The sequence below is a fragment of the Sphingomonas colocasiae genome (assembly GCF_019880585.1).
Classification (GTDB): domain Bacteria; phylum Pseudomonadota; class Alphaproteobacteria; order Sphingomonadales; family Sphingomonadaceae; genus Sphingobium_A; species Sphingobium_A colocasiae.
Genome location: NZ_JAINVV010000009.1, coordinates 398,877 through 479,755, shown reverse-complemented (window position 1 = coordinate 479,755; position 80,879 = coordinate 398,877). Strand labels below are relative to the sequence as shown.

General features: G+C 64.8%; 86 protein-coding genes and 1 riboswitch (1 of these 87 only partly in view). Of the genes, 43 read left to right on the top strand and 43 right to left on the bottom strand.

Annotated features, from left to right (window positions below):
• The first annotated feature begins 82 nt into the window (after positions 1–82).
• The 3 genes from K7G82_RS20955 to K7G82_RS20945 all read left to right on the top strand — a co-directional run bounded on the left by K7G82_RS20955 (position 83) and on the right by K7G82_RS20945 (position 3,314).
• A complete protein-coding gene (locus K7G82_RS20955; RefSeq protein ID WP_222991854.1) occupies positions 83–1,660 on the top strand; it encodes a cisplatin damage response ATP-dependent DNA ligase in 1,578 nt (525 codons plus the stop codon).
• 110 nt (positions 1,661–1,770) lie between these two features.
• Entirely contained in the window at positions 1,771–2,112 is a 342-nt protein-coding gene (locus K7G82_RS20950; RefSeq protein ID WP_222991853.1) for a YciI family protein, read from the top strand.
• Positions 2,097–3,314: an RNA polymerase sigma factor gene (locus tag K7G82_RS20945; RefSeq protein ID WP_222991852.1), complete on the top strand. Its 1,218-nt coding sequence runs from the start codon at positions 2,097–2,099 to the stop codon at positions 3,312–3,314. The genes K7G82_RS20950 and K7G82_RS20945 overlap by 16 nt, the downstream gene beginning before the upstream one ends.
• 71 nt (positions 3,315–3,385) lie before the next feature.
• Here the strand turns inward: K7G82_RS20945 and K7G82_RS20940 are convergent, their stop codons facing one another.
• Both K7G82_RS20940 and K7G82_RS30070 read right to left on the bottom strand, forming a co-directional pair.
• The gene (locus K7G82_RS20940) at positions 3,386–4,594 is read right to left on the bottom strand and encodes a Yip1 family protein (protein ID WP_246623735.1); all 1,209 of its coding nucleotides are present in this window, start codon (positions 4,592–4,594) and stop codon (positions 3,386–3,388) included.
• 176 nt (positions 4,595–4,770) lie between these two features.
• Entirely contained in the window at positions 4,771–5,568 is a 798-nt protein-coding gene (locus tag K7G82_RS30070) for a cold-shock protein (RefSeq protein ID WP_222991851.1), read from the bottom strand.
• A gap of 209 nt (positions 5,569–5,777) precedes the next feature.
• On the opposite strand from K7G82_RS30070, the gene K7G82_RS20930 reads away from it, so the two are divergent.
• The 9 genes from K7G82_RS20930 to thiC all read left to right on the top strand — a co-directional run bounded on the left by K7G82_RS20930 (position 5,778) and on the right by thiC (position 15,928).
• On the top strand, positions 5,778–6,578 hold the full coding sequence (locus K7G82_RS20930) for a TerC family protein (protein ID WP_222991850.1): 801 nt from the start codon (positions 5,778–5,780) through the stop codon (positions 6,576–6,578).
• Positions 6,579–6,642: 64 nt separating this feature from the next.
• Complete coding sequence (locus tag K7G82_RS20925; protein WP_222991849.1) at positions 6,643–7,260, top strand: ribonuclease D; 618 nt, start codon at positions 6,643–6,645, stop codon at positions 7,258–7,260.
• On the top strand, positions 7,253–7,891 hold the full coding sequence (gene lptC, locus K7G82_RS20920) for an LPS export ABC transporter periplasmic protein LptC (protein WP_222991848.1): 639 nt from the start codon (positions 7,253–7,255) through the stop codon (positions 7,889–7,891). The genes K7G82_RS20925 and lptC overlap by 8 nt, the downstream gene beginning before the upstream one ends.
• A gap of 10 nt (positions 7,892–7,901) precedes the next feature.
• Entirely contained in the window at positions 7,902–8,456 is a 555-nt protein-coding gene (locus K7G82_RS20915) for an LptA/OstA family protein (RefSeq protein ID WP_425517297.1), read from the top strand.
• Between the two features lie 162 nt (positions 8,457–8,618).
• Positions 8,619–9,398, top strand: a complete 780-nt coding sequence (gene lptB / locus K7G82_RS20910) for an LPS export ABC transporter ATP-binding protein (protein WP_222991846.1) — start codon at positions 8,619–8,621, stop codon at positions 9,396–9,398.
• Positions 9,399–9,535: 137 nt separating this feature from the next.
• Complete coding sequence (rpoN, locus tag K7G82_RS20905) at positions 9,536–11,077, top strand: RNA polymerase factor sigma-54 (RefSeq protein WP_222991845.1); 1,542 nt, start codon at positions 9,536–9,538, stop codon at positions 11,075–11,077.
• A gap of 181 nt (positions 11,078–11,258) precedes the next feature.
• Positions 11,259–13,340: a S46 family peptidase gene (locus K7G82_RS20900; RefSeq protein ID WP_222991844.1), complete on the top strand. Its 2,082-nt coding sequence runs from the start codon at positions 11,259–11,261 to the stop codon at positions 13,338–13,340.
• Between the two features lie 146 nt (positions 13,341–13,486).
• A riboswitch (TPP riboswitch) is annotated at positions 13,487–13,597 on the top strand.
• A gap of 46 nt (positions 13,598–13,643) precedes the next feature.
• Positions 13,644–14,051, top strand: coding sequence for a DUF2065 domain-containing protein (locus K7G82_RS20895; RefSeq protein ID WP_222991843.1), 408 nt, complete (start codon positions 13,644–13,646; stop codon positions 14,049–14,051).
• A gap of 17 nt (positions 14,052–14,068) precedes the next feature.
• A complete protein-coding gene (thiC, locus tag K7G82_RS20890; RefSeq protein WP_222991842.1) occupies positions 14,069–15,928 on the top strand; it encodes a phosphomethylpyrimidine synthase ThiC in 1,860 nt (619 codons plus the stop codon).
• Positions 15,929–16,031: 103 nt separating this feature from the next.
• Here thiC and K7G82_RS20885 read toward each other — a convergent pair whose 3' ends face one another.
• The 3 genes from K7G82_RS20885 to K7G82_RS20875 form a co-directional block, all read right to left on the bottom strand.
• Positions 16,032–16,247, bottom strand: coding sequence for a DUF2061 domain-containing protein (locus tag K7G82_RS20885; RefSeq protein ID WP_222991841.1), 216 nt, complete (start codon positions 16,245–16,247; stop codon positions 16,032–16,034).
• Positions 16,248–16,397: 150 nt separating this feature from the next.
• Positions 16,398–17,711 carry a metal-dependent hydrolase family protein gene (locus K7G82_RS20880; protein WP_222991840.1) on the bottom strand — a complete coding sequence of 438 codons (1,314 nt, stop codon included), beginning with the start codon at positions 17,709–17,711 and terminating at the stop codon, positions 16,398–16,400.
• Between the two features lie 64 nt (positions 17,712–17,775).
• Positions 17,776–20,079, bottom strand: coding sequence for a TonB-dependent receptor (locus K7G82_RS20875; RefSeq protein ID WP_222991839.1), 2,304 nt, complete (start codon positions 20,077–20,079; stop codon positions 17,776–17,778).
• Between the two features lie 572 nt (positions 20,080–20,651).
• Between K7G82_RS20875 and K7G82_RS20870 the strand changes: the two genes are divergently transcribed.
• Positions 20,652–23,405, top strand: coding sequence for a M14 family zinc carboxypeptidase (locus K7G82_RS20870; RefSeq protein ID WP_343228621.1), 2,754 nt, complete (start codon positions 20,652–20,654; stop codon positions 23,403–23,405).
• Positions 23,406–23,472: 67 nt separating this feature from the next.
• Positions 23,473–24,630: a dipeptidase gene (locus K7G82_RS20865; protein WP_222991838.1), complete on the top strand. Its 1,158-nt coding sequence runs from the start codon at positions 23,473–23,475 to the stop codon at positions 24,628–24,630.
• A gap of 16 nt (positions 24,631–24,646) precedes the next feature.
• On the opposite strand, the gene K7G82_RS20860 is transcribed toward K7G82_RS20865, so the two are convergent.
• From K7G82_RS20860 to K7G82_RS20845, 4 genes are all read right to left on the bottom strand, one after another.
• Complete coding sequence (locus tag K7G82_RS20860; RefSeq protein ID WP_222991837.1) at positions 24,647–25,138, bottom strand: VOC family protein; 492 nt, start codon at positions 25,136–25,138, stop codon at positions 24,647–24,649.
• Positions 25,139–25,140: 2 nt separating this feature from the next.
• Positions 25,141–27,378: a TonB-dependent receptor gene (locus tag K7G82_RS20855; RefSeq protein WP_222991836.1), complete on the bottom strand. Its 2,238-nt coding sequence runs from the start codon at positions 27,376–27,378 to the stop codon at positions 25,141–25,143.
• Positions 27,379–27,505: 127 nt separating this feature from the next.
• Positions 27,506–27,913 carry a VOC family protein gene (locus tag K7G82_RS20850; protein WP_222991835.1) on the bottom strand — a complete coding sequence of 136 codons (408 nt, stop codon included), beginning with the start codon at positions 27,911–27,913 and terminating at the stop codon, positions 27,506–27,508.
• Between the two features lie 16 nt (positions 27,914–27,929).
• Entirely contained in the window at positions 27,930–28,424 is a 495-nt protein-coding gene (locus K7G82_RS20845) for a MarR family winged helix-turn-helix transcriptional regulator (RefSeq protein ID WP_222991834.1), read from the bottom strand.
• Positions 28,425–28,520: 96 nt separating this feature from the next.
• Between K7G82_RS20845 and K7G82_RS20840 the strand changes: the two genes are divergently transcribed.
• Both K7G82_RS20840 and K7G82_RS20835 read left to right on the top strand, forming a co-directional pair.
• Entirely contained in the window at positions 28,521–29,888 is a 1,368-nt protein-coding gene (locus K7G82_RS20840) for a sodium-dependent transporter (RefSeq protein WP_246623733.1), read from the top strand.
• Between the two features lie 69 nt (positions 29,889–29,957).
• On the top strand, positions 29,958–31,133 hold the full coding sequence (locus K7G82_RS20835; RefSeq protein WP_222991832.1) for an aminotransferase class V-fold PLP-dependent enzyme: 1,176 nt from the start codon (positions 29,958–29,960) through the stop codon (positions 31,131–31,133).
• A 113-nt stretch (positions 31,134–31,246) separates the two neighbouring features.
• On the opposite strand, the gene K7G82_RS20830 is transcribed toward K7G82_RS20835, so the two are convergent.
• From K7G82_RS20830 to K7G82_RS20820, 3 genes are all read right to left on the bottom strand, one after another.
• On the bottom strand, positions 31,247–32,299 hold the full coding sequence (locus K7G82_RS20830) for a cupin domain-containing protein (protein WP_222991831.1): 1,053 nt from the start codon (positions 32,297–32,299) through the stop codon (positions 31,247–31,249).
• A 78-nt stretch (positions 32,300–32,377) separates the two neighbouring features.
• The gene (locus K7G82_RS20825; RefSeq protein ID WP_222991830.1) at positions 32,378–32,734 is read right to left on the bottom strand and encodes a hypothetical protein; all 357 of its coding nucleotides are present in this window, start codon (positions 32,732–32,734) and stop codon (positions 32,378–32,380) included.
• A gap of 1 nt (position 32,735) precedes the next feature.
• The gene (locus tag K7G82_RS20820) at positions 32,736–32,933 is read right to left on the bottom strand and encodes a hypothetical protein (RefSeq protein ID WP_222991829.1); all 198 of its coding nucleotides are present in this window, start codon (positions 32,931–32,933) and stop codon (positions 32,736–32,738) included.
• A 102-nt stretch (positions 32,934–33,035) separates the two neighbouring features.
• Between K7G82_RS20820 and K7G82_RS20815 the strand changes: the two genes are divergently transcribed.
• On the top strand, positions 33,036–33,521 hold the full coding sequence (locus K7G82_RS20815; protein WP_222991828.1) for a VOC family protein: 486 nt from the start codon (positions 33,036–33,038) through the stop codon (positions 33,519–33,521).
• A gap of 93 nt (positions 33,522–33,614) precedes the next feature.
• Here the strand turns inward: K7G82_RS20815 and K7G82_RS20810 are convergent, their stop codons facing one another.
• The 3 genes from K7G82_RS20810 to K7G82_RS20800 form a co-directional block, all read right to left on the bottom strand.
• A complete protein-coding gene (locus K7G82_RS20810) occupies positions 33,615–35,885 on the bottom strand; it encodes a TonB-dependent receptor (protein WP_222991827.1) in 2,271 nt (756 codons plus the stop codon).
• Between the two features lie 172 nt (positions 35,886–36,057).
• The gene (locus K7G82_RS20805; protein ID WP_222991826.1) at positions 36,058–37,971 is read right to left on the bottom strand and encodes a M61 family metallopeptidase; all 1,914 of its coding nucleotides are present in this window, start codon (positions 37,969–37,971) and stop codon (positions 36,058–36,060) included.
• Positions 37,972–38,105: 134 nt separating this feature from the next.
• Positions 38,106–38,477, bottom strand: a complete 372-nt coding sequence (locus K7G82_RS20800) for a hypothetical protein (protein WP_222991825.1) — start codon at positions 38,475–38,477, stop codon at positions 38,106–38,108.
• A gap of 58 nt (positions 38,478–38,535) precedes the next feature.
• Between K7G82_RS20800 and K7G82_RS20795 the strand changes: the two genes are divergently transcribed.
• Entirely contained in the window at positions 38,536–38,958 is a 423-nt protein-coding gene (locus K7G82_RS20795) for a nuclear transport factor 2 family protein (RefSeq protein WP_222991824.1), read from the top strand.
• Between the two features lie 4 nt (positions 38,959–38,962).
• On the opposite strand, the gene K7G82_RS20790 is transcribed toward K7G82_RS20795, so the two are convergent.
• From K7G82_RS20790 to K7G82_RS20780, 3 genes are all read right to left on the bottom strand, one after another.
• Positions 38,963–39,268: an alkylphosphonate utilization protein gene (locus K7G82_RS20790; RefSeq protein ID WP_222991823.1), complete on the bottom strand. Its 306-nt coding sequence runs from the start codon at positions 39,266–39,268 to the stop codon at positions 38,963–38,965.
• A 70-nt stretch (positions 39,269–39,338) separates the two neighbouring features.
• Positions 39,339–40,790 (bottom strand): S41 family peptidase, encoded by a 1,452-nt coding sequence (locus K7G82_RS20785; RefSeq protein WP_222991822.1) that lies wholly within the window; start codon positions 40,788–40,790, stop codon positions 39,339–39,341.
• 62 nt (positions 40,791–40,852) lie between these two features.
• Entirely contained in the window at positions 40,853–41,281 is a 429-nt protein-coding gene (locus K7G82_RS20780) for a VOC family protein (protein ID WP_246623732.1), read from the bottom strand.
• Between the two features lie 153 nt (positions 41,282–41,434).
• Here K7G82_RS20780 and K7G82_RS20775 point away from each other — a divergent pair, with 153 nt between their 5' ends.
• Entirely contained in the window at positions 41,435–41,965 is a 531-nt protein-coding gene (locus K7G82_RS20775; RefSeq protein WP_222991821.1) for a 2'-5' RNA ligase family protein, read from the top strand.
• A 6-nt stretch (positions 41,966–41,971) separates the two neighbouring features.
• On the opposite strand, the gene K7G82_RS20770 is transcribed toward K7G82_RS20775, so the two are convergent.
• Positions 41,972–42,649 (bottom strand): endonuclease III domain-containing protein, encoded by a 678-nt coding sequence (locus tag K7G82_RS20770; RefSeq protein WP_222991820.1) that lies wholly within the window; start codon positions 42,647–42,649, stop codon positions 41,972–41,974.
• Between the two features lie 99 nt (positions 42,650–42,748).
• Between K7G82_RS20770 and K7G82_RS20765 the strand changes: the two genes are divergently transcribed.
• The 5 genes from K7G82_RS20765 (at position 42,749) to K7G82_RS20745 (ending at position 45,175) form a co-directional block, all read left to right on the top strand.
• The gene (locus K7G82_RS20765; RefSeq protein WP_222991819.1) at positions 42,749–43,267 is read left to right on the top strand and encodes a hypothetical protein; all 519 of its coding nucleotides are present in this window, start codon (positions 42,749–42,751) and stop codon (positions 43,265–43,267) included.
• A 17-nt stretch (positions 43,268–43,284) separates the two neighbouring features.
• Positions 43,285–44,031, top strand: coding sequence for a DUF72 domain-containing protein (locus K7G82_RS20760; RefSeq protein WP_222991818.1), 747 nt, complete (start codon positions 43,285–43,287; stop codon positions 44,029–44,031).
• A complete protein-coding gene (locus K7G82_RS20755; RefSeq protein WP_222991817.1) occupies positions 44,031–44,360 on the top strand; it encodes an antibiotic biosynthesis monooxygenase family protein in 330 nt (109 codons plus the stop codon). Before K7G82_RS20760 ends, K7G82_RS20755 begins: the two co-directional genes overlap by 1 nt.
• A gap of 4 nt (positions 44,361–44,364) precedes the next feature.
• Positions 44,365–44,760 (top strand): gamma-glutamylcyclotransferase family protein, encoded by a 396-nt coding sequence (locus tag K7G82_RS20750; protein ID WP_222991816.1) that lies wholly within the window; start codon positions 44,365–44,367, stop codon positions 44,758–44,760.
• A 67-nt stretch (positions 44,761–44,827) separates the two neighbouring features.
• Positions 44,828–45,175, top strand: a complete 348-nt coding sequence (locus K7G82_RS20745; RefSeq protein ID WP_222991815.1) for a GFA family protein — start codon at positions 44,828–44,830, stop codon at positions 45,173–45,175.
• Positions 45,176–45,369: 194 nt separating this feature from the next.
• Here K7G82_RS20745 and K7G82_RS20740 read toward each other — a convergent pair whose 3' ends face one another.
• Positions 45,370–45,909 carry a peroxiredoxin gene (locus tag K7G82_RS20740; protein WP_222991814.1) on the bottom strand — a complete coding sequence of 180 codons (540 nt, stop codon included), beginning with the start codon at positions 45,907–45,909 and terminating at the stop codon, positions 45,370–45,372.
• Between the two features lie 236 nt (positions 45,910–46,145).
• Here K7G82_RS20740 and K7G82_RS20735 point away from each other — a divergent pair, with 236 nt between their 5' ends.
• Positions 46,146–48,542, top strand: a complete 2,397-nt coding sequence (locus tag K7G82_RS20735; RefSeq protein ID WP_222991813.1) for an EAL domain-containing protein — start codon at positions 46,146–46,148, stop codon at positions 48,540–48,542.
• Between the two features lie 4 nt (positions 48,543–48,546).
• On the opposite strand, the gene K7G82_RS20730 is transcribed toward K7G82_RS20735, so the two are convergent.
• From K7G82_RS20730 to K7G82_RS20725, 3 genes are all read right to left on the bottom strand, one after another.
• A complete protein-coding gene (locus K7G82_RS20730) occupies positions 48,547–48,732 on the bottom strand; it encodes a PspC domain-containing protein (RefSeq protein ID WP_222991812.1) in 186 nt (61 codons plus the stop codon).
• A gap of 58 nt (positions 48,733–48,790) precedes the next feature.
• The gene (locus tag K7G82_RS30065; RefSeq protein WP_281423029.1) at positions 48,791–48,925 is read right to left on the bottom strand and encodes a hypothetical protein; all 135 of its coding nucleotides are present in this window, start codon (positions 48,923–48,925) and stop codon (positions 48,791–48,793) included.
• A 183-nt stretch (positions 48,926–49,108) separates the two neighbouring features.
• Positions 49,109–49,327, bottom strand: a complete 219-nt coding sequence (locus K7G82_RS20725) for a hypothetical protein (protein WP_222991811.1) — start codon at positions 49,325–49,327, stop codon at positions 49,109–49,111.
• A gap of 120 nt (positions 49,328–49,447) precedes the next feature.
• Here K7G82_RS20725 and K7G82_RS20720 point away from each other — a divergent pair, with 120 nt between their 5' ends.
• Positions 49,448–50,398, top strand: a complete 951-nt coding sequence (locus K7G82_RS20720) for an isopenicillin N synthase family dioxygenase (protein WP_222991810.1) — start codon at positions 49,448–49,450, stop codon at positions 50,396–50,398.
• 18 nt (positions 50,399–50,416) lie between these two features.
• Here the strand turns inward: K7G82_RS20720 and K7G82_RS20715 are convergent, their stop codons facing one another.
• Genes K7G82_RS20715 through K7G82_RS20705 form a run of 3 tightly spaced genes read right to left on the bottom strand, consistent with a single transcriptional unit; the run spans position 50,417 to position 52,570 of the window.
• Positions 50,417–51,166, bottom strand: a complete 750-nt coding sequence (locus K7G82_RS20715; RefSeq protein ID WP_222991900.1) for a sulfite exporter TauE/SafE family protein — start codon at positions 51,164–51,166, stop codon at positions 50,417–50,419.
• 19 nt (positions 51,167–51,185) lie between these two features.
• Positions 51,186–51,893 (bottom strand): HAD family hydrolase, encoded by a 708-nt coding sequence (locus K7G82_RS20710; protein ID WP_222991809.1) that lies wholly within the window; start codon positions 51,891–51,893, stop codon positions 51,186–51,188.
• Positions 51,890–52,570: a YggS family pyridoxal phosphate-dependent enzyme gene (locus K7G82_RS20705; RefSeq protein WP_222991808.1), complete on the bottom strand. Its 681-nt coding sequence runs from the start codon at positions 52,568–52,570 to the stop codon at positions 51,890–51,892. Before K7G82_RS20705 ends, K7G82_RS20710 begins: the two co-directional genes overlap by 4 nt.
• A gap of 79 nt (positions 52,571–52,649) precedes the next feature.
• On the opposite strand from K7G82_RS20705, the gene K7G82_RS20700 reads away from it, so the two are divergent.
• The 3 genes from K7G82_RS20700 (at position 52,650) to ribA (ending at position 55,200) form a co-directional block, all read left to right on the top strand.
• Positions 52,650–53,153, top strand: coding sequence for a thiamine phosphate synthase (locus K7G82_RS20700; protein WP_246623730.1), 504 nt, complete (start codon positions 52,650–52,652; stop codon positions 53,151–53,153).
• A 197-nt stretch (positions 53,154–53,350) separates the two neighbouring features.
• The gene (locus tag K7G82_RS20695) at positions 53,351–54,145 is read left to right on the top strand and encodes an exodeoxyribonuclease III (protein WP_222991807.1); all 795 of its coding nucleotides are present in this window, start codon (positions 53,351–53,353) and stop codon (positions 54,143–54,145) included.
• Positions 54,142–55,200 carry a GTP cyclohydrolase II gene (gene ribA / locus K7G82_RS20690; RefSeq protein ID WP_222991806.1) on the top strand — a complete coding sequence of 353 codons (1,059 nt, stop codon included), beginning with the start codon at positions 54,142–54,144 and terminating at the stop codon, positions 55,198–55,200. Before K7G82_RS20695 ends, ribA begins: the two co-directional genes overlap by 4 nt.
• 58 nt (positions 55,201–55,258) lie before the next feature.
• Here ribA and K7G82_RS20685 read toward each other — a convergent pair whose 3' ends face one another.
• From K7G82_RS20685 to K7G82_RS20660, 6 genes are read right to left on the bottom strand one after another with little or no spacing between them, the layout of a single operon-like run.
• Entirely contained in the window at positions 55,259–56,191 is a 933-nt protein-coding gene (locus tag K7G82_RS20685) for a ParB/RepB/Spo0J family partition protein (protein WP_222991805.1), read from the bottom strand.
• Positions 56,188–56,970 (bottom strand): ParA family protein, encoded by a 783-nt coding sequence (locus tag K7G82_RS20680; RefSeq protein ID WP_222991804.1) that lies wholly within the window; start codon positions 56,968–56,970, stop codon positions 56,188–56,190. The genes K7G82_RS20685 and K7G82_RS20680 overlap by 4 nt, the downstream gene beginning before the upstream one ends.
• Complete coding sequence (gene rsmG / locus K7G82_RS20675) at positions 56,967–57,602, bottom strand: 16S rRNA (guanine(527)-N(7))-methyltransferase RsmG (protein ID WP_222991803.1); 636 nt, start codon at positions 57,600–57,602, stop codon at positions 56,967–56,969. Before rsmG ends, K7G82_RS20680 begins: the two co-directional genes overlap by 4 nt.
• The gene (gene mnmG, locus K7G82_RS20670) at positions 57,599–59,455 is read right to left on the bottom strand and encodes a tRNA uridine-5-carboxymethylaminomethyl(34) synthesis enzyme MnmG (RefSeq protein WP_222991802.1); all 1,857 of its coding nucleotides are present in this window, start codon (positions 59,453–59,455) and stop codon (positions 57,599–57,601) included. Before mnmG ends, rsmG begins: the two co-directional genes overlap by 4 nt.
• A 59-nt stretch (positions 59,456–59,514) precedes the next feature.
• A complete protein-coding gene (gene mnmE, locus K7G82_RS20665; RefSeq protein ID WP_222991801.1) occupies positions 59,515–60,804 on the bottom strand; it encodes a tRNA uridine-5-carboxymethylaminomethyl(34) synthesis GTPase MnmE in 1,290 nt (429 codons plus the stop codon).
• Positions 60,805–60,808: 4 nt separating this feature from the next.
• A complete protein-coding gene (locus K7G82_RS20660) occupies positions 60,809–61,048 on the bottom strand; it encodes a DUF6489 family protein (RefSeq protein WP_222991800.1) in 240 nt (79 codons plus the stop codon).
• A 51-nt stretch (positions 61,049–61,099) separates the two neighbouring features.
• Between K7G82_RS20660 and K7G82_RS20655 the strand changes: the two genes are divergently transcribed.
• From K7G82_RS20655 to K7G82_RS20645, 3 genes are read left to right on the top strand one after another with little or no spacing between them, the layout of a single operon-like run.
• On the top strand, positions 61,100–61,597 hold the full coding sequence (locus K7G82_RS20655) for a methylated-DNA--[protein]-cysteine S-methyltransferase (protein WP_246623729.1): 498 nt from the start codon (positions 61,100–61,102) through the stop codon (positions 61,595–61,597).
• A complete protein-coding gene (locus tag K7G82_RS20650) occupies positions 61,585–62,283 on the top strand; it encodes a dienelactone hydrolase family protein (protein ID WP_222991799.1) in 699 nt (232 codons plus the stop codon). The genes K7G82_RS20655 and K7G82_RS20650 overlap by 13 nt, the downstream gene beginning before the upstream one ends.
• The gene (locus tag K7G82_RS20645; protein WP_222991798.1) at positions 62,280–63,257 is read left to right on the top strand and encodes a quinone oxidoreductase family protein; all 978 of its coding nucleotides are present in this window, start codon (positions 62,280–62,282) and stop codon (positions 63,255–63,257) included. Before K7G82_RS20650 ends, K7G82_RS20645 begins: the two co-directional genes overlap by 4 nt.
• Before the next feature lie 10 nt (positions 63,258–63,267).
• On the opposite strand, the gene K7G82_RS20640 is transcribed toward K7G82_RS20645, so the two are convergent.
• From K7G82_RS20640 to hemE, 6 genes are all read right to left on the bottom strand, one after another.
• Positions 63,268–63,678 carry a DUF2147 domain-containing protein gene (locus K7G82_RS20640; RefSeq protein WP_222991897.1) on the bottom strand — a complete coding sequence of 137 codons (411 nt, stop codon included), beginning with the start codon at positions 63,676–63,678 and terminating at the stop codon, positions 63,268–63,270.
• A gap of 5 nt (positions 63,679–63,683) precedes the next feature.
• Positions 63,684–64,739 carry an AI-2E family transporter gene (locus K7G82_RS20635; protein ID WP_246623728.1) on the bottom strand — a complete coding sequence of 352 codons (1,056 nt, stop codon included), beginning with the start codon at positions 64,737–64,739 and terminating at the stop codon, positions 63,684–63,686.
• Between the two features lie 146 nt (positions 64,740–64,885).
• Positions 64,886–65,602, bottom strand: a complete 717-nt coding sequence (locus tag K7G82_RS20630) for a TerC family protein (RefSeq protein WP_222991796.1) — start codon at positions 65,600–65,602, stop codon at positions 64,886–64,888.
• A 25-nt stretch (positions 65,603–65,627) separates the two neighbouring features.
• On the bottom strand, positions 65,628–66,884 hold the full coding sequence (gene rho, locus K7G82_RS20625) for a transcription termination factor Rho (protein WP_222991795.1): 1,257 nt from the start codon (positions 66,882–66,884) through the stop codon (positions 65,628–65,630).
• Positions 66,885–67,043: 159 nt separating this feature from the next.
• Positions 67,044–67,496, bottom strand: coding sequence for a CopD family protein (locus K7G82_RS20620; RefSeq protein WP_222991794.1), 453 nt, complete (start codon positions 67,494–67,496; stop codon positions 67,044–67,046).
• Positions 67,493–68,536 (bottom strand): uroporphyrinogen decarboxylase, encoded by a 1,044-nt coding sequence (hemE, locus tag K7G82_RS20615; protein WP_222991896.1) that lies wholly within the window; start codon positions 68,534–68,536, stop codon positions 67,493–67,495. Before hemE ends, K7G82_RS20620 begins: the two co-directional genes overlap by 4 nt.
• Before the next feature lie 288 nt (positions 68,537–68,824).
• On the opposite strand from hemE, the gene K7G82_RS20610 reads away from it, so the two are divergent.
• The 11 genes from K7G82_RS20610 to K7G82_RS20560 all read left to right on the top strand — a co-directional run bounded on the left by K7G82_RS20610 (position 68,825) and on the right by K7G82_RS20560 (position 75,695).
• A complete protein-coding gene (locus tag K7G82_RS20610) occupies positions 68,825–69,652 on the top strand; it encodes a pyruvate, water dikinase regulatory protein (RefSeq protein WP_222991793.1) in 828 nt (275 codons plus the stop codon).
• On the top strand, positions 69,649–70,245 hold the full coding sequence (locus tag K7G82_RS20605) for a Maf family protein (RefSeq protein ID WP_222991792.1): 597 nt from the start codon (positions 69,649–69,651) through the stop codon (positions 70,243–70,245). Before K7G82_RS20610 ends, K7G82_RS20605 begins: the two co-directional genes overlap by 4 nt.
• 2 nt (positions 70,246–70,247) lie before the next feature.
• Positions 70,248–71,054 carry a shikimate dehydrogenase family protein gene (locus K7G82_RS20600; protein WP_222991895.1) on the top strand — a complete coding sequence of 269 codons (807 nt, stop codon included), beginning with the start codon at positions 70,248–70,250 and terminating at the stop codon, positions 71,052–71,054.
• Positions 71,051–71,641 (top strand): dephospho-CoA kinase, encoded by a 591-nt coding sequence (gene coaE, locus K7G82_RS20595; protein WP_343228620.1) that lies wholly within the window; start codon positions 71,051–71,053, stop codon positions 71,639–71,641. The genes K7G82_RS20600 and coaE overlap by 4 nt, the downstream gene beginning before the upstream one ends.
• An 8-nt stretch (positions 71,642–71,649) precedes the next feature.
• Positions 71,650–72,357: a DNA polymerase III subunit epsilon gene (dnaQ, locus tag K7G82_RS20590; protein ID WP_222991791.1), complete on the top strand. Its 708-nt coding sequence runs from the start codon at positions 71,650–71,652 to the stop codon at positions 72,355–72,357.
• A gap of 55 nt (positions 72,358–72,412) precedes the next feature.
• Positions 72,413–73,006, top strand: coding sequence for a ribosome hibernation-promoting factor, HPF/YfiA family (hpf, locus tag K7G82_RS20585; RefSeq protein ID WP_222991790.1), 594 nt, complete (start codon positions 72,413–72,415; stop codon positions 73,004–73,006).
• An 82-nt stretch (positions 73,007–73,088) separates the two neighbouring features.
• Complete coding sequence (ptsN, locus tag K7G82_RS20580; protein WP_222991789.1) at positions 73,089–73,556, top strand: PTS IIA-like nitrogen regulatory protein PtsN; 468 nt, start codon at positions 73,089–73,091, stop codon at positions 73,554–73,556.
• The gene (locus tag K7G82_RS20575; RefSeq protein ID WP_246623727.1) at positions 73,546–74,028 is read left to right on the top strand and encodes a PaaI family thioesterase; all 483 of its coding nucleotides are present in this window, start codon (positions 73,546–73,548) and stop codon (positions 74,026–74,028) included. Before ptsN ends, K7G82_RS20575 begins: the two co-directional genes overlap by 11 nt.
• A complete protein-coding gene (locus K7G82_RS20570; RefSeq protein ID WP_246623726.1) occupies positions 74,025–74,366 on the top strand; it encodes a DUF1491 family protein in 342 nt (113 codons plus the stop codon). The genes K7G82_RS20575 and K7G82_RS20570 overlap by 4 nt, the downstream gene beginning before the upstream one ends.
• 161 nt (positions 74,367–74,527) lie before the next feature.
• Positions 74,528–75,139 carry a cell wall hydrolase gene (locus K7G82_RS20565; RefSeq protein ID WP_222991787.1) on the top strand — a complete coding sequence of 204 codons (612 nt, stop codon included), beginning with the start codon at positions 74,528–74,530 and terminating at the stop codon, positions 75,137–75,139.
• A 76-nt stretch (positions 75,140–75,215) separates the two neighbouring features.
• Positions 75,216–75,695 carry an MmcB family DNA repair protein gene (locus K7G82_RS20560; RefSeq protein ID WP_246623725.1) on the top strand — a complete coding sequence of 160 codons (480 nt, stop codon included), beginning with the start codon at positions 75,216–75,218 and terminating at the stop codon, positions 75,693–75,695.
• Between the two features lie 44 nt (positions 75,696–75,739).
• On the opposite strand, the gene K7G82_RS20555 is transcribed toward K7G82_RS20560, so the two are convergent.
• The 5 genes from K7G82_RS20555 to K7G82_RS20535 all read right to left on the bottom strand — a co-directional run.
• Positions 75,740–75,919: a hypothetical protein gene (locus tag K7G82_RS20555; protein ID WP_222991785.1), complete on the bottom strand. Its 180-nt coding sequence runs from the start codon at positions 75,917–75,919 to the stop codon at positions 75,740–75,742.
• A gap of 122 nt (positions 75,920–76,041) precedes the next feature.
• Complete coding sequence (locus tag K7G82_RS20550) at positions 76,042–76,611, bottom strand: GNAT family N-acetyltransferase (RefSeq protein ID WP_246623724.1); 570 nt, start codon at positions 76,609–76,611, stop codon at positions 76,042–76,044.
• A gap of 93 nt (positions 76,612–76,704) precedes the next feature.
• On the bottom strand, positions 76,705–78,303 hold the full coding sequence (locus K7G82_RS20545) for an alkaline phosphatase D family protein (protein WP_222991784.1): 1,599 nt from the start codon (positions 78,301–78,303) through the stop codon (positions 76,705–76,707).
• 84 nt (positions 78,304–78,387) lie between these two features.
• Positions 78,388–80,478, bottom strand: a complete 2,091-nt coding sequence (locus tag K7G82_RS20540; protein WP_222991891.1) for a RelA/SpoT family protein — start codon at positions 80,476–80,478, stop codon at positions 78,388–78,390.
• A 148-nt stretch (positions 80,479–80,626) separates the two neighbouring features.
• On the bottom strand, positions 80,627–80,879 hold the 3' portion of the coding sequence (locus K7G82_RS20535) for a CC_3452 family protein (protein ID WP_222991783.1). The gene runs 65 nt beyond the window's last position; only the last 253 of its 318 coding nucleotides appear in the window; its start codon lies off the right edge, out of view; its stop codon occupies positions 80,627–80,629.

The following is an 80,879-nucleotide window of genomic DNA, read 5'->3' as shown; positions in this document are numbered from 1 at the left end:
ATTCAAAAACATCCAAAAAAACCCAACTTCGGCGGTCCACCGGTTAAACCCCCCCCCGCCTCGACTCTATATTTGAGCGACAATGCACGCCTTCGCCGCGCTTCTCGATCGCCTGATCTACACGCGTTCGCGCAACGCAAAGCTCAAGCTTATCGCCGATTATCTGATCGCCACGCCCGACCCCGACAGGGGCTGGGCGATGGCGGCGCTGACCGGCGATCTCGATCTGCCGGCGGTGAAGCCCGCGATCATCCGCGCGATGGTCGACGCGCGGGTCGATCCGGTGCTGTTCCGGATGAGCCGCGACTATGTCGGCGATTCGGCGGAGACGGTCTCGCTGATCTGGCCCGATCCGCCCGTGCCGCCAGCGAGCGAGGTCGATCTGAGCCTGAGCGGCATCGTCGACCGGCTTTCCACCCTGTCGCGATCGGATGCGCCGGCGGTGCTCGCCGATCTGCTCGACCGGCTGAGCCCGGAGGAACGCTTCGCGCTGTTGAAGATGGCGACCGGCGCATTGCGCATCGGCGTGTCCGCGCGGCTGGCGAAGACCGCGCTCGCCCAGGCCTTCGGGCTCGACGTCGATGCGGTGGAGGAAGTGTGGCATGGCATCCGCCCGCCCTATGCACCGCTGTTCGATTGGGCGGAGGGCCGGGGCGATCAGCCGACCGCCGCCGACCTGCCGGTGTTCCGCCCCTTCATGCTCGCCCATCCACTCGACGATGCGGTGGTCTCGCTCGACGATTATGCCGCCGAATGGAAATGGGACGGCATCCGCGTCCAGATCGTCCGCGTCGCCGGCCAGACCCGGCTCTACAGCCGCGCAGGCGATGACATCACCCACAGCTTTCCCGAGGTCGCCGCCGATTTTGACGCCGATGGCGTGCTCGACGGCGAATTGCTGGTGAAGGGAGACGCGCAGGGCGGCGAAGCGGCAAGCTTCAACGCGCTCCAGCAACGGCTTGGGCGCAAGCAGGTTTCCGCGCGGATGCTGGCCGATTACCCCGCCTTTGTCCGCCTCTACGACATATTGATCGACGGCGGCGAGGATGTCCGGGCGCTGGCATGGCATGAACGCCGCGCGCGGCTCGAAGTCTTTGTGAAGCGGCTCGCCCCCGACCGGTTCGACCTGTCGCGCGTGATCGACGCCGCGAGTTTCGACGCGCTCGCGGAGATCCGCTCCGGCGCGCGCGATGCATCGATCGAAGGCGTGATGCTCAAGCGGCGCGACAGCGCCTATATCGCCGGCCGCCGCGTGGGGCTTTGGTATAAATGGAAACGCGATCCGCTGACAGCCGATTGCGTGATGATGTACGCGCAGCGTGGATCGGGCAAGCGATCCAGCTTCTATTCGGACTATACGTTCGGCTGCTGGACCGATGCGGGCGAGCTGCTGCCGGTCGGCAAGGCCTATTTCGGCTTCACCGACGAGGAACTGAAATGGCTCGACCGTTTCGTCCGCCAGCACACGGTCAACCGCTTCGGCCCGGTACGCGAGGTGGAGAAGACGCTGGTGCTGGAAGTGGCGTTCGATTCGATCCACGCCTCCAAGCGGCACAAATCGGGGGTCGCGATGCGTTTTCCCCGGATCGCGCGCATCCGCACCGACAAGCCCGCCGAGGAAGCCGACCGAATCGGCACGCTGATGGCGCTGATCACATGATTTTTTGAAGCACCCTGTCGATTCGATGAAATGCCGCGCGTCATGGGGCATGAAATCGCATTGCCGCGCTCATGGCGATACGGTTTCCTGATTCATGAGGAGGACCGACGATGAAATATGCGCTGCTGATCTATGGCAAGGAATCGGATTGGGCGAACGCCAGCCCGGACGAGATGACTGCGATCTTCGCCGAACATGGCCGGCTGAGCGACGCGCTGGGCGAACGCAATCTGGCGGGTGAGGAACTCGATCTCACCACCACCGCGACGACGGTGCGCACGACGAACGGCCAGAGCATCGTCACCGACGGCCCCTTCGCCGAAACCGTCGAGCATCTGGGCGGCTTCTACCTGATCGAGGCCGCGGATCTCGACGAGGCGCTGGGCTTCGCCAGGATGCTCTCGGGCACGGTCGAGGTGCGGCCGGTCGTCAACCATTGCGGCACGCCCTGAACTCCGCGCGGGCGATCGAAGCAGCGTATCGGGCGGACTGGGCACGACTGCTCTCGCTGCTCGCGCGCCGCTTCGATGATCTCGATCTCGCCGAGGACGCGCTGGCGGATGCCTTCGCTTCGGCGGCGCGGGCCTGGGACGCCGGCGGCGTTCCCGAGCGCCCCTCGGCATGGCTGATGCGCGCGGCGATCCGCAAGGCGATCGACCGGCTGCGCCGTAGCGCCACCGCCAACAATGCCCGGCGCCTGCTGGTGATCGACGCGGAGGACGGGTGCATGGATACCGTGGATCCCGACACTCTGCCCGACGAACGACTGGCGCTGATCTTCACCTGTTGCCATCCGGCATTAGCGCGCGAAGCGCAGGTGGCGCTAACGCTGCGGCTGGTCGTGGGGCTCGCCACGCCGGAGATCGCGCGGCTGTTCCTGGTCGCCGAGCCCAGCATGGCCGCGCGCCTGACGCGCGCGAAGCGCAAGATCGCCGCCGCGCGCATCCCGTTTCGCGAACCCGAGCCAGCCGAACGCGCGGAACGGCGGGATGGCGTGCTGGCGGTGATCTATCTGCTGTTCACCGAGGGCTATGCCGGCTCGGGCGCAACCCTGATCCGCACCGCGCTGGCCGAGGAAGCGATCCGGCTGGGCGGCCTGCTCCATATGCTGATGCCGGGCGACGGCGAGGTCGCGGCGCTGCTCGCGCTCATGATGTTGCAGCATGCACGCCGTTTCGCGCGCGTGGACGAGGATGGCGCGCTGATCCTGCTCAAGGATCAGGATCGGGACCTGTGGCAAGACGACGAGATCGCGGCGGCGCGCGCACTGATCGCGACGCCCGCGCCCGAAGGCTCCTATCGGCTGCAGGCGCTGATCGCGGCTGCGCATTGCACCGCCGAAGGATCGGACTGGCCGACGATCGCCGCACTCTATGCGCGCCTCGACGCCTTGACCGGATCGCCGGTCGTGCGCCTCAACCGTGCGGTCGCGGTCGCCGAAGCGGTCCATCCGGCGGCGGGCCTCGCCTTGCTCGAAGGGCTGGACGACAGGCTTGGCGACCATGCCCGGCTCGCGCTCGTGCGCGGCGAACTGTTCGCCCGAACCGGCCGCACCGGCGATGCGATCGCGGCGCTTCGGCAGGCGGCCACCCAAGCCGCCAACATGGTCGAGCGCCGCCATATCGAAGCCCGGATCGCCGCCCTGCGCGACTGATCCCCGGTATCAGCCCGCGCGGCGCTTGAGCGAACCGATCGAAGATGCGTCGGCTTCGCCGAGATCGCCCATCATTGCTTCGCCAGCCCTTCCAGCCGATCGATGCCGACCGCCATCACCGCGCCCTTGATCGCATTCATGTCGACATTGTCGCCTCGTGCCTCGACAAGGAAACGATTGGCCACGACCACGCTGAACTTGCCGCTTTTCGACTGGCTGTCCCATTCTTCGCTGACCATGCGGCCGTCAATCGTCTGGGTCTTTTCATAACCGGTCTCGGTCTGGCGGCTCGACTGGACGTTGAGCGCGCTGCCCAATGCCGCGAGTGCGCCGACCGCCGCCATGTCGGTCAGTTCCAGGCGGATATTGCTCTCCCCGGCGGTATAGCGCGCCTCGGCATGCGAACCGCCGACGCCGGCGGCGCTGCCCGACGAACTGGCGACCTCGCTGCGGCCATAGCCCGGCAAGGCCGCCGGCAGCAGCGCCTGAAGCTGATCGGCCGGCAGCGCGATCGCGGCGCCGTTGCCTGGTGTTCCCACCTGATTGAGCTGGTTGGCGGCGGCCTCCATCTTCTTCGACGCGGCTTCGAGCTTGCCGAGATCCACCGAGCCGACGCCGGGGACCGCGAGCTTGCCTTCGAGCTGCCCCGCGGGCGCGGTGCGCGCGAACATCGCCACCACCGGCGCGGTGATCGCACTGGCGACGAGCGCCAGCACGATCGCGGCGACCACGGTCAGCGCCGTATAGCCGAGCGCCTTTTCCTCCGGCGCCTTCATCAGGCGCGGCAGGCCGAGATAGAGCAGGAACAATCCGTAGACGCCGAGCAAGGAAAGCCAGGCCAGCGCGGGGATCAGGCCAAATATGCCCGCCACCCAGGATGCGGTCCATGAATAGGCGGCGACCTTGAACGCCTGGACGCGATTGGGCGTCGCGTTGAAATTGGGCGCAAGCGCATCGATGATCACCGCCAGCACATAGACGCCCAGCAGGGTGAGCGCATAGCCGACCGCCGCGCCCGTCACCGCCCCGGCCACCGACGGCCGATAGGTGATGCCGAACATGGTATGGCCGAGCACCAGGCTGCCAATGGCCGTGCACACGGCCGGGATCGCCGCGAGCGGGATCACATGCGCGCGATAGATGCCGGCGACGGTCATGGGCTCGGTATCGATACGGCCCCATTCCGTCTTGGGCTGAAGCAGGATCGCCTTGGTGCGTTCGACGAGCGCGGCGCGCTCCGGCATCAGATTCGGAATGTTCGGATTGTTCGGGCTGTCCATCTTCGCGCTTCCCTTTACCGTTATCGGCGTGATCTAGCGCGACCCATATCTGTTCTATGTGACGAACCTCACTTGCCCGCCACCCAATTGCAAGCCGTCATGCACGTCGGCCGATACGAAAAAAGCCCCTCCCGCATGGCGGAAGGGGCTTTTTCATTAGCCGTAGCGCGAACCGGTCAGTCGTGCTTGGACTGGAGGTTGACCGCAGCGAACTTGCCGCGACGATCGACCTCGATGTCGAAATCGAGACGGTCACCCTCGTTGAGGTTGCTCATGCCCGCACGCTCGACCGCCGAGATATGGACGAATGCGTCCGGCTGGCCGTCGTCGCGCTGGATGAAGCCGAAGCCCTTCATCGCGTTGAAGAACTTGACCGTGCCCGATGCACGTTCACCGGTCAGCTGACGCTGCGGTCCGCCCGCACCGCCGGGGCCGGCGGCGCGCGGCGCTGCCGCGCCGCGATCCTGAACGGGAAGCGGCTCGCCCTCGATCTTCAGATCGGTCGCCGAAACGCGACCGCCACGATCGACCAGCGTGAAGCCGAGCGGCTGGCCTTCGGCCAGACCGGTCAGGCCGGCCTGCTCGACCGCGCTGATGTGAACAAACACGTCTTCGCCGCCATCGTCACGGACGATGAAGCCGAAGCCTTTCTGGCCGTTGAAGAATTTGACGATGCCGGTGCCTTCGCCGATCACCTGGGCGGGCATGCCGCCACGACCGCCGCCGCCGCCGAAGCCGCCACCGCCGCCGCGCGGGCCGCCGAAGCCACCACCGCCGCCACCGCCGAAACGATCGCCGCCGCCACCGCCGCCGAAGCGATCACCACCACCGAAGCCGCCGCCGCCGAAACGATCGCCGCCGCCGCCAAAGCGACCGCGATCCTCGTAGCCACCGAAGCTGTCGTCGCCGAAACCGTCGCGCTTATCCCTGCCACGACCACCGCGCTCGCCGCGGCGTCCTCTATCGAAACTCATGCCCTGTTGGTCTTTCCCGGTTCGCCCCATTCTAATCAGAAGCTCGGCGCCGGGCGACGGACACAGAAATCTGGGCGCGAAAATATGACACGCCATGATTCGTCATAAAGCAAAAAACACAACACTGCGACATATTTCATCTTGCCAATGCGATAGCGCCCACATCGCCCCTTGCAGCCGCCGCGCGGGGCGTGCGATGGCTGGCGATCATGACGGAAATCTCAGTACTTCTCTCCGATCCGGCCGCCTGGGCCGCGCTCGTCACGCTTGTTGTGATGGAAGTGGTGCTGGGCATCGACAACCTGATCTTCATTTCGATCCTGTCGAACAAGCTGCCGGAAGCGACGCGCCAGAAAGCACGGCGAATCGGCATCGCGCTGGCGCTGATCATGCGGCTGGCGCTGCTGTCGATGATCGCGTGGATCGTCGGGCTGACCGCACCGGTCTTCGATCTCGGCCTGGTCGGACCGGTCGGATCGCATGGCGAGCCATCGTTCGAAACCCAGTTCTCGTGGCGCGACCTGATTCTGATCGCGGGCGGACTGTTCCTGTTGTGGAAGGCGACCAAGGAGATCCATCATTCGATCGATCCGGTGCCGTCCGACGACGGGGTGCTCGACAAGAAGCAGGTGGCGCAGCTCACCTTCACCTCGGCGATCGTCCAGATCCTGCTGCTCGACATGGTGTTCTCGATCGATTCGATCCTGACCGCGGTCGGCATGACCGAGCATGTCCAGATCATGTATGTCGCCGTCATCTTCGCGGTGGGCGTGATGCTGCTCGCCGCCGATCCGCTGGCCGAATTCATCAATCGCAACCCTACCGTGGTGATGCTCGCGCTCGGCTTCCTGCTGATGATCGGCGCCGTGCTGATCGCAGATGGCTTCGGCGTCCATGTGCCCAAGGGCTATATCTACGCGGCGATGGCATTCTCCGCGCTGGTCGAGACGCTCAATATCGTGGCGCGCCGCGCCCAGGCGCGAAAGGCCCGTCCCCCTGCGCAGGACTGACCGGCTCGTCATCGATCGGCAAGGACCGATTGAGCCGCCGAGCGGAAACGCGTAAGGCCGCGCCATGACTGTGCATTTCCATGAAGAAGACCTGCCCGCCGGCGTGCTGGCCGATGGCCCCGTCGCGGTCGATACGGAGACGATGGGCCTCATCACGCCGCGCGACCGGCTGTGCCTGTTGCAAATCTCGGACGGCGGCGGCGACGAGCATCTCGTCCGCTTCGCACCCGGCAGCGATTATGCCGCGCCCAATCTGCGCGCGGTGCTCGCCGATCCGGCGCGGCTGAAACTCTATCATTTCGCGCGTTTCGACCTCGCGGCGATCCAGCATTATCTGCGGGTGGTGGCGGCGCCGGTCTATTGCACCAAGACCGCGTCGCGGCTGGTGCGCACCTATACGGACCGTCATGGGCTGAAGGAGCTGGTCAAGGAGATCCTCCAGACCGACATCTCCAAGCAGCAGCAAAGCTCCGACTGGGGCGGCCCCGAACTCAACGACGCGCAGCGCGACTATGCGGCGTCCGACGTCCGGTATCTGCACCGGCTGAAGGCGGAGCTCGACATCCGGCTCGCGCGCGAGGGCCGCACCGCGCTGGCGCAGGCCTGTTTCGACTTCCTGCCGCACCGGGCCGCCCTCGATCTGGAGGGCTGGCCCGAGATCGACATCTTCGCCCATGTCTGAAATCGCCGATCGCGTCCGCGGACAACGCCAGATCTGGGCGGCGCCCGGCGGATCGCACGATCGGCTGATCGGTTTCCTCGGCTGGCTGCTACCCAGCGGGATCGGCGTGCTTGCGGCGTTCCTGGCGATCGCTCCGCTCGCGGTGCGCGGCGACATCAGCTTCGTGCTGGCCAAGGACAAGGTGGAGATCGCCAAGGAACGCATGCGCGTGACCCAGGCCACCTATCGCGGCGAGGACAGCAAGGGGCAGCCCTTTTCGCTGACCGCCGGTTCGGCGGTGCAGAAGACGTCGCGCGACCCGGTGGTGAACCTGTCGCGCCTGTCGGCGTCGATCAAGCTGCCCGACGGGCCGGCCACCTTCAACGCCGATCAGGGCCGGTACGACATGAATCGCGAGACGGTGGCTGTCGATGGCCCCGTGCATTTCGCGGCGGCCGACGGATATCAGCTTGAAACATCGAACGTCGCGGTCGATCTGAAGAGCCGGCAGGTGACGAGCACCGGTCCGGTTCAGGGCAAGATGCGGCTCGGCACCTTCCAGGCCGGCCAGTTGCGCGCCGATCTGCCCAACCGCACCGTCACGCTCGACGGTCGCGTGCGGATGCGGATCGTGCAGGGCGGGGTGAAATAGGATGAAGACCATGCGCACCATTTTCCTCGGCACGCTGGCGGGCGCCGCGATCGTCGCCGCCACCATCGGCGCGCCGGCGATCGGCCAGGCGCTGCGCAACCACAATGCCAGCGGCCCCGTCGACGTCGAGGCCGATCGCATCGAGGTGCAGGACCGGTCCGACCGCGCGGTCTTTTCCGGCAATGTCCGCGTCCGCCAGGGCGGGATGACGCTCGACGCCGCGCGACTGACCGTCGCCTATGCCAATAGCGGCGGCGGCAGCGGCAGCGGCGTCGATATCCAGCGGCTCGACGCCTCGGGCGGCGTGGTCGTCCGCACCGCGAGCGAAACCGCGCGCGGCAGCGTCGCCATCTATGATCTCAACCGCCGACTGATCACCATGGTCGGTGGAGTCACGCTGGAACAGGGCGCGAACCGGGTGAATGGCGGCCGGCTGGTCATCGACCTCAACAGCGGCCGTTCGGTGATCGACGGCAGCGCGGTGGGCGGCGGCGGCAATGTGACGAGCGGCGCCGGCGGACGCGTGACCGGCCGCTTCACCGTGCCGGAACGCAAGACGAACTGATCCCCGCCCGCGCGCCGCCGATCCGGATTCGCCGGCACGACGACAAAGCGCGACAAATTTAGCCATGCATGAATCTTGCCAATTGGCGAGAGCGTCGCATCTTGGTAACTCTCCGCGCGCATTGAAGCGGATCAGGTTCTGGGTTTGCCGGAAGGAACGGGCATGGACGACGCAGCGACGATGGAATCGCCGATGACCGCGGAGGCCGCGCGCGCGGTCACCAACGGGCTCGCGGTGGTTTCGATCGCCAAGGCCTATGACAAGCGCAGCGTCCTTTCCGACGTGTCGCTTTCGGTCGCGCGCGGCGAGGTGGTCGGGCTGCTCGGCCCCAACGGCGCGGGCAAGACGACGTGCTTCTATTCGATCATGGGGCTGGTGAAGCCCGACAGCGGCCGCATCCTGCTCGACGGCGACGACATCACCGGCCTGCCCATGTATCGCCGCGCGATCCTTGGCCTAGGCTATCTGCCCCAGGAAACCTCGATCTTCCGCGGGCTCACTGTCTCGCAGAATATCATGGCGGTGCTCGAACTCGCCGAACCCGACAAATCCGCGCGCGGCGGGCGGCTGGACCAGTTGCTCGACGAATTCGGCCTGCAGCGGCTGCGCGACGCCCCCGCTATGGCGCTTTCGGGCGGTGAGCGCCGACGCTGCGAGATCGCGCGCGCGCTGGCCGCCAATCCGTCGATCATGCTGCTCGACGAGCCGTTCGCGGGCATCGATCCGATCTCGATTGCCGACATCCGCGATCTGGTGAAGGACCTGAAGAGCCGCGACATCGGCGTGCTCATCACCGATCACAATGTTCGCGAGACGCTCGACATCGTCGATCGCGCCTGCATCATCTATGATGGCCGCGTGCTGTTCGCCGGCTCTCCGGAAGCGCTGGTTGCCGACGAGAATGTGCGGCGCCTCTATCTGGGCGAAGGTTTCGCCCTATGAGTCCCTTCCTGTGAGCGCTCTCCCGTGAATCACGCCCGCCATAGCGTTTCCGCGATGAGCGGAAACGCTCTTGTCCTTCGCGGCGGCATTTTCCGAGCCGTTGACCGTCTGACGGTCAACTTGAAAATGCTCTAGCCATGGCACTCGGGCCCCGCCTCGACCTCCGCCAGAGCCAGTCTCTGGTGATGACGCCGCAGCTTCAGCAGGCGATCCGTCTGCTGGCGCTGTCGAACCTGGAGATCGAGACCTTCATCGCCGAGGAGATCGAGAAGAATCCCTTGCTCGAGAGTGGGCCGGGCGACGACGATCGCGCCGCGCCGGACACAGGATCGTCGGACGATGGCGGCGACTATGACGGCGACGGCGATTCGGGCGGCGACGATTTCGGCGACGAACCGATTACCGCCGACCGGTTGATCGAAGCCGGCGATGCCGGCGCCGACGCGCCGCTCGACGTCGATTATGGCGCGGAGACCTTCCACCACGACAGCGCGGCGGACAGCAGCCTCGACGGCGGACTGGGGCTGACCGGCGCGAGCGGCACGGGCTTTGGCGAGGACGGCCCCGATTTCGACGCGATGGCGGCGGATGCGCCCTCGCTCGTCGACCATCTGCTCGGCCAGGCCGGCACCTGCCTGTCGGGTCAGGATCATTTCATCGCGACTCATCTGATCGACCTGATCGACGAGGCCGGCTATCTGACCGCCAGCCCGCTCGACGTCGCACAGCGGCTGGGCATCGCGCTCCACCATGTCGAGCGCGTGCTCTCCGTCATCCAGACCTTTGATCCCACCGGCGTCGGCGCGCGCAGCCTGTCCGAATGCCTGGCGCTGCAGGCGAAGGAGGCCGATCGCTACGATCCGTGCATGGAAAGGCTGATCGCCAATCTCGACATGCTGGCATCCGGCCGCATCGCCCAGCTCCAGCGCATGTGCGGCGTCGATGACGAGGACATGGCGGACATGATCCGCGAGCTGAGGGGCTACGACCCCAAGCCCGGCCTCCGCTTCGGCGGCGAACGCGTCCAGGCCGTGACGCCCGACATCTTCGTGGCGCGGCGCGGCGCCGGCTGGGCAGTCGAGATCAACGGCGCGACGCTGCCCCGATTGCTGGTCAACCGCCGCTATTATGCCGAACTGTCGGGCGGGCGACAGGACAAGGGATCGAAGGCCTGGCTGTCCGAATGCCTGGCCAGCGCCAATTGGCTGGTCAAGGCGCTCGACCAGCGCCAGCGCACGATCCTGAAAGTCGCGACCGAACTGGTGAAGCAGCAGCACGACTTCTTCACCCATGGCGTCGCGCATCTGAAGCCGCTGACGCTGCGCATGGTCGCCGACGCGATCGGCATGCACGAATCGACGGTGAGTCGCGTCACCAGCAACAAATATCTGAGCTGCGCGCGCGGCATGTTCGAGCTCAAATATTTCTTCACCAGCGCGATCCAGTCGGCCGATGGCGGCGACGCGGTTTCGGCCGAAGCCGTGAAGAGCCATATCAAGTCGCTGATCGCCGCCGAGGATCCGGCCAAGATCCTGTCGGACGACACATTGGTCGACCTGCTGCGCGAAAAGGGCTTCGACATCGCGCGCCGCACCGTCGCGAAATATCGCGAGGCGATGGGGATTGGCAGTTCGGTGCAGCGGCGCCGGCAAAAGGCGCTGCAGGGCAAGGCGGCTTAGGAACCCACAAGCGTGGCTCCAGCGAAGGCCGGAACCTATTCGATATCCGACGATTCCAGCATTGCTTGGGCTCCAGCTTTCGCTGGAGCGACACTGCATGGAATGGACCTCACGCCCCTTCCAACCATTGTCCGGCTGTGCTTCACTCTCCTCATATCGACAGTTCCGAGAAAGCTTTCCCATGACAATTCGCCAGACACTGTTCTGCGGTGCCGCCTTCGGCATCGCGGGGCTTGCCCTGTCCGCCGTCCCGGCATCGGCCGAGGAAGGCATGTGGACCTTCGACGCCTTTCCCACCGCCAAGGTGCGCAAGGATCTGGGCTGGGCGCCCGACAAGGCATGGCTCGACACCGTCCGCGCGTCGGCGGTGCGGCTGACCGGCGGCTGTTCGGCCTCGGTGGTCTCGCCGCAAGGGCTGGTGCTGACCAACCATCACTGCGTGATCGCCTGCGTCCAGGATCTGTCGACCGACAAGGCCGATTATGTGCAGGCCGGCTTCACCGCGCGATCTCGCGAGGATGAGCGCAAATGCCCCGGCCAGCAGGCGGAGATCGTCACCGCGATCACCGATGTGACGCCGCAGGTGAAGGCAGCGATCGGCACCGCGACCGGCGAAGCGCTCGTCCGCGCGGAGATCGCCGCGATCGCACGCATCGAGAGCGGCAACTGCACCGACGGCGCCACCCAACGCTGCCAGGTGATCAAGCTGTACGGGGGGGGCCAGTATAAGCTGTACAGCTATCGCAAATATAGCGATGTCCGGCTGGTCTTTGCGCCCGAGTTCAAGGCGGCGTTTTTCGGCGGCGATCCCGACAATTTCAATTTCCCGCGCTATGCGCTCGATGTCGGTTTCCTGCGCCTCTACGAAAATGGCCGGCCGATCGCGGCGGAGAGCCATCTGCGCTGGAATCCGGCGGCGCCGAAAGAGGGTGACGCCACGTTCGTCGTCGGCAACCCCGGCAGCACGCAACGGCTGTTCACCCAGGATCAGTTCGCGCTGCGCCGCGACGTGATCTTCCCGCTCACCGTGCCGCTGATGTCCGAATATCGCGGCCGGCTGATCGCGGCGATGGCGGGCGACAAGGAACGCACGCGGACCGGCGCCGACACGCTGTTCGGCATCGAGAACGGCTACAAGGTGTATGTCGGCCAATGGCAGGCGCTGCGCGATCCCGGCTTTTCGGGCACGCTCGCCGCCAATGAGGCGCGGCTGCGCGCCGCCGTCGCCAAGGAGGCCGGGCTGCGCGGGCGCATCGGCGATCCCTGGGCGAATGTGGCCAAGGCGGATGCCGCCTATCGCGACTTCTATGCCGATTTCTATCTGCTCGAAGCCAATGCCGGCTATGGATCGACATTGTACGGCTATGCCGAAGCGCTGGTCCGTGCCGCGACCGAGCGCGAAAAACCCGATGCCGAACGGCTGCCGGGCTATTCCAGTTCGCGCCTGGCCCTGCTCGAAAAGCAACTGACCGACGAGAAGCCCGTCTATCCCTGGCTCGAGGAACTGACGCTCTCCTTCTGGCTTTCCAAGACGCGCGAGATCCTGACCGTCGACAACCCCGATGTGAAGCGCATGCTGGGCAAGGAATCGCCCGAGGCGCTTGCCGAAAGGCTGGTGAGCGGCAGCCGCCTTGCCGATCCCAAGGTCCGCAAGCGGCTGTTCGATGGCGGCATGGCCGCGATCCGGGCGTCGGACGATCCGTTGATCCGCTTTTTCCTGATCAACGATGAACGCGGCCGCGCGCTTTCGCGCCGCTACGACCGCGAGGTCGGCGGGCAGATCACCGCCGCCCAGGCGAAGCTCGCGACCGCGCGGTTCGCCGTTTACGGTGACAGCATCTATCCGGACGCCACCTTCTCGCTGCGTATTTCCTATGGCCGCGTGAAGGGCTGGACCTATCGGGGCACGGCAGTGCCCCCCTTCACCTATATCGGTGGGCTCTACGACCGCGCGACCGGCGCCGAACCGTTCGAGGCCGCGCCCAAATGGCTGGCGGCGCAAGGCCGCATCGCCAAGGACACCGTCTATGACTATGTCACGACCAACGACATCATCGGCGGCAATTCGGGATCGCCGGTGATCGCGCGCGACGGATCGGTGATCGGCGCCGCGTTCGACGGCAATATCCATTCGATCGGCGGCAGCTATGGCTATGACGCCGCGCTCAACCGCACCGTCGTGGTCTCGAGCGCCGCCATCACCGAAGCGCTGAAGACGGTCTACGACGCCGGTTCGCTACTGAAGGAACTGAGCGGAGGCTAGACCATTTTCGAGTTGACCGTTTACGGTCGACGCCTCGGAAAATGCGACCGCAAAAGACCTGAGCGTTTCCGCTGATGGTGGAAACGCTCCAGCGCCGGAGGGAGACGAATATCCCGCTTTCGCCCGCACGACATTGCGTCTAGGATGCGCGCTCCCCGGGGGACCCTGCGTACAGGGTTGAGAGGCGGCTGATACGGCCGCGACCCGCCGAACCTGATCCGGTTGACACCGGCGGAGGGAGGGAGCGGTTTTCCGATCGGAATCCGTGGCCTTGCTCCGATAACGAGCGAAGGAGCGAGACCGATGGAGACCATGTCCGTCATCACCCTGCACCTTGCCGTCATGATCGGGCTCGTGTGTCTGGCGACTGGCCTGGGCGGCCTGACCGGCCCCAATCGCTGGCCGGACATGATCGACGAATTCGAACGATCGCCCGGGCTGATGCTCGCGGTCGCGTTCGTCGGTGTCGTCTTCGGCCTGATCATCATCCTCGCCCATCCCTATTGGGGCGATCCGCTGGCCGTGGCGGTATCGCTGATCGGCTGGGCCTCGTTCGTCGAAGGGCTGGCGCTGCTCGCCATCCCCCATGCCTATCTGGGCATGATCCGCCCTGCACTCCGCTTCGCCAGGGCCTGGTCGATCTTCGCAATCGTCCTTGGCCTGATCCTTGTCGTCGCCGGCCTTACCGGCCGCGCTTCTCCCCTCTCCTGACCCCCGAAAGGCTTGAAATGGCAGATATCCCCGCCCGCACCGAATTGAAGGTGACCACCGGCCCCATTCGCGGCAGCCGCAAGATCCATGTCGGCCCGCTGCGCGTCGCCATGCGCGAGATCGACCTGGAACCGAGCTCGGGCGAACCGCCGCTGCGCGTTTACGACTGTTCCGGCCCCTATACCGATCCCAATGCGCAGATCGACATCATGGCCGGCCTGCCCGAGCTGCGCCGCGACTGGATCCGCGGCCGCGGCGATGTGGAGGAAGTGCCGCAGCGCGAGGTGAAGCCCGAGGATAACGGGATGTCCGGCCCCGATCGTTCGGGCGGCGTCCAGCCCTTTCCCAATGTCCGCCGCAAGGTGCTGCGCGCCAGCCCCGGCGCCAATGTCAGCCAGATGCATTATGCGCGGCGCGGCATCATCACCCCCGAGATGGAATATGTCGCGATCCGCGAGAATATGGGCCGCGCGCAACTGAAGGAACATATTCGCGACGGCAATGATTTCGGCGCTTCGATCCCCGATTTCGTGACGCCGGAGTTCGTCCGCGACGAGGTGGCGCGCGGCCGCGCGATCATCCCGTCGAACATCAACCACCCCGAATCCGAACCGATGGCGATCGGCCGCAATTTCCTGGTCAAGATCAACGCCAATATCGGCAACAGCGCCGTCGCGTCGGACGTCGCAAGCGAAGTCGACAAGATGGTCTGGTCGATCCGCTGGGGCGCGGACACGGTGATGGACTTGTCCACCGGCCGCAACATCCACGACACGCGCGAATGGATCCTGCGCAACTCGCCGGTGCCGATCGGCACGGTGCCGATCTATCAGGCGCTGGAAAAGGTTGGCGGCATCGCCGAGGACCTGACCTGGGATATCTTCCGCGACACGCTGATCGAACAGGCCGAACAGGGCGTCGATTATTTCACCATCCATGCCGGCGTGCGCCTGCCCTATATCCCGATGACCGCGAAGCGCGTCACCGGCATCGTCAGCCGTGGCGGATCGATCATGGCGAAATGGTGCCTGGCGCATCACCGCGAGAGCTTCCTCTACGAGCGGTTCGAAGAGATTTGCGAGATCATGAAGGCCTATGACGTCGCCTTCTCGCTGGGCGACGGCCTGCGCCCCGGCAGCATCGCCGACGCCAATGACGAGGCGCAGTTCAGCGAACTCGCGACCCTGGGCGAACTGACTCAGGTCGCGTGGAAGCATGACGTTCAGGTGATGATCGAAGGCCCCGGCCATGTGCCGATGCACAAGATCAAGGCCAATATGGACAAGCAGCTCGAGGCGTGCGGCGAGGCCCCCTTCTACACGCTCGGGCCGCTCACCACCGATATCGCGCCGGGATACGACCATATCACCAGCGCGATCGGCGCGGCGATGATCGGGTGGTTCGGCACCGCGATGCTCTGCTACGTCACGCCCAAGGAGCATCTCGGCCTGCCCGACCGCGACGACGTGAAGGTGGGCGTGGTGACGTACAAGCTCGCCGCCCACGCCGCCGATCTCGCCAAGGGGCATCCGGCCGCCAAGCTGCGCGACGACGCGCTGAGCCGCGCCCGCTTCGAATTCCGCTGGCGCGACCAGTTCAACCTGTCGCTCGATCCGGACACGGCGGAGCAGTATCACGACCAGACGCTGCCCGCCGAGGGCGCCAAGACCGCGCATTTCTGTTCGATGTGCGGCCCCAAATTCTGTTCGATGAAGATCACGCAGGAAGTGCGCGACTTCGCGGCGAAGCAGAATACAGGCGCCGAGAACTTCCTCGCCGCGACGCCGATCGCCGAGGCTGACGCCGAAGCCGGCATGGCGGAGATGAGCGAGAAGTTCAAAGAACAGGGCGGCGAGATCTACCTGCCGGCGGAGTGATCCAATGTCATTTCCCCGCATGCGGGAATCCAGTGTCGTGGAACGCTATGTTCGACATCGCCTGGATTCCCGCGTGCGCGGGAATGACAGGATGTTGGTGCATTCAGGCGGCCATGAGAGCCGCCCCTGCCGTTCGCCGCTGGCCCATCCGCTTCCACGCCTTCTCGTGGAAGAAGAAGGCGACGGCATTGATGCAGGGTTCGATCAGCGCGATGCCGCCGGCGATGGCGAGCGACCCCGTCAGCACATAGGCAACCGAAAAGCCGATCGTGAGGTGCAGCGCGAGATAGGTGAGCGTCTTGGCGAGATCGCTTGGCATGGCTGGGCTTCCGTGATGTCCGAAGCCCAAAGATAAGAATCGATCGCAATAAGCGCAAATCGGTTTTCTGGGTCACATTGATCGATCGACCCATGTTCCGGAGAATGACGGGCAACCGATGCAGCGGCATCGACTGCCCGTTGGATCATCCTATTTGCCGGCGGCGACCCAGGGCTTCACCACTGCCCCGCCCTTCATCACGAAACGCACACGTTCCAGTTCGGTGACGTCGGACAGCGGGTTGCCCGAAACCGCGATGATATCGGCGAAACGCCCGGCCTGCACCGAACCGACATCGCCCGGCGCACCGAGCAGTTCGGCGGCATTGGTGGTGGCGGCGCGGATCGCGTCCATCGGCGTCATGCCCGCGCTCACCATCAGCGCGAATTCCTGGCCGTTGGTGCCATGCGGCGCCATGCCCTGATCGGTGCCGAAGGCGATCTTCACGCCCGCGCGATAGGCCGCGCCCAGATTGCGGATGGTGATCGGGCCGACCTCCAGCGCTTTCTTGGCCGAGGATGGCGGCAGCGAGTCGGGACGCGCCTTGGCGATCTTCACGACAGTGTCCGCCACCAGCAGCGTCGGCACCAGCCAGGTGCCATGTTCCTTCATCACCTTGTACGCGGCGGCATCGCCGAACGAGCCGTGCTCGATCGAATCGACGCCGAGCGCCGAGGCGCGGACGATCGCATCCTGCCCATGCGCGTGCGCGGCCACGCGCATGCCGAGCCGATGCGCGGTATCGACCACCGCCTTGATCTCCGCATCGGTCATCAGCGTGGCGTTGGGATCGTCGCCGATGCTGAGCACGCCGCCGCTGGGCATGATCTTGATCAGGTTGACGCCGTCGCGGTGCATCTGCCGGACGATGCGGACGGCATCGTCGGGTCCGTCGACCACCTGGTTCTCCCCATGGAGATCGAGATCGGTGCGGATGCCGTTCTGCGGATCGCCGTGACCGCCGCTGGGGCCGAGCGGATGGCCGGAGACCCAGAGGCGCGGCCCGGCGATCGCTCCGTTGGCGATCGCACGCTTCAACGCGACGACGACGCCGGTATCGCCGCCCACGTCACGCACGGACGTGAAGCCCGCGTCGAGCGTCCGCCGCGCATAGGCGACCGACTGGTAGGCGGTGTCGATCTCGCTGGTGGTGAAGCGTTCGGCGATCGGATTCCTGCCGCTATACTGGCCGGTGATGTGATCGTGCATGTCGATCAGGCCCGGCAGCACCGTCGCCGAAGACAGATCGACGACCTCCGCGCCCGCCGGCGTGACGAAGCCCGCCTGCACATCGACGATGCGATCGTCCTTCACGACGATCGAGACCTTCTCGCGCGGTTGCGCCGATACGCCATCGATCAGGCGGCCGGCATGGATGACGACATCGCGCGCGAATGCCGGAGCGGTGGCCGCGCACAGCGCGAGCGCCGCGACGCCGAGGCGGAAGGTCTTGGAAATGGTCATGGGAACTCCAGGAAGCGGGGGCATCCGAAGATGCCCCCTTTATTCACTCTATCAATCGCGAAGATCAGAAGCGGGTACGGAAATTCGCCCCGATCGTGCGCGGCGCGGCGCTGTTGACCAACGTGCGGCTGACCGCGATCGCGCTCGACGAGGCGCGTGTGATCGCGGTGCTGTCGAACAAATTCGTCACGAACAGATAGGCGCCCCAGCGATTCTCCGGCCCTTCGACGCCGACGCGCATGTTCGCGAGCTGATAATCGTCGATATATCGCGTGAAGTTGACCGTCGGCTGGCCGCTCGGACGGAAGTCCGAATAGGATCCGCCCACGGTGTTGGCGTCGATCCGCACGAAGCCCGACAGCGTATCGCTCAGCGCCCACTGATATTGCGCGGCGATGCCCGCCGAGAATTTGGGCACATAGGGGATACGATCGCCCTTGAGGCCCGGCGCGCTGACATTGGCGTTCGACTGGTTCTCACGCAGCTTGGCATCGATATAGGATGCGTTGCCCGTAATCGAGAAACCCTCGGCCGGCCGGATCGTGGTTTCGAACTCCACGCCGCGCACCCGCGCCTTGCCCGCATTGGTGATGAAGGCGAAGGCGCCGTTGGGCGTGCGCCCGGTGATCTGCATGTCGCTCCAGTCGATCTGGAACACGTCGATATTGAGGAACAGGCGCCGGTCGAACAGCGTGTTCTTCAGGCCGATCTCGTAGTTCCACAGGCTGTCCGACGTGTAGGGCGTCAGTTCCTGCGCCAGGCCGATCACCTGGTTCGCGCCACCCGGACGGAAGCCCTGCGCCGCTTCGGCATAGAGCATCACGTCGGGCGTGATCTTGTACGACGCGTTGAACTTGAACGCGGTGCCGTCTTCCGAGGAGTCGACGAAGGACAGCGGGCGCACCACGGCGCCGACCAGGATCGACCCGATCGTGGTCTGGCCGCTGATGTCCTTGTCATATTTGAAGTAGCGCGCGCCGGCGGTCAGGTTCAGCTTGTCGGTGACGTCATAGGAGAATTCGCCGAACACCGCGACCTGACGCAGGCTGTCGTCGATGAAGCGGATCGTCGCGATCTGCTGCGGCTCGATCACCCGGCCGGTGACCGGATCGGTGTTGACCTGCGGATTGGCGACATGGGTGTCGCGATCCGAGAAGAAGCCGCCGACCGTCCAGTTGAACGGGCCGCTGCCGTCGGAGCTCAGCCGCAGCTCGGCGGTCCAGCTCGACATGGTCTGCTGCGGATAGAGCGCCGAGCTCGATTGCGAATCGACCAGCGCATAATAGTTGGTGAGCTGGGTGGGCGTGCAGGCGGCACCGCCGCCGACGCGCGCGGCGCAACCCGCCGCCGTCCGCGTTGAGCGGATGAAGCGCGACACGTCCGACACCGCATCCAGATCGCGTTCGAGATAGGAGACGATACCCGTCAGCGTGACGCCGCCGAAATCATAATTGGCCGTGAGGCTGTAGAGTTCGAGATCGTCGCGGACGGGCTGGCGGGTCAGCGCGTCGGACTTGTACTTGCCCGAACTCAGCGTCCAGGCATTGGTGTCGGTGCGCGAACGGTTGATATAGGCGGCCGCGTCGATCGTCAGATCCTCGGTCGGCTGCAGGCGGACGAGCAGACGGCCGCCATAGCTCTTCTGGTCGTTGATATTCTTGATGTTGAGCGTGGTGTTGTCGATGAAGCCCTCCGCATTGCGGTAGAAGCCGACCGCGCGGACCGCGATCTTGTCGTCGACCAGCGGCACGTTGACCATCGCGCTGCCTTCGTAATTGGCGCCGCCGCCGCGCGTACCCGACAGGCTGACATCGGCCGCGAACTCGGTATCGAATTTGGGCTTTTCATAGATCACGCGCAGCGTGCCGCCCATCGATCCGGAGCCGTAGAGCGTGCCCTGCGGACCGCGCAGCACCTCGACGCGCTCGACATCGAACAGGCGCAGTTCGGGGGTCGATCCACCCGCGTCGTTGCCGGCGCCGATCGCGCCGGTGACCGGGGTTTCATCATAATAGGTGCCGACGGTCGGCTCGCCCGCGGCCTGGATGCCGCGGATGACGACACGGCGGCTGGACGGGCCGCCATCGACGAAGGTGAGGCTGGGCACCGACGCGTTCAGATCGGCGATGCTCTGCACGCCCGAATTCGCGATGGCGTCTCCGGTGACCGCCGAGATCGAGATCGGCGTTTCCTGGAGGTTGGTGCTGCGCTTCAGCGCGGTGACGACGATCTCGTCCTCATAGCCGGTCGTCGCAGTGGCGGTTTCCTGCGCGAACGCGGTTCCGCTCACACCCGCCATCGCCGTGGCGGCGAGCAGCATCACCCGGCAGCGATCGACATGCAGCGATTTCAATCCGAGACGCACCATTTCTCTTCTCCCTGTTACCCCAATCTTGCGACGGCGGATCGATCCGCCATCCTTGTTCAGCAGAGGCCGACACGGCTTCGCGCATCGGAGGCGACCGCCCCCAATGGCTCATGATCCGGAACTGTCTGGATTCCCCTTCCGCCGACGACTGCCCAATTCGGACGCCCCATATTGTTTCGACCGAAGACGATGTTCGACCCAGCGCGCCCACGCCCCTGCTGCGTCGAAACGTGTCGCAGCCGGTTTGGAGGGTCAATCTAAATCATGCGTTTGCCGGCGCGGATCGCCGCCCGGATTGCGCTTTCCGGTCGATTGGCGACATTTCCGTGCATTTGGGCAACAGTTTTTGCGCCAAACGCAACACTCGATAACATGTAATGCAATATCCGCCGTAACATCCGCGCACTTGTCTCATTTGTGACGAAAACAAGTTGCGCTCGGAAGCGGAAACGGGAAACCATCATGCACCATGCTGATCCCGGGCGGCAGTGTTGCGGCGCGGAAGCCAGCTTGTATCTTTACCGGACCGGTGCCGCCCGCCAGGGGCGCATCATCATCAAAAGGGGCAGCGGGTGGCAGGAAAGACAGTGCTGGGTGCAGCAATCGGGGCATTGCTGATGACGACCGCGTCGGCACAGACGGCTTGGGCTCAGACCATGGATGCGGACTTCGCCAAGACGGTGAAGCAATGGACGACCAAGCCGGAATTCATGAGCCCGCTGGTGGATCACCTGCCCGCATCGACGACCATCCCGTCGCCCAAGGACATATTGGGCAACCATATCGGCGCGCCCAACACGCTGCATTATTACGACCAGATCATCGGCTATTATCGCGCGCTCGCCGCCAAATCGCCGCGCGTGAAGATCATCGAGATCGGCAAGTCCGAAGAAGGCCGCGAAAATGTGGTCGTCATGATCTCGTCCGAGGAGAATCTCGCGAAGCTCGACAGCTACAAGAAGAATCTCGCGCTGCTCGCCGATCCGCGCAAGCTGAGCGCCGCCGACGCGCCGGGCGTGATCGCGGCGACCAAGCCGATCTATCATCTGTCCGGCGGCCTCCACAGCGCGGAAACCGGTCCGCCCGAAATGCTGATGGAACTCGCCTATCGCCTGCTGACCGAGGACAGCGCGATGATCCAGGGCATCCGCGACAATCTGGTGGTGGCGATCAGCCCCGTTCTGGAGGCCGATGGCCGCGACCGTTATGTCGACTGGTACTACCGCAATCTGATCGACGAGAAGGACGATCGCAACAAGCCCGGCGGCCCGCCCTATTGGGGCAAATACATCTATCACGACAATAATCGCGACATCAATTTCTCGGACGTCAGCGCGCGCCACCTGCTGAAATATTATCTCGATTGGCACCCGCCGATCATGCACGAGCTGCATGAATCGGTGCCCTTCATGTACACCTATAGCGGGCAGGCGCCACAGAACCCCGATCTCGATCCTATCCTGTTCGGCGAACTGCCCTGGTTTTCCAATTTCGAGATGGCGCAGCTCACCAAATACGGCATGCCCGGCGTGTGGACGCACGGCTTCGTCGATGCGTGGACCCCCGGTTATCTCGCCTTCATGGCATCGAACCACAATGGCATGCTGCGCATGTACGAGACGTTCGGCAATGCCGGCGCGACCACGATGCTCCGCCATGTCGCGCCCGAGGTGCAGAGCAGCGTGCGCGGCGGCGACTGGACCAAGCGCGACTGGTATCGCCCGTCCCCTCCCTACAAGGAGGTCGTCTGGTCGATGCGCAACAACACCAACTATATGCAGACCGGCGTGCTGACCGCGCTCGATCTCGCGGCGCGTTTCCCGGGAACGATCCTCGAGAATTTCTACAAGAAGAGCGCGAACGGGGTCGAGGCGGGCAAGTCCAGGCCGCCCTATGCCTATGTCATCCCGGCGGGTCAGGCCGATCCGTCGCGCATCGCCTTCGTCACCAACATCTTGCAGATGCAGGGCATCGAGATCGGCCGCGCGACCCAGCCGGTGAAGGTGAAGGAAGGCAGCTATCCCGCCGGATCGCTGATCATCAAGCTGGACCAGCCCTATGGCCGGCTCGCCAAGATGCTGCTGAAGAAGCAGGACGATTATCCGGACGAAAACCTGACCACCTATGACGACGCCGCATGGACGATGGGCATGATGACGCACACCGACATCGTCGAAGTGGCGGACAAGGCGGCGCTCGACATCGCGGTGACGCCGGTCGACCGGTTCGTGCCGCAAGGCCGCATGCCGGCCGCCGGCGCGCGCAGCTATGCCGTGCTCGATCACGGATCGGTCGGCATGGCGACGTTGCGCTTCCGGCTGAAGGATGCGGGCGTGCGGATCGTCGAGACCGCGTTCAAGGCCGGCGGCACGACGGTGCCCGCCGGATCGCTGCTGGTCGACGGCGCCGCCTATGCCACGCTGAAGCCGGCGGTCGAGCAGCTCGGGCTCGAAGCTGTCGCGGTTTCCGGGGCACCCGACGTCAAGGCGCATGAGAGCGTGCTGCCGCGCACCGCCGTGTTCAGCACCTGGGGATCGAGCGAGAAGGTCGGCTGGCTGCGCTATGCGTTCGACCAGCACGAAACGCCCTATGATCTGATCTTCAAGGAACAGGTTCGCGCCGGCGACCTGCGCGCCAAATACGACGTGATCATCCTGCCCACCCAGGGCCGGTCCACCAAGGACATCGTGTTCGACCTGCCCGTGAAGGGCAAGCCGCTGCCCTATACCAAGACCGACCGATATCGCTTCTCCGGCGATTACGGATCGAGCGATGATGTGCGCGGCGGCATGGGGCTGGAAGGCATGGTCGAGCTGCGCAAGTTCGTCGAACAGGGCGGCACGCTGATCACCACCGGCGACGCGAGCGCGGTGCCCGTCGAATTCGGGCTGGTCGACGACATCACGGTCACCCGGACCTCAGGCAATTTTTACGCGCCCGGCCCGATCGTGACCGCCAAGGTGCTGCGTCCGGCAAACCCGATCTTCTATGGCTATGACGAGACCACCATGCCGGTGCGCTGGGCATCCAATGCGCTGCTGGGCGTGCCGGTGCGGCTGAAGGATCGCGTGCTGATGCAGTTCCCTGGGGGCAAGGACGGCGTGATGAGCGGCTTCATGCGCGGGGCCGAGCAGGTGAAGGACCGCCCGGCCATCGTCAATATTCCTCAGGGCCAGGGGCGCATCGTGATGTTCGCGACCAACCCGATCTGGCGCTGGCAGAATCTGGGCGAGTTCCGGATGCTCTACAATGCGGTGATCAACTGGAAGCAACTGGGGCTGACCGACGTGGCGCCGCCCGAGCCGGCGCCGATCCCGGCGCCATGACCTGGTGCGCGGGCGGGGGCACATGCCCCCGCCTTCAGCCGTTCATATCGATATCGGGGGAGTGGAAATGACCGACGATCGCTTCATGCTGGACCGGCGCGGCTTCGCCATGGGTGCGGCGGGCCTCGCGCTCGGCGCCCTGGCGGCAGGACCGGCGCGCGCCGTGGCGGCCGCCGAACCCGTCATTCCGCCCGCGATCCGCGCGCTCTACGACAAGGCGATCGTGATCGATGCGCTGGCATCGCCGGACACATGGAACGTGCCCTTCCCGCCCCCAGGCGAAATGACCCAGGCCAAGCTCGACCAGGTGCGCGCATCGGGCATCACCGCGATCAACCTGACCGTGGGCAAGCCCGGCAACCTCGCCAATACATTGCGCGAGATCGCGCTATGGTTGCAGCATATCGAGAATCATCCCGACTATTTCCGGCTGGTGAAAACGCATGCCGATATCGCCGCCGCCAAGGCGGAGAAGAAGCTCGGCATCATCTTCGGCTTTCAGGGCATGGGCATGATCGGCGAGGATCTGAGCCTGATCGACAGCCTGGGCGGGCTGTGGGTGAAGATCATGCAGCTCACCTATAACGACCGCAACGCGCTGGGCGCGGGCAGCTCGCTGCCCGACAGCGAGGGGCTGACGCCGCTGGGGCGAGAAGCGGTGGCGCGGATGAACGCGCGCGGCATCCTGGTCGACACCGGCCACGCGAATCCCAGGACCGCGCTCGACGCGGTCGCCGCCTCCAGCCGGCCGATCACCTGCTCGCACACCGGCGCGCGCGCCGTGTTCGCCAGCCAGCGCAACCAGCCGGACAGCGTGCTGCGCGCGGTGGCGGACAAGGGCGGCGTCGTCGGCATCTATCTGATGCCTTTCCTGGGCAACGATCCCGTCGCCGCGTCACGCGCCCTGTTCGTTCGCCATCTTCGCCATGCGCTGGACATATGCGGCGAGGATCATGTCGGCATCGGTTCGGACCAGAGCATCACGCCGGTCGATATCTCCCCCGCCTATATGGACATCGTCCGCAAGACCGCCGAGGCGCGGCAGAAGACAGGCATCGGCGCGCCGGGCGAAGGCGACAGCCCGATCGCGGTTCCCGATCTCAACAGCGCGCGCCGGATCGAGATCATCGCCGCCGAACTCGATCGCGCCGGCTATCCGCCGCGTGTGATCGAGAAAGTGATCGGCGGCAATTTCGATCGGTTATTCAAGGACATATGGATCTGACGACGCCGCGACGCCATCATCCGGCCGGCTTCTTCTTCCAGCGATAGAATTCGACGGTGTAGCCGCCGGGATCCCTGACGAGGAAACCGTTCACGAAGGGATGCGTGCCCTTGGGATCGAAATGCTTGATGAAGTCGGCCTTTTTCGCTGTCATCCGTTCATACCATTGCTCGACCTGATCGGTCTCGATGCTGACCATCACGGCCTTGCCTTCGGTCGCCTTGTGGAAACCGTTCTTGCCGTCGACGAGCCCGACATAGGAATGTTCGGTCACCTGGTAGAATTTGACCCAGGGCTCGTCGAAGGTCTTTTTGAGCCCGAGCACATCGCCGTAAAACGCCGCGGCGGCGGCAACGTCGGCATAATAGAGAAAGGTCACCTGGTTGTTGAGCGGCGGGTGCGGCGCGTCCGCCAGCGACGCTCCCGGTTGCGCCCGCACGGCCGGGGCGGTAGCCGCGAGCAGCAACCCGGCCAGCGCCGCGCCCCTGATGATCGTCTTGATAGCCATCGTCAGAACCTTTTCGTTACGTTGACGCCGATTTCGCGCGGCCGGTTGGTGAACACGATGTCCGAGCGTTGAGAGCTCGTCACGCGCGTGACCTCCGCGCGCTCGTCGAACAGATTGGAGACGAAGATCGCGGCGTTCCAGTCGTCTTCGCCCAGCCCCGCGCGCAGATTGACCAGCGAATAGGATGGCTGGCGGCGATAATTGACCAGATCGGCGCGGTTGAACGCCGTGGTCGACGATCCGACATAGGCATAGTCGAACCGCAGATGCCCGCGGAAATCGGCGCCGGGAATGTCGAAGCCATATTGAGCTGCGAAATTGCCCGAGAAGCGCGGTTGCCCCGGTACCTTGTCGCCCTTCACCCCCGGGATCGTGCCCGGCGGCGGCGTCTCGCTCTGATTGCGGCTGACTTCGGCATCGGCGAAGTTGAGGCCGGCGGTGAGATCGAGGCCGCGAACCGGCTGAAAGGCCAGTTCGGCTTCGAGGCCCAGCACGCGGATCGATCCGGCGTTGGCGACATAGCTGAAATTGCAGATATTGTCGCGCACGCGAAGCTGTGCGTCGGTCCAGTCGGTATAATAGGGCGTGACGTTGAAGGAGCCGCGACCGCCCGCGAAGCCGAGCTTGGCGCCGGCTTCATAGGTCCACAGCGTATCCGATCCGAAGGCGCGCAGCTTCAGGCACGACGGATCGTTGGTGATCCCCAGCTCGTTATTGCCGCCCGCGCGGAAACCCTGCGCGGCCTGAGCATAAAGGAGCAGATCCTTCGTTGGCTCATAGGACAGGTTGAACTTGTAATTGACCCCCGAATCGCGCGACCGCGTCTTCGGCGCCAGCCCGCTGCCGGGCACATTGCCGTTGCAGCAGGCATAGAGAAGATTGCTCTGCTCCACGATATCGAAGCGGAACCAGCGCGCGCCGCCGGTGACGGTGAGCGTATCCGACAGCGCATAGGAAAGCTCGCCGAACAGCGAGTAGTTCTCGATCACGCCGTCGATCGAACGGCCGAGATAGACGATGCGTCCGGCCGATGTGTCGGGTTCGCCGAGCGCCGTCGCGCTTTCGACCACGCTGGTGAAGTGGCTCTTCTCCTTCTGGTAATAGACGCCGGAGATCAGGCTGAACGGCCCGTCCCAGGAGGAGGAGAAGCGCAGCTCGTTGCTCCAGATGCTGCGGCTTTGCGGCTGGGTCAGCACCGATCGCACGCTTTCGCGCGGGCGTTTCAGCAGGTCGGCGATGATGATCGTCGCGTCGCTGTTATAGTCGATGTCGCGATCGAAATAGGAGGAGGTCGCGAGGATCGATCCGAAACCCAGATCGTGATCGAGCGTGACGTTGAAGGCCTTGATCTTATCCTTCCAGGGAATCCTGACATAGGATGGGAATTTCAGATCGCCCGCCAGCGGATCATAGCCCGATCGCCCGTTGGACCTGGTCTGCTGATACATGCCGCTGGCGGTCAGGGTCGTCACCGCTCCCAGCTTGAGCCGCGCCGACAGACGGCCGCCCTGCGTATGCTCGTCATTGATGCCCTTGAGGCCGAGCAGCGGATTGTCGATGAAGCCCGCTTCGTCGCGCAGATAATAGACGCCGCGCACCGCGAACCGGTCGCTCACCACCGGCAGGTTGATCATCGCATTGACGCGGAAACTGGCGCCGCCATGACGGGTGCCGGAGACCGTGCCGTCCACCTCGCCCTCGAAGCGATCGAACTTGGGCTTGTTGGTGATCATCCGGATCGTGCCGCTCATCGAACTGGCGCCATAAAGCGTGCCCTGCGGCCCGCGCAGCACCTCGATCCGTTCCATGTCGTAGAGCTTGGGGTCGGGCTGGCGGCCGCCGCCATCCTGGCGGTTGTTCCCGGTCATCACGATTTCGTCGAAATAGAGCGCGGTGGTGGCCGCCCCCACAGACTGGATGCCGCGGATGATGTATTTCTTGTCGCCCGGCCCCTGATCCTGCACCGCCAGGCCGGGCACCGAACGCGACCAGCCGATGAAGCTGTCGGCCCCCATCTGCTTCAGCCGGTCGCTGCCGATCGCCGCGATGCTCATCGGCACATCCTGGATCGCCTGCTCACCGCGCTTGGTGGCGGTGACGATGATGTCCTGCGGCTCCGGATCCTCGGCCTGCTGGGCCAGCGCGGCCGCCGGCATCGCGATCGCGGCGCCGGCCAGCAATAGCGAGGACCGACGCCCCGCCACAGAGATACGCACGCGACAGGCCATGATCCGCATCATAATCCCCTCCGTTTTTATATGTCTTTGCATATGAATTAGTATGCGATTCGGACGGAGTCAATCGGGCGCGCGGGCGCAGCCGATCGGTTCATCATCACTGCAGAGACGCGGGGAACCCCAAAGGGGATCAGACGGGCGGATCGACCCAGCGGAAGAATTCGACGAAATAGCCGCCGGGATCGCGCACGCGGAACTCGGTGGTGCGTCCACGGCAACCGGGCTGGAAATCATCGTCGAGCCCGGCGGATCCGGCGGCCTTCAACCGGCTGTGCCATTCGGCGAGCTGATCGGTCTCGATCGAGAGCGTCGCGCCCTTGTTGAGCCCTGGCACCGGACGCTGGCTGCCGTTCACGGCATCGACCAGCCCCAGGCTGTGGCCAGGCGCGATCCGCAGCAGCACCAGCCAGTCCTGCTCGAAATAGGGCTCGAACCCGAGCACTTCGCGGTACCAGCGCACCGCGGCCTCGTGATCGTCATAATAGAAGAAGGTGATGGCCCCGGCGATGTCGGGCCTGTCCCCCGCCAGACCCGTCATCACGATGCTGCGGCGGTCATTGGTAGAAATCTATATTCTGTTCGACCCGGTTGAGCGTGGCGCGCAGCGTGTCGAGCTCGGCGCGGGACAGGCCCGCGAGCGCTTCCTGCTGATGGCGATAAGCAGTGAGCACGATCGCTTCGAGCTTTTCGATCCCCGCCGGCGTCAACGTCACTTCCGTGGCGCGCGAATCCTCGCTCGACGCCTGGCGCGTCGCCAGGCCATCGGCTTCAAGCTGCATGATCACCCGGCTGACCGTGGGCTGCTCCATCAGCGCCTGCTCCGCGATCTTGCCGATGGTGAGCGTGCCATAGGAACGCAGCACGCTCATCACACGCCAGCGCGAGGGCTTGATCCCCTGGCTGCGCAGGCGAGCCTGCAATCTCTGGTCGAGCCGGTTTGTCAGCCGATAGAGCTGATAGGGAAGGTAGTCGTTGAGCCAGCTGTTTCCGGCCTGCGCCTCTTCCGCGCTCGTTCGCGCCGTTTCGCGGGTCTTTTGCGGCTTGGTCACGCGGGGCAACTTATAGCAACTATTGCGCTGGTCAATCGGTCAAACAGTGCCTACAGATCATGAAACATATATAAATGCATGCTTATGGAGGAGCGGTTGGCTGACGCATCGCGCGTGAACGAACAATGGTCGTCGCGGCTGTCGTTCATCTACTCGATCGGCGCCGCCGCGATCGGCCTGGGCACATTGTGGCGCTTTCCCTATGTCGCGGGCGCGAATGGCGGCGGCGCCTTCGTCATCCTCTACGCACTGTTCGTGATCGCGATCTGCGTGCCGCTGATGATCGCCGAGATGGCGATCGGCCGGCGCGGCCATGGCAGCGTGATCACCAGCGTCGACGCCGCGATCGCGGCAAGCGGCGGATCGCGGGGCTGGCGCGTCGTCGGCTCGCTCGGCCTGCTGATCCCGTTCTTCGGGCTCAGCTATTACAGCATCGTAGCTGGCTGGGCGATCGACTACAGCATCGTATCGGTGACGCAGGGCTTTTCCAGCTTCGACGCGGAACGATCGCGCACCACGTTCGAGACGCTGACCGCGTCGCCCGTTCGCGGCGGACTGCTGCAGCTCGGTTTCATCATGGCGACCGCCGCGGTCGTCGCGCTGGGCGTGCAGCGCGGGATCGAGACGGTCTCGCGGATCAAGATGATCGCGCTGTTCGCCATCCTCATCGGCCTCGTCATCTACAATGCCATCACGATCGGGCTGATGCCCAGCGCCGCATTCCTGCTGAAGCCCGATTTCGCGGCATTGGGCGCCACCGGGGTGCTCACCGCGCTCGGCCAGGCATTGTTCTCCACCGCGATCGGCGCGGGGGTGCTGATGACCTATAGCGCCTATCTGCCCGCGGGCGCGTCACTGCCGCGCTCGTCCCTCGCGCTTTCGGGGGGCGTGATCGTCGTCGCGCTGCTGACCGGCTTCGCGATCTTCCCCGCCGTGCTCGCCTATGGCCTGAAACCGACCGAAGGCCCCAATCTGATCTTCGTCACGCTGCCCGTGGTGTTCGGGCAGATGGCGGGCGGGCGGATCATCGCGATCTTCTTCTTCGGGCTCATCGCATTGGGCGCCTTCACCACCGCCGTGGGCATGCTCGAACCCGTGGTCGCCTGGCTGCGCGAAAAGGTGAAGCTCGGCCGCGCGCCGCTCGCCATAGCCGCCGCGCTGGCGATCTGGCTGATCGGCCTGCCCTCGCTGCTTTCCTTCAACGTGCTTTCAGACTTCCATCCGCTCGCCGCCTTCGGTGCGGAGGGGAAGACGGCCTTCGATCTGCTCGATTTCACCATCGCGAACCTGATGCTGCCCGCCAGCGCGTTCCTGCTCGCGCTGTTCGTCGGCTGGCGTTGCCGGGCGATCATCGGCCCGAAGGAAACCGATCTCGGCGCGGGCGGCTTCAGGCTGTGGGCCGCGATCGTCCGCTACGCCGCGCCGCTCGCGATTTTCGGGCTCGCCGTTCACCTGCTCGCCTAGAGCATGTTGTATATATAGTCATCTTCATATATATCTGAATGAATAATGACGGAATGGAGCAAGATCCGCATGACCGCTGAAGCCGATTTCGGTCAATTTCGTGCGCAGTTTCCGACGACCGAGACGATCGCCTATTTCAACAGCGGATCCTATGGCCTGCTCGGCAACGGCGTGCGCGCGGCGATGGAAGCCTATCTGGCGGACCGGATCGCCAAGGGGGCGGACTGGGGCGCCTGGGTGGCGCTGGAAGATGCGGTTCGCCAGCGCATGGCGACGCTGCTGGGCGCCCATATGCATGAAGTGGCGGTGACGGCATCGGCATCGGCGGGGATCAACGCGGTGGCGAGCAGCGTCGACTTTTCGGCACGGCACAAGGCGGTGGTCAGCAACTATGAATTCCCGACCAGCGCGCAGATCTGGCACGCGCAGGAAAAGCGCGGCGCCGAGGTCGTCCATGTCGCGGAAGCCGAGGACCGCACCATCCCGCTCGCGCATTTCGATGCCGCGATCGACCAGGACACCGCGATCGTCGCGCTGTCGCATGTCTGCTATCGGCATGGCGGCAAGCTGCCGGCCGGCCAGATCCGTGAGATCGCCCGGATCGCGCATGAACGCGGCGCGCTGGTCATCCTCGACTGCTATCAGTCGATCGGCACCGAACCGATCGACGTGCGGGCGCTCGGCGTCGACTTCTGCGTCGGCGGCATGCTCAAATATCTGCTCGGCTCGGCGGGCAGCGGTTTCCTGTGGGTGCGCGACGCCCTGACCTCCGCGCTGGCGCCGAGCACGTCGGGATGGTTCGCGCAGGCAGACACCAATGCGATGGACATTTTCGCGCACGATCCCAGCCCCAGCGCCCGGCGCTTCCAGGGCGGCACGCCGCCCGTACCGAGCCTTTACGCCGCAAAGGCGGGGCTAGATCTGATCCTGGATCTGGGCGTCGATGCGATCGAGGGCCGCGTGCGTATGCTCACCCGCCTCGCGCTCGACCGGCTGGCGCAGGCGGATATTGCGGTGGCAACCCCCGATGACGATGCGTTGCGCGGACCGATGATCGCGATTCCGGCGCGCGACGACGATGCACTCGTCACCGGATTGATCGCGCAGAACATCGTAACGTCGAGCCGCGACGGCAACATCCGCGCCGGCTTCCACGCCTATAATGACAAGGCGGATGTCGAGCGGCTGGTAGAGGCGCTGGCCCGCAGCGGCCAGTGCTTCGGACGGCGCGAGCTGGTGGGATAGAAGGCTTGCGGCCGAGCCGCTCTTCAGAACCGCCTCATCCGTCAGGATGGCGCGCAAACTCTCCAACCGTTTGCGGGTAGGGCGGACGACATCAGCCCGTCCGCCGACCGATCTCAATAATTGATTCCCGGATTGTCACCCGGATGGATCAGCCCGACCACGTCCATCCCGTCGGGATGCGTGCATTGCAGCGAATGGCGATGCTTGCGCGGGAAGAAGATGACGTCGCCGCCGCGAACGCGGGCCCGGATGCCATCGTTCCAGATCACCCCTTCGCCCGAGAGGATGATCAGCGCCTCTTCATAGAGGTGGCGATGCATCTCCGCGCGCGATTGCGGAATATGGCCGATGAACTGCGTCGCGGTGGTTGATCCGATCCTCTTGTCGACGAGCATCTGGAAATAGCGCGGTCCCATGGCGTGGCGCTGGCTTTCGTCGACACCGACGGTGCGATCGGGCCAGTTCGCGTCGAAATCGGCGGGCATCGCCGCAAGTTCGTCCAGCATATCGGTCGCGGGGCAGGCATGGATGTGCACGCCAAGCGAATCTTCCCCTTGCTGGGTGAAGCGGAACGCCTCGCCGCCGCGAACATAGACGCCCATATTCTTCGCCAGGGCGAAGGTACGTCCCGAAATCTCCACGCTGCCCTGCCCCGCCATCGTCCAGAGCACGACATCGCCGGCAGGAGACGCGAGCACGGGCGACTGGCCGTGCCGGAGCTCGCCATAGAATTGCGCCTGATGCCGTGCGCCCATCGCGCTCGACACGATCGTGCGGCACCACCAGCCGCCGCCCGCATCGGGGCGCGTCGCTTCGGCGGCGATCACATAGCAATGGCCGTCGAGCGAACGGACGCCCGCCGCATCGCTTTCGGCCCAGGGCAGATCCTCGGCCAGTTCGGCTTCCTCGGCATAGCCGCCGGGAAGGTTGCTGTGCGCGCCATCGCAGAACGGGCCGGTCGCGGTCTGCTTGCAGCCGCAGAACAGCACTTCCTCGCCATCGACGGTGCAGTCGTAGCGGATCGGTTCGATGCCGGTGCCGTCATGAGAACGGCCATCACAAAAGGGCTGCCGCTTCGATCGTCCGCAGGCGCACCAGAGATAGGAACGCCCGGCTTTCAATTCCTTGTAGAACGGCTTGCGGCTCGCCACGACGGCTTCGCCCATCGATACTCTCCCTGAACCCATATATTCGCCGTCGCCGCCTTGTCGGATCGGCGACGGCGATCATTCGCTATCCTGCGATCATTCGAGCCAGAGCGGCCGGTCGATCTCGTACCAGATCTCAACTTCCATGTTGCGGTGATCCATCACGCCCAGGTGATAGGGATCGTTCTTCTTATATTCGGCATAGGGGCCGGGATAATCGCCACGGCGCTTCTTGTACGCCTCGAAGCTCGCCAGATCCTCATATTCCCAGACGATGAAATGACGGCCGCTATTGGGGCCCGCGATTTCCTTCACATAGTAGCGCAAGCTCTTCCATTCCTTGAACAGGTGGCGGTTTGCGCCCACCCATTTGAGGAAATTCGTCATCGCGGCTTTGTGTTCGGCTTCCTTGCCCTGGATCGGAAACCAGCTTTCGGCTTCGAAGATCGCCATTTCAGCGCGCTCCCCTGCCGCCACCGAACTCACCGCCGTACAGGCGCGAAACACGCTCCAGTTCGGCATCGCTGGGGCGGCGCGGATCGGCGCCCGTTGCCGTCGCCGCGGCAGCCGGCGCCCCCACCGCGACGCCCGCCACCGCGAGCGAAGCGAGCCCCAGCGCCTGGCGGCGGCTGGTGACCAGTTTCTCGTCCATCTCCTGTCCTTTCCTGGGTGTTCCAATGGGCTCGAAGTCTAGAATGTGCTGGATTTAAGTCAATTCATTTCATATGAAAAAGCATATTTATGGGAGATCGAAATGCGGACTATCGGCCTGGCCCTCACGCTTCTGGGAACCGCCTGCGCGCTGCCCCCGGCCAATGCGGAGCGGCCCGCACCGCCGGCTGCGGCACCGGTCAAAGGGCAGATGACATTCCTCTATTATAACGACCTGCCACGCGCCGCCGCCTTCTATGAAAGGCTGCTCGGGACACCGCCCCGGGACACGCCGGCATGGGTGCGGTTGTTCGACCTGACCGACACCGCAACGCTCGGGCTGGTCAATGCAAAGGACGGAACGCTGCGTCCGTCGGACAACAAGCCGGTGATGGTGACGGTGGTGGTCGACGGCGTCGGTGCGGTCGATGCCTGGTACGAGCGCGTCCGCGCGCAGAGGATCACGATCAGCGAGGAACGCAAGACGACCAGGCTGGACGACAAACGATCGATCCACGCCTTCATCTTCAAGGACCCCGAGGGCTATGCGATCGAGATCCTGAGCTGGACGGCCAGCCAGCCGCGTTGATCCGACCGGTCGGGCCAACGAAAAACCCCGCCGGCGCTCCGCCGACGGGGTTTTTCTTGATGGATGGCGGCCGGATGGCCGCCATCCGATCGATCAAAATTTGACGCTGCCGCGCAGGCCCCAGCGACGCAGCCCGGGCACCACGGCGGCGCCGTTGGCGAAGCCGAAGTCGAACGAAGCGCTGTAATATTTCTTGTCGAAGAGATTCTCGACATAGGCGGCGATGCGGAAGCGGTCGCTTTCCAGGCCGAGGCGCAGATTGACCTTGCCATAGCCCTTGACGAGATAGGGGAAGGTCGGCTGGCCCGCCATCACCGCCGCGATGTTGTTGACCGTGGTATAGGCATCGTCGGTGTAAAAATATTCGCCGCGCACGAACGCATCGAGGCTGTCGGTCAGCGGCGCGGTATATTGCGCGAAGGTCGACAGCGTCCATTCGGGCGCCTTGGGCAGCGGCTTGCCCGACAGATCGAGCGTGCCGAAATTGGTGCGCGCATCGGTGAACTTGTCGAACCGCGCCTTGAGGTAACCGACGTTCAGCCCGAGCTCGAGCCGCTCGGTGGGCGCCGCCAACAGTTCGAGCTCGACGCCCTTGCTGGTTGCGCTCGCGGCGTTGGAGATACCGGCATAGTTGATGATGTTGCCGTTGGCGTCGCGCCCGACCACGCCGGAGCTGACCTGAACGTCGCTCCAGTCGATGTAGAAGAAGGCGAGATTGGCGCGCAGGTGATTGTCAAGCAGCGTGCTCTTCACGCCCACTTCGTAATTCCACAACGTCTCCGCGCCGAAATCGCTGCGCGCGCGCTGCGGATCGAGCTCGAAACCACCCGATTTCCAGCCTTTCGAAATGCTTCCATAGATATTGACGTCATCCGACGCGGCATATTTGATCGCGAAGCGCGGCGAGACATCGCTGAAGCTGCGGCTGCCCCGCACATTCTGGAGCGGACCGCCGAATTCGATCTGATCCTCGAACCGGTCGAGCTTGTCGTGCGAATAGCGTGCGCCGGCAGTGAGCGAGAGCGCATCGGTGACGTCGAAGGTCGCCTCCGCGAACACCGCCTTCGACGTGATCTTCTGGTTGAAGTGCGACAGCTCGATCGGGAAATCCTCGGGCAGGCCGATATCGTTCTGCTTGCCCGCCGCGATGAATTCGCCTTCGCGATGCTTGTCGCGCGCGAAGACCGCGCCGACGATCCAGTTCAGCCGCTTGTCGCCCACCGACTGGATGCGCAGTTCCTGCGAGAAGCTCTTGCGGCTGTCGTAATTGAAGCCTTCGCGCAGGAAATCGACGCTCGAGAAGTCGAGTTCGCCGCTGCGGTTGAACTTCGCCGAGCCATAGCCGGTGATGCTGGTGACGCCGACATTCTCGCCGGTCCATGCGATACGGCCGACCGCGATATGATATTCGTTGTTCACCACCAGCGGCGCGTCATGCGCATAGTTGCGGCGATTGTTCGGATAGAAGCCGAGATTGGAATCGACCGGGCAGGAGAAGGTGACGCCCGGGCAGATCGACTTGATGAAGTCGCTCAGCACGCCGGTGTGGATCAGGCCGAAATCGTCGTCATGTTCCTTGGCGTAATTGTACGACAGGTCGATCGTCAGCGAATCGGTGGGAGTGGCGCGCGCCGAAAGCCGGGCCGCCTTGTAGTCGCGGCCATTGCCGCCGCCCACGGGATGCTTGTTGTTGAATTCGCCGTCGGAGGTTTCCCATTTGCCCGCAGCGCGGATCGCGATCGTGTCGCTCAGCGGCACATTGACCATGCCGCCCAGTTCATAGGTGCCGAAACGGCCGATCATCGCATTGGCCTCTCCCGCGAAGCGCGTCGTATCCGGCTTCTGGGTGTTGAGGCTCATCACGCCGCCCGACGCGTTGCGGCCGAAATAGGTACCCTGCGGACCGCGCAGCACCTCAATCCGCTCCATATCGATCAGGTGCGGGTTGAGCGCGATGTGCGAGATGTTGAAATCGTCGAGATAGATGCCGAACGACGATGCGTTGCCGCCGACGTTCGAGATGCCGCGCAGCGCCAGGCCGAGCGCGCTGCTCGACACGTTGTTGCCGCTGCGCACCGGGCTGTCGGTGATGAACACGTTCGGCGTGTTCTGGAAATAGGAACCGACATCCTGGATGTTCGCGCGCTGCAATTCCTGCGCGCTGAACGCGGTCACCGCGACGGGCACGTCCTGAATGCTTTCGCTGCGGCGCTGGGCGGTGACGACAATGTCCTCCAGCCCCTGATCCTCAGCGCCGGTGGTCGTATCCTGCGCCGATGCCTGGCCGCCCATCGCCAGCAGCGCCGCGATCGCGGCCGTGCCGCTACCCGCCATGCGCCACATGTGATTGGTCATCGATCTCATTGATTTGCCTCCCTCTCATCGCCGTATCCCGGCATCCATGGGTCGAGCTCTCGCGGCCCCTCGACGCCGGTATAATTAGTTTATGCCTAAAATAAAATAGAAAAGCGCATATGAAAATGAATGAATATGCTTTTCGCGCGAACGGGCCGCACTGGCGGCCGGCGAAGCGGCGCTACCGGCGCGGCGCCAGGATCGCGTCGAGGCGCGCGGGCGCGGCCGGATCGCGTTCGAGCCGGGGGTAGCGCAGGCCCATGGCGCAAGCGATCCGGACATCGCGCACCGCATCGCCGCGCCGGACCGTCAAGGTCAGCGGCTGCGACCGCCCCTTGCATGCCGCGACCGCGTTCCTGATCCGCTCTCCGTCATAGACCTGGCCATCGACTGCGACGATCTGCGTGCCGATCGTCAGTTCGGCGGCGAAGGCGGGGCCATCCCACACCACATCGGTGACGGTGCCTCCCTTGTCCGCCGTCAGCCCGATCGACCAGCTCAGATCGGTCACGCCGCGCTGCGCCTCTCCGCTGCGGAAGAAGGCGGTGGGCGTATCGGTATAGATCAGGCGGTAGCCGCCGCGCGCCAGCCCGTCGAGCGGCGCGTCGGGCGCGACCTTTTCCACCCGGTCACGGAAGAAGGAGGCCCAGCCCCACGGGGCGACGGCGTTCAATGCCGTCACGACGTCATCGACGACATACGGGACCGGCCGATAGGATCCGTCCTCGACCGAGAAGAAGGCGCGCACGAAATCGTCGAGGCTGCGTTTGCCGCCGGAAAGCGCGCGGATGCGCGTATCGACGTCGAGCCAGATCAACTGGCCTTCCAGATAATAGTCGGATCCGCGCTGCCAGTTCGGCCAGGGCTGCGCCCCCTCCGCATAGATGGAATGATTGGTGGTATCGAGCAGCGGACGCCATTGCCGGCCGACGCGATTCTGCATGGTCGCGGCGGTCAGCGCGAAATTGTCCAGCCCGTCCTGCACGCTGTGCAGCCCCGAGCGGACGGCAAGCACCGCGCCGAGATAGCGCGTCAGCCCTTCATAGACCCAGAGCAGGCTGTTCTGCATCGGCGCATCGAGCGTCGGCGTCAGCAGGTCCGCGCCACGGCGGAACTTGCCGTTCCAGCTATGGACGAACTCATGCGGCAGCAGTTCGCGGCTCGGCGCGGTTCCGGCCCAGTCGGTGAAATAGTCGGGCACCGTGAAATTCTCGCTCGACTGGCTGTGTTCGGCCCCCAGGCCGCCGATCTTCCCGGTCAGGCCGACAAGGAAATCGTAGCGATCATAATGGCGCGACGCGAAGAGCTTGAGGCTCTGGTCCACCAGCCGTCGATGCGCCTCGATCTGCGCCGGGCTGGCCGCAAGCTGTTCGGGCCGATCGGCGAAGACCGCGAGCGTGACCGGCGCGCCCGAGGATTCATCGAGATTATGACGCACCGAATATCGACCGGCGAGGATCGGCGAATCGACAAATGTCTCGTAATCCACGGGTTTGAAGCGGATCATGCCGTCAACGACGCTGTCGGTTGCGAGTGCGGTCGCGAATTGCCAGCCCTGGGGCAGTTTCACCGACGCCTGCACCGTCATCCGGCGCGATGCATAGCCCGCCGGATAGGGCGCCAGCGACGTCCATTGCAGGTCGATCATCTCCGGGCTGACCTCGATCCGGCCCATCTTCGGATCGGTTGGGGAAAGATATTGGAACGCGACCTCGATCGTCTCCGCACCCTGCGGCACATCGATATGGATCGCATGCATCATCACCGGATCGCGCTTCCAGCCGATCTCCGCCCCCTTCGCGCGCACCGCCAGGCCAGCGATCCGCGCGATCGGCCCCGATGGCGCATGATGGCCCGGCACCCAGCGCGGGAAATAGATGGTCATCGGCCCCGGCCTGGTGACCGGCAGGGTCATCGTGCCGCGCAGGATCGCGCGCGCGACGTCGCGCGCGTCAATCCCCAGACCGATGACGCCCGGATAATCGGCATCGTGCAATGCGCTCCGGCCCTCCGGCGCATCCACGCCCTGCGCCTTTGCCGCCTGCGGCGTCAGAACCAGAAGCGCGGCGCACGCCGCCGCAACCTTGCCGATCATCTATATTCCTCCCCATCGGTACCGGTTTTGCCGGCGGATATCTATATTATATCATATGATATTGTATGTTTATCAAGCCGGTTAATCGGCAATGCATTCGACCGGCAGGCAAAGCCGCCTGCCCTGGAACCGCTTCAGGCCGGCGTTCGTCGCCATCCCATCAGGCACAATGCCAGCATCACGGCGTTGCCGAGCGCATCGAGCAGCCCCACCCACGTGAAGACGGGATCGATGAAGGTGAACCAAGCATTGAAAGCGAAGAAGGGAATAATGGCGATGCCATAGGCAAGGAAGGTCGTGCGGGTGAAGCGGCTGAACGCCGCGAACAACCCGGAGATCATCGCCTGCGCCCCGAAGCAGGCGACGACGAAGGGCAGGATCGGCGTCCCCACCCGATATTCGGGCAGAAAGCAGAGATCGATCACGCTCCGCGGCGCCAGCAGCGCCCATCCGCCAAGGATGAAGAACACCGATGCGATGCCCAATTGTATCCGTTTTGGCGTCATGGCCGCGCTCCCCCTCAATCGCCATGCTATAGAGGCGCTATCGGCCGAGGGCGACTCGATGGACGGAGACCTTTCACCCGCAGACAGGATTCGCGCCACCTATGCGCGCTGGCAGGAAACGCGCGGGGCGTCGGCCGAGGATTATCTGGCGCTGATGGCGCCCGATATCGAGATGCGATCGGTGCTGGGCCCGGACGTTCCCGATACCATCGCCGGCCCTGCCATCGGGCTGGATGCCGCGCGCGCCTATTTCGACGCGCTGCGCCGGGACTGGGAGATGATCGCCTTTCCCACCGAGGAGATCGTCGCCCAGGGCGATACCGTGATCTGGATCGGCCGCTGCCATTGGCGCAGCCGCACCAGCCTGTCGGAAGTGGACAGCCCCAAGGTCGATATCTGGCATTTCCGCGACGGCAAGGCGGTGCGCGTACTCGAGATGTTCGACTCGCTGGGTTTCGCGCGCGCCATCCGGCTGGTCTGACGCCTCACCGCTTGCGCACGAACTCCGCGCGCAACACCAGCCCCTTGATCCCTTCGTAGCGGCAATCGATTTCCTGCGGATCGCCGGTCAGGCGGATCGACTTGATCAGCGTGCCGCGCTTCAGCGTCTGGCCCGCGCCCTTCACCTTCAGATCCTTGATCAGCGTCACCTGATCGCCATCGGCAAGCAGATTGCCGACGGCGTCGCGCACCTCGACGCCATCCGCCGGCGCACGCGCCGTCGCCTCGCCGGCACTGATCCATTCGCCCGTCGCCTCGTCATAGACGAACGCATCCTCATCTTCGGTCATCGTCATTCCCCGGCCATGTGCATATCGCCAACGCCCATAGCGCATGACGGCCGCCTGGCCATGACCTACGTCAAAACGAACCGGGCGCTTCCCTTTGCGCGGTGCTCGGCCGCTCCGGCGTCAGCAGTTCGAACCGCGCCGGGCCACCGCGAAACGCCTGTGCGCCCGCGCCCGGCGCGATCGGGGTACAGCTTAGCCCGGCAAGGAAATCGAGCGCGCGCGCGACCGACTGTTCCTGCGGATCGCCGAGCGGCCGGGTGAGATCGTCCGCCGCCTGGCAGCTCGCCTCCACCTTCCCCGCCAGCCCATCATAATAATCACCCTGGCGCGCACTGTTCTGCGTGGCGAAGGCGATCACGCGCAATCGATCGTCGCAGGCCGCGCGATCGATCGCGATCTGCCCCACCGGCTTGCCATAGGTGTTGGTGCCGATCAGCGCGGCGCGCGCATGGAGATAGGGGATGAAGGCGTTGATCACGAGCTCGCTCGCGGACGCCGTGCCGCTGGTGCCGATAAAGGCGATGCGCGTCGGCGCGATCGATTGCGGCTGCGAACGGAAATTGCGCGTTTCGTTCTCCGCCGATTTTTCGGGGCGGTAGACGGTGTAGGACAGCACATCGGAGGCGAAGCGATCGCGGCCCAGCAGGTCGCCGAACAATTCGGCGATCGAGACGAGGCCACCACCATTGTAGCGCAAATCGACGATGACGTCGGTCACCCCTTGTGCGCGGAAGGTGGCGAAGGCGTTGCGCAGCGCGGGATCGGCGGTGGTGATGAAACTGCGCAGATTGACATAGCCGACCTTGCGGCCGCCATCGTCGATCACCCTGGTGCCATAGCGCGACGAAACCGGCGTCAGATCATAATCGGCCTTGGTGACCGTCACCGTCCGCGTCGTCGCGCCGTCGGACACACGGAAGGCACGGCTGACGCCCGCGGTCGATGCGCCCAGCGCGTTGGTGACGCCGGCGCTTCCCTCCAACGCGATGATATCGCTGACGGTGCGCAGCGACGCGGTGCTGGCGCCGATCGCAAGGATCTCCGTTCCCCGATCGATCCCGGCCGCGAGCGCTGGCGCGCCTTCAAAGGCTTCGGAGACGATCACCCGGCGCTGCACCGTATCGGTCGAGAGCCTGAAACCGAATCCCGCGCTCGATCCCGACGCGTAATAGGCATCCTCTTCCTCGATCGAGGTGAGATAGGTGAAGAAACGATCGCGACGCTGCGACCGCGCGGTCGCCGTCAGCGCGTCGATATAGGCCTCGACCGTCACATAGGGCGCGGGATCGAGCGTTGCGGGCAATGTTTCGGGGAACAGATACCATTCGCGCAGTTGCGTCGCCGCCCAGATCTGCCGATCACGCACGCTGCAGGCGGTTGGCGTCGGGGTTGGTGTGGGCGTCAGCGTCAGCGTGGGTGTTGGTGTCGGCGTGAATCCGCCGCTCGATCCGTCGCCGCCACCGCCACAGGCGGACAGCATCGCGATCACGCCCAACGCCGCTCCCAGTCGCCGCTGAATCATCGCCCTACTCCACGCGATTTCAGCAGGATGCTAGACCAGCTTCCGCGGCAGGGCCAGCCGGTTCAGATCCATCCCGGCGCATGGACGACCTCCAGCTTCATCCCGTCCGGATCCTCGAAGAACACCGCATAATAATCGCCCCAATATTCGGGATAATGCGCCGGCGGATCGAGTATCGTTATGCCGTGATCGACCAGCAGCCGATGCACGGCATCGACATCGTCGCGGCTGTTCGCACGCCAGGCGAGATGATGAAGCCCGGGCGCATAGCGGCGATGGACATGATCGCGCAGCGCCGGATCGCAGGCCTTGAGCCCAAGCGCGGCCCCGCGCCCCGCCTCGGCAAGATCCCATTCGCATCCGTCGGGCTCGTCCTTCACCATCCGATAGCCCAGATATTCCAGCACCGGGCCGTAGACGCGGCGCGAGGCCGCAAGGTCGCTCACATTCAGGTCGATATGATGGAATGCACCCCGGGCGATCATGGTCATGGCTCCACTCCGTTTACGCTTTAAATGTTCCATATATGTTCTATAAGGGCAAACCGCGTCCGACTCGCCGGACGCGGACGGCGAATACCATGTCGATTCGTCGATTCGCCGGGCGAACCAGCCCGGCCTGAAATCTTTTTCAGGGGGTTCGCAATGAATCGGCAGCGCCGTCATCATATGTATTTCTTCCTGCCGCCGCCGGCCGAGATCCGGCGCGAAATCGCGCAATGGTGTTCGCCGACACTGGTTGGAACGCCCGTGCGCGAGGACAGGCTCCATGTCACGATCGGCACCGCCGGCGGATATGACGAGACGCCGCGCGGCGTGATCGCACTGATCGTCGAAGCGCTGGCGGATCTGACGCTGCCGTCTTGCGGCCTGGTGTTCGATACCGTCATCGGCGGCCCCAGATCGGCGCTGCTGAAGCCGAGCGAGCGCCTGCGCGGTTTCGATACGCTGCAGATACGGATCGCAACCGCGATCGGCCTGCACCCGGCGCTCTGGTCGCATTTCCGGCCGCATATCACGCTTGGCTATAATGGCCGGCCGATGCCCGCACGGTCGATCGATCCGATAAGCTGGACCGCCGACCGGCTGTGCCTGGTCGAAAGCCTGCATGGCGAGACCCGGCATATCGTTCACGGCAGTTGGCCATTGACGGCCTGTACGCAGAAAGCGGCCTGAGCCCTTTCACGCGCCCGGACACTCCCGCCGCAACGGGCATGCCCGGCAATCGGGCGCGCGTTCATGGCAGTGGCGTTGGCCGAGCCGCTTCATCGCGATATGGAGCAGCAGCAGATCCTCGCCCGACCAGTCACGCAGATCGGCGGTGACCGCTTCGCTCGCCTCGCAATAGTCGGCGTTGCGCCGGACATAGCGAAGGCGCCGCAGCACGCGGCGCACATGCGTATCGACGATGAAGACGGAGCGGCGCAGCGTACTGGCGTTGAGCACAGATGCCGCCACCTTGCGCCGGATGCCGGGCAGTTGCTCAAGATAGACGAGAGCCTCGGCGAGCGGCACGCCACCCAAGAATTCAAGCCGATAATCCGGCCTGTCGCGACCGATGATCCGCAGCGTGCGTGCCATCCACTCCGCCTTGATCGGCGCGTAGTTCACCCGGGCGATCACGGCCTCGATCTCGTCGGGTGCGGCGCACGCCAACTGCCGTATCGAGACGAACCGGCACACGATGGCATCATAGGCGGCCTGCGAGTCGGCATCGAGCGTCCGTCCACTGATCATCGCCTTGATCAGTTCGCTCATCGGACGGCGCGGCGGACGCAAACGGAGATCCGCCAGCAGCGGTGCGAGCATCCCCCGCCAGCGGCCCAGATCGGAAATGGCGGAATCGAATCGCGCCTGCATGGGATGAACATTGAACAAAACAGGAACATATGCCAGATGATTTCCTCCGACCGGGAATCGCTCTAAGAGCATGCCCCTTCGCGTATCGGGAGATGAGACTTGCGAAAGGGTGGAATGATCGCACGCATATTGGGCGCCCTGGTGCTGACCCAGGCGACCATGGGAACGGCGACGGCGTGCGGCGCCACCTATACGATCGACGCCAGGGAACTGGCGCGGACGGTGAACAAGCAGGGCAAGGTCAAGAGCGTCACCTGGGCGCTCAACGCCACGCATCCCTTCGGCCAGTCGCAACGCACGCGCATGGTCGGCGGCGCGCCGGAGGGAAGCTGGGTGCGCTTTTCAAGCGACGGGCGCTGGACCGCGCGGATCGGGCTGGAGAACGACCTGCGCGTCAGGCCGGTGGAAATGAAGGTCGCCTTCGGTTTCTCGCTTGGCGACGCCAGCCGTTCGGGCCTGATCCCGACGGTCTGGTCGGATGCGATCACCGTGCCGAAGCGCGGCGCCCGCTGGACCGATGCGAGCGGCAAGCGCGGCCCCCAGGGCGTGACCTGGGACATGCTGTTGCAGGGTAATGTGTCGCCGATCTGGACGGTGAGCTGCGCCGTGCAGGGCTGAATGAAGGAGACGGAATGATGAGCGCCGGACGCATCAGGGTTGGCATCGGTGGATGGACCTATGAGCCATGGCGCGGCACATTCTATCCCGACAAGCTGCCGCATGCGCGCGAACTGGAGCATGCCGCCTCGCGCATGGGGGCGATCGAGATCAACGGCACCTATTACAGCAGCTTCAAGCCCGAGAGCTTCCGCAAATGGGCCGATGCGGCCCCGCAGGATTTCATCTTCACGGTCAAGGCCTCGCGCTTCTGCACCAATCGGAAGGTGCTGGCCGATGCCGGCGAGTCGGTCGGCAGGTTCGTCAATCAGGGGCTCGCGGCGCTTGGCGACAAGCTTGGCCCGATCCTGTGGCAGTTCATGCCCACCAAGAAGTTCGACCGCGAGGATTTCGGCGCCTTCCTGAAATTGCTGCCGGAAAAGGTGGACGGCGTGGCGCTGCGCCATGCGCTGGAAGTGCGGCATGAGAGCTTCGAGGACGCGGCGTTCGTCGCGCTCGCGCGCGATACCGGCGCCGCGATCGTTTTCGCCGACAAGGCGGGTTATCCCACCATCGACGAAGCCACCGCCGACTTCGCCTATGCGCGGCTGCAAAGCGCCGAGGAGGAGATCGAGACCGGCTATTCCGCCGCCGCGCTCGACGATTGGGCGAAGCGCGCGAAGGGATGGGCGAAGGGCGGCCGCGATACCTTCGTCTTCATGATCAACGGCGCCAAGGTCCGCGCGCCCGCCGCCGCGGAAGCGCTGACGGCGCGACTGGACTGATGTTCGTCGCCGTCTATTGGTGGCGCGTCCATCCCGGCAAGGAAGACCAGTTCCGCGAAGCATGGCGGCGCGGCACGCGCGCGATCACCCGCATCTATGGAAGCCATGGATCGCGGCTGCACGAGGAACGCGACGGCCGCTTCGTCGGCTATGCGATGTGGCCCGACGAAGCGACCTGGCAGGCGGCGATGGACGTGAAGATGGTCTATGATGATGCGGAGGCGCGCGCGATGTTCATCGATGCCGTCGCCGAAACGCCGCCGGGCCACGCGCCGATCCTGACCATGACGGTGACCGACGACCTGATCGTCGATACGCCGGGCGGATGACCGCATGGCCGACGACGCGCTGATCTTCGTCTATGGCACGTTGCGGCCGGGCGGATCGGCGGAAGCGCGGATGATCGGTCATGGCCGCTGGCTTGGCCCCGCCACGGCGACGGGTCGGCTGTACCGCATCTCGCATTATCCCGGCTTCGTGGCCGATACCGGGGATGACGTCGTCCAAGGCGCGGTGTTCGAGGCCGCTGATCCAGGCGCCCTGCTCGCCGAGCTCGACATCTATGAAGGGTGCGGCCCCGACGACGACGCCCCGCACGAATATCAGCGTGTCCGTATCGACATATGCCATCGGGGGCGATCCCGCACGGCCTGGGCTTATGTCTATGCCTGGCCGGTCGACGAGGCGAACCACATCGGCGATGGCGACTTCCTGCGCGCGCCGGCCTGAATGTTCTATATTTGTTCTTTACGACGATCACCATCCGGGCTAAGGACGACAAAGCTGGAGGTGGACCATGGCGAAGCGTGGAAGCTGTCACTGCGGAAATGTCGCGTTCGATGTCGATGCGCCGCTCGACGAGGCGATGGAGTGCAATTGCTCGCACTGTTCGCGAAAGGGCTATCTGCTCGCCTTCGTGCCGCGCGGCGTGCTGACGCTCGATCCCGTCGACGGCGAACTCCACACCTATCGCTTCAACAAGCACAGCATCGCGCATCATTTCTGCGGCACCTGCGGCTGCGCGCCCTTCGCCGAGGGCACCGGGCCTGACGGCTCGGAGATGGCGGCGGTCAATCTGCGCTGCATCGAGGGAATCGATCTGAGTGCGGTGAAGATCACCCAAATCGACGGCCGCAGCTTCTAAATTCGGGTGAGGCTGGGCAGAGCAGCCCAAGGTTCCGGCGATGCGCAGCATCGCTGGAAGGGCTTGGGAGGGTGCGAACGGCACCGCCCCGCGCTTCCGGTGCTTACATACTGAAGTACGCTGCGCGCCGGTTCTCGGGCGGTACCATTCTCGCTCCGGCCTGATCCGAATTGGCCAGAACGGCTTCGCTCGTGTCAGCCCCTGTGCTTGGCGCGCCAGTCGCGGACGGCGGCGAGGGTGTTCTTCACATGATCGGCGGGATTGAGCTCGGAATGGACATAGATGATCTTGCCGTTGGGCGCGATCACATAGGATGTGCGGTCGGACAGGTTGGGCGACTTGGCGAAGACGACGTCATAGGCCTTGATCATCGCGGGAGTCGCTGAAGCCACCGCGAATTTGTCGCGGCATTCCTTGCGCGAGAATTCGTTGAGCACGCCGATCTCGTCGGCCGAAACGCCGATCACCGTGGCACCCGCCTTGGCGAAATCGGGGGTCGCCTCCGCGAACATGTTCGCCTCGATCGTGCAGCCCTTGGTGAACGCCTTGGGATAGAAATAGAGTACGACCGGCCCCTTCTTCAGCGCGCGCGACAGGGTGAAGCTGAACGGCTTGCCCGCCAGAGAGGCCTGTGTCGTGAAATCGGGCGCCTTGGCGCCGGGCGCGAGCGCCGCCTGGACGGGCGTCAGCGCAAGCAGCGAGGCGGCGGCGATGGCGTAGCGAAGCGTCTTCATGGAACGGCACCTTCTCCAGAGTGGTTCCGAGACAGATGGACTCATCTGCCGGCCCGGGAACAACGACGACAAAAGACATCCAGAGGCGATCCGGTCCAATCCGAACCGGATCGCCTCGGTAGGCAGGTCAACCTACGCGCAAACCGCGCGCCTTTGAAGCGGCTTGCTCGATTGTCGCTTCCTTAACTCTCGCCCCGCTAAGCGCGGTCGATACAGTCGCCTTCGGGGGAGTGAAGTTGCTCAAAGTCTATGCCTGTATCGCGGAGCAGCACGATCACCGGCTGGTCCTGCTGGCGGGCATCATCTGTATCCTCGCCTCGGTTCTCGCGGTGCTCGTCGCGCGGCGGGCATCGGCGCTTCGGCGCGAACAGCGGCCGCAATGGATCGCGCTGGCGGGCCTCGCCAGCGGCCTCGGCATCTGGTCCACCCACTTCATCGCGATGATCGCGTACGAACCCCAATTGCCGGTGGGCTACGATGTTCCGCTGACATTGCTGTCGATCGCCGCCGCCGTGGCGATGAGCGGCCTCGCCTGGTGGCTGGAGCTGCGCACGCGGCGACGGTCGCTGTCGCCGCTGCCCGCGCTCGTGCTCGCGGCCGGAATCGCGACCATGCATTATCTCGGCATGGCGGCGCTGCGCGTGCAGGGCCATGTGCTGTGGGACGGGCAACTGGTGTTCGCCTCGCTCGCCGCGGGCGCGGCGCTCGCCTGGGCCGCGCTGATCGCGCACCGGCGGCTTCGGCGCGGATCGGTCGCCACCGCCGCCCTGCTGTTCGCGCTCGCCATTTGCGGCCTTCACTTCATCGCGATGGCGGCGGCGAGCATCCTGCCCGATCCGCGCATCGCCATGCCCGCAGACGCCATCCGTTCGGACACGCTGGCGATCCTCGTCGGCGCCGGCGCCTTCATGCTGATCCTGGTCGGCGGCATGTATCTGTGGTTCGACCACCGCCTGGCGTTGCGCCGCATCGCCGAACAGCAACGCGTCACCGATTTCGCCAATGCCGCGATCGAGGGACTGGCCGTGATCGAGGGCAGCCGGATCGTCGACGTCAACGCGGCGCTCCGCACGCTGGCCGGCTGGCCGCATGCCGCCGTTGCGCCGCTCGCCGTCACCCTGCCCGCCCTGGCCGACAGCCAGTCGCTGACGCAGTTGATCGAATCAGGCCAGACCCGCGAGATGATCCTGCGCGCAGGCGATGGCGACATGATCGACGTCGAGGTGACGGCGCGGCCGATCGCATGGCGCGGCAGGCCGCATACCGTGCTCGTGGTCACTGACATCCGCGCGCGCAAGGAAGCCGAACAGCGCATCCACCACCTTGCCTATCACGATCCGCTGACCGGCATCGCCAACCGTTCGCTGTTCAACACCCGCGTCGCCGAAGCGGCCGCCACGCGCGGCCCCGGCGACGAGATCGCGGTGTTCTGCTTCGACCTCGACCGGTTCAAGTCGATCAACGATCTCTACGGCCATTCGGTGGGCGACGAACTGCTGCGCCATGTCGCCAACGAGCTCAAGCAGGTTTCGACCACCGGGATGCTGCCCGCGCGGCTTGGCGGCGACGAGTTCGCGATGATGTGCCGGATGCGCGAGCTCGACATGGACGCGGCCTCGATCGCGCGCCGGATCCTTGCTCGGCTCAATCGCCCCGTCACGATCGGCAACCAGATGCTGCGCATCTCCGCCAGCCTGGGGATCGCGATGATCCCCGGCGACGCGACCGAGGCGGATGTGGCGCTTCGCCATGCCGATCTGGCGCTCTATCGCGCCAAGGCCGACGGACGCGGCATATTCCGCTTCTTCGAACCGGCGATGGACGCCATGGCCAGGGACCGGGCCGCGCTGGAGGCCGATTTGCGCCGGGCGATCGCCGAGGACAGCCTGCATATCGACTATCAGCCGCTGGTCGGCATCGAAGCGGGACGCGTCGAGGGCTTCGAGGCGCTGGTCCGCTGGAATCATCCCGAGCGCGGCCTGATGATGCCCGACGATTTCATCCCGATCGCCGAGGATAGCGGCCTCATCATCGAACTTGGCGAATGGGTGCTGCGCAAGGCCTGCACCGATGCGGCGCGCTGGGATCCGCCGCTCAAATTGTCGGTGAACCTGTCGCCCGCGCAATTCGCCTATGCCGACATCTGCGAAACCGTGGCGCGCGCGCTGGCCGATGCCGGGCTGCCGCCCAAGCGGCTGGAGCTCGAGATCACCGAAGGCGTATTCGTGCAGGATGCCGAACGCGGCATTGCGATCCTCAGCCGCCTGCGCGAAACCGGCGTGCAGATCGCGATGGACGATTTCGGAACGGGCTATTCGAGCCTGAGCTATTTCCGGCAATTCCCGTTCGACAAGGTGAAGATCGACCGGTCGTTCATCGCCGACATGCTTCACAACGGCCAGGCCCGCTCGATCGTCGAGGCGATCATCTCGCTGGGGCGCGGCCTCAATCTCGAGGTGGTCGCGGAAGGCGTGGAGACCGAGGAGCAGCTCGATCAGTTGCGGCAGCAGGGCTGCACGCAGGTCCAGGGCTATCTGATCAGCGAACCCCGCCCGATCGGTCAGTTCGCGGGGTCCGTTCTTTCCGATCCGGCCTGGACGGCGGAGCGGCGGGCACAGTCGCGCCAGGCCTGAAACCTCAGGCGGCGGGTGCGATCAGGCCGACCAGCAGATAAAGGATGATCGTCGATCCGACGCCGAGCAGCGTGAGCGCGACGGCCGCGATACGGACGATCGTGGGGTCGATGCCCGTCCAGCGCGCAAAGCCGGCGCAGACGCCCATCACCTTGGCGTTGGTCTTGTCGAGAGCGAAACGGGCGGTCATGTCTGCGGTTTCCTGTGAGATGCTGATGCGGTGAATAGAGAGGGTCGGATGCCGGTCCTCAACGGACCGGCGCGACGACTGCGGCCTGGGCTTCGGACGGCGCAACGGCGGTGCCGACGAAAACGGTCGCGAGGAAAAGGGCGCCGACCAGCGAAACCGCCGCGCGCTGAACGTTGGAAAGGTCGATGGACATTTGATCACTCCCTGAATTTGAACCGCTCCACCCGACCATCGGGCGGAGATGCCAATCAGATTGCAGGGACCGTGCCAATTTCCAGGAATCCCGGATTCCCGACGATTTTTTCCTTTTCAGCGCGCAGACGCCCCCCGACGTCAATCCAATATATGGGAAAATTCGCCACTATATGGCGAAATTCTAGCTCGCGCTGCGCAGAACTGCTTGCCGCGCCGCCTTGCGGCAGACGATACGCAGCATGGGATAGTCGAGATCGGCGTTCGCGAGCAATACGTCGCTGGCGGCGGCCCGGCAGGCCATCGGGCTCGCATAGAGCGTGGGCGCCGTCCGAACAGTCTCGCAGCCGGTGCCGGCATCGCCGCAGCCCAGTATCGCCATCACGTAGAAGATCGGTTGCATCGCGACTCTCCCCTTCGCGCGATGATTTGCCCGTTGCGGACGCGGCCCGCTGTGGCGCAGGTCACAGCCCCTGTTCGCCCGCGCCACAAGCCGCTAGATTGGCGCACAAAGGATTTCATCATGCTCGATACCCCCTCCCCATCCGTCCCCGCGCTATCGCTTGCCGACGAGGCGCGCGATCCCGACGCTTTCGCGCGCGATTTCGGTGCATCGTTCGAGCGCTATGGTTTCGCGGTGATCGCCGATCACGGCATCGATCAGGGACTGATCGATCACGCCTGGGCGCTCACCAAGGCGTTTTTCGAAGAACCGACCGACTATAAGATGCAGTATCACCTGGCCGGAAAGGCCGGCGCGCGCGGCTACACCGCCTTCGGGACCGAGATCGCCAAGGATGCGAGCGAGCACGACCTGAAGGAATTCTGGCATGTCGGTCGCGACCTGCCGGCGGGGCATCCCTATCGCGCGACCATGCCCGATAATCTCTGGCCCGATCGTCCGGAAGGGTTCCACGAGACCTTTTCGGCGCTCTATGCCGAGTTCGACCGGGTCGGCGCGCGGCTGCTGTCGGCGATCGCCCGGCATCTGGGCCTGGCGCCCGACTGGTTCGTCGATCCCGTCCATAACGGCAACAGCGTCCTGCGACTGCTGCACTATCCCCCGGTCTCACCCGAAGCGCCGGGCGTGCGCGCGGGCGCGCATGAGGACATCAATCTCATCACGCTGCTGCTGGGCGCCGAGGAATCGGGCCTGCAACTGCTCGACCGCGACGGGCATTGGCTACCGATCAAGCCGCCCGAAGGTGCGCTGGTGGTCAATGTGGGAGACATGCTGCAGCGGCTGACCAATCATGTCCTGCCATCGACCACGCATCGCGTCGTCAATCCGCCGCCGGAGCGGCGCGGCGTGGCGCGCTATTCCATGCCGTTCTTCCTGCACCTGCGTTCCGATTTCGAGATCAGGACGCTGCCGGGCTGCGTCAGCGCGGAGAATCCGGATCGCTATCCCGATCCGATCACCGCCGACGAATATCTGTTCCAGCGGCTGCGCGAGATCGGCCTGCTGAAATAGGGGCCGGCCCACCCGGATTCAGGTCAGGCCGTCCCAGAGCAGCTTCAGCCCGACAAGGATCATCAACGCATAGAGCGCATGATAGAAGCGCTCGGGCGACACCCGGCGGACCAGCCACACGCCGGCGATCGTCGACAGGATCGCGATGGGCATCAGAATCGCGGCGGTGGCCAGCGTCTCCCGGGTAAACTGGCCCAGCGCCCAATAGACCGGCACCTTGATCCAGTTGACCGTGGCGAAGAAGACCGCGGTGGTTCCCGCGAGCGTCAGATGGTCGAGGCGCTTGGGGATCACCCACATCTGGAACGGCGGCACGCCCGCATGCGCGATCTGGCTTGTGAAGCCGCAGGCCAGTCCGAAGATCGAGCCCAGCCAGGCCGGCGCATTCGCCGCGGCCGCGATCGCCCCGCGCCGTTCCACCCAGATACGCTGAACCGCGAAGAGGATCGTGATCGCCCCCAGCGCCGCCATTACCGCATCGACCGACACCCATGCGGCAAGCAACCAGCCCAGCCCGATGCCGACCACCGTACCCGGCAGCAGTTCCGCGATCACCCGCGCGTTCCATTCGCGGCGGAACGACCAAACGCCGACCACATCCTGCGCGATCAGGATCGGCAGCAGGATCGCGGCCGCCTGGATCGGCGAGATCGCCATTGCGAGCATCGGCAGAGAGATCGCGCCGAGCCCCGCAAAACCGCCCTTGCTCAACCCGAGCAGGACAACGGCGGGAATGGCCAGCGCGTAGAAAGCGGGATCGGTCAGCATCGACCGTGCCGCCATGACGTCATCTGGATGCGTAACCCGGCACGGGCATGGAATGGGTCGCGAGACCGGCCAGGAACAGCGCAATCTCGTCGAAGCTTTTCACGACGATCTCGACGCCCAGTGCGCGCAGCCGGGCATCATGATCGGGTGCGCAATGCTGCCCCACGCACAGCCCGACAACATGTGCGCCCGAGGCGAGCGCCCCGGTCACGCCGACCGGCGAATCCTCGATGATGAGCGTATTGCGGATATCCGCGCCGATCGCCTGCGCGGCGTGCAGATACAGATCCGGCGCCGGCTTGCCGCGCGCGACATGCTCGCGCCCGCTGAAGATCCTGCCATCGAACGCGTCGCCGATGCCGAGATGATCGAGATGCGCCGCGATCCAGCGCGTCGAGCTCGACGAGGCGATGGCGCGCGGCAGCGCCGGCGACAGGCCACGCACGAAGTCGACAGCACCGGCGACCGGAGCGATCCCTTCGCGGATCATGCGATCGTCTTCCTCGTCCCGAATCGCATGAAAGGCCGGCGGCACCGGCCCGCCGATCCAGGCCGAGATCGCGTCCAGGAAATCGCTGCCCGCCAGTCCCATGAAATTGGCCATCGAATCCTCGACGCTCGTCGGATGGCCCAATCCGGTCAGCGTCTCGGCCAAGTGGCGGTTGCCTGCATATTCGCTTTCGAGCAGCACGCCGTCGAAATCGAAGATGATCGCCTCGATCGTCACCCGCGACCGCCGAACAGCGCGGTGCCGACCCGAACATGGGTGGCGCCGATCATGATCGCGGTCTCGTAATCGCCCGACATGCCCATGCTGAGCGCGCTCAGGCCATTGTCGCGCGCGATCTTCGCCAGCAACGCGAAATAGGGCGCCGGCTCGACATCGGCCGGGGGCACACACATCAGCCCGCGCACCGGCAGGTCCACTGCGCGCGCTTCCACGAGCAACGCCGGCAGATCACCGAGGGCGCAGCCGCCCTTCTGGTCCTCCGCGCCGATATTGACCTGGACGAAACAATCGGGCCGCCGCCCCTGCTTGTCCATGGCCCGCGCAAGCGCCGCGACCAGCGAGTTGCGATCGACCGAATGAATCGCATCGAACAGCGCGACGGCGGCGTCAGCCTTGTTCGACTGGAGCTGCCCGATCAGGTGTAGCGCCAGATCGGCATTCTCTTCGCGAAGCGCAGGCCATTTGGCTTCGGCTTCCTGCACGCGATTCTCGCCGAACACGCGCTGGCCGGCATCGATCAGCGGACGGATGGCTTCAGCGCCATGCGTCTTCGAGACCGCGATCAGCGTGACGGCTTCGGCCGGGCGTCGGGCAAGCGCCGCCGCCTTCGCCATGGCGGCGCGAACCGCGGCAAGACGGACGGCCGCATCATCAGCTCTTTCGTGGATCGTCATGGCCGCTGCTATAGAAAGCGCGATGCCCCGCCGCCACCCCCGATCCCGAACTTCCCGCGCGCTGCCGCGTATCTGGCTGATGACCGACGAACGCCAGGGTGACGCGCTGTGGGATGCGCTCGAAACGATGCCGCGTGATGGCGGCATCGTCTTCCGGCATTACAGCCTCGATCCCACCGCCCGGCGTGCCGTGTTCGAACAGGTGAGACACGTCGCACGCCGGCGCGGCCTGATGCTGCTGCTTGCCGGCCCGCCTTCGCAGGCCCGCATCTGGGGCGCCGACGGCGCACATGGCAGGTTCTCGCGCATCAAGGCGGGCACGATGATCCTGAGTGCACCGGTGCACGACGGAGCCGAGCTTCGCCGCGCCCGCCATGCCGATCTGATCTTCGTCTCACCCGTCTTTGCGACGCGGTCGCACCCCGGCGTCAAAGGACTGGGGATGGCCGGTTTCCGGCCGCTCCTTGCGCAGAGCGGCAAGCCCGTCATCGCGCTAGGCGGCATGAACGCGCGACGCGCCGAACGGGTGATGAAATCCGGCGCATATGGCTGGGCCGCGATCGACGGATTGACGCCCCGATGATCCGGCGATTCGCCAGTCGTTCGATGATTCCATCGAACACCAAATCGCTGGTCGGTTCGCCGCGATTTTAGCTTCGCTGGCCTGCGGCTCGAGTCGTTCGATGATTCCATCAAACTCCAAATCGCTGGTTGGCTTGCCGCGATTTTCGAGTCGTTCGATGATTCCATCGAACTCCAAATCGCTCTAATGCCGACGACATGGCAGACACTCTCAAGATCGCATCCTGGAACATCAATTCGGTCCGCTTCCGGATCGAGATCGTCGAGCGCTTCCTGAAGGAAGAGGCGCCGGACGTACTGTGCCTTCAGGAAACCAAGACCGTCGACGAGACCTTCCCCGCCGATGCGTTCCGCCGGCTGGGCTATTCCTACCAGATGCTCAACGGCCAGCGCATGCACCACGGCGTCGCGATCCTGAGCCGCATACCGATGGTCGAGGACAATCGTCTCGACTGGCAGGCCAATGGCGAGGCCCGCCATGTCGGCGTCCGGCTGGAAAACGGCATGCGGCTGGAGAATGTCTATGTGCCCGCCGGCGGCGACATTCCCGATCGCACGCTCAATCCGAAATTCGGCCAGAAGCTCGATTTCCTCGAACGGATGATCGCCTGGTCCGAAACGCTGTCTGTGCCGACATTGCTGGTCGGCGATTTCAACGTCGCTCCGCTCGAAAGCGACGTCTGGAGCCACAAGCAACTCCTCGACGTGGTCAGCCACACCCCGATCGAGGTCGAGACGCTCGGCCGGCTGCAGGCGGCCAATGACTGGGTGGATCTCGGCCGGCATTTCGTGCCGCCGCCCGAGCGACTCTACACCTGGTGGAGCTATCGCGCGAAGGATTGGGCGGCCTCCGATCGCGGCCGCCGGCTCGATCATATGTGGGCGTCCAAGGACGTCGCGGCGCTGGCGGTCGGCCACACAGTCCATGAATCCTGCCGGAGCTGGCTCAAGCCGTCCGATCATATCCCGATCGTCACGGAGTTCCGCCTTTGAACGATCCCCGCGCCGCGGCTCGCGCCATCGATGCGCTCAAGCGCGGCTGGCCGATCGCCATCGCCGGCGCGGACGGAATCGTGCATCTGCTGGCGATCGAAACCGCCGATGCGGCGCGGCTGGCGGAATTCGATCCGGGTGAGACCGCCGATATCCTGATCTCCTCGACGCGCGCGACCACGCTCAAGCTCGCCAATCAGCGCGATGCGGCGGATCCTGGGCGGCCGGTGCAGGTGGCACGGGTGCCATGGATCGACCTGGCCGGCGCGGTCGCGCTCGCCGACCCCGCCTTCGATCTCGCGACGCCGCTCAAGGGCCCCTATCGCGCGGTTCCCGTCACGGCAGGCGATGCGGCATCGGCGGCGCTGGAACTGGCGCGGCTCGCGGGGCTGCTGCCCGCTTTCTTCATCGCCGGCACCGGCACGCCCGAGGTGAGGATCACCCCCGCCGATATCGCCGCATATGACGATTCGAACGCATTGATGATCGCGGCGCGCGCGCGCCTGCCAGTGGAAGCATCGGAGAATGCGGAGATCGTCGCGTTTCGCAGTCGCGACGATGGTACCGAGCATGTCGCGCTGATCCTGGGCGAACCCGATGGCCAGCCGCCACTGGTGCGCCTGCACAGCGAATGCCTGACCGGCGATGTGCTGGGATCGCTCAAATGCGATTGCGGACCACAGCTTCATGCCGCGCTCCATGCGATCGCATCACATTGGGGTATCCTGCTCTATCTGCGGCAGGAAGGGCGGGGAATCGGCCTTATCAACAAGCTGCGTGCCTACAGCCTGCAGGACCAGGGCCATGACACGGTCGACGCCAATCTTCGCCTGGGATTCGCGATCGACGCGCGCGATTTCGGCGTGGCGGCGCGGATGCTCGCGCTGATCGGGCAGACGCGGATCCGGCTGCTCACCAACAATCCCGAAAAAGTCGCCCAGCTCTCGGCCCATGGCATCGACGTCGTGGAACGCGTGCCGCACAAGCTGCCGTCCAATCCGCATAATGCCAAATATCTCGACACCAAGCGCGATCGCACCGGACATCAACTTTGAATCAGGCTTGAGAGAAGACCGCCGAACCTCGGGATTCAGCGGCCATGTGCTTGAAACGTCAAATCTTCTCGCCGCTCAGCCGCTGGCAAATCATGTCGAGCTGATCGAGCGAATGATAGGCGAGCGTCACCGTTCCGCTCTTGAGCTGGTGCTGGATGCGCACCTTCAGACCGAGCAGGTCTCCGAGCTGGTGCTCAAGCGCCTCGATATCGGCGTCTCCGCCCTTTTGCCCGCTTGACGACTGATTGCGGACACCGCCGCCGCCCGGCTTTGCCTGGCGCGCCAACCCCTCGGTCTCGCGCACCGACAATCCGCGCCGGATCACCTGCTCGGCCAGGCTTTCGGCATCGGGTGCGGTAATCAGCGCGCGGGCATGGCCCATCTGCAACTGCCCATCGGCAACCCAATCACGCACACGTGCCGGCAGGTCGAGAAGGCGCAGCAGATTGGCGATATGGCTGCGCGACTTGCTGACCAGCTTGCCCAGCGCTTCCTGACTATGGCCGAATTCGGTGGCGAGCTTCCGATACGCCTCCGCCTCTTCGATCGCGTTGAGATCCTCGCGCTGGATATTCTCGATCAGCGCGATTTCAAGCGCCTCGGAATCATCGAAATCCCGAACGATTACCGGTACTTGATGGATATGCGCGCGCTGCGCGGCGCGCCAGCGGCGTTCGCCCGCGACGATCTGATATCCCGCGCCATTGGGACGCACGACAATGGGTTGGATCACGCCGCGCTTGGCGATCGATCCGGCAAGTTCGTCGAGCGCGGCATCATCGAAGTGACGACGCGGCTGTTCGGGATGCGGCGCAAGGTCGGACACCGCGACCATCTGGATGCCTGCACGCGGTCCGCTGCTCGGCGATGCGGTGACGGGCTCCTCACGCGCGACTTCACCGAGCAGCGCGCTCAATCCACGGCCGAGGCCGCTCGGGCGACGCTTCGGCGAAACGGCGGCGGCGCTATTCTCCGTCTGATCCTCGCTCATGCGGCCTTCGCCGCGCGCGGCAGCCGTCCGATCAGTTCGCGCGCGAGCGCGATATAGGCTTCCGAACCCGCGCAACGCATGTCATAGATCAGCGCCGGCATGCCATGACTGGGTGCTTCGGACAGGCGCACATTGCGCGGAATCACGGTTTCGAAGACCACCTTGCCCAGGCAGGCGCGCACATCCTGCGCCACCTGCTCGGTCAGCTTGTTGCGGCGGTCATACATGGTCAGCGCGACACCCAGAATCGAAAGATCGGGATTGAAGCGCGCGCGGATCCGTTCGACGGTGCTCAGCAACTGGCTGAGCCCTTCGAGCGCGAAGAATTCACATTGAAGCGGAACGATCAGCGATCGCGCGGCGACCATGGCGTTGATGGTGAGCAGACCCAGCGACGGCGGACAATCGATCAGGCAGATATCCCAGCGGCCCGGCGTGGCGCCATCGAGCGCCTGTTTCAGGCGATCGGTACGCTCTTCATAGTCCACCAATTCGATCTCGGCGCCAGACAGATCGACGGTGGAGGCGATGATATCAAGCTTTGGCACCTTGGTGTGGATGACCGCGTCGTCGAGCGTGCAATCGCCCGTCAACAATTCATAGGATGAATTGACGCGCTGCGACTGATGAACGCCGAGGCCCGTCGAGGCATTGCCCTGCGGATCGAGGTCGATCAGCAGCACACGCCACCCAGTCGCTGCGAGCGCGGTGGCGAGATTGATCGCCGAGGTGGTCTTGCCGACCCCGCCCTTCTGGTTGGCAACCGCAATCCGGATCATCGATTTCCCCGCCGCACGTTGCGCGCCACGATGATCGCTGAATCCGGATCGGTGACGCTCTGTTTCACGTGGAACATACCTTGCCATGTCCCGCGCACGACTTCCAGTTCGGACTGCGCGCTTCGTCCTTTTGGCAGCAACCAGACGGTCCCGGAACGGGAAAAGCGATGAGCCACCATGAAAAGACGATCGAGCGGGGCAAAGGCGCGCGCGCTGATCACTCCCGCCGAGAGGCCATCGGGCAAAACCTCCACGCGACGCCCCTCCACAGCAACACGCGATGTGAGCCCCATTGCCTCCGCCGCGTGCTCAAGGAAATCGACGCGCTTGCGCCGGGATTCGACCAGGATCATCGGCCGTTCCGAAAGCGCCGCGATCACAAGCCCCGGAAGCCCCGGGCCCGATCCCAGATCGATCCAGGGACCTGCGCCCGCCTCTTCCGCCAACGGCAGCAGCTGCGCAGAATCGACGATATGCCGCGCCCAGACACGATCGCGCGTCGAGTCCGCGATCAGATTCTGGCGCGTCGCCTCATCGAGCAGCAGCGCCACATAGCGCTCCAACACCGCCATTGTTTCACGTGGAACACCGAGCCTCGATGTTAACCACTGACGCGCTTCATCCTCGGTCATGCGGCCTGGCGTTTCGCCTGAACGAGGATCGCCGAAAGCGCTGCCGGCGTAATGCCGCGGATGCGTGATGCGGCCGCGAGCGTTGCGGGGCGCGCGGCCTCAAGCCGTTCAGTCATCTCGTTCGACAGGCCCGCGATCGCACGATAGTCGAAGGCGGGATCAATCCGGATATCTTCATTGGCGCGCAGCGCACGAATCTCCGCATCCTGACGCGCGAGATAGGGTGCATAGCGCGCATCCTCCACGATCTCATCGACCAGGGCCTGGTCGACACCCCGAAATGCCGGTGAGATCCGCGAGACCTCGTCCGCGCCGATCTGCGGAAAACGGAGCCATTCGATCAGCGGGCGGCGCGCCCCATCCGCGGCGATCTCGATCCCGGCTTCGGCAAGCAAGTTGCCTGAGACGACTTCGCCAAGAGCGTCCACAACTTTCGCACGCTCCCGCTCGCGCTTTTCGAACCATCCGCGCCGGTCCGTACCGATGCAGCCGGCTGCCATCGCGACCGGCGTCAATCGGGTCGGCGCATTGTCCGCGCGAAGTCGCAGGCGATATTCCGCACGAGCGGTCAGCATCCGATAGGGTTCGGTCACGCCTTGCAGCACGAGATCGTCAATCATCACGCCGATATAGCTCGTCGCCCGATCGAGCGTCAGCGCGGGCCTGTTGCCGACAAACGCCGCCGCATTCAACCCGGCGACAAGCCCCTGCGCCGCCGCTTCCTCATACCCCGTGGTGCCGTTGATCTGGCCCGCGCAGTAAAGCCCGGGAACCCCGCGCACCGCCAGTGTCGCCTCCAGTGCGCGCGGATCGATATGATCATACTCCACGGCATAACCCTGCCGGGCGATCTCGGCATGCTCCAGACCAACCATGCTGCGGATCATCTCATGCTGGACATCGACCGGGAGCGACGTCGAGATTCCATTCGGATAAACGAGAGGATCGTCGAGCCCTTCGGGTTCGAGAAAGATCTGATGGCCATCGCGGTCGCCGAAGCGGACCACCTTGTCCTCGATCGAAGGGCAATAGCGCGGCCCAAGCGCATCGATCGCTCCTGTATAGAGCGGTGAACGATCCAGTCCTCCACGGATGATCGCATGCGTTTCAGCGTTCGTCCGGGTAATCGCACAGAAAAGCTGCGGCGCCGGCCGGCGTGTTCCCAATGCGGACATCGTCCAGTCGCCGTCGTCCGATGGCTGCTCCTCCAGCACCGCCCAATCGATGGTGCGCCCGTCGATCCGGGGTGGCGTACCCGTCTTCAATCGCGCGATCGGCAAGCCGAGCGCGCGAAGCTGATCGCCCAGCCGCTGCGCCGACGCTTCCCCTACCCGACCGCCAGTGGTGATTTCGGGACCACAAAACATCCGGCCATTGAGGAAGGTGCCTGTCGCCAGGACGATTGCACCGGCACGCAATATCTCACCATCGCCGAGTTCGAGCCCGATGACCTGCCGCGACAAACCATCGAACACCAGCGCAGCGGCCTCGCCCTCCACGATCTCAAGATCGGCCTGATCGGCGAGCAATGTGTGGACCGCGTGCTTGTAGCGCCGCCGATCCGCCTGGATCCGTGGGCCCTGCACCGCCGTGCCCTTGCTCGCGTTGAGCATGCGATAGTGGATCGCGGCATGATCCGCCGCGCGCGCCATCAAGCCATCAAAGGCGTCGACCTCCCGGACCAGATGTCCCTTGCCCAATCCGCCAATCGCCGGATTGCACGACATCGCGCCGATGGTGTCTCGCGAAAAACTCAGCAGTGCGGTGCGCGCACCTGTGCGCGCCGCTGCCGCCGCAGCTTCGCAGCCGGCATGTCCGCCGCCTATAACGATGATGTCGAAACTGCGCGCCATGACCCGCAAGCGCTAGGGTATGGCCGGTCCCAAGTCAAAATGTTCCACGTGGAACAGCCTCACTTGCCGATGCAGAATCGACCGAACAACGCATCAAGCATCTGTTCGGTCCCCGCCCGTCCCGTCAACCGATCGAGCGCCATTCGTGCCAAGCGAAGCGATTCCGCCAGCAGAAGAAGATCGGTGGAGAATGCGCTACCCAGTGCCGAGCGACATTCGCGCAACAGATCACGCTGCCGCTGGTTGAGCGCAATTTCTCCCGGCCGCGGCAGCATCGCATCAGCCCGCGCGATCAACGCATCAACCAATGTCGAAAGGCCCGAGCCTTCCATCGCCGAAACCGCAACGGCATCGTCCACCCCAATCTCCCGTCCCGGCAGATCCGCGCGCGCATGAACCCGGATGGTCCGCGCAGAATCGAATGCCGGGTCCGTCGCCTCGTCGCCGAGCCAAAGAATGATATCGCTCTCCGCCACCACCTGCCTGGCGCGTTCGATCCCAACCGCTTCGATCTCGTCGCCCGTGCCCTCGTGAAGGCCCGCCATGTCGATCAGCACGAACGGTCGCCCCGCCAAGGCCAGCGGCACTTCGATCACATCGCGCGTCGTTCCCGCACGCGGCGAGACGATCGCCGCCTCCCGCCCTGCCAAGGCATTGAGCAAGGTCGACTTTCCGGCATTGGGCGGTCCCGCCAGCGCTACCCGAACGCCGTCACGCAAACGTTCGCCACTGGGTCGCATGAGCCAGTCGTCGATTTCACGGGACAACGCCACCGCATCATTCTGAAGCCGTCCCTCTTCCGGCCCCGTCACATCGTCCTCATCCGAAAAATCAAGCAACGCCTCCACTTGTGCGGAGATCATCAACAATCGATCCTGCCACTGGCTCACCTGCGCACTCAGCGCACCGCCCGCCACCGCGAGCGCGCTTCGGCGCTGCAGCTCGGTCTCCGCGAACAACAGATCGGATAGGCCCTCCGCCTCCGCGAGATCGATCCGTCCGTTCTCAAACGCTCGCCGCGTGAAGTCACCAGGCCCGGCAGGCAGCAGCCCGTCGATCCCGGCCAGTGCCGACAGCACGCGCGCCACCACCGCCCTGCCGCCGTGAAGATGAAGTTCGGCAAGATCCTCGCCGGTCGCGCTCGCCGGTCCCGGAAACCACAGCACCAAGGCCTGATCGAGCGCCTCTCCATCCGCCGGATCGCGCAGCGTCACCAGTCCGGCTCGGCGTGGCACCGGCAGACGACCCGCCAGGGCGCGCAAGGCCGGGCCCGCACTCATGCCGCTGATGCGGACGACAGCGAGCGCGGCCGGCGGCGCGCCGCTCGAAAGCGCGTAGATGGTGGTCATCGGATCAGGACGAGGACGAACCGCCCCCGACCTGGTCGAACATCTTGCGCCAGATGTTCATGCTCGCCTCGCCCATCGGCATCCAGCTCCGCATTAGTGTTTCCATCATCTCCGGGCTGACGCCCTTGTCCATCGACTCCAGAATGTTGGACACATATTTCTCATGGACGGGCGTGAAGTCCGGCAAACCCATGAAGCGCCTCGCCTCCTCCGGCGTGCAATCGACCTCGACATTGATCTTCATGAGTGCGTCTCCCCTTGAGCAGTCCCAAGCGGCGCTGCTAGGCTCTGGTCAATGACTTATGCGCCCGACCATGCCCTGATCGCAACGCCCATCGGCATGATCAGATTGGTGACCGATGGCGATACCCTCACACACACCGCGATCGAACCCGACAGCAGCGATCGGGAGCGTCCCGGCTCCACGCCCGTCCTTCGTGAAACCGAGGCGCAGATCCGCGCCTATTTCACGGGAAGCCTGCGCGATTTCGATCTTCCGCTGGCGCCGGCGGCCAGTTCGCGGGGCGACGCATTGCGCGCCGGAATCGCCGGCATCGGCTATGGCGACATGCTGAGCTACGGCGCGCTTGCCCGGCTGCTCGATTCCGGCCCACGCGCGATCGGCCAGGCCTGCGCGCGCAACCCCTTCCCCATCATCATCCCCTGCCACCGCGTGCTCGCGTCGGGGGACAAGCTCGGCGCCTATTCGGGCGGCCGGGGCCCGACGACCAAATTGTGGTTGCTCGACCACGAATCCCGTCACTCAGGAAAGGTACTCCCATGGCCGGCATGATCGCGATCGAAACGTTGGAGAAGGACAGAAGCTTCCAGGGCTATTGCGCCGAACCGGCCGGCGACGCGCGTGGTGCGATCATCGTGATCCAAGAAATCTTCGGCGTGAATCCCGGCATCCGCAAGAAATGCGACGACTGGGCGGAAGCCGGCTATCTCGCCATCGCACCCGATCTCTTCTGGCGCATGAAGCCCGGCATCGAGCTCGATCCCGATGTGCCGGCCGAGTTCCAGGAAGCGCTCGGCTGGATGGGCAAGTTCGACCAGACGCAGGGCATCGCCGATATCGAAGCGACCATCCACCTCGCCCGTGCGAAGAGCGGCGGCAAAAAGGTCGGCTGCGTCGGCTATTGCCTCGGCGGCCGCCTCGCCTTCATGACCGCGGCCCGCACCGATATCGATGCGTCGGTCGGCTATTATGGCGTCGGAATCGACGGACTGCTCGGTGAGAAACACGCGATCGCGCATCCCGTGCTGCTTCACGTTCCCACCGCCGATCATTTCGTCGGCCCCGATGCGCAGAAAGCGATACATGACGGTCTCGACGATCATCCCAAGGTGACGATCCACGACTATCAGGGCCTCGACCACGGTTTCGCCGCGGAGATGAGCAAGCGGCGCGACGAAGCCGGCGCCGAGCTCGCCGATGCGCGTACCGCCGCCTTCTTCGCGGAGACGCTGGGATGAGCGACGCCTGGAGGCTGATCGTCCGCGAGCCCGGCACGGCGGACGCCATCATATGCGAGGATATCGATCTCCCCGCTCCCGGCCCAGGCGAGGTGCGCATCCGCAACCAGGCCGTCGGCGTCAATTTCATCGATATCTATTATCGCACCGGCCTTTACCCCGCCCCCTCCCCGATCCTGATGGGGACGGAAGGCGCGGGCATCGTCGAGGCGGTGGGCGAAGACGTCACCGATTTCACACCGGGTGACCGGGTCGCCTATTTCGCCAAGCGCGGCAGCTACGCCACGCATGTCGTCGCCGATGCGGTCCGCAGCTTTCCGCTGCCCGATACCCTCGATTCCGAAACCGCGGCAGCGGCACTGCTCAAGGGGCTGACGGCCTGGTCGCTCGTCGAGCGCTGCGCCCGTGTCGAGCCCAGCCAGTCGGTGCTGGTCCATGCCGCTGCCGGCGGGGTCGGATCGATCCTTGTCCAGTGGCTCAAGGCCGTCGGCGCCCATGTGATCGCGCATAGTGGATCCCCGGAAAAGGCAGCGGTCGCGACCCGGCTGGGCGCGGATGTCTCGCTCCATGGCGGATTCGACGATCTTGCGGCGGCCGTCCGCGCCGCGACCGACGGGCGCGGTGTCCATGCCGTGCTCGACGGTGTCGGCAAGGATAGCTGGGATGCCTCGCTCGCATCGGTCGCCAAGCGCGGGATCATCGTGAGCTACGGCAATGCCAGCGGTCCCGTTCCTCCGGTCGCGCCACTGGTTCTGGGACGGGCAGGATCGGTCTTCCTCAATCGTCCGACGGTCTATGACTGGATCGAGCTGCCCGCCGATCGGGCGCAGGGGTGGAGCAGGCTCACCCAGATGCTCGCATCGGGCGCCGTGAAGATCGAGATCGGCCAGCGCTACCCGCTTTCGGATGCCGCCGAAGCCCACAGGGCGCTCGAATCGCGCAAGACAGTGGGTGCCACCGTCCTCTTGCCCTGATCGATCCTGTTTATCCGGCCGGCTCGTCGATCCGTGTCCAGATCTGGGACTTGCAGCCGATCCGGCCGATCAGGCAGCCCGCCCCTTTGATCGTACGCGCATTCACCACCGTGATCGTGCCTGAAAAGGTCTTGCCGATATCGGGCACGAACACTTTGCCGCGCCACACGCCGTTCCTCTCCTGAACGAAGCCGCTGAAGAGCTGCGCACCGATCAATTCCTCGGTGCCACCCCGCCGCGCATCCGCCTTGGCCTTGTCGCTCGCCCAGATCACCGTGCCGCACATCGTCTGGCCACAGGGATGGGCGCGGATATGGACGCTGTTGCTGGGATTGCGCCAGATCCCCCGCGAACGGTCCGCAGGGGCCGCTTGCGCCAGCGCAGGCAGCATTGCGCCGGCAATCAGCGACAGCCGGAACATCCCGATCATGCGGCATTCTCCGCCTTCCGCGATTCGGTCAGGATATCCCATGCGGCGATGAACAGCGCCGCGATGACGGGTCCGATCACGAAGCCGCTGAAACCGAACACCTCGAGCCCGCCGAGCGTCGAGATCAGCACGATATAGTCGGGCATGCGCGCATCGCGGCCGACCAGGATCGGGCGCAGAATATTGTCGACCATGCCGATGACGAACAAACCGCAGAAGACCAGCAATATCCCCTGCCAGATCGCGCCCGTCGCCAGCAGGTAGATCGCGACCGGCACCCAGACCAGTCCGGTGCCGATCGCGGGCAGCAGCGACAGGAATCCCATCATCACGCCCCAGATCAGCGCCCCCTGGATGCCCAGCAGGCCGAAAACGATGCCGCCGATCGTTCCTTGCAGGATCGCGACGATCACGCTGCCCTTGATCGTCGCGCGGATCACCGCGACGAAACGATCGGCAAGTGCCCCGCTCTGCTCCGGCCGCAGCGGTACCGCCGCATGGAAACGCGCGACCAGCCCGTCACCATCACGCAGCAGGAAGAACAGCAGATAGAGCATCACGCCCAGCGCGACGAGGAATCCGAACGCGCTCTGCCCGATCAGAAAAGCCTGAGCGGCAAGCGAACGGAAGCTGCTGGTGATCCCTGCCGCGATCAGTTCGCGCACCGCGCCGATATTGGTGAGCCCCAGGCGGCGCAGCATGCTGCGCGCCCAGCCAGGCAGGATCTGCTGGACCTCCTGGAAATAGAGCGCGAAATCGATCTGCCCGGTGCGGATCTTCACATAGATGGCGGAGATTTCCTGGAGCAGGAAGATGCCGAGCAGGATCGCCGGCACGATCACCATCGCCACGATCACGAGCAGCGTCATCAGCGCCGCGATATTGCGTCGCCCGCCAAATCGACGCACGAACCGGTGATTGAGTGGCGAGAACAGGATAGCCGCGACCAGCCCCCAGAGGATTGCGCCGAAGAACGGTTCGACCACCCAGGCGAGCGCCAGCGAAATGACGACGACCAGCGCCAGGAAAGTCCGATCCTCGAGCTTCGTCATCATCCCCCCAACAGACGCACCGGCCTTACGCGCCGGCCGGATTCGACCGGAAGGCGTTCAATACAGCAAAGCGCGCGATCCGTGAATCGCGCGCCTCGCCATGGGTCCAGGGGAAACCGCGCCGATTGGCGCGGCTCCGGTCGTTTTCAGAACAGGCTGATCAGCCCCACGCTGGGATCGACGATGCCGTCATAGATCATCTTGCCCGCGACATAGAGGATCACCAGCAGGCCGACATAGGCGATCCAGCGATAACGCTCGATATATTTGGCGATGATGTTCGCGGCGATGCCCATCAGCACCACGGAGAGCAGCAGGCCGATGATCAGGATGCCGGGATGCTCGCGCGCGGCGCCTGCCACCGCGAGCACATTGTCCAGGCTCATCGACACGTCGGCGAGCGCGACCGCCCAGGCGGCGGCGGCGAAGCTCTTGGCCGGGCGGACGCCGGAGAACTGGTCGCCGTGGATTTCCGGGGAATCGCCGCTGCCCGCCGGATGGAGCTCACGATACATCTTCCAAGCCACCCAGAGCAGCAGCACGCCACCGGCAAAGATCAGGCCGATGATACCGAGCAGCCAGCTTACCACCAGGGCGAAGGCGATGCGCAGCACCAGCGCGGCAATGATGCCGATCATGATGACGCGCTTGCGCTGATCGGCCGGCAATCCGGCCGCCAGCGCGCCGACGACGATGGCGTTGTCGCCCGCAAGCACGATATCGATCATCAGCACCTGGACGAACGCCGCCATCTGCGCGGGATGGCCGATATTCGAGAAATCGGCGACGATATGATGCCAGATGTCGACCGGCGAACCGATCGAACCGGCCGCAGCCGCCGAAAGTGCGAGAAGATCGATCATCGTGCCCCCGAAACGCGCCGCTGGATTACTGGTTCATCGAATCGAAGAAGTCTTCGTTGGTCTTCGAATCCTTCATCTTGTCGAGCAGGAACTCCATCGCGTCGATGGTGCCCATCTGCATGAGGATGCGGCGCAGCACCCACATCTTCGAAAGCTTGCTCTTGTCGACGAGCAGCTCTTCCTTGCGGGTGCCGGACTTGCCGACATCCAGCGCCGGGAAGATGCGCTTGTCCGCCACCTTGCGGTCGAGCACGATTTCCGAATTGCCGGTGCCCTTGAATTCCTCGAAGATCACTTCGTCCATGCGGCTGCCGGTATCGATCAGCGCGGTGGCGATGATCGAGAGCGAACCGCCTTCCTCGATGTTGCGCGCCGCGCCGAAGAAGCGCTTCGGCCGCTGCAGCGCGTTGGCATCGACGCCGCCCGTCAGCACCTTGCCCGAGCTGGGCACGACGGTGTTGTAGGCGCGGCCGAGGCGCGTGATCGAATCGAGCAGGATCACGACGTCCTTCTTGTGCTCGACGAGGCGCTTCGCCTTCTCGATCACCATTTCGGCGACCTGGACGTGGCGCTGCGCGGGTTCGTCGAAGGTGGAGGAGATCACCTCGCCCTTCACCGAACGCTGCATGTCGGTCACTTCCTCGGGCCGCTCGTCGATAAGCAGCACGATCAGGAAGACTTCGGGATGATTGTCGGTGATCGCCTTGGCGATGTTCTGCAGCAGCACGGTCTTGCCGACGCGCGGCGGCGCCACGATCAGGGCGCGCTGGCCCTTGCCCTGCGGCGAGACGATGTCGATCACGCGCGCCGACTTGTCCTTGACCGTCGGGTCGAGCGTATCGAGGTTGAGCTTCTGCTCGGGATAGAGCGGCGTCAGATTGTCGAAATTGACGCGGTGACGGACCGCTTCGGGATCGTCGAAATTGACGGAGATCAGGCGGGTCAGCGCGAAATAGCGTTCGCCGTCCTTGGGGCCGCGGATCTCGCCTTCGACGGTATCGCCGGTGCGCAGACCGAATTTGCGGACCTGGTTGGGTGAGATGTAGATGTCGTCGGGGCCGGCCAGGTAATTGGCTTCGGGGCTGCGCAGGAAGCCGAAGCCGTCCTGGAGCACTTCGATCGTGCCCATGCCCATGATCTGGGTGCCGTTTTCCGCCTCGACCTTGAGGATGGCGAAGAGCAGGTCCTGCTTGCGCAGCGTGGACGCGCCCTCGACGCCGAGTTCTTCGGCCATTTCAACGAGTTCGGCGGGGGATTTCTTCTTGAGGTCTTTAAGATGCATTGATGGAGTCCGATTGGTATTCGGGTGATGATTGGGATGTCCGTGTTGGCGGATCGGCTTTGAAGGGAAGTCGCTCGCGCACGGACGGCCGAGGACGAAATTCGCCGAAAGGGTTAAGCGGCGCTTTCGCGCAAGTCAACCGCGATCGGATCGGCCGATTCAGAAGGGTCGGACGACAGCCAAGATGACGATCACCGCCGCGGCGATGCCGGGCACCTCGTTGAGCAGCCGCAAGGTCCGCTCGGGCAGCGGGCGTTCGCCCCTGGCGAGCTTCTTCGCATAGCCGACCATCCAGCCATGGTAACCGCTCAGCGCGAAGACCACGGCGAATTTCAGATGGAACCAGCCCTGCGAGAAGGCATCGGCATTGAGCGCCAGCGTCAGCCCCAGCACCCACACGACGATCATCGACGGGGTGATGATGATCCGCCGCAACCGCGTCTCGCGATCCACCCAGCGGGCGTCCTCGGGCGATCCCGGCGGGCTTTCCTGATGATAGACGAAGAAGCGCGGAAGCATGAACATGCCCGCCATCCAGAAGATGACGAAAATGACATGCGCTGCCTTCACCCAGAGCGTCGCGGCGCCCAGGAAGCCGGCCATATCGCTCATCGCGTCCCGCCCCTCACGATCGCCAGCAACTGCTCGACATGCGCGATGGGCGCATCGGGCAGGATGCCATGGCCGAGATTGAAGATATGGGGACGGTCGGCAAAGGCCGCAAGGACCCGCCTCGCCCCGCGTTCGAGCGCTTCACCGCCGGTAATCAGCGCCAGCGGATCGAGATTGCCCTGCACCGGCAGATCGGCGGGCAGCGTCGCCGCCGCCCATTCGGGATCGACCGTCTCGTCCAGTCCGATCGCGTTAACCCCGGTCTCGCGGGCATAGGCGGCAAGCTTGCCTCCGGCGCCTTTTGGAAAGCCGATGATCGGTGTGTCGGGATGACGCGTGCGCAATCCGTCCACGATCCGCGCGGTCGGTCCGATCACCCAGCGTTCGAACTGATCGGGCGACAGGCTGCCCGCCCAGCTGTCGAAGAGCTGCACAGCGTCCACGCCAGCTTCGATCTGGCCGGACAGATAATCGATCGTCATCGTCGAGATCGCGTCGACGATCGCGTCGAATGCCTGGGGATCGCGATAGGCGTAGCGCCGCGTTTCGCCCTGTTCGCGGCTTCCCTGGCCTGCGACCATATAGGTGGCGACCGTCCAGGGCGAACCCGCGAACCCGAGAAAGGTCGTCGCCGCCGGCAGTTCGGCGCGCACCCTGCGCACCGTTTCGTAGACGGGATCGAGCCGCGAAGGCACCATGCTCAGCGATTCAAGCGCATGATCGACCAATGGGGGCGAAAGCCGTGGTCCCTCCCCCGCTTCGAAGCGCAGATCCTGGCCCAGCGCATGGGGCACGATCAGAATGTCGGAAAACAGGATCGCGCCGTCGAAGCCGAAACGGCGGATCGGTTGCAGCGTCACTTCAGCGGCCGCCTCGCTGTCGTTCACCAGTTCGAGGAATCCGCCCTTGTCGGCGCGAAGCGCGCGATATTCGGGCAGATAACGCCCGGCCTGGCGCATGAGCCAGACGGGGGGCACCGGGCGGCGCTCACCCTTGAGCACGGAGAGCAAGGGTCGCGTTTCGGTCGGTCGGTCGCTCAGAACGGCTCTCTTCTTCTATCTAGAGTCTTTGGAAATAAGGATGATGAAGGATGTTGGGCGGGGAAGAGCGGGACTTATCGCCTGTCCGCATCTTTGCCAACAGTTTGACTCCTGCAGGCCCCCGATTCAGCGCATGAGTCGCGTCGCTCATCCCCGTTATCCACAGACTCGTCCGCCGGGGCGATTGGCTGTTGAAAACCCGTGGATTGAATCCGGATCTGCGTGGATGGAAAGCGCCGTCGCGGCTTTCACTGGAAAAATCCCCACTTTATCCACAAAGATATGTCGATGACGCGCTTGCACCTCCATCTCCTGTCCGATTCAACCGGCGAAACGCTGGAGAATATCGCGAAAGCGGCGCTCGCCCAGTTCGATGGGGTCGAGACGATCAAGCATTTCTGGCCGATGGTCCGATCCGAAGGTCATCTCGATCGCATCCTGATCGATATCGCCCAGAATCCCGGCCTTGTCCTGTTCACGCTGGTCAATGTCGAAACCCGCCGAAAGCTCGAGGCGCGCTGCCGCGCGCTGGGATTGCCGATGGTGGCAGCGCTCGATCCGGTGACCGATGCGCTGTCGAACCTGCTCGGCCAGGAAGCCAAGGCGCGCCCCGGGCGCCAGCACACGCTGGATGCCGCCTATTTCGCGCGCGTCGACGCGATCCAGTTCACGATCGCGCATGACGACGGTGTCGGCTGGGAGAATTGGGAGGAAGCGGACATCGTTCTGGCGGGTGTTTCGCGCACGTCTAAGACGCCGACATCGATCTATCTCGCCAATCGCGGATACAAGACCTCGAATATCCCCATCGTGCCGGAATCGCCGCCGCCCGACACGCTTTACCGGTTGCGCCATCCGCTCGTCGTCGGCCTTACCACAAGCGCCGACCGGCTGATCCAGGTGCGACGCAACCGCCTGCTCTCGCTCAATCAGGCGCCGGAGACCGATTATGTCGATCAGGATGCGGTGACGCGCGAGGTGGCCTATGCCCGGCGTATCTTCGCCGACAATGGCTGGCCCGTGATCGACGTGACGCGCCGTTCGATCGAGGAGACGGCGGCTGCGATCATCAATCTCTACAATGAGCGCGCGGCCGGTCAGGATCCGGACGCATGACCTTGCTTCTCGCTTCGCAAAGCGCGGCGCGGCGCGCCATGCTGGATGCCGCCGGGATCGCGCACGACGCCATGGCGTCAGGTGTCGATGAAGAGGCGGCGAAGGCGGCGCTCCGGGCCGATGGCCTGTCGCCGCGCGACCTGGCCGATGCGCTCGCGGAATTGAAGGCGCTGCGCGTTTCGAACCGCGTGCCTGGTGCGATGGTGCTTGGCGGGGATCAGACGCTGGCGCTCGACGACGGTACGATGCTCGACAAGCCGGCGGATCGAGACGCGGCGGCGGCGCAGCTTCGCCTGCTCTCGGGGCGGACGCATATGCTTCACAGCGCCGCGGTGATCGCGGAGGCCGGCCGGCCGGTCTGGCGGCATGTCGATCGCGCCAGGATGACGGTGCGACCCTTGTCCGAGGCATTCATCCAATCCTATCTCGATCTCGAATATGAAGAGATCGCCGGCTGTGTCGGCGGCTACCGGATCGAAGGCCCCGGCGCGCAGCTGTTCGCGCGCGTCGAGGGCAGCCACTTCACCATATTGGGCCTGCCGCTGCTGCCGCTGCTCGATTATCTGCGGATCAGGGGAGTCTTGAAGACGTGAGCATGCCTTATGCGGAAGTGATCGGCGATCCGATTTCCCATTCCAAATCGCCGCTGATCCACGGCTTCTGGCTGGAAAAGCTCGGGATCGAGGGCGCCTATCGCGCCGCGCATGTGACCGCCGACGCACTGCCCGCCTATTTCGAGAGCCGCCGCGCCGATCCCCTGTGGCGCGGCTGCAATGTGACCGTTCCCCACAAGCTGGCGGTGATGGAATTCGTCGCCGATCCCGGCGGCGTCCGCGACGGCATCGGCGCGATGAACACCGTGCTGCGCGCGCCCGACGGTGCGCTCACCGGCACCAACACCGATGCCGGCGGCTTCTTCACGCCCTTGTCGGAGGTTCCGTTGGCGGGCGCGCCCGTGACGGTGATCGGCGCTGGCGGGGCTGCACGCGCGGTGCTGTTCGCATTGTCGCGGATCGGCGTCGGCCCCGTCGCCATCCTCAACCGCAATGTGCTGAAGGGCGCGGGCCTGCTGGCTGCCTTCGGTCTCAAGGGCCAGGCATTGCCGCTCGATGCCGCGCTGCCGCCATCCGCGCTCATCGTCAATGCCAGCACATTGGGCATGGCCGGCATGCCGCCGTTCGCACCCGATCTGTCGGCTCAGGCCGAGGACTGCGTGGTCTACGACATCGTCTACGCCCCGCTTCAGACCGATCTGCTCGCTGCGGCCGAAGCGCGGGGGCTGGAGACGATCGACGGGCTGGAGATGCTTGTCGGCCAGGCGGCGCTTGCTTTCGAACTGTTCTTCGGTGTGGCGCCGCCGCGCGAACATGATGCGGAGCTGCGCGAGCGGCTGCTCGCGTGATCATCGGCCTCACCGGATCGATCGGCATGGGCAAGTCCGCTGTGGCCGGCATGTTCCGGTCGCTGGGCGTGCCGGTTTTCGACGCGGATGCCGCAGTGCATCGGTTGCAGGGCCCAGGCGGCAGGCTGTTGCCCGCGATCGAGGCGTTGTTCCCTGGGACGACGAGCGCCGCCGGCATCGATCGTGCGGCGATCGGGAAAGCGGTGTTCGGCAACGCGCCTGCGCTCGCCGCGCTCGAACGTATCGTCCATCCGGCGGTCGCCGAAGAAAGGCGCAGCTTTCTGCGTCGCCATCGATCCCGGCCGATCGTCGTGCTCGATATCCCGCTGCTCTTCGAAAAGGGCGGTGCGGATCTGGTCGATCTTGTCGTCGTGGTGTCCGCGCCCGCCTGGATGCAGCGCCGGCGGGTGCTGAAACGGCCCGGCATGACGGTCGAAAAGTTCCGTCGGATCCTGAAACTCCAGACCTCCGATGCGGTGAAACGCCGCCGTGCGGACGTGGTGATCGAAACCGGGACGACCCGACAGCGAACGCGTGCCGAAGTGGCGCATCTCGTCACTTGCATGCGTGCGAAACTGCGCCGATAATCCCGGGAATGCGCGAAATCGTCTTCGATACCGAGACCACCGGCCTGAGCCCACAGAATGGCGACCGGCTGGTCGAGATCGGTTGTGTCGAGCTGATCAATCGGGTTGAAACCGGCCGTGTCTTCCACGCCTATTTCAACCCCGAGCGCTCGATGCCGAGCGAGGCGCAGGCGGTACACGGCCTGTCGGAAACCTTCCTGTCGGACAAGCCGCTCTTCGCCGACAAGGTGGAGGAACTGCTCGAATTCATCGCCGACAGTCCGATGGTCGCGCACAATGCGCAGTTCGACTTTTCCTTCCTGAATCACGAACTTGGCCTGTGCGCGCGGCCGATCGTGCTCACCGATCGCATGATCGACACGCTGGCGATCGCGCGGTCGCGCCATCCCGGCGCCAAGCACAGCCTGGATGCGCTCTGCTCGCGCTACGGCATCGATCGCAGCCACCGCGTCCTGCACGGCGCGCTTCTCGACGCCCAATTGCTTTCCCAGCTCTACGTCGAACTGACCGGCGGGCGGCAGATCGGCCTGATGCTCGCCACCGAAGAAAGCGCGCCGGTGAGCCGAATCGCCGAGTCGCGCGTTATCGTTCCGACGAACCGTCCGGTTCGTCCCCCCCGTCCCCATAGCGCCAGCGCGGAGGAACTGGCGCGGCACGCCGAATTCGTGGCCCGGCTTACCGACCCGCTCTGGGTACAGGTCGGCCAGGCAGGTTGATCATCGCAGGGCGGCGCATCAGATGCGCCGACGCGAACAGCAAATGGAGAATGCCATGGATATCCGTGTTTCCGGTCATCAGGTCGACACCGGCGATGCGCTGCGCGCGCACGTTCAGGACCGTCTCGAGGGGATCGCGGACAAATATTTCTCGCGTGCGCTGTCTGCCACCGTCACTTTCGGCAAGGGGCCGCACGATTACGGATTCCGCTGCGATATCGTCGCCCATGTCATGCAGGGCGTGATCCTGAAGGGCAGCGGCACGGGGCAGGAAGCGCATCCCTCCTTCGACGCAGCCGCCGAACGGATCGAGACCCAGCTTCGCCGCTATATGCGCCGGCTGAAGGATCGCCACGGCGTTCAGCAGGCGGCGGCGAGCGCGGCGCTCAACGGCCTGAACGGTTTTGATGCGGGCTACACCGTGTTCGACGCGGCCGAGGAGGTCGAGGAGCCGAGCGACAATCCGCCGATCATCGCCGAAACCCGCGTGGACGTGCCCAATGCCAGCGTTTCGGACGCGGTGATGATGCTCGATCTGCGCAACACCAACGCGTTGCTGTTCAAAAACAGTGGCACCGGCGCCTATAATATGGTCTATCGCCGCGGCGATGGGACCATCGGCTGGGTCGAACCGCAGCGCGCCGCCTGACGGCGACGCCCTAACGCCGTGATATGCAACGACTTTACCGGGGGCTAAAGGCGGGAGCGATTCCCGCCGAATCGGAACTGATATGAACGATTTCAGCGACATTCTTACCCCCGGCACGGTCGTTGCCGGCCTTTCGGTCTCGGCCAAGAAGCAATTGTTCCAGCAACTCGCGGCGCTGGCGGAAAAAAATGGCGGCATCGACGCGCGTGTCGTGATCGAGCGTCTGTCCGAACGCGAACGGCTGGGATCGACCGGCTTTGGCGGTGGTGTCGCCATTCCACATGGCAAGATCGAGGGGCTCGGACGCGTCGTCGGCGTGTTCGCGCGTCTCGATCAGCCGATCGATTTCCAGGCGATCGACGACATGCCCGTCGATATCGTCTTCATGCTCCTGTCCCCGCCCGATGCGGGGGCCGAGCATCTCAAGGCGCTGGCGCGCGTCAGCCGCGCGCTGCGCGATCGTCCCTTCCTCGCCAAGCTGCGTGGTGCCGGCTCGGACGACGCGCTCTATGCGTTGCTCGTCAGCGCCGAAGCGCGCGATGCCGCCTGAGGGCACGGGCGAAACCGCACGGGGCGAGGACGCCCATTTCCGGGCGCTTGAATCGCTTTATCGCAGCGCGCCGATCAACCGGCTGTTCGAATCCGAGCTCGAGATTCCAGAAGCCGGCTTCGCCCGCATCCGTTTCGAGGTGGACGACCGCGTTCACCATGCGGCGGGCGCCGCGCACGGCACCAGCTATTTCAAGATGCTCGACGATGCCGCTTTTTATGCGGCGAACAGCCTGGTCACCGATCATTTCCTGCTGACCACCGCCTTCAACCTGCTGTTCACCCGTCCGATCCACAATGGGCCGGTGATCGCGGAGGGGCGCTGGATCAGCGGTAAAAGGCGCGTCTATGTCGCCGACGCGCGGCTGATCGACGCCGATGGCGAAGAGGCGGCGCGCGGCACCGGCACTTTCATGCGATCGCGAATCCCGCTTGCCAGCCTGCCCGGATATCGGGACGCACAGCGCGCATGACGCCGCGCCTGTCCAGCGCCATGCTGGTCGGCGCGCTGATCCGCAGGGTCCAGGCCGAGGGCGGCTATGCGACCGTGCTGGCCAAGGGCGACGCCGGGGGCGGCGCGATCATCATCGCCTGCGCCGAAAAGGGCCGGGTTTCCGGGCTGTTCGAACGGATCCTGGATATGGGCGGCGCCTATATATGGGCGCCGTGCGGGCCGCGCGATTCCACCGATCCGTTCGAAATATCACAATATCTGGAGCGTAGGCGTACATGCGACCCCGATATATGGATCGTCGAACTGGATATCGCAGACGCTGAACGGTTCGCCGCTGAAACGATCGGCCCAGCTTGACTCTCTCCGGCTGCAATAACAGAGCCGCACGACTTCAATGCGCCAGACCGTCTTGCGGGATGAATCGGCAAGGACGGTAGCGCAGTCGGGGGACAAATCGGGGGTGCGGTGTTTGGAGTATGCACCCCGCCGGATGCGTCAACCGCACTAACGATTGTCTGATGAGTCCTGTTTTGCGCGCCGCAAGCTACGCGGCGATCGTCTTTTGTGCCGCATCGGCCGCCGTCCAGGCGGTTCCCTCGTTCGCGACCGGCACCACAACGACTCCGGCTTCCGCCGTCGAGATCGTCAAGAACGACCCCCTGATCATAGACGCCAACGCCGAAACCACGGCGGAGGTTCCCGAAGTCGAAGCAGAGCCCCGCACGCTGAGCGCGCTGGTGGCCGCCGAACCGACCGGTGAAGATCTGACCGCCGAGCTGGAATGCCTGGCCGGCGCCGTTTATTTCGAAGCACGCAGCGAATCGCTCGATGGGCAGCTCGCCGTTGCGGACGTGATCCTCAACCGCGCCGATTCGGGCCGCTTCGCCAGCACCGTTTGCGGTGTCGTCCACCAGCCCGGACAGTTCTCGTTCGTGCGTGGCGGCCGTATGCCGACGATCAACCGCAACAGCCAGGATTGGCGCGAGGCGGTTGCGATCGCGCGGATCGCGGAAAAGGATCGCTGGGAAAGCGCCGCTTCGGATGCGCTGTTCTTCCATGCCACCCACGTCTCGCCGCGCTGGAAGCTTCGTCGGATCGCGACCGTCGGCAACCACGTCTTCTATCGCTGATCGCTTTGGAGGGGCGGTGCCCCTCCTTCCATTCGTTCTCGTCTTGTTCTAGGGTGGCTGCATGAGCGCCGTCCACATGACCTGTGAACCAAGCCCCCTTCCCATCACCGCGGTCGATGTGGCGCGCGGCGTCGCGCGGCTGTTCTTGGCGCATGACATGGTCGCGCTGGTGGAGGTGCCGCTGGGCAATGGCCGGCGCGCGGACATCATGGCGCTCGATGCGGCCGGCCGGCTCACCATCGTCGAGATCAAGGTCGCGCGTGGCGATCTGCTCGGCGACATGAAATGGCCGGACTATCTCGATTATTGCGATCGTTTCTTCTGGGCGGTGCCGCCGGGTTTCGACGCGTCGCCGCTCGACGGCGAATTCTTCATGCCCGATCGCACCGGCGTGATCGTGGCGGATCGCTATGATGGCGCGATCATCCGCGAAGCGCGCTCGGCACCCCTTGCCGGCGCCCGGCGCAAGGCCGAAACGCTGCGCTTCGCCAGGCGCGCGGCCGGACGGCTGCTCGGCGCGCTCGATCCGGACATCGTGCTTCCCGACGGCGCCTGAAACGGCCGGGCAACCTCATCCGAGATCGCCCGGCGCGACGGGACTCAATCCTCTTCGGATTCGTCATCGTCTCCTTCCTCGCCATCGTCTTCCTCGTCGCCGGCATCGGCTTCATCGTCCTGATCATCGTCTTCGGCGACTTCGGCTTCATGCCCGGCCTCGTCCTGGGCTTCGTCGATCGTGTCGAGGATTTCGTCGTCCTGCTGGGTTTCGATGTTGGACATGATGGTCTCCGCTTGGCGAATCGGCCGCATCGGTGCGGCCCGCCAGAGACTGTCAGCGCAATGCGTCAGCCTGTTTGCGGAACGGCGACAGCTTCGCGTCGGTCGCTGGCGACGTGATCCCCTTATTCGGCGTCGCGCGCCGGAAGCCGTGCCGCGATCTTGGCGACGTCGTGGCTGAAGATCGCGAGATCATGCACCTTGCCGTCGCGGCGCATGACATGGTCCTTGAGCAGCGCTTCCGCGCGAAAGCCGAGATTCTGGAACAGCGCGATCGCGCCGGTCTGGTCCGGCGTCATCCGCGCGGTCAGCTTCTTGAGGTCGCGATCGACGGCGATTCGAAAGCTCTCCTGCAGCATGGTGCGACCAAGCCCGCGTCCACGCATCTCGATCGAAACCAGCAACCGCACTTCGCCGACATGCGGCGACCAGCCCAAAGGATCGCGCATGATCGCCGATGTGGCGACGATACCCTGCGGGCCGACCGCGACCAGGCTGTCGATATGGCCGTCGTCGATCCGCGCGAGCCAGGCCTCCACCACCTTGCGGTTCTTGAGGTCGCGGCCGACGAAGAGCAGGTCATGCTCGGGCAGCGCGCGCGCGAAGCGCAGCATCGCTTCCTGATCCTCGGGATGGAAGCGGCGAATCTCCAGCGTCATGTCGCCATAATCGATCGTCCGGACGGGCTCGGTCATCGTCAACGCTCCTGAAGCTCGTGAATGAAGCAGCCGGGGCGCAAGAGTCTCTGGCCAGTCATCCCGGCATGATTGGCGCCCCGTCCGGCCGCGTCAAGCGGCGAACGCGCGCGCCCCGCGCAGCACCGACATTCGGTGGCCGCCTGAAACCGCCTGGCTGCGCTCGCGCACCGTTTCCATGAACACCCATTCGCCGTTCACCCGATCGGGCGTGATCTCGATCGTCATATAGCCGCGATGGCTGGTGTCGGCCCATTTCAGCTCCGGACTGGAGCCCCGCACCATGCGCGCGACGGTGTCGGGCGTGGCGGTCAGATAGGCCTCGTATCCGGGTGAGGACACGCTGTGTCCGCCGAATTCAACGCCGGCGCGGCCGTGCGTGCCGGGCAATTCGAAGGCCCAGCCATTATGGCTGTCGCCCGAAAGTACGACCAGATCCGCGTCGGCGGCTTCGCCTGCGGCCAGGATGCGCGCCCGCGAAGCCGGGAAGCCGCCCCAATCGTCGAGATTGCCGGCGATGCCCGCCTTGGTCGCCGCGATTCCGCCCTTGGTATAGGCGACGAGATAATCGGGCGCGTCCGCCGCGAGCAGGCTCAGGGCATCGGGCGGGGTGAACAGCCGACCCATATTGGTCTGTTGCGCGAGGATCTGCCAGCGCGCACCGCGCTTGACCGACGCGGCCAGCGTATCGGTGACCCATTTTTCCTGCATCAGGCCCATCATCGTCCGCGCCGGATCCTCGAGCACCGATCGATCCTTGAGCGCTTCCGACATCTTCAGTTCGCGCGATCGGCCGGTGACCCGGGTTTCCGGGCGCAGCAGCGTCGCGAGATCGCCGATCTCGTACCGGCTCCACGCTGCGTCGGACACCGGCAGCCATTCGTGCCAAGCCTGAAGCGCCGCCGCCTTGCGCGCCGCGAAATCGCCTTCGTCGCCCTGATGATTCTCGGCGCCGTTGGTCCAGCTGTTGTTGGCGACTTCATGATCGTCGATCTGGGCGATCATCGGGAACAACTGATGGATGCGCTGAAGGTCGGGATCGGCGCGATAGCCCGCATAGCGCAGCCGGTAATCGGCGAGGTGGAGCAACTCGCCCGGCGGGTCGATGATGCGCCCCTTCACCGCATCCTGGAGTTTGGGATAGGTGCCGCGCGGATATTCGTAGAGATAGTCTCCCAGATGGACCATCAGGTCCAGATCGTCGCGCGCCGCCGCATGGGCATAGGCATTGAACCAGCCAAAGGGCAGGTTGGAGCAGGAAAAGACGCCAAGGCCGAAGCGGGCGCATGGGCCGGCGGGCAGCGTCCTCGTCCGCCCGATCGGCGACACTGCGCCGTCGGGAGCGGCGAAGCGATAATAATACCAGCGTCCCGGCTCCAGCCCGCCGACGATCGTTCGCGCGGTGAAGTCGGCATCGGCGCGTGCCATGGCCCTGCCGCCGGCGACGACGCGCTCGAATCGGGGCGTTTCGGAAAGCTCGACGGCCAGCGCCGCATCCGCGCCGTTCGCGGGTACATAGCGGGTCCAGAGCAATATCGAATCGGGTCCGGGCTCGCCGCTCGCGACATTATGGGTGAAGCCGCGCGCGCCGAGCAGGCTGGCCGTGGCGTGCGCGCCGCCGGGAAGGAGCAGTGCCCCCAGCCCCATGCTGCCGCCCAGAACCAGGCTGCGACGATCGATCCGTACTGTCATGCCATCTCCAATCCGGTGTTCGTCTGCACGCGGTTCATGATGGCTGTGTGACGCCGTGCGCGCGGCTTCGCAATGCGTGCGCGATCAGACGCGCTCGGCCCGGCTCACCGCGTCGGCCGCCCGGAGTGCCGCCAGGATACGCATCAGATGATGCAGGTCGTTCACTTCCAGATCGACCGTGAAATGGTGGAAGCTGGTGTCGCGATTCTCCATCCTGAGATTGAGGATGTTCGCCTTGTGCGTGCCGAATATGCCCGCCATCACCGCCAGCGCGCCGGGTTCGTTCTTCAGCACCACGCTCAGCCGCGCGGTTCCGCTTTCGGATGCTTCGCCCCAGGCCAGATCGATCCAGTCGGCATCGATGCCGTCGCTCAGCCGCTCGCAATCGATGGTGTGGACCTCGATCTCCTCGCCGGGGCGGCGCAGGCCAACGATCCGGTCACCGGGCACGGGATGGCAGCATTCGGCCAGCCGATAAGCGACGCCGGGGGTGAGGCCACGGATCGAGATCGCCTCGCGCTGCTTGGGCGGGGACTTGCCGGCGATGTCGGTGCCCGTCGATCCGGGCATCAGCGCTTCCATCAGCTCGGTATCGGAGATGAGCTGCTTGGCGATCGCCTCCATCAGGGTCGGCTCGTCCTGCTTCTTCAGCCGTTTGATCGCCTGCGCCAGCGCTTCCTGGCCAAGCTGGGTAGGCAGGCGCTTGACGATCTCGTCGTAGATCTTGCGGCCGAGCGCAATGCTTTCGTCGCGCTCCTTGTGCCGCACGAACCGGCGGATCGCCGCGCGCGCCTTGCCGGTGGCGACGAAGTTGAGCCAGCCGGGCTGCGGTTCCTGCCCCCTGGATTTCAGGATCTGCACCTGATCGCCATTTTCGAGCTGGGTGCGCAGCGGCACGACCCGGCCATTCACCTTCGCGCCGACGGTCTGGTCGCCGAGATCGGTGTGCACCGCATAGGCGAAGTCGACCGGCGTCGCGCCCTTGGGAAGCTGGTAGAGTTCGCCCTTCGGCGTGAAGGCGAAGATGCGATCCTGATACATCGCCATGCGGGTATGCTCGAGCAGCTCCTCGGCGCTGTCGGCATTTTCGAGGATCTCGATCAGGTCGCGGATCCAGCCAGCCTGGACGTCCGATGTGCCATTCTGCTTGTACGCCCAATGCGCCGCCAGGCCATATTCGGCCTGGGCGTGCATCGCCCGGCTGCGGATCTGGATCTCGATGCGCGTGTCGCCGGCATGCATCACCGTGGTGTGCAGCGATTTGTAGCCGTTGCGCTTGGGGGTGGAGATATAGTCCTTGAACCGGCCCGGAACCATCGGCCAGCGCTGATGGATCACGCCGAGCGCGCGGTAGCAGGCTTCGGCATCGGGCGTGATCACGCGGAACGCCATGATGTCCGAAAGCTGTTCGAAGCTGATGTGCCGTTCGGCCATCTTGCGCCAGATCGAATAGGGATGCTTCTCGCGGCCCGACACGTCCACCTCGACACCGGCGCGCGACAGCAGCAGCTTCAGGCCAGACGCGATCTTGGCGATGCGGTCGCCGCCCTCGCCCTGCAACTGTTCCAGCCGCTTGCTGATCGAGACATAGGCCTCGGGCTCCAGCTCGCGAAAGGCGAGCGTCTGCATCTCCTTCATGAACTCGTACATGCCGATCCGCTCGGCGAGCGGGGCATAGATGTCCATCGTCTCCTTGGCGATGCGGCGGCGCTTCTCCTCGGATTTGATGAAGTGCAGCGTGCGCATGTTGTGCAGCCGGTCGGCCAGCTTCACCAGCAGCACGCGGATATCGTCGGACATGGCGAGCAGGAACTTGCGGAGATTCTCCGCCGCGCGCTCATTCTCGGTCTGTGCCTCGATCTTCGAAAGTTTGGTGACGCCATCGACGAGCCGCGCGACGTTCGTTCCGAACAGTCGCTCGATCTCCTCATGCGTCGTCAGCGTGTCCTCGATCGTGTCGTGCAGGATCGCGGTCACGATCGTTTCGTCGTCGAGCCGGAGGTCGGTCAGGATGCCCGCCACCTCGATCGGGTGGCTGTAATATGGGTCGCCGGAGGCGCGCTTCTGGCTGCCATGCGCTTTCATCGAAAACACATAGGCGCGATTGATCAGCGCCTCGTCCGCATCGGGGTCATAGCTCAGGACCCGGTCGACCAGTTCATATTGCCGCAGCACGACGCCCATCTGGGGTGTCGTGCCCCGATGATGCAAGCTTTTTGGCGGAGAAAGGCGACATTTCTGCCACTAGGGTTGCAAAAAAGCGGCACGCGATCGGGGGATCGCGTGCCGCATCATCGCAACAACCTGGGAAGAGGGGTTCTGCTCAGGCCTTGGCGTTGCACTTGGCGAGCGCATCGGCGTCGAACTGCTCGGCGCCGGCGCGGAAGGATTCGATCTGCCCGACTTCCTTGACGAGCGATTCGCAGACAAAGGCCGCGCGGCTCTTGCCCTTGGTGTTCGACGCGCAGCCATCGGCGCCACATTTCCAGACGGTGTCGCGCACGACGAGCTTCGACGCGCTGGAGGCAGCGACGGGCTTGGCCGAATAAAATGCGCCGGAGGGCTGCGCGCTGGCC

Coding starts and splice junctions, on each gene's coding strand:
- K7G82_RS20955 (WP_222991854.1), top strand. CDS start 83: ATGCACGCCTTCGCCGCGCTTCTCGATCGCCTGATCTACACGCGTTCG.
- K7G82_RS20950 (WP_222991853.1), top strand. CDS start 1,771: ATGAAATATGCGCTGCTGATCTATGGCAAGGAATCGGATTGGGCGAAC.
- K7G82_RS20940 (WP_246623735.1), bottom strand. CDS start 4,594: ATGGACAGCCCGAACAATCCGAACATTCCGAATCTGATGCCGGAGCGC.
- K7G82_RS30070 (WP_222991851.1), bottom strand. CDS start 5,568: ATGAGTTTCGATAGAGGACGCCGCGGCGAGCGCGGTGGTCGTGGCAGG.
- K7G82_RS20930 (WP_222991850.1), top strand. CDS start 5,778: ATGACGGAAATCTCAGTACTTCTCTCCGATCCGGCCGCCTGGGCCGCG.
- K7G82_RS20925 (WP_222991849.1), top strand. CDS start 6,643: ATGACTGTGCATTTCCATGAAGAAGACCTGCCCGCCGGCGTGCTGGCC.
- lptC (WP_222991848.1), top strand. CDS start 7,253: ATGTCTGAAATCGCCGATCGCGTCCGCGGACAACGCCAGATCTGGGCG.
- K7G82_RS20915 (WP_425517297.1), top strand. CDS start 7,902: ATGCGCACCATTTTCCTCGGCACGCTGGCGGGCGCCGCGATCGTCGCC.
- lptB (WP_222991846.1), top strand. CDS start 8,619: ATGGACGACGCAGCGACGATGGAATCGCCGATGACCGCGGAGGCCGCG.
- rpoN (WP_222991845.1), top strand. CDS start 9,536: ATGGCACTCGGGCCCCGCCTCGACCTCCGCCAGAGCCAGTCTCTGGTG.
- K7G82_RS20900 (WP_222991844.1), top strand. CDS start 11,259: ATGACAATTCGCCAGACACTGTTCTGCGGTGCCGCCTTCGGCATCGCG.
- K7G82_RS20895 (WP_222991843.1), top strand. CDS start 13,644: ATGGAGACCATGTCCGTCATCACCCTGCACCTTGCCGTCATGATCGGG.
- thiC (WP_222991842.1), top strand. CDS start 14,069: ATGGCAGATATCCCCGCCCGCACCGAATTGAAGGTGACCACCGGCCCC.
- K7G82_RS20885 (WP_222991841.1), bottom strand. CDS start 16,247: ATGCCAAGCGATCTCGCCAAGACGCTCACCTATCTCGCGCTGCACCTC.
- K7G82_RS20880 (WP_222991840.1), bottom strand. CDS start 17,711: ATGACCATTTCCAAGACCTTCCGCCTCGGCGTCGCGGCGCTCGCGCTG.
- K7G82_RS20875 (WP_222991839.1), bottom strand. CDS start 20,079: ATGGTGCGTCTCGGATTGAAATCGCTGCATGTCGATCGCTGCCGGGTG.
- K7G82_RS20865 (WP_222991838.1), top strand. CDS start 23,473: ATGACCGACGATCGCTTCATGCTGGACCGGCGCGGCTTCGCCATGGGT.
- K7G82_RS20860 (WP_222991837.1), bottom strand. CDS start 25,138: ATGGCTATCAAGACGATCATCAGGGGCGCGGCGCTGGCCGGGTTGCTG.
- K7G82_RS20855 (WP_222991836.1), bottom strand. CDS start 27,378: ATGATGCGGATCATGGCCTGTCGCGTGCGTATCTCTGTGGCGGGGCGT.
- K7G82_RS20850 (WP_222991835.1), bottom strand. CDS start 27,913: ATGACGGGTCTGGCGGGGGACAGGCCCGACATCGCCGGGGCCATCACC.
- K7G82_RS20835 (WP_222991832.1), top strand. CDS start 29,958: ATGACCGCTGAAGCCGATTTCGGTCAATTTCGTGCGCAGTTTCCGACG.
- K7G82_RS20830 (WP_222991831.1), bottom strand. CDS start 32,299: ATGGGCGAAGCCGTCGTGGCGAGCCGCAAGCCGTTCTACAAGGAATTG.
- K7G82_RS20825 (WP_222991830.1), bottom strand. CDS start 32,734: ATGGCGATCTTCGAAGCCGAAAGCTGGTTTCCGATCCAGGGCAAGGAA.
- K7G82_RS20820 (WP_222991829.1), bottom strand. CDS start 32,933: ATGGACGAGAAACTGGTCACCAGCCGCCGCCAGGCGCTGGGGCTCGCT.
- K7G82_RS20815 (WP_222991828.1), top strand. CDS start 33,036: ATGCGGACTATCGGCCTGGCCCTCACGCTTCTGGGAACCGCCTGCGCG.
- K7G82_RS20810 (WP_222991827.1), bottom strand. CDS start 35,885: ATGAGATCGATGACCAATCACATGTGGCGCATGGCGGGTAGCGGCACG.
- K7G82_RS20805 (WP_222991826.1), bottom strand. CDS start 37,971: ATGATCGGCAAGGTTGCGGCGGCGTGCGCCGCGCTTCTGGTTCTGACG.
- K7G82_RS20800 (WP_222991825.1), bottom strand. CDS start 38,477: ATGACGCCAAAACGGATACAATTGGGCATCGCATCGGTGTTCTTCATC.
- K7G82_RS20795 (WP_222991824.1), top strand. CDS start 38,536: ATGGACGGAGACCTTTCACCCGCAGACAGGATTCGCGCCACCTATGCG.
- K7G82_RS20790 (WP_222991823.1), bottom strand. CDS start 39,268: ATGACCGAAGATGAGGATGCGTTCGTCTATGACGAGGCGACGGGCGAA.
- K7G82_RS20785 (WP_222991822.1), bottom strand. CDS start 40,790: ATGATTCAGCGGCGACTGGGAGCGGCGTTGGGCGTGATCGCGATGCTG.
- K7G82_RS20780 (WP_246623732.1), bottom strand. CDS start 41,281: ATGACCATGATCGCCCGGGGTGCATTCCATCATATCGACCTGAATGTG.
- K7G82_RS20775 (WP_222991821.1), top strand. CDS start 41,435: ATGAATCGGCAGCGCCGTCATCATATGTATTTCTTCCTGCCGCCGCCG.
- K7G82_RS20770 (WP_222991820.1), bottom strand. CDS start 42,649: ATGCAGGCGCGATTCGATTCCGCCATTTCCGATCTGGGCCGCTGGCGG.
- K7G82_RS20760 (WP_222991818.1), top strand. CDS start 43,285: ATGAGCGCCGGACGCATCAGGGTTGGCATCGGTGGATGGACCTATGAG.
- K7G82_RS20755 (WP_222991817.1), top strand. CDS start 44,031: ATGTTCGTCGCCGTCTATTGGTGGCGCGTCCATCCCGGCAAGGAAGAC.
- K7G82_RS20750 (WP_222991816.1), top strand. CDS start 44,365: ATGGCCGACGACGCGCTGATCTTCGTCTATGGCACGTTGCGGCCGGGC.
- K7G82_RS20745 (WP_222991815.1), top strand. CDS start 44,828: ATGGCGAAGCGTGGAAGCTGTCACTGCGGAAATGTCGCGTTCGATGTC.
- K7G82_RS20740 (WP_222991814.1), bottom strand. CDS start 45,909: ATGAAGACGCTTCGCTACGCCATCGCCGCCGCCTCGCTGCTTGCGCTG.
- K7G82_RS20730 (WP_222991812.1), bottom strand. CDS start 48,732: ATGACCGCCCGTTTCGCTCTCGACAAGACCAACGCCAAGGTGATGGGC.
- K7G82_RS30065 (WP_281423029.1), bottom strand. CDS start 48,925: ATGTCCATCGACCTTTCCAACGTTCAGCGCGCGGCGGTTTCGCTGGTC.
- K7G82_RS20725 (WP_222991811.1), bottom strand. CDS start 49,327: ATGCAACCGATCTTCTACGTGATGGCGATACTGGGCTGCGGCGATGCC.
- K7G82_RS20720 (WP_222991810.1), top strand. CDS start 49,448: ATGCTCGATACCCCCTCCCCATCCGTCCCCGCGCTATCGCTTGCCGAC.
- K7G82_RS20715 (WP_222991900.1), bottom strand. CDS start 51,166: ATGCTGACCGATCCCGCTTTCTACGCGCTGGCCATTCCCGCCGTTGTC.
- K7G82_RS20705 (WP_222991808.1), bottom strand. CDS start 52,570: ATGACGATCCACGAAAGAGCTGATGATGCGGCCGTCCGTCTTGCCGCG.
- K7G82_RS20700 (WP_246623730.1), top strand. CDS start 52,650: ATGACCGACGAACGCCAGGGTGACGCGCTGTGGGATGCGCTCGAAACG.
- K7G82_RS20695 (WP_222991807.1), top strand. CDS start 53,351: ATGGCAGACACTCTCAAGATCGCATCCTGGAACATCAATTCGGTCCGC.
- K7G82_RS20685 (WP_222991805.1), bottom strand. CDS start 56,191: ATGAGCGAGGATCAGACGGAGAATAGCGCCGCCGCCGTTTCGCCGAAG.
- K7G82_RS20680 (WP_222991804.1), bottom strand. CDS start 56,970: ATGATCCGGATTGCGGTTGCCAACCAGAAGGGCGGGGTCGGCAAGACC.
- rsmG (WP_222991803.1), bottom strand. CDS start 57,602: ATGACCGAGGATGAAGCGCGTCAGTGGTTAACATCGAGGCTCGGTGTT.
- mnmG (WP_222991802.1), bottom strand. CDS start 59,455: ATGGCGCGCAGTTTCGACATCATCGTTATAGGCGGCGGACATGCCGGC.
- mnmE (WP_222991801.1), bottom strand. CDS start 60,804: ATGACCACCATCTACGCGCTTTCGAGCGGCGCGCCGCCGGCCGCGCTC.
- K7G82_RS20660 (WP_222991800.1), bottom strand. CDS start 61,048: ATGAAGATCAATGTCGAGGTCGATTGCACGCCGGAGGAGGCGAGGCGC.
- K7G82_RS20655 (WP_246623729.1), top strand. CDS start 61,100: ATGACTTATGCGCCCGACCATGCCCTGATCGCAACGCCCATCGGCATG.
- K7G82_RS20650 (WP_222991799.1), top strand. CDS start 61,585: ATGGCCGGCATGATCGCGATCGAAACGTTGGAGAAGGACAGAAGCTTC.
- K7G82_RS20645 (WP_222991798.1), top strand. CDS start 62,280: ATGAGCGACGCCTGGAGGCTGATCGTCCGCGAGCCCGGCACGGCGGAC.
- K7G82_RS20640 (WP_222991897.1), bottom strand. CDS start 63,678: ATGTTCCGGCTGTCGCTGATTGCCGGCGCAATGCTGCCTGCGCTGGCG.
- K7G82_RS20635 (WP_246623728.1), bottom strand. CDS start 64,739: ATGACGAAGCTCGAGGATCGGACTTTCCTGGCGCTGGTCGTCGTCATT.
- K7G82_RS20630 (WP_222991796.1), bottom strand. CDS start 65,602: ATGATCGATCTTCTCGCACTTTCGGCGGCTGCGGCCGGTTCGATCGGT.
- rho (WP_222991795.1), bottom strand. CDS start 66,884: ATGCATCTTAAAGACCTCAAGAAGAAATCCCCCGCCGAACTCGTTGAA.
- K7G82_RS20620 (WP_222991794.1), bottom strand. CDS start 67,496: ATGAGCGATATGGCCGGCTTCCTGGGCGCCGCGACGCTCTGGGTGAAG.
- K7G82_RS20610 (WP_222991793.1), top strand. CDS start 68,825: ATGACGCGCTTGCACCTCCATCTCCTGTCCGATTCAACCGGCGAAACG.
- K7G82_RS20605 (WP_222991792.1), top strand. CDS start 69,649: ATGACCTTGCTTCTCGCTTCGCAAAGCGCGGCGCGGCGCGCCATGCTG.
- K7G82_RS20600 (WP_222991895.1), top strand. CDS start 70,248: ATGCCTTATGCGGAAGTGATCGGCGATCCGATTTCCCATTCCAAATCG.
- dnaQ (WP_222991791.1), top strand. CDS start 71,650: ATGCGCGAAATCGTCTTCGATACCGAGACCACCGGCCTGAGCCCACAG.
- hpf (WP_222991790.1), top strand. CDS start 72,413: ATGGATATCCGTGTTTCCGGTCATCAGGTCGACACCGGCGATGCGCTG.
- ptsN (WP_222991789.1), top strand. CDS start 73,089: ATGAACGATTTCAGCGACATTCTTACCCCCGGCACGGTCGTTGCCGGC.
- K7G82_RS20575 (WP_246623727.1), top strand. CDS start 73,546: ATGCCGCCTGAGGGCACGGGCGAAACCGCACGGGGCGAGGACGCCCAT.
- K7G82_RS20570 (WP_246623726.1), top strand. CDS start 74,025: ATGACGCCGCGCCTGTCCAGCGCCATGCTGGTCGGCGCGCTGATCCGC.
- K7G82_RS20565 (WP_222991787.1), top strand. CDS start 74,528: ATGAGTCCTGTTTTGCGCGCCGCAAGCTACGCGGCGATCGTCTTTTGT.
- K7G82_RS20560 (WP_246623725.1), top strand. CDS start 75,216: ATGACCTGTGAACCAAGCCCCCTTCCCATCACCGCGGTCGATGTGGCG.
- K7G82_RS20555 (WP_222991785.1), bottom strand. CDS start 75,919: ATGTCCAACATCGAAACCCAGCAGGACGACGAAATCCTCGACACGATC.
- K7G82_RS20550 (WP_246623724.1), bottom strand. CDS start 76,611: ATGACCGAGCCCGTCCGGACGATCGATTATGGCGACATGACGCTGGAG.
- K7G82_RS20545 (WP_222991784.1), bottom strand. CDS start 78,303: ATGACAGTACGGATCGATCGTCGCAGCCTGGTTCTGGGCGGCAGCATG.